Here is a 115,343-nt window from a genome sequence, read left to right on the forward strand (position 1 = left end):
TGGCAGCCGAGAAGATTGCGGTGCCATCGTTCCAGCGCCGCAAGCCGGCCCGCCGTCCGCTGCCGGAGCTTTTGCATCGGGAGCGCATTGTCTATCCGGTGCCTGCCACCTGCCCATGCTGCGGCGACAGCCGATTGCGCAAAATTTGGCGAGGACGTGATCGAGACGCTGGAACTCGTTCCGCGCCAATGGAAGGTGATCCAGCATGTGCGCGAGAAGCTCGTCTGCCGGGCCTTCGAAGCGATCACCCAGCCGCCGGCTCCTTCGCACCCGATTGCGCGCGGGCGTGCAGGGCCCAAGCTGCTGGCTCATGTCCTGTTCGCCAAGTATGGCCTGCACCTGCCGCTTCATCGTCAGAGTGACGTCTACCAGCGTGAGGGCATCGACCTCGACGTCTCGACGCTCGCGGACTGGGTAGGTGCCTCCGCAGCAAGCCTGATGCCTTTGGTCGATTCGATCCGGAGCCACGTCTTCGCAGCCGAGCGCATCCACGCGGATGACACCTCGGTGCCGGTCCTGGCCAAGGGCAAGACCCGGACCGGCCGGCTCTGGACTTACGTGCGCGACGACCGTCCGTTTGCCGGCGCAGATCCGCCGGCGGCCGTGTTCTTCTACTCGCCCGATCGTTGCGGTGCGCATCCGGAGCAGCATCTGGCAGGCTATGCCGGACTGATGCAGGCTGACGCCTACGCCGGCTTTGGCAGGCTCTACGAGGCCAATCGCAAGGGCGGCCCGATCATCGAGGCCGCATGCTGGGCTCACGGCAGACGCAAGTTCTTTGATCTGGCACGGCTCAGCAAGGCGCCAATCGCGGCCGAGGCGGTCAAGCGCGTCGATGTCCTGTTCGCCATCGAGCGCGAGATCAACGGACTTCCTGCGCAGGAGCGTCTGCGTGTGCGCCAGGAGCGTAATCGCCCCCTGATCGGCGAACTGGGGGTGTGGTTGCGCGAGCAGCGCGCCAAGCTCTCTAGGAACAACGACACGGCCAAGGCGATCAATTACTGCCTCAGCCGCTGGGATGCATTTAGCCGCTTCCTTGATGACGAACGGCTTTGCATGTCGAACAATGCTGCTGAACGTGAGCTACGGGCAGTCGCCATCGGGCGAAAAAATTGAACCTTCGCCGGGTCCGATGAGGGCGGTCGGCGTGCTGCTGCCATCTACAGCCTCATCGCCGCCGCAAAGCTCAACGACGTCGACCCGCAGGCTTGGCTTGCCGACGTGCTGGCGCGCCTACCTGATCACTCTGCCAAGCGCATTGACGAACTGCTGCCTTGGAATTGGCAGCCCCAAAGCGTCGCTCACGCAGCTTGAGCGCGATCAGCCTTCCCGAAAACGGCCTGCTGGGTGCCTTCGCCGGATTCGTACGTTCTTGCGGCAAACCTTGATGCCTTGGATTGATCGTTGGACCGTATTGTTGCGGAGTTCGATGCGGCCGTCGTCAATGCAGGACGCCCTGAAGTCTGCAAGATGGCTGAACAGAAGACGCCTTCCTCGAGCCGCTTGGCGAACAGCCACAAACCCGTACCATCTCAGACGATCGCTTGATCCGGTCTGCGCGCTTGGCACGGACATATAAACAGCCGTCGAGAACGGATCGGCCCTCATGTGTTCACGCACCAAAATAGCAAGCCTCTCCATTCTCTTGCGGAAGTCGACTGGCTTGGTTGCCACCATCACCCGGGCAGTGCCGGACGAGCCGATCACCGGCTTGCCTTCGGGGCATGGACGATGGCCGCAGTCAGCGCCACGTCCGCGCCTCGGCCGTCCCGATAGTGACGCTTTCGGCTTCGATCCTCGATGCCCCCGACATCCGGCTTAGCCTCGTGTTGCGCTCATGGCCAGCAACCGCGATTGGCGCCATGGCGTACCACCCGCAGGTGCAAACTGCGGATCGTCAGGCATCGGCGCCAGCTGCTGGCGCGCTTGCCAGCGCCAAGTGAACACTTGTTGTGAGGGGCAGCCCGTGTCGCTGGTACTCGGAAACGACTGCGTCTGGTACCAGCGGTCCCTCGACAATTCGGGCTTGTCGTCCTTGAACCGAGGGCGTCGTCTCGCCTCTGCGGTCGCTTCCAGCCGGCGCGCCGTCACGTAGGACCTAAGCGCATGGTCAAGCATAGACACAAGCCGATTCCCTTCAAAGAGATCGTGAAATTAGCCTATTCCATGTGCCGCGAGAAGGTAGGAGCGGAACGACGCTTACCGAAGGTCAAGAAAATGCTGCGGGAAGTTCTTGAGCGAGACGGACACAACGCGTCTCTTCAGCGCGAACAGCTGCTAAGGTTGCGGGTAGCGAAAGAAGGAGCTTCTGCGGATTAAGGTGTAGTGTCGCTCTTGGGCCTGCATTGACAACCGCTAACCGTCGTTGACCAGAGTTTCGGGTGCGGAAGCGCGTTGGTCGCGCCGCCGCTAATCGGCGCGAAACGGTGATCAAACAACTTGCGGCAGCATCTGAGATCGAAGGCTCGTCCTCAACGACTGCGCGAAAACGCCTCCCATCACGATGACGTCCGTTGCTTAGAATAAATTGGCTATGATCCCAATCGCTTCTTCGCCAAAAGATGGGCTCGCCAGAAAACAGTTCCCGCCAAACGAGATGAAGTTGCCAATATAGAACGTAACAAACACCCGCAATCACTTTGTCCTTATTCCGTGCGTGGTGGGCCTGTACGACGAGATTGAAGCCGAGAACGATCGACAATTAAACCTCGAAGCCTGCGATTGCCCGAGGCTGCAGCGATCAAAACAATGGGGCAACGCGCTCGGTCCGTTGAAGGGATTACCTGGGACGGGAGAGCCGATAACCCTCGGTCACGGGAGATGATCCAGTTTTTGACTAGCATTGCCATATTTAGATCGACTCTCGTCGATTCGCTTCTGCCGCCGCTTCTTTTGCGTCAATTCGATCCAGATGTTACTTGCGAACACCCACCCAACAAGCACTGCGACCGACACGCCGATGGCGATAACAAAGAGTTTCATCGGACCTTCTGCCTGCGCCCCCTCTCCCTCTTAAGTGGCGTTTCAGCCGAATGTGTGACGCGGCCGGGAAGGCGAGAGTTTGAGAGCAGTGAACCGGGATTCTTAGGCGGCTTTTAAAAATGCCGACCCGACTGTGGGCATAGAGATCAGCAGCGGAAGCGACACATCTGATGATCGGAAGTAAGGCGCCGCTAATAGCTGTCTGGAGGAACGAGGAACAAAGCCGAGCGAACTCGCTTGAGCGTTTTCCCGGTTCGCCCCGAGTTGGCGGAGCTACCCCTGCCCATCCTCAACAGCACCTGAAGCCGGGGCCGCCTCTTCGCATCCGGCAATATACGCATCCGGCAGTATCGGGTTGGTCGTACGCGTCCGTCCCGTTGATCGCGTCGGATCGTCTCGACGGGGGCATCTAACTCGCTTTTCGGAGTATGATCAGATGCGCCTGGTGCGAGACGGACGAGCAGAGCGCAAACCGCGAAATGACGTCGGGCGACATCATTTTGGCCGGTATGAACTTCGGCTCAGTTCGTGGCATTCAACCCATCGAGAGAGTTGCTCTCGCGACGCGACAGAGGACATCGCAGATGCCCCAGCGCGCCGCTCGGGTGAGCTCGACCTGCCGCCCGACCGAACGTTACCGCATCGTTGCGTCACTGCCTGACGAGCGCTAATCTATTGCGGTATTCTTGGCCGCCTGAAGTTGTTTATCTCCTTCAACAGAATTAGCCGCCGAAGCTGCGCTCCGTTTAGCAGCGACTCAAACAGAACGAGGATTTCGCGTGCCTGAACGTAGACTTCCATGTTGATCGAATGTTGATCGAAGCCGTACGATCGAAGACGTGCTTCGATATCGATCGCAGCAGAGGCGTCCAGTTGCCAATCCAGCGCGTTATGGGCAGTGTAAATCTCGGCTACATTTTGGAAATCTGGAGCAATGCGCGCGACATCAATGCGGCGCAGCGTCATTTCAATTGCCTTTTGGCGGTAGGTGTCCAAGAGTCTATGCCGCAGGACGCGGTAGCGTTTCATCTCCCAGGAGAGTTCAGCGATATCGATTGCAAGTAGCCATTCAATCGCAGATTGAGGGCCGATGTCGCGGAAGATTGCGGCTTGTACCGCATGATATTGATTGATGCTCTCCCCGGGCAGAAGTTCAGGCGGTGGACACAGCGCCTCAAACTCAGACGGCACGATGCTTCCCAAGTGCGGTTGAATTGAGCCGACAGGGACATTCATTGATCTCGCGCCTCCGATCCCGGACGTGAAGTCGCTGCAGCGAAATCTGCTCCGATGGCGAGGTGGACAGGGCTTGCATCCCAAAGCTCCTTCGCGACCAGTAAGGGCGAAATTTGCAGATTGGTCCACCAGGCTCTTTCGTCTCCGTGTCGATGTAGGGATAGGTGATGGGATCGGCAAAGCGGGACGGTGAACTCGTCGCTGACTTTTCGTCCCAGGGCCCGCGGTTGAGCGAATTTCAAGTGATGCGCATCAACGGGGGTATTCTGGCAGATCAGGCAACCCTGGCTGCGGATAAAGGCGAGGTGGTCCTTGCTTCGTCTCCGAGGCGGCTCTTTCGGGAAGGCGAGGCCGACCTGTGCTCCGGGAGAGACGTGAGCAGGTGCGTGGACTTCGCCGATCTCCAAAGGATGTTTCTCAGGTGGAGGCCCTTCGACCGCTGGCATGGCCTCGTGGTCTGCTATATCGAGATCGGGAAGGGCGGCTTCCTCGGACCTCTTCTGGTAGGCGGCCTCGAGAATGCCGGCGTCCGCCTCCAGAAGAGTGTTCTTGAGCGGGAGGCTGATCTTGGCCCAGGCGAGCAGGTCCTCACCGCCTTCTCGAATCGCAAGCTCACCCAAGAGCCGATCCAATAGCTCGGCGGAGCGGTCAGGCGGCAGCACGGGAGAGCGGTTCAGGACGCCTTTGAGCGGCTTTCCTTTTGGTGCTGGCGCGATCTGTGGTTCGGCGGCGGGAGAACCGGTCCCGAGGTCCGGCGCGTCCAGATCGTCCTCCCCGGCGATTCCGACCAAGGCAAACAGCGCGTAGCGGCGGGCATACGTCAGGGCCGCTCCCATCCGATGCGGTGCTTCGACCTCCTTGGAGGCGCAGACCGGAAGGTCCGAGGAGATCCATTCTCCCGAAGCGTGGGCGAGCAGGGTGGTAAGGTGAATCTGCCCGGTTGGCTGCTCGATCCGGGTGGTCTGGATCGTGGCGATTTCCTGCTGGCTTAGCGTCCTGCGGACGATGTCCAGGCCGCTCGCGAGGGAAGCGTAGCGGAAAGTCCGGTCTGCTTCCCGCGGGAAGGGCGATCTGATGACGGCGGTCAGGGTTTTCTCGGGGTTCATCAGTTCGGCCTGGGCTCGGGCGAGAGCGGCCGCGATGGTCCCGATCCGCTCACTGGACTGGTGCATAAGAATCCTCCGCCGGCTGAGCCTCGAAGCTGATCGCGCCCGACTTCGAACGCTTGGCCTTGATGCCGTGCCCGGTCGCCTCCCTGGCATCCTCCGGCATCAGCTTTTTCAGATCCGCTTTGGCCGTCTCGTGCTCGCCGTGGGCCTCTCGCGTCCGCAGGTAGGTCGCCGCCAGCTCAGCCCATTGGTTCGAGGTCGACATATCGACGACCTTGACCGCCTCGAGTCTGGGGCGGGGCGTTTCGATATTGAAGAGAATGGGCGGTTCGCCGCTTTGTACACAACGCCAGAACTTCTTTTCGGCCGTGAGCAGGAGATGTTGATAGAGCGGATCAGCGTGGATCTTGATCTCGACCCATTTGCCGCCACCAGTGATGATCGAGAGCACCGCGCTGCGAGACGCGGTGACCCACATATTATGCTGTAGCTGCGCCATGTGCTTCTCGGCCGCAGCTTCCTCTGTAAAGGCCCAAGGCAGCATGAACTTGGCTTCGAAGACGGCGCCGGTCTGTTCGACGGTCCCATCAAGCGTTGCGGCCATCCATTTGTGGATGGGATGACGAATTCGTTTCTGAATGTCCTTAACCGTGTGACCGCTCGCGCGCTGGTACCAGGCGCGGTTCAAGACCTCCGTCACGGTGCCGAGCTGGACAATCAAATTGTCCGAGAGATCCTGCAGTTCGATTTCACCGCGCTTTTCCCGCCAAAGGCGGACGAGGTTCTCCTGGTCGTCTCCCATTATGATGCGGGCATCTGAGCCGCCGATGAAATGCCGTCGATCATTCGGATTGAAATGCATGATGGGATGCCGTGGCTCGGCCACGCCGTCACTCTGTACGCTACGCACGGGTATCTCCTACTTCCAGAACAGCGGCGCTCTTCGCCGCACTGCCTGAAGCCCCGCGTCCGCGAGGTGAGATACCGGTGCTGCCATCGCGCCCGGCCGACTCAGTAACGCTCCGATCGCCCGGGAATGCCAGTCCTTTCTGCAGCAATCTTATTGCTCATATCGTCTCTCAATCTGGTCCGCACCCCTTCAGCGCAAAAGCGACAAATCGAACCCAAATAAACCGAAAGCGGCAAAGCAGCGACGTCGCCTCCGGGTTTGAAGCTACGATATGGTTCATGCCTGCCTTGCGCGGCGCGGTCGGCCTCTTCCGCCGGCCCTTAACGTTGACCGGTGAGGTTAATCGCAGCTATCGCTTGTCGGTTCCATCACTCGGCCTGTATTGCCTTGAATTCCCTAGGGCAGGCCAGAATGCTTGATCGAACTGAGCAGACCGATGAGTCGACTAGCCGGCAAAGGCGCATCGTCGACCATCTCTTGCCGATTGTCTTCTTCGGGGCCGCCGGCCTGGCCATGATTGCTTGGATTGTGGCGCTTGGCTGGGTAAGTTTTCGATTGATAGTCTGGATTATTTCCTGATTTGGATTGTACCTGCCATGAACGATTTTGAAGGCCTTTCCGATCATTTCCTCTTGCGGATGTACGAGTTCATCCGAAACGAAGTTAGGGCCGACGCCTTGGCTGGCACGAGCCTGGTCGGCGCCGGGTGGACGACGGGCGGAGCGACTGTCTACGGAGATCGAACGCCGCGGGCTACTGTGCAAACGTAATAGTGCAGGCGAGGCGCCCATTGAATTGCCGAAGACGTACTCAACCTAATCACTCGAGGCATACTGCGTGTCGATGGAGGCTACAGCGAGCTCATAGCCCAGGTTCAAGAATCCTGGTCGAGTCCGTCCAGAGCACTTAAGAGAAAGGCTCCGGCACCCATGATCCACACACAAGTCATGCGACTTAGCTAGATCGGAACGCGAGGCGCCGTACAGTCCGCGATTCTATACGACATATAACTCACCGGTCGCTCCCGCGCCAGCCGAAGACTTGAATTGCCTTCCAGCTTGGGCTTAGATCAAACGGTTCAGAACTTCATTTCATTTCTTGATTGCCCTTTTCCCGGATTTTGAATGCGGGTCGTTTTGACTGCCTTGGGCGGCTGGCTGCTGCTGAATTCGGCTTTTGTGTTGATTGTGATTCCGCTGCGCAAATCGTCGGCGGCCGCCCCGGTAACCAGGCTGATCAGCGTCATCAAGAGCCTTTTTAGAAAGGCGAAGAAATAGCAAAAATCCTCAGCGCCCGCCTCTCCTCTGAGAGTGATTGAGACTGGTCCAGTCGGATAGCGATTGTGCCCACGTTCGCGCGCGAAAAGATATCGCCTCAGCGCGTTGTGTTAGAATGCTGGCGTGCCTGGTTGTGTGTCCAGCAACACTTCGCTCAAAAGCGAGGTTGAACTCCTCGTCGGATGGAGGGACGCCAGCATAGAGCACGCACCAGAGCACACGGCCTCATGACGTCAGAACGAAAGATCGAAGCGAACAGGCTGAACGCAAAGCGAAGCACAGGGCCGAAGACGAAGGCGGGAAAAGCGAAGTCGAGCCGCAATGCCCGTCAGCATGGCCTCTCGCGCCTGAAGGCGGAGGACGATGCTAGCTCCAGCCCATTAGTGCGCGCGATCACAACAGCATTCGCGCAGTATGACACCTCGTTGGGTATGGATGATCTGGTCCGTGCTAGTCTACGGTTGGGTCGCATCCGACAGACCCGCCATGACATGCTTATAGCGCTGCTGGAATGCCCGAGTCCAAAGCTAGCGAAGCGTCTTATTGGATTGGAGCGCTATGACAAGCCGGTCCGGGCCGCGCGACGGCGTGTCTTGAAGCGCTGGCAGGATGAGAAAGAGTAAATGGTGGGCGGCTGGGACATTGCGCTTAGAAAGTCTGCCGATCCATGCCTTGTCGATCGCATGAACTGTCAGAATTCGATGTTGCGCAACTATGCGCCATTCGAGCTGATAATTGGATAGCGATCGTTGCCCATGCTAAGGTTCCTGCCGCTCGTGCCTCAATCCGCAGCGAGCAACACAAGTTCCAGCATCATGGGACCGAGCCCGTTACCTCGCTATTCTGAATGCTGCAGCCTCGACAAATAACCAACTTCGAGGTCAGCTGTCGGTCGTTCTCGGCTTCAATCTCGTCGTGTACGACCCACCACCCATCTGAATAAGGACGAAGGGTAGCGATTGTCTTTTGGCGTTCGACATTGCGCTCCTTACCCGTTTGTGAGAGGTCCATCGGCGCTTGACGACTTCTTTTCACCGGAACGAGATGGGGGGCGGGACCAAGTCCATCCCAGGCAACAACGGACGTCATCCTAGCTGAGGGCGTACCGGCGCAGCCGCTGAGGATGAGCGCTATAGTAGCAGATGTTATCGCGAGTTGCCTGACCACCGCTTCGTGCCGCCTTGCGCGGCACGACCAACAAAGTTCCGCCGATGGAACCCTAATAAAAGCCGGTTAGCATTCTGTTAACGCGGGCGTCCAAGCACGACCGCAGGCCGCGAACTCTCGCTTTCCGCTCGTCAATCTGAACCGACCCGCAGCAGAAGGAATAGTCCTCGAATTGCGCTATCGGGTCGCCTCTCGAGATCTGAGGTCGCTGAAGACTGAGCAACACGTTGCAAGCCATCACCAGACACGCTGAGAGTTCTTAAGTGGTCGCGATCATGAAAGCCGATAGCTGAAATCAAGCAGCGCTCGTGAGGAAGGGCTCATATCCAGCTTCGCGAGCCAAGCTAGACGCGATCGGAGCAATACCTGCCCGGCAGCTATTGTTTTCTTCCGCGGATAAACCGCCGCAGCAGTTTCAACGGATCGGCTCCAAGTGCCTCGGCAATGGCGATGAACTCGATGACATCCAACCGCCGCTCGCCGCCCTCATATTTGGCGACAAAGGACTGCGGTTTGCGCAGCTCCTTGGCGAGAGCCTGCTGGCGGATGCCGGCCTTATGTCGCGTTGCGACAAGAAGAGCGATGAGCCGGGCGTATTCGGCGGATTTGAGGGATTTTTCCATGGCCGCCGGGGCGCTTGCGATTCGGCGGCGGTCAATCTGATCCTAGAACAGGATTATCCCAAAAGAGGATAACATTAACTCTGCTGTGCGAAGCTGACTGGCGGGGATCGCGGTTGCCCTGGACTTGTCCGGCCAGCGGAGCGCAATGGCGGGGTATGACCTAACCCAAGGAGTTTGACAGTGCTCACTGAACTGCATCAAGACCCGCTTACATCTCACTCCCGCGCCTCCAGTATTCGGGAGCAGGCGCTCTTTCACCTTCTGCTCGGAGAGCTCATGGCCACGCGTTGGCAGCAGGGCCGCCACGACATCGAGGTGCTCAAGAGCGAGGTGGATCGGGGCGGCTACGACATCGTATTAGAAGCCAGCGGGATCCTTCGGCATATCCAGTTGAAGTCGACCTTTTCGGGCTCCGCGGTCCGGCACGTGACCGTCAGCACCCAGCTGCTCGAAAAGCCCAGCGGCTGCGTGATTTGGCTTGAGGTGAACCAGCAGACATTGACGTTGGGGCGCTACTTCTGGTTCGGTGGCCAGCCGGGAGAAAGGTTGCCGGATTTGGGCTCGAAGGTCAGCCGGCATTCGCGCGGTGACAGCACCGGACAGAAGCTCGAACGACCCATGCATCGCGACCTCGGCAAGGCCTGCTTTGAGCGCATCGATAGCGCAGATGATTTGCTCGCCAGGTTGTTCGGATGAAAGACGACGCGGGCTAGGAAGCGGCAGCTTGCATGATCGGCTATCGGCGGTCGTTCTCTCGACCGGTCGCGTCAGTCGGAGGTTCAGGGCAGTGGCGGCCATGACTGATCGCGGGGGCGCGGGCGGATAGACGAAAAAGTCGATAGCCTCGCCAAGGCCTAGGGAAGGCCGTGGAGGAGATTTGGCTCCGGTCTGCACCCGGACAGGGCCAGAATCCCATAAATCGTGCCTTGCGCGGGTTTCCGCGGCGCCGTCGTCAATTTCGGTGGGTCGAAAACATTAACAAAAACAGCAGCTTATGTGGAACCTCAGCCGGCTCTGATGGCGTGTTGGTGCGCGTATCGGACGGCAGATGCGCGGCGGGCCCTCGGCGCCGGCGGCTTGCGGTAGAGGAAGATTGGCATGAGTTGTGCTATAATCGACTGATACATGGTTGAGGAGCCAATTTGATGCGCAAGCTTCCCAAAACGGAACAGCCGGCCAGTTTCGGATTCGACAAGCCCGCCAGGGAGCGCTTGATCGACGCCGCCCAGAAGATGTTTCGTTTTCTCGGAATCAGGGTCGCGAACGGCTTGATCGCCCACGAGGCGCATTCGAATATGGAAACCCTGGTCAAGTATTTCGGCAATGGCGATGCGCTGATCAGCTATTTCATCAAGTCGTTGATTGCGGAGTCGGAGACGGTTTGGGCGGTGATAACGGAGGATCATCTAGGCGATGCGGAGGCGCAGCTGCGGGGTTGGCTTGCGACGGAGCAAGAGAGTGCGGGTCTTCCGATGCAGTCCCAGATGCTGCTCGCGCGCACGGCGGCGGAATTGTACGAGCATCGCAAGAACCCCAATCTCAGCGAGATCGAACAGTATTGGCAGGCCGAGCGGCGGCGGGTGGTCGGGCTTTGTCGATCCTCCGGATTGCGCGATCCCGTGGACCTTGCCGACAAGCTCTTGCTGATGGTTCACGGCGCACGTAACGAGCGTAATGCCTACGGGGCGTTTGCGCCAAGCCGGTTGCTGCAGCAGGCGGGGAATGAACTTCTGGTCGGGCACGGCGCCTCCAGCTTGGTGAAAGTCGAGAATACAGTTGAGCCCAAAGCAGATCGTGCATGACCAAAGCCAATGATGCTGCCGTGGTCGTCTTCACCTCCGAGACCAGGCAGAACATTCTGGATCAGGCGGGCTCCCGCGGTTGGGTGCTCAGTCCGAAAAGCGTCGAGCGATGCGCCTACCTCGTCTGCTGTCGACGGCAGGACTGGAACAACAAAGCCGAGGGTATCCAGCCCCGCGCCGGATTTCTGGTGGGGCGGATCTCGTCGCTGACGCCGCTTGACCAGAGCGCGAATACGAGAGGACAGGCACGCTTCCGGATTGGAATCTCGGAGTTCGCCGACATTGCCATCGCGGATGTCTGGCGCAAGGAGCTGCGCAATCCGGTCGCCTATGCCAGCCTGAAGGAGCTCGGGATCGAGCAACGGCGGCTGAAGTTTCAATCGATCTCCGAGTCTTCACCGGCGGGACCGGGCAAGGAGCGCGGTGGCTTGACCATTGCCGAGGCGAAAAAGGCTTTGGCGGCCACCTTTGGGGTGCGGCCCGAAGATATCGAGATCATCATCAAGGGGTGACGGGGATTAACCACCGCGCGCTTCGAATCTGACGATTCGACAAGTATATTTGAAGTATTTGGCTAGATGATGGTATACCTGAGGCCTATCCCCAAAGGAGAGGTCCCATGAGTGATTTTCGCATCGAGCACCTACCCATTGCCGAGTTGAAGCCGAATCCCGCCAATGCCAGGCGGCATTCGCGCAAGCAGCTGCATCAGATCGCAGTTTCAATCCGCGAGTTCGGCTTCAACAGTATCGTTGTGGCCGATGAGGAGGGGATGCTTCTCGTCGGCCATGGCCGGGTCGAGGGCGCCCGCCTGGCGGGATTGGAGCGGGTGCCGGTGCTGCGGGTCGGCCATTTGACACCCGCGCAGAAGACCGCGTTCTCGCTCGCCGACAATAAGGTTGCGCTGAACTCGGATTGGGACACCGACCAGCTGCGGGTGCTATGGCGCGAGCTGACGGGCGCCGAGGTCAATTTCGACCTGGAAGTAACCGGTTTCGAGACCGCCGAGATTGATCTGCTGGTCGATGGCGAAGCGATCCGCGAGAAGCCCGATCGCAGCGATCTGGTGCCACCCGTCCAGTCAGATGCGGTGTCGCGGCTCGGCGATCTCTGGATGCTGGGAGAGCACCGTCTGCTCTGCGGCGATGCGTGCGATGCGGCTTCGTTTGCCGATCTGATGGACGGCGACCAGGCTCGCTTGGTCTTTACCGATCCCCCCTACAACGTGCGGATCGATGGTCACGTCAGCGGGCTTGGGGCGGTCAAGCACCGTGAATTCAAGATGGCCTCAGGCGAGATGAGCTCAGCCGAATTTGCAGGGTTCCTGGCCGTGGTTTTCGGTCATATGGCCGAGGTGAGCCTTGATGGTGCGATCCATTTCATCTGCATGGATTGGCGCCATATCGACGAGGTCTTGAAGGCGGCCGGTGGTGTGTATTCCGGGCTGAAGAATCTGTGCGTCTGGAACAAGAGCAATGGCGGCATGGGGTCGTTCTACCGCTCCAAGCATGAGCTGGTGTTCGTCTACAAGGTAGGCCTAGCGGCGCATCTGAATACGATCGAGCTCGGCAAGCACGGCCGCTATCGCACCAACGTCTGGGACTATGCCGGCGCCAACAGCTTTCGTTCGGGGCGGGACGCCGAGCTCGAGATGCACCCGACGGTGAAGCCGACGGCGCTCGTGATCGACGCCATCAAGGATTGCTCACGCCGCGGCGACATCGTGCTCGACCCGTTCTCCGGATCCGGCACGACCGTCATGGCCGCGCAGAAGTGCCGCAGGCGGGCGCGCGTAATCGAGCTGGATCCGCTCTATGTCGACGTCGCCATCCGCCGCTGGCAGTCCTACACCGGGCAGGCCGCGACCATGGCAATAACGGGCGAGACCTTTGCCGAGGTCGAGCAGCGCCGTGCCGACCCTTTGCAGTAGGGCGGACCGTGGAAATCGCGACTTCTCCGGTCGAGCGGTCAGATTAGCTCGAGCGGGTTTTGAAATCGACGTAGGCCTAACATTGCACGCCCGGGTCGGGGTCGAGGCCGGTTGATGTTGTAGCCGAGAGCCCGTGGGCGGTGGGCACGCGCCGGGCGCAACCGCTCGTTCCCGGCCTTGCAAACACGTTGAACAATTGTTACATTTTGTTCAACGTCGGAGGTATTATGGTCGTGCGGACCCACACGTCGACAGAGACCGAGGAGCAGATTGCGCTTAAGCGCAATCGGCTCGTGCTCGAGCAGGCGCGCGCCGTCGGTTTGCTCGGCGAGGCCAAGGACACGCGCTTGTCCGGCCGCGTGCCGGCAGGCCTGATCGAAGCGGCAAAGAAGCGGGCTCACGTATCTTCCGATACCGAACTTCTAGAGCTCGCCCTGTCTCGTTTGGCGCTCGAAGACGATTTCGGCGCGCGTCTCGTCCGGCGCAAGGGAAGCATCCCGGCAGATATCGATCTTGCCCTTTGATCTCCAGGGAACGTTGCGAAGGCTGAAGCCGCACAAGCGTTTGGAGCGGATAACGCGACGGCCAGATTCCGAGCTTGCGTGGGCATCCGGCGAACCGCTCATCGGCGGCGCACTCATTCTCGATACCAGCGTTTATCTCGACGTCTTGCAGGCCCGCACCCCGGCCGCTGTCGATGAATTGCTGACATATCGCGTGTGCCACCACTCGGCCGTCTGCCTTGCCGAACTCACGCATGTGTTCGGACGGCTCAATCCGGCTCACCCTTCAACAAGTGGAGTTCTGCAAACGGTACGGGGCGTGATTGAAGACATTCCGCCGCATCGCTTGCAAGCTCCGGATACCGCAATGTGGGGCGAAGCTGGAATGCTTGCGGGCGCGCTCGTTCGTCTCAGCGGCGCGCCGAAGGGTGCAGGTCACGAGCGGAAATACCTCAACGATGCGCTCATTTACCTTCAGGCGCGGAACATCGGTGCTAGCGTATTGACAGGGAATGTCGGCGACTTCGACTTCCTGAACCAACTTGCTCCGGGCGTTCCGATCATTCTGTATCGGCAGACGTGAAGCATGCCCCCAATGCGCAAGATGCTCGCGGTAGTACCGCAAGCCGTCCGGAGAACAAGGTATCAGAAGCATGTGGGTTCTCGGCGAGGAGGCAGGGAATGGATAGAGAGGCCGCTATGGCGGCGCTGGTTGCAAAGCGCCGCGCCGAGATCGGCGGCCGCTATCATCATTTGCACCTGTATGACGGAGGAAGTTGGGACTTCGACTTCGTTGTGCCCTGGACCAAGTCGGCATGCAATCTGGACGCCGACCTCATGATCATCGGGCAGGACTGGGCCTCTCAGGGTTACCTTCGGCGCAACGATGGTGCGAAAAAGCGTGCGGACCGAGCGATGACGGGCCAGGACGCCCATCTTGCGACCAACCAGAATCTGAAGCGTCTGCTGGCCTCCCATTTTGGCCTGTGCTTTTCGCAGACCTATGCCACCAACGTGCTGGTCTTCATCAAGCCAGGGGGGAGGAGCAGCAAGGTCCCGATGAAGGATCTGTACCGCTGCGCTGTCACCTACACGCTCCCTCAGCTCGACACCGTGAAGCCGCGAATGGCTTTATGCCTTGGGGCCATGACATTCGATTCCGTCCGGTCCGCCCTCGGTTTGGGGCGGCTGGGATGGCGCGAGGCCTGCAGTCCATCTGCACACACACGTATGGGCTCCACCGAAATCTACGGCGTCCCTCACACCGGCAGTTGGGGAACGAAGAACGCGGGAGGACCACTAGCGGTCGAGGAGATTTGGTCAGATCTCGCTCGCCGTTTTCGCACGCTTGCTGGTCTTGGCCAGCAAGCGGCCCTCTAGATCGACCTTTCGTTTTGGGAATCCCGAGCGGCCGAACTTGAGCAGCGCAATCCTGCGGTCGCCCTTATCAGAAACGGGGGTGCGATCGTTGATCAAAGCGCCGATCTGAGCTATAAAGATTCACCTCGTGCGAGAGCTCGGTTTGGCCCATGTGGGCTTTGCGTGATGCAGAAACCGGGCATGTAGTGCGCAAATGATGGCGTGACGCCTGATGGGTCCGAACTCCTGCTTGCAGGGATTTGGTCACCGGAGGCCACGCCAATTTTGTTTGTGTGCCCTCCTTGGATGCTTTTTCGAGGAGTAACGATATGAGCCGTAATCGCAACGAGCAGTTTTCAAAGGGGACCACCGGCAATCCAAAGGGCCGTCCGCGGAAGCGGTCGCATCCCATCTCGGATGGTCAGATGCGGCGCGATTTCTTTGATGCGACAGAAATGCTGGTGCCGATCATCGAAGGCAATGAGCGTAAGATGATCCCTGCGCACCATGCCATTGACAAGCAGTTGGTCATCAAGGCGGTGTCAGGCGACATGCGGGCCATCTGCGAATACAATAAGAGGCGCGAGCGCTACACGCTTGAGCATGTCAAGTCGCAGCTTAAGAGTCTCGAACTCATCTTTGAGGGTGAAGACCGGATCCGTATGTTCCCTGAAGACATCACGGACGAATTCAAGCGCGTGCTTGCGCTGCTGCGCATGAGGATCGATCCGGATTACTTGCTTTAGAAAGCGCGAAGATTCTCATTTTCCAATTGGGAGCGCTCCTCGCGCTCCCTTTTTTTATGTTGGCAAGGCACAGCGGCTCAGTCCCTCACTCCGGAAGGTGAGTGTTGGGTTACGACATCACCGAGCGAGATTTGACCGTGTTTGGCACCTGTTATGCGCCTGTTCAGCCCCTGTTTCGAACCTGCTCGGCCATTCCTTCGCAAGTGGAGAGGGCCGCGCAAGTCTCTGTTAGGACGCCAGCTTTTGTCGCCAGCCGCGGCGGCGGCCATCGATCGCGATTTTTTACAGGCAAAGTCCGAAAGGGTTCATCCCGCCTCGCATCGCTTTCTGTCCCCGGCGGGTCTCTGTTGAAGGCGGCGTCCTCTCGCGGAAGCCTACAGCGAGCCGCTCCGTCGGGCTCCCGAGCACCTTGCGGGCTTTGATGTCGAGTGAAGGTCTCGCAATAGTCCTGGTCCTGATCTCACTCGCGACATCCCCACCGGACGGAGCCTATGGGAACGACGACCGCCGATATCTCCCCCGAGCGAGCTGATAGAGGAACCAACCAGGACAGCCATGGATTGTCCACCAAACAAGGGAGATCATCGATGATTAGAAGCTCCGCACTCGTGGCACTCACATGCTTTGCTCTGTCCGCGCCGGTCTTCGCCCAAGGTGGCGGTGGCGCAGGCGGAGGGGCCGCCGGCGCCAGCGCGGGCTCGGCGGCGAGTTCCGGCGCGGGCACAGGCACCTCGTCGAGCAGCGCCAATTCCGGACCCTCGGGCCCCTCCGGTATGGGAACGCAAGGCACCACGACAGGCGCCAATCACAGCACCGCCTCCCAGAACAATCCGAACGTCCAGCCCCCGACGGCAAATGGGACGTCTCCATCCGCCGCCCAGGCGCAGCGAAACTCCGGAGCTGGGCATACCTCGAATGGTATGCCTATCGGTAGTCCAGGCACGGGCACCAGCAACGAGGACCAGAAGTAGCGAATAGATCGGACAGCCTGCGGCCACTTGTGCTAGAGCCGGGGATGAAAAAATTCATTTTGGCGATGCTGCTCATTGCGACATCTGGATTGGCGCGGAGCGAGCCGGTCCCTCCGAAGGCACCCATAACCGATCGCGAACAGGTTCAGGCCGATCGTGCGCGGGCGGCTTCGGAGGAGAAGAACGCCCCGACAGCCCGCCCTTGGGACAGGGGCGCGGATGGCAAGCGGCCCTGGGACCGGGGTGCGCAGGCGAAGTAGCAGAGCATTCCCGGCGGGAAGTCGAAAGCTTGCCGGCAATCGGCAGCCTCCCTTGAGAAGCCCTCCGTGAGGACCCTTGCGTGAGGGAGCTGAGTTCAGGCGTCACGGGCTGGGCTGCCTCACTTCCTCTATCGAGCCGCCCAATGCAGCGACAGGGCTCTGGCTCCGCTTTCCTCGGCTGTCGGCACGGTTCTATCTGACGGTCACTTCCACAGCGATGATCGATGATCCGCGCTGCCTCCGGTTTTCGCCCGACACCGCGATGCGAAACCGGTCAGTTCCTGGGCTCGAGGACGCTTGGTAGCGAAACGACGGGCCGGCGATCGTCACGACGCCGGCACTCGGCGCATCCACCAGTTTAACTTCGTTCAGGAGCTGTGTTTTGCCGCGCAGACCTTGCAGGCACTCCGTCCCGGATGGAATCGAAACAATCCAATACACGGTGTCAGAAGCAAGCTCGAAGCGCTCGGGCCGGGAGACGCATTCACCCGCGGTCGCCGCGTAGGCTTGTAGCCAGCAGCCGGCAAAAATACATAAGCTCGTAGCGGCTGCTTTGATTTTCATGCGGCCGCTCATTCAATCATCATTGTTGATCGGCTCACGTGGACGTCAAGCAAAACCGCCGCCACCGGTGGCCCGGTGTTGCGGCGGTTCAGAGTTGAACGCATTTATCAGCTCAACGGCTTTGCCGCTCACCGAGCGTACCAATACCCCCACCAGCGTTGCGACACGGGTCGCGCTTCTGCCTTCATGGCCGCAACTTCCTCGATGGGACGAAGATTGGGACCATAGACCGCAGGCGGGTAGACTCCATCCCAAAACACGTAACCGGTTCGGACGTAGGCCGCCCGATGGTGCGCCGGAGCAAGCGTGAGTTCCGCGGCCGGAGCTGCGGCCGTCATCAAGGTGAGGCCAAGAACAGAAAGAGCAATGGTTGGAGCAAAGGTGCGGACATTCATTGGATGGATCTCTCTCAAAATGGACGAGAAATAATGCGACGGCTTTCGAAAGGTTGCAAGTGTGGATGTCCGTAGAACGGCCGCGAACTCCGTTCTTCGGGTGCGCCGGAGGAAGGAGTGTGTGGTTCGAACCGAACGGACCCGGCAGCAACCACCGGTTTCAGAAGCTATCGGTGCCGCTGGCCGAAGACTGCGCTAAGGCAAGCTTGGATGCTGCTCATGTTGAGATCAGGCGTGAGCAATCTTTCGGCGCCAGATGTCATCGAGAACCATGATGTCGACACACTACTCGCTCTTGATGGGTACCACCATTCAGGACGGCTCGCATGGCATCTGTATCTATCTCCGCTTTGATTTTCTGCGCTGGATTCATTTCAGGATATGCGCTTCGCGCCTGCCGACTCCAACGAACGAGCACGAACGATCCCTGCGGCACATCAAGCCGAATTGCCCGACCGAATCCCAGCTCAGCGTTCGGTCATGCTCGACGGGCCTTTTAGGAGCGACACCTCGGCACCTCGATTCTTCCGGCAAAGGAAGCACGCGACATGACCAAGCTTAGAAAGGACGCTCCGCGAAGGTACATCGTGGATGGTGCCGGACAGCGCGTCCTTGTCGGTCTGACGATTGCGGAGACGATCGAGTTCGAGACGTTGGACAATCCCGACACCCTTCCGGGCACTGACCGTCGTATCGATCAGGACAAGCCCGGGCAGCGGTGGCTGGAGCTCTACGCCAAGCATGAGCAAGCCTGGAGCGCTTGGATGGCCGAAACGGGACCACGGCGGGAAAAGTCGCTCACGCTCAACTAGGTGAAGTCCTCAGCCCGTTACGTACCGTTGATAATCAGCAAACCTTTGCTGGTTGGTCAAACCGCGAGCATCCGGCTGCCTTGTATGCTCATGAGGGTCAGATTGCCCGTCGCGTAGGCACCGGTATCGATATTGACGCGATTTGCCAGGACTTCGGCGGCACGAACGGGCGTGTGACCATGGACAATATACTTGCCGAACTGCTCTTCGCTCCGAAGAAATTCTTCGCGAATCCAGAGCAGATCGTGTTCTCGTTGCTCGGCCAAAGGTACACCCGGGCGAACGCCGGCGTGGACAAAGAAGAAGTCCCCACAGGTATAGCTAAGCCGCAAATCGTCCAGGAATTCGAGATGCTCGCCAGGCATTGCGCGAATCAAATCGCGGAGTATCGACGCGGGATCGTCGCGCGTCAGATTCGGCGCGAGCCCATATGACATCAGTGTCTGGGCGCCGCCGAGGCGAATCCAATCTTCGAACAAGGACGGGTCTTCGAAAACCTTTACCAGAAACGCCTCGTGATTTCCCTTGAGGAAGACCGCGTTTCCCCGCCGGCTTCGTTCGACCAGGATGTCGAGCGTGGAGCGTGTGTTCGGACCGCGATCGATATAGTCGCCCATGAATACCTCGATCGCATGGGCCGGCCGACTGCGGGTGACGTCGGCGTCGATCACCCCCAGCATGGGCTGCAGCAAATGCGAGCAGCCGTGAATATCTGAGATCGCGTAGATCCGAACGCCGTCCGGCAGTTGCGGCTTGTGAATCGGCGGGCGAGATCGGGCAAGAGATACGGCAAGAGATACCATGGCGCGCGCACTCGCTGGGGTGGTGGGGTGGTGGGGACAATTTCGTCAAGTCGGTCCGCGGGCAAGGAGCAGAAAAGACAGCCCACCTCTCTGACAGCCCGATTGCGCCGAAGGCGTGGCGTTCGATTGCTGCCTGGTTTGTCGACACGCGCCGAGTAAATCAGGCCCGTTCGCCGGGCTGCATTGCTCAAACGCTCGGCTGGAAAGATGCATGCCGGCGACGACGGCTTCTGCCGATACAGCTTTAAAGTGCAATCTCTAGAATTTCTAGTAATCGATTCAACGGGACGCTTCAAAGATGGGTGAGCTGAGCGGTTGGCCATACAACGCGCATCTCGTTCGATGGGAACTTGATTCAAAATGGGGCATCGAGCTCGATCGTATGTCAGCACTGTGACGCGATCTTCAACACGCGACGGGAATCGTGACAAACCGCGACGCATAGTTGCGTCGCAAAAATTGTGCGTGCAGCGCCACAATATCGCTGTGATCACTTAACAGGTTGGCACCGGGGAAGTGACGGATCTTCAGCATCACGGATCAACGTCAAGTACTCTCGATGACAGAGGTTCGAATGGCTGTTGCAACTTATGGCTCTGAAAATATTGGTGCACTCTCGTCAAGGCGCGCAACTGCTTTGCAGAGGCCCTTTCAAATCGTCGTCATTGCTGCTGACTTTCTGCTGATCCTGCTCAGCTATGGCGCGGGAGCTGCGATTTATAGCGCTGCGATCGCTTCCACGGTCGACGGAGCATCGATGGGTGCCGGATTGATTGTCGGCGTTGTGTTCGTCTCGGTCGCGTATTTCCATGATGTCTATGCCACACACCATTTGCTGAATCTCGTCTGGCAGCTGCGCAAGGCCGTCTTCATATGGTTGGCGTCGCTGACGATCCTCGCTGTCGCTGCATTTCTGCTGAAGTCGACGGACAATCTATCCCGCGGCACGGTGATCATTTTCGCCGCAATCGGCGGCGCTGGATTGATCAGTCTGCGTTTTGTCTGGCAGTTCGTACTGGGGACAAATTATGCCAGGAGCAGGTTGGTCGATCGGAAGGTGATTTTGCTGAGCCTGAAACCGCTCGACTTCACCTCGAGCCGCTTTAAGGATCTGCGTCGGAACGGCTTCGACGTCATGCGCCACTTCGTGCTTGGGATCGACAACGGCGACGGCAATTGGGAGCGACAGATACGAGACGTCATTCGCCAGTCGCGTCAGGAGGACGTCGACGAATATCTTGTTGCGATCGATTGGAACGAATTGCCGATGGTTCGAAAACTGGGACCTTACCTGCGAGCGGTGCCTCAGCCGGTACGCCTTCTGCCGGACGATTCAATTGCTGACCTCGTGTCGCGCCCGTTCCTGCCGGTCAGCGGAACCGTGGCCGTGGAGATTCAGCGGTCCCCGCTCAGTATCTTCGAGCGTTTGCAAAAGCGCTGTCTCGACATCGGAATCGCCTTGTTGGCGCTCCTCATACTCACACCGTTGTTGTTGACAGTTGCCGTACTGGTCAAGCTGGGCTCGCCGGGAACTGCCATCTTCCGGCAGTCGCGCCGCGGTTTCAATGGCAAGCCGTTCGAGATCTGGAAATTCCGGACCATGACGGTTTCCGAAAATGGGCAGACGATTACCCAAGCAACCAAGCGGGATGCGCGGGTCACCAAGCTCGGGCGTTTTCTTCGCATGACAAGCATCGACGAATTGCCACAACTTTGGAACGTCTTGCGCGGCGACATGTCCTTGGTCGGGCCGCGCCCGCATGCGCTCGCGCATGACAATTATTATGACGAGCTCATCAGCAAATACGTCTACCGCCACCACATGAAGCCAGGCCTGACCGGCTGGGCGCAGGTCAATGGCTTCCGGGGCGAAACGCCGACAATCGACCTGATGGAAAAAAGGGTGGAATACGACATCTGGTACGTCAGCAATTGGAGCATCTGGCTGGATCTGAAGATCATGGCGCGTACGGCTTCAGCCGTGATGTTCCAGGAAGCCTATTAGACCCCTAAAGGAAGAGCGCAGGGGCCACAGAATGCCCCTAGCTTCCGCTTCCTGGCGTTTTCCTGAAAAGGCGGACGACTGCATCGCGCAACGCGAGCAGCGGCGGCACCAGAACAAAGAACGCCCCCATTGCCACCGAGGCGACGACGTGGCGAAGTGAGAAGGGCTCGTCTTGCTCGAGTTCGCGCCGATTTGGGTCGAGCGGGGCAGGGGCGAGAGTGGTCGCCGGCTGGCGCCGCGGCCTGCGCGGGGGAACCACGATCAATACGAAGAGGATGTTGAGCAATACCCAGACGCTCAAGACGATGAGCACGATCACCATCAGAACCTACCTAAAAAGAACTAAAGAGTATGAGTTCACATTAGCCCCAGGGAACTCGGAAGAAAAGGTGCCCAAAAGGCTGGCAGGTCCAAGCTTCGTCAAGGAGAAGCTGGCGACGACACGGTTCTATCTTGTCGCCGTAATCACCCTCGTCAACCCATGCCTTGGGCTATGGCATACCTTGGGCTACGGCAGAGATCGCAATTTGTGGATTCCGGATGAATACGGAGATCAGGCGATCAGGTGGGTGGGCAGATCGATCCGCGGTCCGCATCCCCTTTGCGGGTTGGTCCCCGCGGCTTCTGGGAACTCCGAAGCCCGAATCGAGCCCGCTAAACAATTCGGCGCCTTGAACACGGGTTAACCCTGGAGCGACGCTGTGGCTCGGCCGAGAGGAACGGGGGATCGCAACAGCAGCCGGCCGGCGAGCGCGTCTGTCGGGGAACTCGTGGTGGGATGACCGTCTCCGGAGGGGCGCGATCGCTGACCGCGACCCCTCGCGTCAGGCAGGCTCGACGTAATAGCTGTTGCGGTGCTTACCCTTGTACGCCTCGATACGCCCGAGCATCTTCGGGTTGGCGCGATTGAGAACGGCACCCAGCAGCTTTTTCTGAAGGATCTCCGATCCCGAAACCGATTCCTGAAGCGCAGTCCGCGTGGTCGCTCCCCATTCGATCACATAGACCATTGCATCGATCAGGACGCTGAACGCCTTGGAGTCCGCCACCGGCATCACCGGGGCGAGATCGATGATGATATACTCGTACTGTTCCCGCAGCACCGTAAGCAGGTCGGCCATCGCCCTCGACGCTATGACGTCGGCCGAATTGACCATGCGAGTAGCAACGATGGAGGGCAGGAAATCGAGGCCCGTCTCCTTGCTTCGTTGCACATGATAACCGAAGGCGGTCGGATCATTGAGGGCTTCGACCAATCCGCTGTTGGCGTTAGGTGCAAGCTCGCGCGTGAGTGAGCGCGTATGCAAGTCGCCGTCGATCAGGATGGTGCGGTGCCCCGTCATGGCAATCAACTGAGCGAAATTGGCCGCGACTGTCGTTTTTCCTTCCTTTGGCAGCGACGATACAATGCCGATGACCTTGATCTCTTTGGTCAGGCGCGCAACGTCGATCGAAACTTTGATATTGCGCAACGTTTCGGCAAACCGGGAGAAAGGATGATCGACGACGTAGCGGGACAGCCCCGCAACGTCGGTCTTCGCGGATGTCGAAAGCAATCCACGTGTCTTTGTTGTGGGCCGAATATCCGGCAGGACGCCAAGGCATTTCACGCCGAGCTCGTCCTCGACCTCTGCGGGGGTGCGCAAGACATCATTGAGCAACTCGCGGGCAAACGCGACCCCGAAGCCGAGGCAGAGGCCACCTACCAGGCCCCCCACCAGTGCCAAGAGCGTTCGCGGAGAACTCTTGCGATCGGGCTTCGTCGCGGTACTGATCAGGCGCGCCTCGCTGATCGGGAAGCTCTGATTTTGAGTGGCGCTTTGCAACTTCTCGAGGAAGTTATTGTAGAGATTGCGATAGGTATCCGCCGCGCTTTCGAGGTCGCGTAGCTTGACCTCCGCCTGGCCGGTGTGACCGGCTTGGGCGACGAGCTCTTTCACGTTCTTGTCAAGAGACGACTCTCGGCTTTTTGCGATCTCATAATCGCTGCGATAGGCGTCTCCGATCCGATGAAGTTCATCCGCGATATTCTTGCGCAGCTCTTCCATCTTGTTGGCCAAATTGACCGCCGCAAGATGGGTCTTGCCGTAGCGTCTTGACCAATCGGCATATTGGGCCGCGAGGTCGAGATACTGGGCGCGCAGGCGTGTAATCACCGAGTTGTTGAGGGCGTCCGTCACGGTCGGCTGGGCGAGGTCCTGATCTGAAACCGCTTCGATCCGGTCGAGGCGGGCCTTGGCCTCGGCCGTTGCCGCTCGAGCCTGAACCAGCTGTGTATTCAGATCCGACAACTGCTGCTCGGACATGAGTCCGCGGCTGGTCCCGACAATGTTATGCTCCGCCTTGAAGGTTTGCACCGCGCGGTCGCTGGCCGTCGCCTGCTCGCTAAGCTCGACGCTCCGCTGCTGGAGCCATTCGGTCGCCCGCTTGGTGGACTGGTATTTGGCTTCGAGTGCGCCCACGATATAGGCATCGGCGATAGCATTTACGACCTTGACCGCTTTGTCCGGGTTGTGCGCGCGATAACTGAGCGACAAGACGTATGTGGTCAGGACGCGCTCGACTCTGAGACCCTTTTGAATCGATTCGACCACGGCGTGTTCGATCCGCTCCTGCGAGGGCGGTTCGCGGGATTCGAATACAGCCATGACCTTGCCGATAACGGTGGTGAGAAGTCCCGGATTGGAGCCGTTGAACTCCGGATCCTCCGTTAGCCGCAGGCGGCGAACGATGGAAAGGATGAGGTCGTCAGAGTTTATAACTTCGACCTGGCTGTCGACAAAGCCCGTGTCGATCAAAGCGCTGTTGGTGCCGCTGTCCTTGTCCAGAACCTGGGTTTGTCGGGTATCCATCATGATGCGGGCGTTCGCCGTATACATCGGCTTCGCCAGGATCAGGTAGACGATCACCAGAGCCAGCGCTGCGCCAACTGTCGCAGCGATGAGGGGCCATTGCCGACGGAGGACGTCGGTCACGCGGTCGAAGCTGAGGACCGCGCCGCCAAACTCGATGCCGAATCGGTGTCCCGATCGGAAGTGTTCTCTGGGCTGATACATTTGCAAATTCGCTGCCTTAACGGTCACTGATCAATTTGGGATGGGAACAGGTTTGAACGGGTTGGCCAGTTTGGTCTTCCACTCGCCGTCCAAGAGAGCTCCGCCCCGAGTCGGAAGGGCCGGTCCATTGTCTCTCGGCTGCAATGGCGCGCTGGATGCATCTTCCCCCGCAGCGGAATAGCCTGCTTGCACGGCGAGATCCCCGACCCGTTGCGTGAAATCCTTGATCTTGCGCGCAGCATCCGGCTTCGTAGACGTGCATCGCGCTTCTGCGACCCGCAGCGCTGCGCCGATCGCCGAGCGATCGGGGGAAGCCGCCGCGGAAATCAGCGTCTGCACTGACGGCAATACCGAGGGATTGGTCGCGATATATGTGGAAAGCCGGGACCTCAGCTTCTCTTTATCGTTGCGCAGCCGCTCCAGAAGCGAAGAAGGAGATTTTACGAAGGCGTCGAGCTCGACTTGCGAGGCGCGATCCGCGAATTCGACGCATTGAGCTTGGGAAGGACCAACGCTCGATGCGATCAGGGCACACCCCGTCAATATGATCAGTAGCCGTCGCGGCTTCGCACGGCGACGTGTCAATCCGCAGCTCATCCGTGTCCCTTCGTCGTTGCTGCAAAACAAGTACCAGCGAGCAGTGACAGCCAACTGTGTCAATTTTTGTGCGATGCAAAAGGCCCTGGTTTCATTCAGTTGAATCTGCCGCCGATTGTGAATGCACCGACTGTCCCTCGTCGGTTGCAGCGGGATTTTCAATGCCTGCGCGATCAGCACGTTGCCGCCCACGAATGTTGCAGTTTGAAGATTTTCGAGGCGCCACGAGACGTAGTCGCAAAACCGACACACGCATTTTGTTCCAAAGATATTCCTGAACGAATGAGAAACGCCTTTAATAAAGCGGTAATCGCAACATGGCCGGATTTCGCGCATACTTTGTTCGCAAACGCTCGCGAACATTCGGCAGCTCGTCGTGGCGCTCGCGAAAACAAAAACGGCGCAAACTTGTCGCGCGCATGTCCGAATGAGAGCGAGCAATGAGTTTATCGCTGGTCGTCATGCGCCACATGCGATTCTCCAATCGTGAAGATTGAAAGCACGCAAAGACCTGATACAGACTGCTGCAGTGCAATAGCTACGGAATGTCGATGTGACGGAGCCGGTTCATCGTGAGAAAGCGCATGTCCTTCCGCTTGACAGCATCCGGGGTGTTGCCGCGACATCTGTGGTGATCCACCATCTTCTGCTGATGCCGACTTTTCTGGCGGCATTCCCACACAATGCATGGATCAACTGCTCATTCTTCAGAAGTGCGTGGCTATTGGTCGACTTGTTCTTTGTTCTCAGCGGCATCGTGATGTCGCTGGGTTATGTCGACGGCGACTTCGGCCGCTTCTCGTTGCGCGAGTTCATGGTGCGGCGTCTGGCGCGGGTCTATCCGCTGCACATCGTCATGCTGATCGCAAATCTCCTGTTCCGCCTCCTGCGTATCGGCTTGGTCACAGCCGGCGTCGTGGTTGCAGCTCCCGCAGCCTTCGAGGTGAACAATGCCTATTCCTTCGTGCTCAACGTCTTTCTTCTGCATTCGATGGGGTTCATCGACTATCTCAGCTGGAACGCGCCGAGCTGGAGCATCAGCGTCGAATTCTATACTTACCTGGTGTTCGGCCTGATCGTCCTGCTCGCCCAGCGGATGCGTTCGCTGTTATGGTTCTACGTCCTTTGCGGATTGCTGGTGGTCGGAAGCTTCCTTTTCATCGTGTTCGTGCTCGACAAGAGGAGCCTCGGGCTTCAGACCGACTTTGGCATCCTGCGCTGTTTCGTGAGCTTCTTCCTGGGCGTGCTGACGGTGAAGGTCGTCCATTGCTTGCCGCGCAAGCCGGGTCCGGCCCTGCAGGGCCTGCTGCAATTGGTTGCCATGATTGCCAGTATCGCGCTGGTGTCGCTTGCGGAGACCAATCCGGCGATTACCTTCCTTGCGCCACTGACTTTCGCGATCTTCCTCGGCAGTTTGTTGGCTTTTCCAGATGCGCTGCTGGTGCCGCGGATCTTGGTGGCAAGGCCGTTGGTCTGGCTCGGACGCCGGTCCTACTCAATCTATATGGTGCATGCGCTCGTGGTGCTGTTCGCGGAGTACTTCGTACGGGCGCTCGGGCCGCGGCCGATCGCTGCACTCGATTCGATTTGGGCGGGACTGCCGGCCACGCTGAATCTCGTGGTCTCACTGGCAGCGGTGCTGGTGGTTTCTCACTTCAGCTATCTCTACATCGAAGTCCTCGGCGGCAAGCTGCTTCGGAACGCTCTTGGAAGCCGGCCCGATTTCTCGGCATCTCCTGCGCCATCGGCGCGGTTGACGAACTGAGGCCAGCATGACCGCCCTCGCGCTCCCGCGCCCGCGAATCACGCTGATCAGCCTCAACATCGAGGCGATCGCGCTCGGGGTCTATCTGGTCCGGGATGCCTTCGGCGGCGTGATACGCTACTACACCAGCATCCTTCACCTCGACACGCTCTGGTATCTGCCCGACGCCGTTGCGCTGCTGTGTCTGGTCCAGTTCTTCGTCCATTGCATTCTGCGCAATCGCAGCACCCTGGCCCTCCTGGTGTTCGCGCAAATCATGCTGTCGCTGGTTCTCGGCTACTTCATGATGGGCACCGCCACCGCAGCGATCTCATCATTCAAGATGATGCTTCCCGTGTTTGTCGGATTCTGCTTCTGCGATTCAAGCCTCGGTTCCTACCGAAAACTGCTGTCGGTGATCGCCGCGACCTTCTATCTCTCCGTGATCGGCGTGCTGCTGACCAAATTCTACGTCATGCCCTGGGTCGGCTACAAATATGAGTCTTTCGGCGCGGTACGCGAGGCGGGCCGGCTGTGGTGGGCCTACGGCGGCGACGATCAGCGCCTTATGGGCTTTGCCGCCGACAATACCATGGCCGCCTTCTTCATCCTGGTGTCGTTTGCGATCACGTCAATTCGCAAGAGCACGATGTGGTGCCTTCTGTACGGCTCCCTTGCGGTTTACGTCATTCGCCTGACCACCAGCAAGACGACCATGATCGTCCTTGTGCTGTACCTGGTGCTGCTGGTGATCGTGCGAATGATGCCGGAGAAGTCGCGCTTCCCCGCGATCCGGGCCATCGCGTTGTGGTCGTTTGCTGCGATTCTGGTCCCGTTCTTCATGATCGTGATCGCATCGGGAACCGCGGCAGTGCCGCACTCGACCATGTTCAGCATTCTCGACCGGATCAACAACAGCTGGCAGTTGCCGTTCGTCTATATGAGCCAACTGATGCCGATCGGTCTGGTAACGGGCTGTGGCGCGGGTTGCTTCAACTATCCGCAGAAGCTGTTCTCGCCGCTCGCGGCGTACTGGGTGCCCGTCGACAACTTCTACATCGGGACATACCTGATGTTCGGGCTCCCGTTCGTTGCATTCATGGTGATGGTGTTCCGTGCGAACTTCGGGGCGACCGACGTATACAAGCTGACGCTCATCTTCGTCGTCAATTTGTTCACGATCACCGTCTTGAACTACGGTCCGGCATCGGGCCTCCTGATCATCGCCTTGAGCTTCAGTGAAGTATTCTCCCGTCGCGCGACATCCGCGCGGGCAGTTGATGCCGTCCCGATGGAGGTGCCGCGGCCGATACGCTCGCTGGACGGTCTCGGCATAGACGTGCCGAGGACGGTAGCGGGCAGAAGCAGGTGAGAACGAACAATGCATAAACGGCTCGCATTCATCGATACGCTGCGCGGCATCGCCGTGTTGGCGGTTCTGTTCCAGCACGTGCTCGAGGTGATCGTCCAGAAGCACCCGACGGGCGCCTACTACTGGGTCTTCCACGACGCGATCGGCTATTACATGAACTTCGGCCGGTTCGGTGTCGTGCTGTTCTTCTTCGTCAGCGGCTTCGTCATTCCGTTCAGCTTTCCGAATAGCGCGACCCCCGTACGGGATTTTACGATCAGTCGCTTTTTCCGGCTCTATCCGGCCTACTGGACCTCGATGCTGATCGGGCTCGCCACGATGCTGGTACTGGAGTCCAAAGCCTATCCGCTGTCGCAGATCGTCGCGAACGTGACGATGCTGCAGACCTTCGTGAACATCCCGAACCTCTGGGTCTTTTATTGGACGCTGGCGATCGAGCTGCTGTTCTATGTCGGGTGCACCATTCTCTTTGCGATGGGATTGCTGAACCGCCCCCTGACCGCGGTTGGGATTGTCATTGCTGCCGCGCTGATTGGGACGGCCGCGGCGCTTCTGATCGAGAGTAGGACGGTTTCGTCTCTGATGGAGGTCGGACTGAACCTTTCGGCGATGTTCCTCGGTAAGGTCGTCCGCGACACGGTCATCGGCGGAAAGCTGCGTTGGTCGCACGTGGGCGCTTGTACGGCGCTCTACGCGATCTTCGCCATCACGTTGTCCGACAGGCGGTTCGGCGGCGTCTATCAGGAGAACTTCTTCTACAGCTATTCGATCGGATCGGCCTATGTCTGCGCGGCGCTCGTCTTCATCGCGTTTGCTGCGTTCGGTGAGAGGATGGCTTGGCGCGCGATGGCGTTCGTCGGCACGATCAGCTATTCCGTCTACTTGATGTCGCCATTCGTGATCGTCTGGATCCATCGCCTCGCCTGGGTCGGCGATGGACCGTTGGGATGGTCGGCCTTCGCCGTCATGATCTTGATGCTGTCGATCCTGGTCAGCTGGATGACATATACCTTCGTCGAGAAGCCCAGCATTTCCTTCGGGCAGAGGTTCCGCTCGGCGCGCAGGAAGCCGGTCGTTCTCGATCCTGCTCTCAGCACGCAGGGTGCCGCGGAGTGACGGGAGCTGCGCACCAGGCGAGCCCAAGACACGACGGATCGTTCGTTCCGTCCGTCCAGGGGCTGCGGGGCATTGCGGCCCTGAGCGTGCTGATGGATCATTTCTACGACATGCCGAAGGGGGGCATGTACGACATTCCGGATCCCGGCTTCCTGCCGCCGCTCTGGCTCTGGCTGCAATCGGTGATCAATGTCGGCGGGCATGGTGTCGAACTGTTCTTCATGATCAGCGGCTTCTTGATCCCGGCGAGTCTGGTGCGGCACGGCTCGCTGCCGCGGTTCTTCTTCGACCGTATCCTGCGCATCATGCCGGTATTCGTCGTCCTGCATCTTGCGTTGTTCGCGGTCGGCCCGGTTGTCGGCTACAAGTTCTTCCGCGGAATCGACCTGACCAGCTATCTCGGAATCTTCGCCGCGAATCTGTTCTTCGTGCAGGACGCGCTTGGCTTGCCCATCGCTCAGCAGAACGCCTGGACATTGACCTACGAGTGGGCGTTCTACATCTGGTTCGCGCTGACATTTTCGATGTTGCGCATCGGAGGCAGGATGCTCGCGACGCCCTTGATCTTGCTGGGGGTCGCCTGCCTCATGCATTGGCCGATTACGGCGTTCTTCTGCATCGGGATGCTGTTCAGCGCCACGGGTTGGCGTATCTCCATTCCGGGACCTCTCGGTCTGATAGCCGGCCTGGCTTGCGGGGTCGCCATGTATGCGAGCCTGGTGCTGTTTCATCCGTTCGTGGGACTGGTTCCCGGTGTCCTGCTGTTCGGCATGGTGCTGTCCCCTGACTCAGGCCTGGCCCGGGCTCTCAGCACGCCGGCCCTGCAATATGTGGGCAAGATAAGTTACAGCCTCTATCTCGTGCATCCTTTTGTGCTGTTTCCGCTGCAGGTGATCGGGCTGAAGCTCGTCGCGGTCGGCGTCGATCGTTGGCTGCTATGGGCGGCATTCATCCTGATCGGCTCGTTGACGTCGCTGGTTGCAAGCGCGATCAGCTACGAACTGATCGAGGTAAGGCTCAGGCGTCTGCTGGACGGCGCGGTTCGCACAACGTTGTTTCGGCCGTTGAGCAAGATGGAACAATCCGTCTAGAAGTTCGCGATGTCTGTCACGATCAGCTCACGGTACGGCCCGCGAGCTTGTCATATGATGGCAACAGTCCATCGGCAATGCGATCCCAGTTCAACAGACCAATTGCCGTCTCCCGCGCACCGTCGCTCAATGCTGCGGCGAGTGGCTTCGACGTCAGCACCCGTTCCAGGGCATCGGCCAGCGCGGCAGCATCGCCGGGGGGGACCAGAAGCCCGTTCACGCCGTCCGTCACGACGTCGGGAATGCCTCCAGTGGCGCTGGCGACGACGGGGCGGGAGTTGCCGTAGGCGGATGCAAGTACGCCGCTTTGCGAGGCATCCTTGTAGGGCAGGGCGACCACGGTCGCGGATTGGAAAAGCCGTCCCGTCTCCTTGGGGGAGATGTAGGCGTTGATCGCCTTGACTGTCGGCATCGCTTCCATCCGCCCGCCGAGCCGCGTCATCTCGGGACCGCGACCAGCGACGATCGCTTCGTGCGCGACCCCGCGTCGTGCCAACAGGTCGATCGCATCGATGAAGACGTCGAGGCCCTTGTAAGCCCACATTCTTCCAAAAAACAGGATGCGTCCGGATTCCGGCTCAGTGACCGCGGTTTGCGTCGGCGGAACCATGAGCACGCCGTGCATACTGGAGATGACTTTGCCCTTGAAGTGAGGTGAGGCGCGGCGAAAATCGCCGATACAGCTCTCACCATGCGTCGTAATGAGCGACGCGGACGAGCGCATGCGTCCGCGCCAACCATCCTCTCGTGGAGAGGTGCCGGAGCCGCCTTCCGAGTGCGGAATGGCGTCATGAACAGTTAGCGCCAGCGGAATTCCAAGCGGCCGCAGCAGCTGGACCAGCCTGGACGTATAGATCTCCGGAACTTCGTGACAATGAATCACGTCTGGACGAAAGGATATTATGTCGAGGAAGGAGGCCGGGATGCCGATCGCGCCGCCGCGGCGCAGGCTTAGATCGCGGACCCGGGTATCAAAGGTTTTCGCCACGGCGATGTCGGCCAGTTCCCATTGCTGGTTTGCATCCTTGCGGTTGAGGACGAGGCGAACGTCGCAATGGCGGGCCAATCCTGATGCGAGCCGGTAGGAATATTCTGCAAAATGCGGTGCGTAGATTGCTACGCGCAAGCGCCTGGAGTTGTGCCTGGAAGGCGTGGCGGACGTATTCATCGAGGCATCCATTTTGCATCACATCGTTGAGACCGACTGGAGTGTAGTCCACGATTTGAACTCACTTCCACGCTAAATCGGCTGATCAATGGCGCTCATCTGATTGCCATGAGGTCGTCATACTGTCGCACGATTGCGGCCGTCATCGTGACTGAGACAGCTGCACGCGCGGTCATCGCTTGCCTCGCTTTCTAGCGGGCGATTGTGACTGGATCTGTTGGAATTGGGTCGATTTGTTGATGAACGGCACTCCAGGAAAACAACAGCAGGTTGTGGTCGCGTTGTTGTGGTCGCTGGCCCAGAATTGGGGCGGCCGTGCGCTGTCGTTTGTTCTGTTCCTGATATTGGCGCGGCTGCTCGATCCCACTGATTTCGGTCTCGCTGCGCTGGTTGCCTTCATCCTGCTGCTCCTGAGCTCCCTCTCTGAATTCGGCTTTGGTGACGCGTTGATCCAGCGCCGTACGCTGGAGCCCGAAGACGTGACTCTGCCATTTTTCTGCTCGTTGGCGGCATCGTCGGTCCTTGCGGTCCTGATCGCGCTGCTGGCGACGCATATCGAACATTGGCTCGACGTGAAGGGGCTGGCGCCACTATTGGCCGCCGCGAGCCTCTCGCTTCCGATTGGCACCGCGACCTTGTTTCAGGAGGCGCTCTACAAGCGACAAATGGACTTTCGCGTGCTTGCGGTGAGGACCATGGTAGCGACCGCCATCTCCGGCGTGGTGGGAATCGCTTGCGCCTATGCTGGATTTGGTGCGCTCAGCCTCGTCATCCAGGTGGTCGTTCAGAGCGCGGTCAGCGGCCTGTGGCTCTGGAGCCAGCCACGATGGCTGCCCATGCGCGGCCGCAACCTGAAGAGCTTTCGCGAGCTCACCGGTTACAGTATCCACGTCGTGTCGAACAGGCTGCTTGATTTCGCCATCGTACGTACGATCGATATGATCATCCTGTCGCTCTATGGTGTCGCGGCGCTCGGCATCTACACGGTGGGCGCGAGAGTTTACATTATCCTGATGCAATTGCTGACCCAGGCAGTCATGGATGTTGCGTTGAGCGCGCTGTCCAAGATCGCCCATGAGCGTGATCGTATTGCCGATGCCTATCTGCGCAGCGTCAGCTTGGGAGCGCTGATCGGCTCTCCGGTCTTTGTGCTCCTTGCAGCCATCGCGCCGGAGCTGTCACTGCTGCTATTTGGTGCAAAATGGAGCGGCAGCGAAGCGGTAATGAGACCGTTGATGCTGATCGGCGCGGTTCAGACCGTGCAATTCGTCAACAGCGCCTATTTCGGCGCCATGGGCAAGCCGAACTACGTCTTCCTGCTGAACATTCTTAAATTCTGCACGGTTGTGCCTGCAATGTTTCTGATTCCGTCGCACGACATAGGGCGGCTGGCGACGATCTTTGCCATCGCTCAGCTCGTGGTGACTCCTGTGACATTCACGCTGGCGCTCCGGTTGCTGGGACTGAGCTGGGACCAGTTTCTGCGGCCCGTAGCAGGCTGCCTTTGCGCAATTGTTCTGGCCTACGGCGCAGTTGCGCTGTGCCGCGAAGCGACGTCAGACATGAACCCCTACCTGCGGATGGGGCTGCTGTCGTCGTGCTTTGGGGCGACCTATGTGATGAGCATCCTGCTGTTTTGGCGGAAGCAGCTGTTCGCCCTGATCGCTTTCGTCGTGAAGCGTGGTGTGACCGCCTGATGAAGACGAGGAAGACGTCGTGAAACAATTGATTCCGGTACCTGTTCGCAAGCATCTCCGGGGCTGGCTCAACAGCGCGAAGAATACGCCATTCGCGGTCGATCTGCTCGAGCTGCGCAGGTGGCAGATCGCCCGGAAAGGTCTTGGCGCGAACGCTGCGCCGCGCAACGACCCGCGCCGGCTCGTCCTGCTCCCATCGGACCCCTGGAGCATTCATCAGTCGCGCGGTGATGAGGCTATGATCGAGGCGGCCGTCGGCGAGATGAAGCGGGCTCATCCGAACATCGAGGTCTACATTGTCACCGCCACCAAAGCGGCAAGCGCGGAAGTGCGAGCAATGGGTTTCAGGCCGCTGGAATTTTGGAGGCAGCCGTTTTCCTATGAGACGGTGGCGCAGGAGCTTTCGCTCACCAAGCCGGATTTCGGGGTGGTTCTGGGGGCCGATGTGCTCGACGGCTACTATTCCCCCGTGGATGCCGCTCGCATGCTGCTCGTTGCTGATCTCATGGCTGCGTGCGGCGCCAAGGTCAGCGTGCTCGGATTCAGCTTCAACTCCCGTCCGGCCAAGGCGTTGCGTGAGGTATTTCGGCTGCTCGATCCGGGTGTGGTCCTGAATCTGCGCGATGCGCTATCTCTTCAACGCTTCAAAGAGTTCGCCTCGAATCGTGCGCACCTTGTCGCCGATTCGGCTTTCATGCTGGTGCCGCGGGAAGACACTGCGGCGGTGAAGCAGATTGCCGCCAGAATAGAGGAGCAGCGCAGCCAGGGCCGCAACGTCTTTGTATTCAATATCCACCCGATGTTGTTCAGGAAGGCTGAGCCGGCGAAGTTGGAGCAGATGATCGAACTTGCGGCGAGCGCAATGGGGCGCGTGTCGCGTGAGAACAATGCGAGCTGGCTGTTGCTCGCGCACGACTATCGTCCCGAAATCGCCGACGACAATTGCCTACGGCCGCTGGCTGATCGTTTGCGCGATAGGCTGGGCGAACATGTTCATCATGTCGACCAGGTTCTATCCGCAAGCGAGATCAAGGCCGTCGTCGGTCTGGTGGACGGGGTTGTCACCGGCCGCATGCATCTCGCGATCGCGGCTCTCGGGCAGGGAACCCCCGTTGCGGCGATCACCTATCAGGACAAGTTCCAGGGCCTGTTCGCTCATTTCGACGTCAGTGAATCGCTCTTGCTCTCACCGGAGCAGCTTCTCACCGGAGACAATCTCGAGAAGTTTCTACTGAGATTCCTTGATGCCTACAAAACCACGGGCGCGCAGGTCCGCCGCATGCTGCCGGCAGTCATGGAGTTGTCTCGCGTCAATGTCGCACCGCTGCTGGGCGCAGGCTCGACGCGGATTGGCCCGAAATCCGACGGTAAGGTTGCCTGAGCGCTGACGCCATCGGCGTCAATTGACCGCCTGCTCAGGCTTGTCGAAACGCATAGGCGTCTCGGTCGCGAGTTGCGCCTTGGGACGCGACCCGACCCCGCCATCGGCCCAGCGATTGATGACGCGCCGAGCCGGGTTCTCGAAATAGGCGTAGGTGCGGTCCGCGATGATCGTCAGGACCACACAGCACGCCAAGGCGAAAAGGCCAAACTGATCCGGACGTAGTCCGAGCGAAGCCCATAACGGCTTGAACAGGGCAATGAGAACGGCATCGTGCAGCATGTAGATCGCGTATGATGTGTTGCCGAGCCGTCCGAGGAGGCGGGCGCCTGGAAATTTGGAGAAGGCGCTCTCGCCGACGGCGGTGAGCAGGATGGCGCAGGAAAACAGAATAATGGCCAGATCGGGCTTGGCGAAGACGTTCAAGACAAGCACGGAGACCCCGAACAGTGCGATGCCGGCGAAGACGACCCGCTTTTGCCGATAGGGATGCGACAACCTGAACAGGATAGCGAGCAGGATTCCATTCAGGAAACTCGGCAACGCACGAAGCATCCCGTAATCGTAATTGGCTCCATACATCTGCGATCGTTCTTGCCAGATCGGCAAATGGCCGTGGGCCAGGATCAGATAGAGCGCGGCGACGATTGCGGCCAACACCAGCGGGTGGACCTTGCGTGCAAGCAGCATAAGCAGGGGAAAGACCAGATAGCAGAAGAATTCCGCGCTGATCGACCAGGATGGCGAGTTGAAGCTGAGGTGATCGGTAACGCCCCAAGCTTGAAGCAGAACGAGGTTGTACAGGAAGTCCAGCGGCGTCGACCTCGCCGATCGGTCCAGACCGAACCCGATCAGCAATACGAACACCAGTAAAGTCAGAAAATGCAGCGGATAGATCCGCGCAATGCGGCGGATCATGAACCGGGAATATGCCTTGAGACCACGCGCGTCGGACGGATAAGAATAGGAGATCACAAACCCGGACAGAATGAAGAACATGTCCACGAAAAGGCCATAAGAACCGTTCCAGGCCGGTGCAATACCGCTGTCGAGAGTTTTTAGATGGAAAACGAAGACGCCAAGGGCCGCGACGAAGCGATAGAAGTCGAGAACTACAAAACGTCTTGCTTCATTGGCTTCCATCGAGCTTCGAATTCCTTGCGTGGCGTTACCTCTCTCTAGAGATCAATTGTGACGCAAGTTCGCTGCGTCGGTTGGCCGCCGGGGCGCAACCGCAATTAGCTCGCTTCAATTCTTCGAGCTGGACCGTCTATCGCCGCCGACAGAGCTGCCATCGCGCGACCGGTGCCTGTCGACCAAGCATTCGCCTAATTATTGAACGGAACCGGGACCTGCCGTAGCTGGTCCCGGCTCCGGGATATTGATGCGCTCCAGTGGACAGTTCCGCCGTGTTCAGACGAACAGGAAGTCGTGGCTGGTCAGGCTGGCGACATTGACGTTCTTCAGGAGGATGGAGTCGCTGGCCGAAAGCGTGACCAGGGCGTTTACGTCGGACTGCGTGATCTGTAGGTGACTGTAATCCGCGGCGAGAAGTTTCGAGATCTGGATCACGTCGTGAGTTGCGGCGTCACCAGACTGGAAGTTGAGGATCTGGTCCTGGCCATGATCGTAAGCGACGGTTGTCGAGCTCGGTGCGGTCGAGAACACGTCGTTGCCGATTCCGCCCTGGATCGTCTGTCCCGCGGCGACGGCGGTGACGTTGTGCGTGCCGTCCGTCTTGGTATCGTCGAAGAATTGGAGCGCGTTGGCACTATTGTAGTGCTCGTGCTGTGTCGTTCCGGTCTGGCCGTTGAAATTGAACAGGAAGACATCCTTCGAGCCGTCCGCGTTGTTGGCGGTCTCCTGGGTCTTGGAACCAGAGCCGTCGTAAATGTCCGTCAGCTTGCTACCGTCGTTGTTGATGACCTGAGTGTAATCCAGAGTGCCGTCGGCGTGGGTCCGGGTCACCTCCACGATATGCCCCGAGGCATCGAGATGCTGATGTTGAGTGGTGTAGGACTGACCGGCGATGTTGTAGCCCCAGTTGTCCGAGGTGCCATCGGCGTTGGTAATGTAGGCGGCGCTCTTCACGCCGTTGGTGTACGAGGTCGTGGAGCTGTAGCCGTCGGCCTTGGTCGTTACCTCGCTGGTGTGGACGCCCTTGGCGTCGTACCAGTCCGAAGTCTTGGTGCCGTCTGAGCTCTGTGCCAAAGTGAACGCCAGGCTGTTGTCGGCGTGGGTGCGTACGATGTCGGTGAGGAAGCCGGTCGAATCGTAGCTGTCGTGCTCGCTCGTGTAGGTCTGCCCCGCGACGTGGAACTGGAAGACGTCCTTCGAACCGTTGGCGTGGTAATCGGTTTCCGTCATCTTGACGCCGGAGGCGTTGTAGTTGCTCTCCACGCTGCTGCCGTCGCTATTGACGACCTGGGTATAGTCGAGCGATCCGTCGGCATGCGTGCGGACAAGTTCAGTCGTCCTGCCGGCGGCGTCGAGGTGTTGGTGCTGCGTGGTGTAGCTCTGCCCGGTTATGTTGTAGCTGTAATTGTCGTGGCTCTGGTCGGCATTGGTGATGTAGGCGGCGGTCTTTACTCCGTCGGTGTAAATCGTCGTTGCGCTGTAACCGCTTGTCTTCTGCAGGACCTCGCTGGTGAGGACGCCGCCGGCGTCATACCAGTCCGATACCTTGGTGCCGTCGGTGGTCTGCGCCAGCTTGAAGGCCAGGCTGCCGTCGGCATGCGTGCGCACCAACGTGGTGAGAAAGCCGGTCGCGTCGTAGATATCGTGCTCGGTCGTGTAGCTCTGGCCTGCCACGTTGAGGAGCCAGAGGTCTTTGCTGCCATCGGCGTTGTAGTCGGTTTCCTTCGTCTTCGTGCCTGCGGCGTCGTAGTTGGTCACGACGCTGCTGCCGTTGCTGTTGATGACCTGCGTATAGTCGAGCGTGCCGTCGGCGTGCTTGCGGGTCACGGCCGTGACTTTGCCGGATGGATCGACGTGCTGGATCAGCGTGCTGTAGCTCTGGCCGGTGACGCCAAAGGCGGAATTGTCCTGGCTGCCATCGGCATTCTTGACATAGGCATTGGTCTTGACGCCGTTGCTGTAGAGCGTCGTCGAGTTGAAGCCGCTGGCCTTCTGTACGACCTCACTGGTGAGGCTGCCGGCGGCATTGTACCAATCGGTCGTCTTGGTGCCGTCGGTCGTCTGGACCAGCTTGAAGGCAAGGCTGCCGTCGGTGTGGAGGCGCGTCAGGGTGGTGAGAAAGCCGCTTGGGTCGTAGACGTCGTGCTCTGTCGCATAGTTCTGGTCCTTGACGTTGTAGGTCCAGACGTCCTTGCTGTGATCGGCATGATAGTCGGTCTCGACCAGCTTGACCCCCGTAGCGCTGTAGGTGGTGATCACGCTGCTGCCGTCGCTGTTGTAGACCTGCGTTGAATCGAGCGAGCCATCCGCATGGCTGCGGACCACGGAAGTGACTTTGCCCGCCGTATCGACATGCTGAACCTGGCTCGTGAAGCTCTGTCCCTTGATGGCGTAGGTGTAGTTGTCCTGGGTGTGATCGGCATTCTTGACATAGACGGCGGTCTTCACGCCGTTGGTATAGATGGTAGTCGAATAATAGCCGCTCGACTTCTGCACGACCTCGTTTAGAAGAGCGCCCGCTGTGTTGTAAGTATCGGTCGTCTTGGTTCCGTCGGTGGCGGTATGGACGGAGGTGGTCTTTACACCGGCGGTGTAGCCGATCGCGTCGTTGGAGCCGTCCACGTAAACGATCGTGGTCGAGATCGGTAGGCCGCTGCTGTTCAGGCCCGAATTCGCAGTCGAGACGAGCTTCCCGCCGGCATCATAGGTCTTGGTGTTGGTCCAGTTCGAGGCCGAATTCGTCACCGAGAACGAATATCCGCCCTGGATCTTGCCCAACGCACTTCCGTAATGGGAGATCATGTAGTCCATCGTCGCTTTCGATGCGACCGGCAGGACGTGCGTGTCGGTGAGCGTGATCGTCTCCAGTGACGTCGATGAGTTCAGATCAGAGAGCTGCGGCACGATCTCGGCGCCGGTACCGGTGATATTGGCCTCAGTGCTCGGCGGAGTCGTCGTGGTCTCCGGCGCGTCGATCTCGATGATGAGCGGGTGATCGCCGACCGGAATGGTGATCGAACTGACGTCGGTATAGGTCGTTATTGGCGACGTTCCGGTCAAAGTGTCGTAAACCTTGACGGAATGATGCACGCCGCCGAGATTTGCGGTGACGGTCTCGGTCGGATTGGATATCTCGGAATCAGTCGCGTCGTTCCAGAGTTTCGGCTCGGCCCAAACCACGAGTTCATATGCGCCATTGCTCTTGCCGAGCACCATGCTGTTGCCCGAGGCCGGTATGTTGCTCAGCGAGTAGTTCAACGGATCGGTCGGCTGGTGGCCGCCCTTGCCGTCATCGGCGAGGATGCTCGTCAGGTTGTGGACGGCGGTCGCGGCGAGCTTCGGTGTTCCGTCGGAGTTGAACAGGCCGAAATTGGCCTCCGGATTGGTATTGGCGGCCGAAGAGTCCCGGTCGAACATCTCGTAGAGATAGGTCGCGCTCACGCCGGTCTTGTAGGCGTCGACCAGCGTGTTCAGGATGGATTTGGCCTGCACCGTCTCGTCAACGCCGAGATATTGGGTGTTGGCCTGCGTGGTGTAGCCCGTTTCCGTAATGACGACGGGTTTTCCCGGTGCTGCGGCCGCGACGGCGCTCAATGTTGCAGCAAGCGAGCTATTCGGGGTCGTGCCGGTGCTGACATAGGCGTGCGCGTTGACGAAGTCGACCGAGCCCGACATGTTGCCGAGCTGGCTGTAGCCTTGGGGGTCGTTGTAGGCGAGCGAGAGGTTGATGACGGGGATGCTGGCGAGCGCGGCGTCTCCCTTCACCGCCTGATAGAGCGCGCTCTGGTACTGGGCGGCGGCACTGAGGCTCGAGCTGCCGTGGTAACTGAAGGGCTGGTGATTGGCTTCGTTCAACCCCTCGATGGCGCTGATGCTGCCGGGATGGCTCGTCGTGAATTTCTCGAGCGAGACGATGTAGCTTTGAAGTCCGGCCGCCCCGAGCTGGGGCAAGGCGGACGATACCAGGAAGTCGAATTTGTAGCCGGCCGCCGCCAGACCGTCGACGACGGGCTGCGCAGCTGGGCTCGTCCCCATCGCGTCACGCAGACGGGTGACGCCCAGATATTTCAGGTCGTCGACCATCAGCGCGAGATTGTTGTAGTCGGTCCAGCCGAAGCCGGCATGCGTGTTGACACCGATGGAGTTGACGAAGCCGCTGGCGGACAGGACGGTTTGATCTGACGACATTTCACACTCGAATTTCTGCGCGAACGTAATTGCTCGCAGGGATTGCGTTCAACCTTCTCTGTCGAATGTGAATTTCAGATAAAAATCGGAGCTACAAATCGAAAGCGAACGGCGGTTCCTCAAGGGAACAGGCTAGCTCTGATTCAGCAGAATAATGATGTGATGCCGGCGCAGCATGACGTGAGGAAGGCGCTTTCAAGATTTCCACGGGTCGCACTGCCGAATCTCTGCGCAGCTTGCGCGCGGCGTTCGAATGCCCGATGGCTTTGCAAATGCCTCCGTCCATGACGTGCAGCAAACAGATACAATCGTATTGGTTGTAACTGCCTAAACTGCTTTGCAGCGGCTCCGTTGCGACATATCAGTCGTGGCGAGCCAACTTCAGAAAGTTTCCGCTCCAGCCGATGACGGCCGTTGCAACCGCGGCGACAATGATCTTGCCGGCGAGCCATGTCGCGGGTTCCGTCGGCATGGACCCGAGCAATCCGATCATGATGGCGGCCGCAACGGCTTGAATGACCAGCGACCCGCGCGGAAATGCCTGGAACCTGAGGGTAGGGCCGAGCGCGGCCAAAATCGCTGCGAGCGTGGCGATCGAGGCGCAGGCGATTGCCCCTTCTGGCGACAGGCCGGCAGACACCGCGATCAGGGAGAACGCCGCAACGATCACGAGCTGGCCCGCTGCGACGACGACGAGCCGGGTTGCGAGCTTTTCGAGATGCGGGACGACCGCGATCGTCGCCTGGAGATGGGTATGCAGGAAATAGAACGCGGCCACTGTCGGCGCCGTCGCCAGGAACCCGTTCAGGCTTTCCTGCGGAACCAGAATCCGAGCCGCGTCTGGAATGAAGGCGACGAGCCCGCCAAGCAGCACGAGGGTTGTGCAGAGCATGAACTCGAACATGCGTCGCGTCGATTGAACCGATCTCGCGACGCTGCCGTGTTCGAAGTCCTTGACCACGTCGGGATAGCTCACGGTGTGGATCGCCGCGTTGAGGACCCAGAAGGGACGTTGCAACAGGTCGAGTGCGATCGAAAATCCCGCGCCGGCCCCCGTTGCCCCCAGTCGACCGATGACGATGATGCGGAGCAGCACCGGCACCGACAAATGGATGACGGAAGCGCCGGCCGCAAGCATGCCGTAACGGGAGAAGTCCTTCCAGTCAGCCAGCATCGTCCGCAGCGTAACGCGCTCGAGTGGCGTGCGATATGCGACAAGGCCGGCGAGGAAGCCGAGCGTGTGACCCGACACAATGCCGAGCAGCGCCGCTTCGGCTGTTTGTGAAATCGCTGCTCCCGCGAGCGCGCCGATCAGAAGCGCCGTCGCACGCAAAGCAAGAAGAAAGGATGCGGTCCCCAGCCGATCGGACAGACGGACCGACAGGAAATAGAGATCGGTCAAGCCCTGAAGAACGGCCACACTCAGGCCCAGGGCGACAAGGCCCGGCCTTGGGCCGCTGATCAGCGATGCGCAGCTCCCGACGGCGATCAGCGCGCCGGCGCTCAAGAGGCCCGCTGCAAAGAGCGACGATCTTAGTCGAGCCGCCTCGCTTTCTTTGGCGGCCGCAAGAAAGCGCAGGCCGGAGAGCTGCAGCCACTCGAACATGAAAACGCACAGCAACTGGCTCGACGCCATCGCAAAGGAAAAACCGGTGTAGTCGGCAGCGGGCAACAGGTGACTGATCGCGAAGATCAGGATGACCGCTGCGGCGCTTTGATAGAAATAGCCCGCGATTGCGAACAGACGGATCATCTCGGAAGGAGGCGACTCTTCGCGACAGCGGTTCTCTGCGGCGCCTCGGCCATTGGCGCGCGCACCGATGACATCCGTTGCTCGCGCAATTGCTCATACAGAGTCTTGTACGACGACAATACGTCTGAAAAGATCCACTTGTTCGTATCCGCAATGAGTCGCCGGCTTATCTCATCGATCTTGTGTGGATTCGCAGCGATCTCGAGCATGCTCTCGGCCAAAGACTGTGGATCGGCTTCGGTCAACCAGCCCGTTACGCCGTGCTTGATGACCTCCGGCATGCCACCAAAGCGCGTTCCGAGCAGCGGCCTGCCGGCTGCCTTGGCATCTGCGACGACGAGTGGGCCGGGATCGTGCCAGATGGAGGGGGCGACCACCACGTCGACTTGCCTGTAGAATTCGTCGGGTGACACAAATCCCATGAACTCGATCCGGGCATCCGGTGCCAGCTTCCTCAGGCGCTGCTGTTCCTCATCGCTTACGCGGCCGGCGATCATCATCCGGATCCGATCAGGCGGCAGCATTGCGAGGGTTCGCATGAGGTTGTCGATACCTTTTTCCTCGGTGAGCCGTCCGATGAACCCGAACGTCACTTCGGTCGTGCAGACGGGACGGGGATAAGGCGAGCGCGGCGGCTCAGTGGAGGCATTGCGGATGACAGTGCGGATCGGCGTCTCGGCAAACATGCCCATGTCGGTGTGAATGGAAAGGACGCGCTCGCTGACGCCGACCACGGCGCTGAGCCAATGCGTTGCGCGCTTGCGGTGGTACGTCAGGATTCCGCAACTCGTGCACGTGCGCTCGCAGGATTGCCCATTGTTAAAGCGCGAGCAGCGCGGACAGGTCAAATAGTAGTCGTGGAGCGTATGAAGCACTGGGACGCCAAGCCGCGCGGCGACCCGCCAGATCGCGGTGGTCAGGCCTGAGAGATTGTTGGTGTGCAGCACATCCGGCTTGAAGGCCTGAATTCGCTCCGCGATCGTCGGTGCATGGATCTGCCAATCGTCAATCGCATGCCAAATACTTCGCGTCATGACGTTTTTCTGCTCCGTAAAGGGCAGATAGACGTTTCGCACAGGTGCGGAATAGACGTTGATGCCGTTGCATAGTTCACGCGCTTGTTCGGGCGCGGATGCGGCTCGGATGACTTCAACCTCATCGCCGCGTTGGGCGAGCCCCTCGGCGAACCGTCGTGCAAAGATCTCTGCGCCGCCGACGATCTTCGGTGCATGGGGTGTCGGATAAAGCGTGGACGTCAAAAGAATTTTCATGGCGTGAACCTCTTGTCGGCAATCTCGACTACCGTGCCGGCCGTATCTCCAGTCCGGGAATGGCATCATTGTTGGCGGTGATCAGGACGGGCGTGCTCGAGACCGGCATCCAGACCCCGGAGGCTGGCCTCGCAGCCGCATCGCACGGCGTAGCAAAGGTCGCGCCTGGCAAATCCCCTTTGAGCCGAACCTCGTAATGTCGGTTCGGATCCTCTGACCAGACCGCCACCTTGCGTCCGGTTGTTGACGAGGCCTCAATCGACACAACGCCGCTGGCGAGGCTTCTTCGTTCCGCGCTCAGGCTGGAGCGGATGAACGCCCAGGCTCCACGCGCCGCGCAAGCGATGGGCTTGGGTGAATTGTCGAAACGGTAGAGCCCGAAATTGTCCTCCAGTTCGGACGGATTCTGGCCGCTGTCCTTGAGTTCGTAGATCCACATCCCCTTGAGCCATCGCGCCGCGGTCGATGCCCACAGAATGAGCTGTGCCGTGTTGTCGGCTTGAGCCTGCTCGCTGACCCCGCATTTGTTCGTTGCCGTGGTCCAGCCCGTCTCAGTCACGTAGATGGGGAAATCCGGGTTTCCGCTCGCTTGACCGACGAGGCGATGAAACGTCGAAAGCCGCTCGATAATCTCGGTCGACGTGCGCTTCGCCGGCGCCATGCAGAAATTGTAAAGATGAATCGAGGCGCCGTCGGCGTATTGGAGGATACCGGTTTGCAGCATCTTCTCCGTCCACGTCCAGCCGGGGTCGTCGCCGATCGCGCCGACCACGAAAGGCGCATTCGGCGCCGCCCGCCGGACTGCCGGTTGGGTTGCTTTGGCAAGTGCCAGGTAATTGTCGGCCGAGAATGCAGGGTCTTTCTTCGCGGCCAGATTCCACTCGTTCCAGAGCTCGAAAATCGGATGCTGCCGCGCCACCGATTGCGCCGCAGCGGCCGCATAGTCGGCGAATCGCCGCCGGGCTTCGTCGGTCGTCGGCGGTGAGGAGTTGGGAACGAGATGATGTCCGAACGCGAGAATGAGGAGCGGACGGGCAACGCCGGACTGGACCTGTGCATCGAGCCTGGCGAGCCGCGGCGTGAACCCCATCCGGCGGCCGGCCAATTCGAAATCAGACCAGGGAAAATCATCACGAAACGCGTTGAAGCCCAATTGCTTGATCTGGCCAATGTTCACGGAAGGAACGTAGCCTCGCGAGCTCACCGGGCCACCTAGTCCCTGATGGGTACCGGTACCCAACAGGAACCTGCTCTCGAGCGGCTGAGCCTGTTGAGCGCATGCGGGGACGGATAGATAAACGGCCGCGATGAGGCTTGTGATCCAGATAAGCCTATTGCGACCCAAGGTACGGTGGCCTGCCATCGTCTAGATCATGCTCGCAATCGAATCTTGTGTGCCGCGACTCACCTCAAAAATGCTTCGAAAGATCCGATTGCAGTTTTGCCGTCTCCTCGAAGCGGATCTTGTTGTCGTCCAGGAGCTCGACATAGACCTGCTGCAATTGGCGATGGGTCTTCTGGACGTCGTAAAACTGTTTGAACCGGTCATAACCGCGCTGACCCAAAACCTTGAGATCCAGATCGAGCGCTCGTCGGAAGCCGTCGATGAGAGGCTGGACGGCGACCGGCTGGCAAAGCACGCCGGTGACACCGTCGACGACAATTTCAGGCAGCGCACCGCTATGAAACGCCAGGATGGGCTTGGCCGCCCGCATCGCTTCCAGGGCGACGAGGCCAAAGGCCTCCCAACGCGAGGGGATGACGACGAGATCGGCCGCCTCCAAATGCGTCTCGATCTGCTGACGATCAAGCCAGCCAAGCAGAGAGACGTTGGCAGGAACCGTGACGGCCTCGAGTTTGCTGACGACCGAGGCACCGACAATGCGCACATCCAGGACATCTTCGAGCGAACGGGCCGCTTCAATCAGAAGGTCGTAGCCCTTTTGTCGGTCCAGGCGGCCGATGAACAGCACCTTAGCCTTCTTTGTCGTCCAGTCTGCCGCAACAGCCACCGGCGACGGGCGGCTCCTTGATATGCCATTGTGCACCAGGGTGAGGCGATCAGCGGGAATTCCCGCGCGGACTGCTTCATTGAATTCGTCGCCGGAAATGCAAATGATGCGGTCCGATGTGCGAGCCAGAAGTTTCTCTGCCGCTTTCGTCGCCAGATGGCTCAGGCGGCTGGTCTCTCGCGCGAACGCCCAGCCGTGCGGGCAATAGACGACGCGGGGTCCTTCCGAACGAGCTGCCAGCGCGGGACGGAGAACGAGCCCGGCAAACGACGAGTGAAGATGCACCACGTCCGGCTTGAGGGCGTCGAGCGCCTGCATGCTCGCGCGCAACATCTGGAACAGGCCAGAGATGCTGCGGCCAGATCTCTCGAACGTTGTGATCTGGCTCTCATCGACTGCAGGGAGGTCGTGACGATGATCTGACGGCACGACATAATGCACATTGTCGGCGCCGAAGCTCGCTTGCTGCCGCGGATGCAACTCGTTCAGGTAGCTCGCAATCCCGCCCCGGATCGTTTCCGCGACGTGCAGCACTTTCAACGGCTGCCTTGCCGCGGATTGCGTTGGCGAGCTGAACATTATGCATCCTTACCTGAGCATCTACTGATGCGACCACAATCCATCCGATACGTAGCGAGATTTAGGCAGCGATGTGGTCTTGTTGCGCCAAGGCGCTTGCACCATTGAAGCTCGTCAAAGTCAAATCGCGCAGATGGAACCAATCCTGCGACGATTGGTTGTCAGCCCTTGCGCAAATCAACCTTTTGCCCAAGAGCGCCGCGCTCAAAATTTGAGCGCACTCTGCCAACTTAAGCAGCGTTGCTAAGTGTGGCGCCGCGCGAGAAATTCCAGCAGTGCCCCTGCGGATTTTTGCCACGAGTACAATGCGAGGCGATCTTGCTGTTTTCTTCGCTCGTGATCGGATATTGCGCCAACTGTTAGCCTTTCAAGCATAAGCTGCTTCAGCGCGCCCGCGTCCGTGGCGGAAAAATAAGCAGCGGCCTCGCCGCACGTTTCCATAACCGCATCAGCCGTTGACGCTATGACCGGGCAGCCGAAGACCATGGCTTCAAGCGGTGGTACACCGAAGCCCTCATAAAGAGAGGGAAAAACGAACGCCAGGGCGTGCGCATAGAGAGCGGCAATCTCGCTATCGGTCAGGCGTCCAGCGAGAAGCAGGCCTGAATCGCTTTTACCCAGATTATCTTGAAATACCTTGCTGTTATCGCCTCCAACGATGACCAGCGGAATGTCGTTTCGTTCGAGCAGCCGTGCTGCCTCGATTGCAACGGAGAGGTTTTTGTTCTTGGTTTTGGAGCCCACAAAGAGAAAATATTTGCGAGGCTGAATCCCTAGCCGGGCGAGAATACCGGGATCGGGCGTTGTCGCCGCAAAGTGTTCTGCGCTATTCGGGAATATCGGCATACCCGCTTTCGACAGACGGAGCGTTGCCGCCAGTTCTTCGCGGGAAAAGGCCGATACGGTAGCGATTGTCGCCCGGCGTGCGAGCAGCCGATCCATCGTCCGATGAACGGCCAAGTAGCGCCAATTGAAGAAGTCTGGCCTGCGGAAGATCTGTGCATCATGGATGACGACGATGTGATCACGATGCAAGACTGGCCCGGAATTGGCCAGACTGATGAGGCGACCGCCGGCGGCGGCGCGCGCAAGTTCAATTTGGTCCCAGGCATGGCCGCTCAAGTGTCCGACTTTGCGAACCTTGATCCGGCTGAGATTGATTGCCTCGCTTGCCTGGTTTGGCGCGAGCAATTGCCACTCGGCTTGCCTGAGCGAGGCAGGCGAGTGCTCTGACGCCAGCAAGGCATCGATCGCCTTGACCATTTCGGCGGCATAACGCTGAACGCCGGTCAGCTTTTGCGAGAGAAAGCGGCCGTTGATGAAGAGTTTCAATTCTATGCCGTTATGATTCGTTATGCGACGCAGTCGTGATTTGCACTAATCAAGTCAGCGCATGGGTGCGGGAGGAAAGCAGCCTGAAGGCACGAAATTATGACGATACTAGTCGCTTGATAGCGGTGTTTGTCCGGTGCCAAGGCATATCCGCGGCATACGGGTGCAGCTGGGCTGTTGACCATCTGGTGGTCATTGCGGAGCTTGCAATGGCGCAATTCCGGCGACGCGGCCTGTTGACGCTCGAAGCCTTGCCTCCGCCCGTCCAGTCTGGCACAGCCGGGAGACGTTTTGGAAACGTTCGCGGATGTCTCGAACCTGATGCGCGACACCGGCTTTGCACCGTCAACGCCGATTGCGCACGGGGTTCGTAATTTTGTCACCTGGTATCGGGAGTACTTCAAGGTTTGAAATGACGATGGACAAACGCATTATCCCCCTGATCATGTGCGGCGGTGCCGGCACGCGGCTGTGGCCGGCTTCGCGCGAGGTGCGCCCCAAGCAATTCCTGCCGCTGTTCGGCACGCGCTCGACGTTTCAGGACACGCTTTCGCGCGTCTCGGAGGCCTCGCTGTTCGATCGCCCGATCGTCATCACCAATGCCTCCTATCGCTTCATGGTGTTGGAGCAGCTCGCCGAGATCGGCATCGAGGCCGACGTGATCCTCGAGCCGATGCGGCGCGATTCCGGCCCCGCGATTGCCGCGGGCGCGGTGTTCGCGCAGAACCGCGCCGGTGAAGCCATCGTGCTCGCGCTCGCCGCCGACCACGTGGTGCAGGACAATGCCGCCTTCGTCGCGGCGTGCCGCGAAGGTCTCATCGCTGCGAGCGCCGGGCGCATCGTCACCTTCGGCGTCAAGCCGGAGCGGCCGGCGACCGAATACGGCTATATCAGCCCGGGCGAGGTGATCTCCGGCACGGTGCACGCGGTCGCGCGCTTCGTCGAGAAGCCGGACGCGGTGAAGGCGGCCGACTACGTCAATTCCGGCTATCTCTGGAACAGCGGCAACTTCATGTTCCCGGCCAGCGTGCTGCTCGACGAATACCGCAAGATCGACGCGGCGAGCGTGGAGGCGATCTCCAATGCCGTCGCCAATGCCGGCCGCGATCTCGGCTTCGTGACGCTGGAGCCCGAAGCGTTCGGCGCGGCCAAGGCGATCTCGATCGACTACGCCGTGATGGAGAAGACCTCGCGCGCAGCGGTGGTGCCGGTGTCCTGCGGCTGGTCCGACGTCGGCTCCTGGCACGCGGTGTGGGAATTGTCCGAGAAGGACGCGCAAGGCAATGCTTCGCACGGCAGCGCCGTATTCGAAGATTCCCGCAACTGCAACGTCACCACCGATTCCGCGCTGGTCGCGCTCGAAGGCGTCGACGATCTCGTCGTGGTCGCGACCGCGGATGCGGTGCTGGTCTCGCGCCAGAAGGATGCCAACGGGCTGAAGCGGCTCGTGACCAAGCTCAAGGCGGTGGCACCGAAGGTCACCGAGGAGCACCTTAGGGTGCATCGGCCCTGGGGCAGCTACCAGTCGGTCGACAATGGCGAGCGCCACCAGGTCAAGCGCATCGTGGTGAAGCCGGGCGGGCGTCTGTCGCTGCAGAAGCACCATCATCGCGCCGAGCACTGGATCGTGGTCCGCGGCGCCGCCCGCGTCACCGTCAACGAGACCGTCAAGACGGTGCACGAGAACGAGTCGATCTACATCCCGATGGGCGCGGTGCACCGGATGGAGAACCCCGGCAAGATCATGCTGGAGCTGATCGAGGTCCAGACCGGAAGCTATCTCGGCGAAGACGACATCATCCGGATTGAAGACGACTATCAGCGCTCTTGAGCAGAGTGTCGCTCCCACATTCCGCGACCATTTAGAAATTGTCACGCGAACCGCGATGATCGGAACAGGCGATTATGACCGACGACACGCACACGATCCGCAGCGCCCTCCTCACCGCGACCATCAAGGCGCAAGGCGCCGAGATGTGTTCGCTGACGAGCGATGCTGGCGTCGAATTCGTCTGGCAGGCGGGGCCGGCTTGGCCGCGCCATGCGCCGCTGCTGTTTCCGATCGTCGGGCGTCTCGCCAATGACGAATTGCGGCATCGGGGCAGGACGTACCGGATGACCCAGCACGGCTTCGCCCGCGACAGCCGCTTTGCGTGGGCGGAACGTGGTGAAAGTCGCTGTGTCCTGGTGCTCGAAGACAGCGAGACGACGCGCGCGCTTTATCCCTTCGCGTTCCGCCTGACGGCAACCTATACGCTCGATGAATCAGGTCTCGATCTTTCACTTACGATCGCCAACTCCGGCAAGGAGACATTGCCGGCTTCGCTCGGCGGCCATCCCGCGTTCAACTGGCCGCTTCAGCCAGGAGCGGCGAAGGAGAGCTACGCGCTGACCTTCGCCAATGCAGAGCCATCTCCCGTTCGCCGTCTCGACGGCGGCTTGATGCGCCCGGCGACGGAGCCAAGTCCCGTTAGCGGCACCGTGTTGCCCTTGTCCGAATCCTTGTTCGTCGACGATGCAATCATCTTCGACCGGATCGCGAGCAATTCGGTCGGCTATGCCGCGGGGCAGGCCGCGTCCAGCGGGCCTTGGCTGAAAATATCGTGGCGCGGCTTTCGCGAGCTTGGCGTCTGGTCGAAGCCATCGGGCGCGCCGTTTCTCTGCATCGAGCCCTGGCGCGGCTATGCCACTCCCGCCGGCTTCGATGGCGAATTCACTGACAAGCCGGGCCTGATGCACATCGCAGCCGGCGCAGAAGAGCAATTGTCATTCCGGATCGACGTCGGATCGTCCTGAAGTCGGGTGGCCTCCGCGCGTATCCCCCTGCGGGTTGACGACAGCCCTTAGATCTCGATCCGCGTGAGGTCCTCGCCGAGCACGATGGGACCTGCGTAGTCCCGCCTTACGTCCGCGAGCAGTGCGTTCAACATGGAATCGTCGGTGCGCGGCCGGTGATGGGTCAGCGCGAGCTTCTTGACGCCGGCCTTGGCCGCGACCTTGCCGACCGTATCCCCGCAGGCGATGGTGAATTTCGCAAGCCGGCGCAAGTGCTCGTTGTTGATCTCCGGCGTTGCGAGAAAGCAGCACTGGACCAGCAGGTCGGCTCCCTCTGCCAATCGCTCGAGACCGGGGCAAGGCACCGTGTCGCCAGAAATCGCAATGATCTTGCCCTCGGCCTCGAAGCGGTAGCCGAGACACATCCAGCGTGCGAGGAAGGCGGGCGGCATGTCGAGGCCGTCGCCATGCGAGACGAGCTCGGCGCTGATCTTCCAGCGACCGGTATCGAGAACGGGGCCCGGTAGAATGTCCCTCGCGACGACCGGTTTCCAGCCGCCGAAGCTCGGCTCGCCCTGATCCCGCCAAGTGATGTCCTTGTCGTAGACCTGCGTGACCAGCGTATCGACGAGCCGTTCGGTATCCGGCGGCCCATAGATGCGCAAATGGTCCTTGCGCCCATGCATCCATGAATTGAGCATCACATCGTAGAGGTCGCCGATGTGGTCGAAATGGTGATGGGTGAGAAAGACCGTGTTGATGGAGCCAAGCGGCACACCGGCCTTGCTGAGCTGCACCATGACGCCGCGGCCTGCATCGATCAGGATGTTTTCCTCACCGAGCCTGATCAGCGTGGTCGTCGCCATGCGGCGCGGGTCGGGACGCGGGCCGCCGGTGCCGAGCAGGATGACTTCCATGGCATCTACTCCAGGTGCAGACTTTCGGAGCGTACAGTAGATTTGAAGCTGTTGGCGGGGCAAGCTGCAGCCGGCCGCCGGGGAGAGAGACGCTCAGCGCCAAGGTCCCGCACAACTGCCGCTTGTACCTGCGGCATCCCGCACATGATGCGCGGGATGGGAATTGTGGGCCAATTCATACTTAATGCGTCAAGATCGTGACCAATATTGTTTGGGCGTCACAACACGCCTAGTATTCCGCCGGCAATGGGGGCTCGAACAACACGTGAATGTACGTTCACAGGACGGCGCATCGCCCAGCGACCTGAGCTTCCAGGTCGATTCGCAAGCACACAGGACATCCAAGATCGTGGCTGATTCCGCACTTCGGGAATTGCGTCCCGCTGGCCGCGAGCGGCTGATCGTCGTCGAAGACGATCCGGTGACGCGGACGATGCTGGTCGGCTATTTCAGCGAGAACAATTTTGACGTCGTCGGCGCCGGCTCCTGCGCGGAGTGCCGCCAGGCGCTGCGGGCGCGGACCGATCTCGTCTTCCTCGACGTGCAATTGCCTGATGGCGACGGCTTCGATCTCGCCAAGGAGATCCAGGCGACCAGCAATGCGGGCATCATCTTCGTGACGCGCCGCGACACCGACGTCGATCGTATCCTCGGCCTCGAGATCGCGGGCGACCATTACGTCACCAAGCCGATCAATTTGCGAGACCTGCTCGCGCGCGCACGCAGTGTGCTGCGGCGGCGCTCGATCGATCGTAAGGCGGCGCGCAACCACAATTCGATCGCCTTCGGCGACTGGATCATCGACCTGACCCGGCGCGAGCTGCTCGGCAGCGACGGCAAGCCGGTGGCGCTGACGCGCGCCGAATTCGACCTGCTCGCGGCGCTCGTCGGTGCCGACGGCAGGCCGCTCAGCCGCGACTATCTGATCGAGGTTGTCAGCAACCGCCAGGCCGAGGTCGACATCCGCACCGTCGATGCCCTGGTGGCGAGGCTGCGCCGCAAGCTCGTCGGCAGCGGCACGCCCGTCATCACCACCGTCACCGGCATCGGTTACAAGCTTGCTCTCAGCGAGCGGCTCTAGACGCAAGCGCGCCACAAAATGGTGCCGGCTGCGCCATTGGGTTCAGCCACTGAAACCGACGAGGAACCGAATGGCAAGAAAGGCCGACAGCGCCACGGCGCCGGTAGCGACGATTGCAAACAGAACTCTCAAACTATTGTGCATGATCTCTATTCAGGTTCAGTTTCAAAAATGTTGTTCGTCCAACCGCTGCTCGTCTCAAGACAGGCAATTCTATTGACGTGATGCGACCCGTTTCCACTTGGCTTCGACGCGGGCCTTGATGAGGCGGACCCGGGCTTCCTGTGCTGCCCAATATGCTCTGCTCGCTACGGCCGTGCCTTGACGGTAACGCGCGTAAACGTCCTTCGGCTGTGCCGGTCCCTTTTGATTGTGCGCTGGCTTCGAGACGGTGGGCGCCGTAGTTGGCGCCGGTGCTACAACTGGGACGGTCGCAGCTTGGTGTCCCACCGTCGAGTTCATGGAGACAAGACGATTGCGGGCACGATTGCAATAGACCTGCGAGCGCGGAGTCATGGACTCCTCGTCATGACCTGCTCGATATTTCATCAGGGCACTGCAAAGATCCCCGCCTGCCAGGCGCCATGCGCGGTTCAGATAGAGAACGCCGTAGTGGATGTTGATGTCGGGCTCTGCGAGCTCTGCGTTATTTCCCCGGAATCCGAGCATCGCCGCCGTTTCGAGCCGAATCTGCATGAGGCCGATCTCGCCGACTGTGCCGATGGTGCCCGGATTGTATCCGCTTTCAACGAACACGACGGCTTCCGCTATGTCGGCGGGCAGATTCGTCTTGGCCGTTTCTCTTTCGATAATTTTTCGGATCGCCGCCCGCGACGTCGGCGTCTCTCCAGCGCCGAGATCTGCATTGTGACCGCCAGTCGCCAACGTCGGTTCCGCGTCGTTCAGAGCGTGCACGGAGGCGGATGCCAACCAAAGCACAGCGATCGCAACGTGTTTCCACGTCGCACGGGCATTGATGCGTGTTCGATCCCGCAGCATGGAGCACGTATTATATCCTTCGAGTTAACAACCGATTTTCTGGCGGCCCGGGGTGCGGCTCGGCTCGGAAGGCGCGAGCGGCCAACGGTGTAATGAGGCTATCGCGACCGCGAGCTCTGGTCGGTTGATGTGCTTTGAGCACCGCCGGCCAATTTGTCGTCGATCGCATAGAGCGCGCAGATGGGCGACCATTTCATGCAGGCGCCAAGCGAATCGCGCTGGGCGTCATCGGTCGTGTCACGCCCCGAACGCCAGCCGTAACCGCCGTTCGGCGACACCGCAAAAGCCTTGTGCGGCATGGTGCTGGCGAGATAGCGCGAGAATTCGGCGCGCGCGGCCTCATTGAGCTGGCCGGGCGGCGGCAGCGGATCGGGCGGGCTCAGGATATCATGGCCGAGGGAGCGCTCGCGCAGGAAGGCGTCGAGATACGGCGTCCATTGCGGGCGGCCCACCACCGAATAGAGATAATGGCCATCGTCGCCGTAAGGCGGCGCCGCACTGAATTTCGCGTTGCCGCCGGCGGCGCGAAATCCGTCATGGAGACGGTGCGCGAGATCGGGACCGAAGAAGGAATCATTGGTGGCATAGACCCACAGCATCGGCACGCGTGAGGTCTTGCCGAAGATGGCGAAGGCCTGCACCAGCCCATCGGGATTGCAGACGTCGTTGTCATCGCGCGAGCCGCGACCGCCGGCAAAGCTGATCGCGGCGACGAGGCCGGCCGGCGCCTGCGCGGTCAGGGCGACGGTGGCGAGCCCACCGGCGGAATGGCCGACCGCGATCATGCCCGACGTCGTCACGTCGGCCCTGCGCGCCATCGCATCGATCGCCGCCCGCAAATCCGCCACCGCGACCGCTGCCGCCGGCAGGTAAGCGGCGTTCGCGCAACCGCCGACGCTGTCGACGCGGCCGCCCGGCGAGGTGCCGTAGCCGCGCCGCATCACGATCAGCGCGGCAAAGCCGCGCCGGGCATATTCAAGAGCGATGCCGTAATATTTGTGCGCGGACATCGTCGCGCGATCGTCAAAACTGCGCGGCGAGCCGTGGCTGAGCAGCGCAAGCGGATAGCGCTTCGTGCCGGCCGGCCGGACCAGGAACGCCTCCAGCCCCTGCGGCCCGGCCTCCGCCATGGGGATGCGCAAATCCTCGGTGTAGAACTCCGCGGCCATCGCATCGGCCACGATGCCGGCCGTCGCAAGCCAGGCAATCAGAACAACCAAGAGCCTCTGAAACAGCGTCATGCCCCGACTCGAAAAGCCCCGATCGAAAAGACCATAGCATGATCTCAGGAACGGCCGCCCCGCCGCGCGTGTTGTGCCCTTGGCGGGCGCCCGGCCGATGCTATGGTATTCCGCAATTTCTACGACAGGACGAGGTATATTCAGTGGCTGATGTTCATCCCGCGGCGGGCAAGCAGGCCTCGCCGGACGCGCTCACCAACATTCCGCGGCTGGTGACGGCCTATTTCGCTGGCAAGCCTGATGTCGCCGATCCCGCGCAGCGGGTGGCGTTCGGCACATCCGGCCATCGCGGCACCTCGTTCAAGAACAGCTTCAACGAGGGCCATATCCTCGCGACGACGCAGGCGATTTGTGATTACCGACGAGAAAAGGGGCTGACCGGTCCGCTGTTCATCGGCATCGACACCCATGCGCTGGCCGAGCCGGCGCTGGTCAGCGCCGTCGAGGTGTTCGCGGCCAACGGCGTCGACATCATGATCGACAAGGACGGCGGCTACACCCCGACGCCGGTGATCTCGCACGCGATCCTGACCTACAACAAGGGCCGCACCTCGGGCCTTGCCGACGGCGTCGTCGTCACGCCCTCGCACAATCCCCCCGAAGACGGCGGCTACAAGTATAATCCGCCACATGGCGGCCCGGCCGACACCGACGCGACCTCGGTGGTCGAGAAGCGCGCCAATGCCTATCTCGCCGATGACCTCAAGGGCGTGAACCGCATCGACTACGCCAAAGCGCGCAAGGCTGCGAACGTCCACGCCTACGACTTCATTACGCCCTACGTCGCCGATCTCGGCAACGTGGTCGATCTCGACCTCGTCAAATCCGCCGCCATTAATATCGGCATCGATCCGCTCGGCGGCGCCGCCGTGCATTACTGGCATCCGATCATCGAGCGCTACGGCCTGAAGGCGACCGTGGTGAACGAGGCGATCGATCCGACCTTCCGCTTCATGACGGTGGACTGGGACGGCAAGATCCGCATGGATTGCTCCTCACCCTACGCAATGGCCAGCCTGATCGCGATGCGCGACCGCTTCGACGTCGCCTTTGCCAACGACACCGATGCCGATCGGCACGGCATCGTGACGCGCACCGGCGGACTGATGAATCCGAACCATTATCTCGCGACTGCGATCTCCTATCTGTTCGCGCACCGCCCGAACTGGGGCAAGGATGCCGCGATCGGCAAGACCGTGGTGTCGAGCTCGATCATTGATCGCGTCGCCAAGAAGCTCGGCCGCAAGCTGGTCGAAACGCCGGTCGGCTTCAAATGGTTCGTCGATGGCCTCCTCAGCGGCGGTTTTGGCTTCGGCGGCGAGGAGAGTGCAGGCGCCTCGTTCCTGCGCCGTGACGGCACGGTGTGGACCACCGACAAGGACGGTATCATCCTCGGCCTGCTCGCCGCCGAGATCATGGCGAAGACCGGCCGCGATCCGAGCCAGCTCTTCAACGACCTCACCGCCGAGCTGGGCGTGCCCCATTACGCGCGCATCGACGTCGCCGCCACCACGCCGCAGAAAAACATCCTGAAGTCCGTCACGCCCGAGCAACTCGGCCTGAAGGATCTCGCCGGCGATCCAGTCCGGGCGACCCTGAGCAAGGCGCCCGGCAACGGCCAGCCCTTCGGCGGCATCAAGGTCGAAACCGATTTCGGCTGGTTCGCCGCGAGGCCGTCGGGCACCGAGGACGTCTACAAGATCTACGCGGAAAGTTTTCGCAGCACCGAGCACCTGCGGCGGATCCAGGAAGAAGCCCAGGCGGGGTTGATGAAGGTGTTCGGAGCGCAAAAGGCGTAGGACAAGCGCCGGTCTTGCCTCCTTCGGAGATGGTGCTTCAGCCGCGGCGATTGTCGCACGTCATGGCCGGGCCTTGTCCCGGCCATCCACGTCCTTGCCGTGCCGCGAAGGCTCGTGCGCAGCGCCTGTTCCTGTAGTTTCCTCGCTCTGTATACCGTTAGAGGGACAAAGGTATTTAGATACGCTGTTTCGCGCTTGAACGATTTCATTCCTGCGTTATTGTATACATGACGTATTCAGTAGCCTTGGGAGTGAGACCGGTGACAAAACCCTTCCCGATGAACGCCTGGTATGTCGCCGCGTGGGATGCCGACGTGAAGCCGGCGCTGCTGCCGCGGACGATCTGCGGCAAGCATGTCGTGATGTACCGCAAGGCCGATGGCTCGGTGGCCGCGCTGGAGGATGCCTGCTGGCATCGCCTAGTGCCGCTGTCCAAGGGCCGGCTCGAAGGCGACACCGTCGTCTGCGGCTATCACGGCTTGAAATACAATGCGCAGGGCCGCTGTACCTTCATGCCTTCGCAGGAAACCATCAACCCGTCGGCCTGCGTCCGCGCCTATCCCGTGGTCGAACGTCACCGCTACATCTGGCTCTGGATGGGCGATCCCGCGCTGGCCGATCCCGCGCTGGTGCCCGACATGCACTGGAATCACGACCCGGCCTGGGCCGGAGACGGCAAGACCATCCACGTCAATTGCGACTACCGCCTCGTGCTCGACAATCTCATGGACCTCACCCACGAGACTTTCGTGCACGGCTCGTCCATCGGCAACGAGGCGGTCGCAGAGGCGCCGTTCGACGTCACCCATGGCGAGAAAACGGTGACGGTGACGCGCTGGATGCGCGGCATCGAGGCGCCGCCGTTCTGGGCCAAGCAACTCGGCAAGCAACCCGGCAAGTCCGGTCTCGTCGACCGCTGGCAGATCATCCGCTTCGAAGCGCCGTGCACGATCGCGATCGACGTCGGCGTGGCCCCGACCGGCACCGGCGCGCCGGAAGGCGACCGCTCGCAAGGCGTCAACGGTTTTGTGCTCAACACCATCACGCCCGAGACAGAGAAGACCTGCCATTACTTCTGGGCCTTCGTGCGCAACTATCAGCTCGGCGAGCAGCGCATCACCACCGAGATCCGCGAAGGCGTCTCCGGCATCTTCCACGAGGACGAGCTGATCCTCGAGGCGCAGCAGCGCGCGATGGACGAGAACCCCGATCGCATCTTCTACAACCTCAACATCGATGCCGGCGCGATGTGGACGCGTAAGCTGATCGACCGGATGGTGGCCAAGGAAAACCCGCCGCAGCACCTCCAGGCCGCGGAGTAAGCGTATGGCCGAGCGTGAGGTCGACCGCTCCGTCTCGCAGACCGTAAAGGCGCAGCTCGCGCTGCGCGACCAGATCCTCTCGGGCGCGTTGCGGCCCGGCGAGCGCATCTCCGAACTCCAGGCGGTGGAGACCACCGGCGCCTCGCGCACTCCGGTGCGCATGGCGCTGGTGCGGCTGGAGGAGGAGGGGCTGCTGGAGGCGATCCCGTCCGGCGGCTTCATGGTTAAGGCGTTTTCGGAACGCGACATCTCCGATTCCATCGAGCTGCGCGGCACGCTGGAGGGCCTTGCCGCGCGCTTTGCCGCCGAACGCGGCGTCTCCGCGCGCGAGCTCGAGCCGCTCAAGGAATGCCTCGCGGCGATCGACGAGCTGCTGCGCCAGGTCCCGATCTCGGTCGATGCCTTCTCGTCCTATGTCACGCTGAATGCGCGCTTCCACGCACTGCTCACGGAATTGTCGCGCAGCCCACCGTTGATCCGGCAGATCGACCGCGCCTCGGCGCTGCCGTTCGCCTCGCCAAGCGGTTTTGTGATGGCGCAATCTGCATTGCCCGAGGCGCAGCAGATCCTGATCATCGGCCAGGAGCACCACCGCGTCGTGATCGACGCCATCGAGAACCGCGAGGGCGCGCGCGCCGAAGCCGTGATGCGTGAGCATGCGCGCCTCGCGGTGCGGAACTTGCGGCTTGCGCTACGCAACAGGACTCATCTCGACCTGCTGCCGGCGCTCGCGCGGATCAGCTCCGCCGCAACCGAATAGGGCAGTCACCATGCGCTTCATCGAAACCTGGATTCCGGCGACGCTCGTCTCGACGCGCGATCTCGCGCCGGGCATCCGCGAATTCCTGATCCTGCCGGACCGGTTCGACGGCGCCGCCTATCCGGTCGGCAGCCACGTCAATGTCAGCGTCACCATCGACGGGCAGCCCGAGACGCGGTCCTATTCGCTGGTCGGCGAAGCCTCGTCGCGCGGCTTGAAGATCGCGGTGCGCCGCGCGGAGGATTCGCGCGGCGGCTCGCGCTATATGTGGTCATTGCAGCCGGGCGCGCGGCTCGACATCACGACGCCCGCCTCGCTGCTCGCGGTCGACTGGGCGCGCCAAAACTACTGTCTGATCGCCGGCGGCATCGGCATCACGCCGATCCTCGGCGCCGCGCAGGCGCTGGCGCGGCGCGGCGCCGATGTGGTGCTGCACTATGCCGTGAGTTCGCGCAACGACGCTGCCTATCTCGACGATCTTGCAAGTCTGCTTGGTGATCGTCTGGTGGTTCATGCCAGCAACGAAGGCCGCCGGCTCGATCTCGACGCGTTGTTTGCGTCATTGGCGCCGGGCACGCTGGTGCTGTTCTGCGGCCCGATGCGGATGCTGGATGCCGCGCGACACGCCTGGATCGGCGCGGGCCATCCGCTTCCCGATCTCCGCTACGAGACGTTCGACTCCAGCGGCACGCTGCCGACCGAGACATTTCGCGTGCGCCTGAAGGGCTCCAACGTCGAGCTCGAAATTCCGCGCGAGCGCTCGATGCTGGACGTGCTCAATGCCAACGGCCACGACGTGATGTACGATTGCAAGCGCGGCGAATGCGGCCTGTGCGCCATCGACGTGGTCGAGGTCGACGGCGAGATCGACCATCGCGACGTGTTCTTCAGCGACCATCAGAAGGAGAGCAACCAGAAGATCTGCGCCTGCGTCTCCCGCGCGCGAGGGACGATCACCATAGACACGCTGTTGCGCGCGGATGCGATTTGACGGAATTGCAGCGGGATCCAACTGGCGGAATGGAAGGCGCCACGGGCTCCACCTCGCCCGCAAGCGGGAGAGGTCGCGCCGAAGGCGCGGGTGAGGGCTCTCTCCTCTTGGGGGCTCCCTCTATGGAGACACCCTCTCCCCAACCCTCTCCCGCTTGCGGGAGAGGGAGCGCACCTCCTCCGTAGCAGCACCAATCCTACTCCTAACGCGCGCTACGCCGCGTAACTCGCCCGAAGCTTCTTCGGATCCAGCAGCGCTAGAACATGATCCGTCGACACCGGCCGGCTGATCAGATAACCCTGCACCTCGTCGCAACTGATCTGGCGCAGATATTCGAGCTGGTCCGCGGTCTCGACCCCTTCGGCGACCACGTCGATGCGCAGGTCGCGTGCGAGGCCGATGACCGACTTCACGATTGCGGCGCAGTCCGGTTGCACCAGCATGTCGCGGATGAACGATTGGTCGATCTTGATGCGGCTGAATGGCAGCTTGCGCAGGTAAGTCAGCGAGGAGAAGCCGGTGCCGAAATCGTCGAGCGCAACCGTGACGCCGAGTTCCAGCAGCGCGTTCAGGACCGACGCGGCCGAGCCGTATTTCGACAGCAGCATCGATTCGGTGATCTCGATCTCGAGCCGGTGCGGCGCGATCTTCGCATCGGCAAGCGCCTGCACGATGATCTGGAGGATGGCTGTGTTGTGAAACTGCGCGGCCGAAAAATTCACGGCGACCCTGATCTCCTCGGGCCACTCGGCAACCGTCGCGCAGGCGCGGCGGACGACCCATTCGCCGATCTCGTGGATCAACCCGGTCTCCTCCGCGATCGGTATGAATTCGCTCGGCGGCACCAATCCGCGCTGGGGATGCTGCCAGCGCAGCAGCGCCTCGAAGCCGGTGATGCGGTTGTCGCCGAGGTCGAGGAACGGCTGGAACACCAGGAACAGCTCATCCCTGGCGATGGCGCCTTCCAGATCCGATTGCAGCGCCTTGCGGTCGCGAGACACCTTGTCGTCACTGGCCTCGAAGAAACACACTGTGCCGGGGCCCGCTTTCTTGGCACGGTAGAGCGCGGCATCGGCATTCTTCATGACGTCAAGCGGTGTGTTGCCGTCCCGCGGAGCGAGCACGATGCCGACGCTGGTCGCGCCGACGACCTGGCGGCCCTCGATCTGGAACGCTTCGTCGAACGCCGCAATGAAGCGCTCGGCGATCTCGAGCGCATCCTCCGGCCGTGCCAGATTGGCCATCACCAGCGCGAACTCGTCGCCGCCGATGCGTGCGACATGCTCGGCCGCGCGGGTGCAGCGTTGCAGGCGGCCTGCGATCTGGATCAAAAATTCGTCGCCGGCGGGATGGCCGAACTTGTCGTTGACCTCCTTGAAGCGATCGAGATCGAGCAGAAGCACCGCGAATTCCTCGCCGGACAGAGCGAGCCGCTTCAAGGCAGCATCGAGCGTTTCGTTGAAGGCGACCCGATTGGGCAGATGGGTCAGAGAATCCTGCCGCACCGTGCGCTCGGCCTCGATCTGCCGCATCACGCGTCGTGCGAACGCCAGCGAATTGACGAATACCGCACGCAGCAGCACGCTCCCGTACACCACCACCAGGATAGCCATCAGCATATAGGCGGGATCACCGTCCCGGCCGAGGCAGATCGCGATGCCGATGAAGATCGGTGTCGTAAAAGCGATCGCCGCAATCGGGATCGTGGCGAAGGCCAGCGCGCCGCCGGCCAGCATGCCCGAGCAAAGGCAGGTAATGACGAGCTGGCCGCCGGTCGCTGCGTGGGCGAAGAAGGCGACCGGGACGATGCCCCAGGCGGCGCCAAGCACGAAAGCGTTGCGCACCAGCCGATGCATTGCCCGGCGCGAGACGAATTGCGGTTTGGTGATGCGGCGTGAGGCGTGCGATTGCAGGCCGAACGCGATCGCTGCGCCGGCCACGACGATGGCCCAGGCCAGCGCAAACTTCCAGTCGGGCGAATGCCACAGCGCAACAGCGAGTACGGCAGCATTGCAGGCGTTCGCCAGCATGATGGCGACCGAATAGCCGAGCACCAGCGACATCTGTTCGGCGCGGATATGGCCGGCGACGGCTTCGTCGGTTGCAGGACCGCCAAAGGCCGACAGATCGCCGGCGAACAGCCGCGCGAAATAGCTGGTCGTTTGAGTCCGCATTGCAGAGCCTAGCAGCATGGGCCGGTTGTCCGGCCCGACCCGGAGAATTCGCTGCAAACCTTTGACGAACTATGAATTATCCGAGCTTGCGACGATCACCGCGACCACTTCTGCGTGTTCGTCACGGAGTATCGATAACAAATCGATACAAATGCGCGGCGGTAACGCTCAGCCGAGAGCGGATGCTCTTGAACTCGCGCCGCAACCAGGGCGCGTTCCACCCATGTCGCGGAGCGGGTCAGAGGATCTTGTCGGGCCGCAAGCGGACTTGCGGCCCGACGCCTCATCATAAGTCCAAGCGGCCTTGAATCAGGCGAGGCCTTGTTCGGCCAGGAAATGCGTGAGCCTATCGATCTGCCGGAAGTCTACGAGGGCGGCAATGTAGCCGTCAGGACGCACCAGCACCCAATCCCCCGGCGACACGGAATATGCCGCGCGAAAGTGCTCGCTTTCGTCGACGAGCTCCGCACCTGGACCGATGCAGTGGATGTGCAGTCCATTGCACGCCGATAGCGCTCCGCGTTTTACCTGATAGCCAAGCAGCGTCCAATGCGGCCCCTTGAGCAACCCGAACAAGCGTATGGGCTGTCCGGCGGCCCCGCGTAGCGGCGCATCCGGTGCACGGTTTCCCCCGCGGGGACCTTCCAGACGTCCCGGTATTTCCAGCGTCAGCGGTGATCCCGGATAGCCGATGTCGAGTTGCTGCACCTCACGGCCGCGTCTCATATCGCCGCGTTTGGCGGCTTCCAGCAATACGGTGGCAAGGCCGAGCATGCTTGCAGCGACGGGTCGACGTTCTCTCTCATAGCTGTCGAGCAGAGTTGCGGAAGCGCCACGGATGACCGCCGCGAGCTTCCAGCCGAGGTTGTAGGCATCCTGCACGCTGGTGTTGAGGCCTTGTCCACCCGTCGGCGGATGAATGTGAGCCGCATCGCCAATCAGAAATGCACGGCCGTCCCTGTACCGATCGGCGAGGCGCGCGTTCATCTGATAGGCCGACGCCCAGTGCACGCGCCGGATGCGGATATCGTTGCGCCCCGTGCGCTCGGCGACCATCGCTGATAGCCCGTCGGCCGATAGATCGACTTCGCCTTCGAGCGGAACCGGTGCCTGCAACTGGAAGAGCTCCGTCCCGGCCAGTGGACACAGCGCGATCTGGCGATCCATTGCACCATCGTTGAAGCGGTGCCACGCCGTGCGGTCCAGCCCCGTCAGGACAATATCGGCGACGACGGCACGCACGCCAAGCGTCTTGCCTTGAAAACCGATATTGAGAGCGTGACGGACGAAGCTGCGGCCTCCATCGGCGCCGGCGAGGTAACGCACCCGCACCGTCTCCTCACCGGCCGGGCCTGACAGACGCGCAGTCGCGCCGTCCTGATCCTGCTCCAGGCCCACCAATTCGCGGCCGAATTCCACCCGCCCGCCAAATTCGAGCAGGCGTTCGCGCATCACGCTCTCGGTCAGAAATTGCGGGATCATTAGCGCCATGTGGTAGGGCTCTGCGGGTGTCGGGGCGGTTTGCTCAGAAACCTCCGACTCGATGAAGCTGCCATCGTCCCGATATTTCCGCTGTGGCGGGTAGAGACCGCCGGCCGCAACGATACGATCGATGATGCCGAGGTCCTCGAAAATCTCCTGGGTTCGGGGCTGGATTCCCTTGCCGCGAGACCCGTGAAACGGACCGTCGCTCTTCTCGATCAGCCGAAAGGATATGCCCCGCCGGGCGAGATCGATAGCGAGCGTAAGGCCCGCCGCGCCTGCTCCGCATATCAGAACATCCGGCTTGAATTGCTTTGTCATGGCACCCTCAATATGTGTAATATGCACGCATTAAGCAGAGGGCAATCGGGATGTCAAGAAGGGTGCAAAATACACATATTAAAAAGCAGGTGCGCTCTCTTCACGAAGCGTTGATCGACATCGCCAGTGTCATGAATCGCCGGCAGGGCGACGACATGATGATTCGCGAAGCGGGCATATCGCTCGATCGCGCGCTGTTTCCGCTGCTCGTGGGCATCGAGCGGCGTGGTCCGATCGGCGTCGTCGACCTCGCCGATCGCATGGGACGGGACTACACGACGGTCAGCCGGCAGGTCGCGAAACTGGAAAGTCTAGGCTTGATCAAGCGCCGCGCCAGCGAAGCGGATCGCCGTGTCAGTGAGGCCACGATCACCCCGAGCGGGAAAGCCATGACGGACGCGATCGACCGGGCACGCGAACGGATCGTCGCGGCGATGTTTGCGACCTGGGACGATCAGGATGTCGAGGACCTGGTGCGTTTGATGCGCAAGCTCGCGGACGCGATGATCGCGCCTGATCGTCCGACGTGAAGTCTGATCGGACGCCCGCAAGTGCAGCGTCCTGGTCAGTGCCCCAGCTGCTTCGGGTCGTAATAGAACCGTTCTTCGATCAACTGATCGCCCCGCCACGTCTGCCATGCGATCTCATCCAACGTTCGGATGATGCCTTCGGCGTTGGTGAAGCTGAAGGTCCAGCGCGTCGCGACATGGTCGCCCTCGATCAGGCTTGGCCCGATGCGGACCGCCTTGACCTCCCTGGAGGCGGACAGCACGCCGCGCTCCTTGGCTACGAGCTTGTCGCGGCCGACCGTTGGTGCTGCGTTGTTCTCGTAGGTCGCAGCCTCGGGCGTATAGAACTGCTCGATCGCGCCGATGAAATCCCCGGTCTCCAATCGCTTGGCAAAAGCTTCGACGACGTCACGGCTCGGCATGGCACACCTCACGAATAACCGACTGATAGTCGGTAAATACCGACTGGTAGTCGAAAAGTCAACTGGCTGCCTGTGCCGAATTCGATTAGACGAAGACTCATGGCGAAACAGGCGGAGCGGCGGGCAGCGACTTCGGAGGCGATCCTGACGGCGGCGCGCCGCTTGTTGGGAGCACAAGGATTTGGCGCGACGACGATGGACGAGATCGCCGAAGCCGCCGGCGTCGCCAAGGGCGCGGTCTATCATCACTTCAAGACCAAGGAGGCGGTGTTCGAAGCGGTGTTCGACCAGGTCTCGCGCGATCTGGTCGCCGAGATCGACAGCGCCGCGCGGGCCGAAAAGGACGTGCTTGCTGCGATGGTCGCCGGCACCCAGCATTATTTTGCCGCAACCGCCAAGGGCCCGACCGGTCAGATCATCCTGCGCGACGGCCCGGCCGTGCTCGGCTGGGAGCGCTGGCGCGAGATCGACGCCAAACATTTCGGCGGCAAGCTGCCGCGTGCGATTGCGGCGGCGATGGAGGCCGGGCTGATCGCACGGCAGCCGGTCGAGCCGCTGGCCCGGCTTCTGCTCGGTGCGGTGACGGAGGCCGCGGTCGCCTGCGCCGGGCGCGCGGATATCGCAAGGGCAGGGGCGGAATACGCCCGTGCGTTCAAGTCGCTGGTCGAGGCGCTGCGCGTCGCTGCATGATCGTGCTAAGTGACGAAACGGAAACGCCCACACCCAACAAAAAGAACAGTAGCGCATGAACGCAACTTCCTCCCTCACGCCCTCCGATCCTGAATTCGACTACATCATCGTCGGTGCCGGCTCCGCCGGCTGCGTTCTCGCCAACCGGCTGTCGGCGAACGGCAAGCATAGCGTTTTGCTGCTTGAAGCAGGCCCGAAGGATTCCAACATCTGGATCCACGTGCCGCTCGGCTACGGAAAGCTGTTCAAGGAAAAGACCGTCAACTGGATGTACCAGACCGAGCCGGAGCCCGAGCTGAAGGGGCGCCAGGTGTTCCAGCCGCGCGGCAAGACGCTGGGGGGATCGAGCTCGATCAACGGCCTGCTCTATGTCCGCGGCCAGCACGAGGACTATGACCGCTGGCGCCAGCGCGGCAACACCGGCTGGGGCTATGACGACGTGCTGCCCTATTTCAGGAAGGCCGAGAACCAGTCGCGTGGCGCGGATCAATATCACGGCAGCGGCGGCCCGCTGCCGGTGTCCAACATGGTCGTGACCGACCCGCTGTCGAAAGCCTTTATCGACGCCGCCGTCGAGAACGGCTTGCCCTACAATCCTGATTTCAACGGCGCCACACAGGAAGGCGTCGGCCTGTTCCAGACCACGACGCGCAACGGCCGCCGCGCCTCGACGGCGGTGGCCTATCTTGGCCCCGCCAAGACGCGCGGCAATCTCAAGATCGAAACCGGCGCGCTCGGCCAGCGCGTGCTGTTCGAGGGCCGCCGCGCGGTCGGCGTCGAATACCGTCAGGGCGCGACGGTGCGCCGCGCCCGCGCGCGCAGGGAGATCGTGCTGTCGAGCGGCGCCTACAACTCGCCGCAGCTGCTCCAGCTCTCCGGCGTCGGTCCTGCCGACCTCCTGCGCAAGCACGGCATCGACATCGTGCTGGACGCGCCGGGCGTCGGTCACGACCTCCAGGACCACATGCAGGTCCGCATCGTGATGCGCTGCTCGCAGAAGATCACGCTGAACGACACCGTCAATCACCCGCTCCGCCGCACGCTGGCCGGCGCGCGCTATGCGCTGTTCCGGAAGGGATGGCTGACGATCGCGGCCGGCACGGCGGGCGCGTTCTTCAAGACCAGTCCGCGGCTGGCCTCGCCCGACATCCAGGTCCACTTCCTGCCGTTCTCGACCGACAAGATGGGCGAGAAGCTGCATGATTTCTCCGGCTTCACGGCGTCGGTGTGCCAGCTCCGTCCCGAAAGCCGCGGGACTTTGCGCATCAGAAGCGCCGACCCGACCCTGCCGCCCGAGATCCGCATCAACTACATGTCGACAGAGACCGACCGCACCACCAATGTCGAAGCTCTGAAGATCCTGCGCAAAATATTGCATGCGCCGGCGATGAAGCCGTTCGTGGCTGGCGAGTACGACCCCGGGGCGAAGGTATCCACGGATGCCGAGCTGCTGGATTATTGCCGTGAGCGGGGCAGCACCATCTACCATCCGACCTCGACCTGTCGTATGGGCAATGATGCGCTCGCGGTGGTCGACCAGCGGCTGAAGGTGAGGGGGCTCGAAGGCCTTCGCGTGGTCGACGGCTCGATCATGCCGGACCTCGTGTCGGGGAACACCAACGCGCCGATCATCATGATCGCCGAAAAGGCTTCCGACATGATATTGGAGGATGCGCGGTGAATCCGCGCATCGAGAAGGAGCATACGGCTTGGCTACGCGACTCAAGATCGGCACACGCAAGAGCGCGATGGCGCTGGCACAGACGGAAGAGATCGCGCGCCGCCTGATCGCTGCCATGCCCGATCTCGACGTCGAGATCGTCAAGTTCGACACCACGGGCGATCTCGACCAGACCAGCAAGCTGTTGCCCCATGGCGGCAAGGGCGGTGCCTTCGTGGCGCAGATCCGCGCCGCCGTGCTGTCGGGCGAACTCCATGCGGCGATGCATTCGCTGAAGGACATGCCCGGCAACGAAGACACGCCGGGCCTCGTGATCGGTGCCACGCTGTCGCGCGATCCCGCCAATGACGCGCTGGTGCTGCGTGACGGCGTGACGGTCGAGGCGCTGCGCCAGTCGGGCGGCAAGGGCTTTAAAGTCGGCACCAACGCCGTGCGCCGTGCCGCCTATGCGCGGCGGCTATTCCCCGACGTCGAGATCATCCATTTCCGCGGCGCCGCGGACACGCGCGTGCGAAAACTCGACAATGGTGAGAAGCAGCGCCTGCCGGATGGCGGAGCGGTGGGACCTGCGGATGCGCTGATCATGGCGCGGTCGGGTCTTGACCGCGTCGGCCTTTCGCAGCGCATCGCCTACGAGTTTACCGCGGCGGAGATGCTGCCCGCGGCGGGCCAGGGCATCGTCGCGGTCGAATGTGCCGCGCAGGACTGGCAGACAAGGCAAATCCTCGCATCGATCGACGATCCCTCCGCACATGCCTCTGCCGATGCCGAGCGCGAGGTGCTGTGGGTGCTCAACGGCCACTGCAACTCGCCGATCGCGGGCTTTTCGGCGATTGCGGGCGATCAGATGTCGTTGACCGCGTCCGTGCTCGATCTCTCCGGCGACACCATCATCGAAGCTTTGCGTTCGGGCCCCGCCGATCGCCCACGCGAACTCGGCCGTGCGGTGGGTCTGGATCTGTTGGCCAAGGGCGCCGCGGAGATCATCGAGCGTAGCCGGCCGCGCTAAGCTCTTACCGAAATGCTCATGGGGGCGATGATGGTATCATGCGCCTGTTTTGCCCGACGGGTCAAACGGCCTGGTGGCGGCCGCTCGAGCCATGCCAGCCAAACTTTTTCCCAGCCTAACTTTTTCCCAGCCTAACTTTTTCAATGACTTGGCTACTGTGCATGGGGTTGTTTTCGCGTTTTTTGTTTTTCCGCTCCCCCAAGGCGCGAAATAAATCAACCCCGCACGCGCTTCAGCATCTGCTCGACATGGGCAATCGGCGTCTCCGGCTGGATGCCGTGGCCGAGATTGAAGATCAGCCGCCCTTGCGCAAAATTCGCCAGCACGTTGTCGACCGCGCGATCGAGCGCGGCGCCGCCCGTGATCAGCGCCAGCGGATCGAGATTGCCCTGCACGGCGACTTTGCTTTGCACGCGCTCGCGGATGAAGGCCGGCTCCGCGGTCCAGTCGATGCTGACGGCGTTGACACCTGTTGCCTCGACGAAACCGGGCAATTGCGCACCGGCGCCGCGCGGAAAGCCGATGATCTTCGCGTCCGGCACCTTGGCGCGCACGCCTTCGACGATGCGCCGCGTCGGCTCGACCGACCAGCGCGCGAACTCGGCGGGCGGCAGCACGCCGGCCCAGGTGTCGAAGATCTGCAAGGCGTTGGCGCCGGCCGCGAGCTGCGCCAGCAGATATTCGATCGAGTTCTCGACCAGCACGTCGATGATCTCTGCGAACGCCTCCGGATGCCGGTAGGCCATCATCCGCGCCGGCGCCTGGTCGGGCGTGCCCTGGCCGGCGACCATGTACGTCGCCACCGTCCACGGCGCGCCGCAGAAGCCGATCAGCGCGATCTTGGGATCGAGCGTACCGCGGACGATCCGCAGCGCCTCGAATACCGGCGCGAGCTTGCTGAAATCGGCGTGCTTCGCCAGTGTCGCGACCTTGGCGGGATCATCCAGCGGTTCGAGCCGTGGACCCTCGCCGATTTCGAAGCGCACGGAACGTCCGAGCGCATAGGGGATCACCAGAATGTCGGAGAAGATGATCGCCGCGTCGAAGCCGAACCTCCGGATCGGTTGCAGCGTCACTTCGGCGGCGAGTTCCGGGTTGAAGCAGAGATCGAGGAAGCCGCCGGCCTTGGCGCGCACCTCGCGATATTCCGGCAAATAACGGCCGGCCTGCCGCATCATCCAGACCGGCGGGATGACTTGCCGCTGGCCGGTGAGGACGTCGATGAAGGGTTTTGTCGCAGACTGGGGCACGAACGGTCCTGAAGATGGTTACGGCTCCTGATACACCGCCGCAGCCCCGAGCGGAACAGGGGAACCAGCGCAACTGAACCGCGTTGACCAGCCAACGGAGGAAGAGATCATGGCTGAGACATTCAACCCCGCCCCGCATGACAAGCATGCCGACGATCTGCACGAAGCGCTCGCTGCCGACCGCCACGCCAAGCTTGACGCCGGGCTGGAAGATACCTTCCCGGCCTCCGATCCCGTGAGCGCCGCCCAGCCGGCGCCCTCGAAGGCCGATGCGGACGCCGACAATCCCTCGCTCTGGAACAAGGTGAAGGCCATCTTCGCCTAGCAGCCGGGACGCCGGATTCCGACAGGTTTGCTAATGCCTTGTTAGCGATGTGCTGATGCCGGCGTCCGTACGACTACGGGAAACCGGAGACGTAACCGCATATTGCTGCAGGCGTTTCAGAGTTCGATAACAGAAACGGCAGAGTTTCCGATCATCGGAGAAATCTGCCGCATGAACGCTGTGACCCAAAGAGCCGGATGGAGCCGCCTGCCGCTGCGGGCGGCCGCGTTCGTCGCGCTGACCTGCGCGACCATCCTCGGCGTCAGTGGCTGGCGGGAATGGGCGGCGCGCGACGCGGTGCTCAAGGGCGCCGAGACCGAGATGGCGAACGTTGCGCGCTCGCTGACCCAGCATGCCGAGGACAGCCTCGATCTCCTGGATTCAGGCGTCGTCGGCGTCGTCAGCCGGCTGGAGATGGACGGCACCGAGCCGGCCACGATCGCCAAGCTCAGAACCCTGCTGGAGGCGCGCAAGAAGGCGATGGAGCGCGTCCACAGCCTCGCCATCATCGACGACCTCGGCAATTTGTTGACCTCGCCCGGCACGATCGGCTCGACGTTCAACGACGACGCGTTTTTCCGCTATCACCAGCTCTCGCCGAAACGTGAGCCCCATATCGGCCGCCCGGTGAAAAGCCTGCTGGATGGCGAGTGGGTCGTCACCCTGTCGCGGCGCTTCAACAAGCTCGACGGCAGCTTCGGCGGCGTAGTGCTCGCGACCATCAGCTCGAGTTATCTCTCGCATTTCTACGAGCAGTTCGAGATCGGCCGCAACAGCTCGGTGGCGCTGATGCACGGCGACGGCATGATCATTGCGCGCAATCCCAGCAACGACAGGTTCGTCGGCCGCAGCGTCGGCGACACCCCGCTATTCCGCGACGCCGGCCTGCAGCAGCCGAGCGCTGCCTATCATTTCAAGTCGCCGCTGGACGGCGCCGCACGCGTCAGCTTCTTCAAGCGCAGTAGCCGTTATCCGCTCGTCCTGCTCGCCACCGTCGACAAGGACGAACTGCTGGCGCCCTGGCGCGCTGCAGCGATCTCGCGCATGCTCTACGTGCTCGCGCTGGTCATGCTGATCGCAATCATCGGTGCGGTGCTGGTGCGGCAGCTGCAGCGGGGCCAGCGCATGGCCGCCGCGCTGGTCGAGAAGGAAGCGCATTTCCGGCTGCTTGCCGAAGGCTCCAGCGACATGGTGACGCGTATCGGGCTCGACGAGCGGCTGCGCTATGTCTCGCCGTCGTCGATCCGCGTCGTCGGCTGGCGCGCCAACCAACTGATTGGAACGCCCGCGCTCGCCGGCGTTCACGCGGATGATCGGCCGCAGGTCCAGGCTCTCGTCGATGCCATGAAGCGCGGCGAGAAGGAGGAGGCGCGCGTCACCTATCGCAACGCGCACCGGCTGAACGGCGAAGTCTGGCTCGAATCGACCATGCGGGCGACCCGCAAGGACAATGGCCGCGCCGACGGCGTGGTCGCGATCTCGCGCGACATCACCGAGCAGAAGAAGCTGGAGACCAGGCTGGAAACCCTCGCGATCGAGGACAGCCTCACCGGGCTTGCCAATCGCCGCCGCTTCGACGAACGGCTGAAGGAGGAGTGGGCGCGCGCTTATCGCGACCGCTCCAGCCTCTCATTGCTGATGATCGACGTCGACCACTTCAAGTCCTACAACGACGAATACGGCCATCCCGCGGGCGATGCCTGCCTGCGGCTGGTGGCGCAGATCTTCGCCGCCGAGATGCAGCATCCCGGCGATCTGGCGGCGCGCTACGGCGGCGAGGAGTTCGCCGTGCTGCTGCCGAACACCGACGCCGCGGGCTGCGCCCGGATCGGCGAGCGGATTCGACGGGCGATCCGCGATGCGGGCCTCGTCCACACCAGCAACCATGCGTCCGGCTGCGTCACCGCTTCGCTCGGCGGTGCAGCCTGCCGGCCGGCGCTGGAGCGCACGGCTGGCGTTGTCTCGCTCGTCGAGGCCGCCGACCAGGCGCTCTATGCCGCGAAGGAGGCCGGGCGCAACCGGCTGATGATGTCGGGCGAGGTGACCAACCTTCTGCGCAAGGCGTCCGGTCAGTAACACCGCTCAATTCAATAATGTGGTGGGGGCTCATTGGCTGCTCCCGGCGCATTCGCCTCGGCCTCCTGCAGCCGCTCGCCGAGCTCCGCGATCTTCCGCGTCAGCGCGTCGATCTGCCTCCACTGCGCGGTGATGGTCTGGTTCAGCGTCTCGATCGTGTCGTCCTGATAGGCGAGGCGCGTTTCCATCGTGTCGATGCGCTCGCCGAGCGTCTTGATCTCATTCGTCACGTGCCGTGTCCTTGTCCCTTTCGCGCAATCCAAGTTCGTGCAATCCAAGTTCTTGCAATCCAAGTTTTTGCGAGCCAAGTTCTCGCAAACCATGGCCGAGCGCGACGCGCTCGTCGAACACGAAGCATTCGCCGCGCCAGCGGCTCTGCGCCTCCGGCACCTCTTCCAGATATTTGAGAATGCCGCCCTTGAGGTGATTGACCTCGGCAAAGCCGCGCGCGAGCAGATGCGCGCTCGCCTTCTCGCAGCGGATTCCGCCGGTGCAGAACATCGCGATCCTGCGGTGTTTGGCGGGATCGAGCTGCTCGGCTGCAAATTCCCTGAACTGGCCGAAGCTCTTGATGCCGGGATCGATCGCGCCGTCGAACGTCCCCATCGCCACCTCGAAGGCGTTTCTGGTGTCGAGCACCAGCGTGTCGGGCGCCGTGATCAGTGCGTTCCATTCGCTCGCCTCGACATAGGTGCCGACTTGGCGCGTCGGATCGGCGGCCTGATCGCCGAGCGTGACGATCTCTTTCTTGAGCCGCACCTTGAGCCGGCCGAATGGCATCGCCTCGGCGGTCGAGAATTTCAGTTCGAGATTGTTTAGCCTGCCGTCGAACATGTCGCTGTGCGCGAACTCATGGGCGAGAGCGTCGATCGCCTCGGCCGTGCCGGCGACTGTGCCGTTGATGCCCTCCTGCGCCAGCAGCACGCTACCCTTTAACGCCAGGCCTGCACAGAATGCGCGCAACGGCTCGCGCAGCTCGCGGTAATCGGGCAGGGCGGCGAATTGGTAGAAGGCGGCGACCTTGTAAATCATGGTGTCCGTTTAGCAGGCGGCCCGCGCCCGGAAAACCCGCAACGCGCAGCTCTATTCCCAGCGGGTAGCAGCCATTTCCCTGGTATGCCAGCATTGCCCCGGCGGGCCGGAATGTGTCATGTAAGCCCGGTTTTTCCGACCCCGGCGCACCATCCGCGCGAGACGCCCAACGAGAGCAAGGATTCGATGAGAAACTTCCATTTCCCCGGCAGGTCCACGGTCCACGCCACCAACGCAATGGTGGCGACCTCGCATCCGCAGGCGTCGCTCGCCGCGATCGAGGTGCTGCGCGAGGGTGGCACGGCGGTGGACGCGGCGGTGGCGGGCTCGGCGCTGCTCGGCGTGATCGAGCCGCAATCGACCGGCATCGGCGGCGACTGCTTTGCGCTGATCCAGCCGCGCGGCGAAGGCAAGATCATCGCCTATAACGGCTCCGGCCGCGCCCCCAAGGCGGCGAACGCCGATTGGTATATCGAGCGCAAGATCAACTCCGTGCCGCTGACTTCGGCGCATGCGGTCTCGGTCCCCGGCGTGATCGACGCCTTTGCGACTGTTTTGCGCGATCACGGCAAGTTCGGCTTCGACCGGCTGCTCCAGCCCGCGATCAAGGCGGCCGAAGAAGGCTACGTCGTCGCCCCTCGCATCGCCTTCGACTGGAAGAACCAGTTCGAGAAGCTGAAGCGCGGCACCAACACCGAGCGCTATCTGCTGCCGCACGGCAAGCCGCCGGTGGCCGGCGATGTCATCCGCCAGGCGGAGCTCGGCAAGACGCTGCGGGCGATCGCCAGGGACGGTCGCGACGCCTTCTACAATGGCCCGATCGCGGAAGACATGGTGGAGACCCTGCGCGGAATCGGCGGCCTGCACACGCTCGACGATTTCGCCGCGCACGCCACCGAGACGACGACGCCGATCGGCACGATGTACAAGGGCTACGACGTCTGGCAGTGCCCGCCGAACGGACCTGGCCTCACCATGCTGCTGATGTTGAACATCCTGTCGCGGTTCGACCTGACAAAATACGCGCCGCTCAGCATCGAGCGTTTCCATCTCGAAGCCGAGGCCGCGCGCATCGCCTACATGCATCGCGAGCTGCATGTCTCCGATCCCGAGCATATGCAGATCGAGGTCGCCAAAATCCTCGCCAAGGAATTCTGCAACGAGCACATCGACAAGATCCGCATGGACGGTATGCTCGACCTGCCGAACGTCGCGCCGCCGATGAATCCCTCGACCATCTACATCACGGTCGTGGACAAGGACCGCAACGTCTGCTCGTTCATCAACTCGATCGCGCATTCATTCGGCTCGGCGATCGTCTCGAACAAGACCGGCGTCCTGCTCCAGAACCGCGCCGGCGGCTTCCGTATCCAGCCCGGTCACCCGAATTGCATCGCCGGCGGCAAGCGTCCGCTGCACACGATCATGCCGAGTCTGCTCACCAAGGACGGCCGGTCCGTGATGCCGTTCGCGGTGATGGGCGGACAGTATCAGCCGGTTGGCCAGACCCATGTGGTGACCAACATTCTCGACTATGGCTGCGACGTACAGGAGGCGATCGATATGCCGCGCGGCCTGCATTACGAGGGCCAGTACCAGCTCGAGGACAGCATGCCGGCCGATATCGTCGAAGGCCTGAAGAAGCTCGGCCACAAGACTACCAGCGTGGTCGGTCCGCTCGGCGGCGCCCAGGCGATCTGGATCGATTGGGAGAAGGGCACACTCACCGGTGGTTCCGATCCGCGCAAGGATGGTTGCGCCCTCGGCTATTGACCACCGCGCACGGGGTTCCCTGCGCACGATCAGGAAAAGTTGACGAAGGGCGACGCGGCATTTGCTGCATCGCCCTTTCTCGTTCGGAACGGAGCTCATTGCTTCAGGTTAAGGGGCGATGAGCGGTGCAGGTGTGCGCTGCTTTTGCTCGAAGCGGCGGAGGCCCTCCATGTCCGAAAAACCAGGTTCCGGACGATCCGGATTCGATCGGCGCGCCTTCATAGCGGGCGCTGCCGGCAGTGCGCTGGTCCCTATGACGGCGCGCGCGGCCACGCAGGATGCGAGCGTGTCAGCCGCGCAGGATCCGGCGCTTCCGGTTGATGTCACGCTGCGGGTCAACGGCAAGGACAAGCGCCTGCACATTGACGCCCGCACCACGGTGCTCGATGCGCTGCGTGAACATCTCAAGCTCACCGGCAGCAAGAAGGGCTGCGACCACGGCCAGTGCGGCGCCTGCACGGTGCTGATCGACGATCGGCGCGTGGTATCGTGCCTGACGCTCGCGCTCGCAGCCGAGGGGCAGGAGATCACGACGATCGAGGGCCTTGCCACCGACGATCATTTGCATCCGATGCAGCAGGCCTTTGTCGACAACGACGCCTTTCAATGCGGCTATTGCACGCCGGGCCAGATCATGTCCGCCGTGGCCTGCGTCAAGGAGGGGCATGCGGGCAGCGAGGCCGACATCCGCGAATATATGAGCGGCAACATCTGCCGCTGCGCCGCCTATCCCAACATCGTCGCCGCCGTGAAGCAGGCCGCGCCCGAGATCATGAAAGGCTAGGCGCATGCGACCGTTTTCGTATCAGAGAGCAACAGATCCTGACTTGGCCGTGCAGGCGCTCAGCGCTGCCGCGGCTGCCAACAATCCGTTGACGCAGGCCGCGGCACAGCCGCTCGCCGGCGGCACCACGCTGATCGACCTGATGAAGCTGGACGTGATGCGTCCCGCCGCGCTCGTCGATATCAATCCGCTTGCGCGCGGCTGGTCCGCGATCGAATCCAAAGGCGACGGCTTGCGGCTCGGCGCGCTTGCGAAGATGTCCGATGTGGCCGCGCATGCTGAGATCCAGAGCGACTATCCTGTGATCGCGAATTCCCTGAATCTCGCCGCCAGCGCCCAGCTGCGCAACATGGCGACGCTCGGCGGCAACGTGATGCAGCGAACGCGTTGCAGCTACTTCCGCGATGTCTCCTATGAGAATTGCAACAAGCGCAATCCTGGCTCGGGCTGTGCCGCCATGGATGGCGTCAATCGCATGCATGCGGTGCTCGGCACGTCCGATCAGTGTATCGCGACCTATCCCGGCGATTTTGCCCAGGCGCTGATCGCGCTGGACGCAATGGTCGAGATCACCGGCAGGTCCGGCACGCGCAACGTGCCGTTCGCAGATCTGCACAAGGCACCCGGCAGCACGCCCGACATCGAGACCACACTTCAGCCCGGTGAGTTGATCTCGGCATTCTCCGTTCCCGGCCGCTGGCCGCGCTCGGTCTATCTCAAGGCGCGCGACCGTCAGTCCTATGAGTTCGCGTTGTCGTCGGCTGCCGTCGCGCTCGACGTGCAGGATGGCACGATCAGGGACGCACGCGTCGCGCTGGGCGGCGTCGCCACCGTGCCGTGGCGGGCGCGCGAGGCGGAGGCGCTGCTGAAGGGACAGAAATTCGACGACGATCTGGCGCAGCGTGTTGCCGCTGCCGCTTTCGCGGACGCGCGGGGACGCCAGCACAACAGCTTCAAGATCGCGCTCGGCAAGCGCGTGGTGGCGCGCGCGCTCCAGCAGGCCGTAACGATGGAGGTCCGATCATGACCGCTGCAGCTCCCGAGCCGAAGGCAAACATGGGCCAGCCGGTGCCGCGCTATGACGCCGCCGCAAAGGTCACGGGCCGGGCGACATATGCGTCCGATATGCCGCTCGACAATCCCGCTTACGCATTCCTGGTCACCAGTGCCATCGCCAAGGGCCGCATCGACAGCTTCGATCTCGACGATGCCAGAGGTGTCCGCGGCGTGATCGACATCGTCACGCACGAGAACGCCCCGAAGCTGAAGGAGTCGAAGCTGTTCAGCAATGGCGGCTATGCCGGCACCACGATCCAGCCGCTGAAATCGGCCGACATCGCCCATGACGGCGAGATCATCGCGGTCGTCATCGCCGAGAACTACGAGGCCGCGCGCGAGGCCGCCAATCGCGTCAAGGTCAGCTACACGGCCGTAGCGCCGAGTGCGAGCTTCGACTCGCCAGGAACGACCACGGCTGCGGCGAAAGGGCAAAACTCGCAGTTCAAGGAAGACCCGGAGGTCGGCGATTTCGCCAAGGCGTTCGACCAGGCTGAGGTCAAGCTCACCGCCTCCTATGACACGCCGACCCAGCACCACAACCCGATGGAGCTGTTTACGACGAGCTGCGCCTGGATGGGCGATAACCTCGTCATCTATGAGGGCAGCCAGCATGTCTATGGCCTGAAGAACGGCGTCGCCGAGCAGCTCGGCATCGACGCCGACAAGGTCCGTGTCGTCAATCCCTATGTCGGCGGCGGCTTTGGTTCGCGCGGCTCGATGACGCCGCGAACCGCCATTATCGCCGGCATCGCCAAACGCCTGAACCGGCCGATCAAGCTGGTGCCGACCCGCGACCAGGGTTTCACCATCGCGACTTACCGCGCCGAGACGCGCCATGAGATCAGGCTTGGTGCTGGCCGGGACGGCAAGCTGGCGGCTTTGAGGCACGAGGGCTCCGAGGTTTCGTCGCGTCCGGATGCCTATTGCGTCGGCGGCACCAAGACGACGACGCGGCTCTATGCCTGCCCGAACGTCAGCAGTCTGGTGTCGATTGTGCGCGCCGACCGCAACACGCCGGGCTTCATGCGCTCACCGCCGGAGGTGCCATATCTCTTCGCGCTGGAGAGCGCGATGGACGAGCTCGCGGTGAAGCTGAACATGGACCCGGTCGAGCTCCGCCGCATCAACGACACCACCGTTGAGCCGATCGGCGGCAAGCCCTATACGTTCCGGTCATTGATGGCGTGCTTCGATGAGGCCGCCAAGGCGTTCGGCTGGTCGCAGCGTTCGCCGCAGCCGAAATCGATGTCGGACGGCGACTGGCTGGTTGGCTATGGCTGTGCCGCCACCTGCTATCCGACGCAGATGGCGCCGTCTGCCGCGCGCGTCCGCCTCCAGCGCGACGGCCGTACCCGGGTCGAGATCGCCGGTCACGAGATCGGTACCGGTGCATACACCGTCATCGCCCAGACCGCGTCCGAGCGGCTCGGCGTGCCCCTGGAAAAGGTCGCGGTCTTCGTGGGTGACAGCGACCTGCCACCGGCGCCGGTTGCCGGCGGTTCGAACTCGACCGCCAGCACCTGCTCGGCAGTGATGATGGTGTGCGATCAAATCCGCCAAAGGCTGTTCAAGGCCGTGATGCCGGGCGACAGCCTCGCCGACAAGGCCAAGGAGACTGTCGGCATCAGCCAGACGCCAAGCACGCAGGCGGCGAAGAGCGATCGTCCGCTCGATCTGGACAAGGCCTTCGACGCGCTCGGTGTCGGCGTCGTCGAGGAATACGGCGAGTGGAAGCCGGAAGGCGCGCCGCTGGACTCCTTCACGGCCATGCACAGCGGGCACGCGCGCCTCGTCGGTGGTCACTCGATGAAGGACAAGATTGCCTATGCCTTCGGTGCCGAGTTCGTCGAGGTCCGCGTCAACCGCTTTACCCATGAAATCCGTGCACCGCGGCTGGTGGGAGCCTTCGCGGCGGGCCGTATCATGAATCCGCGCACGGCGCGCAGCCAGCTCATGGGCGGCCTGATCTGGGGCATGTCCTCAGCGTTGCTCGAGGCCACCGAGATCGACGAGCGCAATGCGCGCTACGTCAACGACAATCTTGCCGACTATCTCGTGCCTGTGAATGCCGACGTGCCCGGTGTCGAGGTGATACTGCTCTCCGAGCAGGACGATCACATCAACCCGGCAGGCGTGAAGGGCCTCGGCGAGCTTGCCAATGTCGGCACCAATGCGGCGATCTGCAATGCGATCTACCACGCCACGGGCCAGCGTATCCGCAAGCTACCCGTGCGGCTGGAAAATATCGAGGTCTGAGGGGTGGAAACCGCATGCTCGTTGCGCTAGACACCTTCCGCCTCAAACGGAAGGTGTCTTATGCAGCGTTTACAGCGCGTGCTCCTCGCCATCATGTCGGCACTTGCGATCACCTTGATCGGCAGTGTGTCGACGTTCGTTTCCACAACGGCCTCGGCCCAGACCGCAGGAAAGACCATGACCACAGCTTCAGGATTGCAGATCACCGATAGCGTCGTCGGCACCGGCGCTTCGCCGAAGCCCGGACAGATTTGCGTGATGCACTATACCGGCTGGCTTTACGAGAACGGCCAGAAGGGCAAGAAATTCGACTCGTCGGTCGATCGCAACGAGCCGTTCGAATTCCCGATCGGCAAGGGCCGCGTCATCGGCGGCTGGGAGGAGGGCGTTGCCTCCATGAAGGTCGGCGGCAAGCGTACGCTGATCATTCCGCCGCAGCTCGGGTATGGCGCCCGCGGCGCAGGCGGCGCGATCCCGCCGAACGCAACGCTGATGTTCGACGTGGAATTGCTCGGGGTGAAGTAAGCCCGCAAACAAAAGACCGGCCTCTCGGCCGGTCTTTCGCTTTCAGCCTTGTTTGTCTCAATGCTGGACGTGTTATTCCGTTCCGCGCTTGGCCGCAGCCGCTGCGCGATCGACCGCGTCTTTCGCGACGTCCTTGGCGTCACCCATGGCCCGCTGGCCCTTGCCCTTCACTTCCTGGACTGCGCCTTCGCCCTTCATGCGGTCGGACCCGGTGGCTTCGCCGATGCCCTGCTTGGCCTTGCCCATTGCCTCGTTGGCGGTGCCCTTGATCTTGTCGGTCGTGCTACCCATGAAACTCTCCTTGCGGTTTGCTCACTGAGACAACGCCCGATGGCTATGAGGGTTCCGATTTTGGTATGGCTTGCGGACGCGGCTTTGGGTTAGTTTGCCGCGCACGGAACCAACAGAAAGCAAGTCCCATGACCGGCCATGACCATTCGCATTCCCACCATGACCACGATCATGACGATCGCTGGAAACATGACGGCGTGCGCGTCATTCCCGGCAACCAGTTCGATACCAACGTCCCGTCGACGGCGGGCATGGACCGCGCGGCCGCGATCAATTTCGCGCGCGTCGGTGCGCAGAAATTGTGGGCGGGCACGGTCAGCATCAAGCCCGACGCCAAGACCGGCGCGCATCACCACGGCCATCTCGAAAGCGTCATCTACGTGGTGAAGGGCAAGGCGCGGATGCGCTGGGGCGAGAGCCTGCAATTCACCGCGGAGGCCGGCCCCGGCGACTTCATTTTCGTCCCGCCCTACGTGCCGCATCAGGAGATCAATGCCAGCCGCGACGAAGTGCTGGAATGCGTGCTGGTGCGCAGTGACGGCGAGGCGGTCGCGATCAACCTCGACATCGAGCCGGTCGAGAAGCCCGAGACCGTGCTGTGGGTCGATCCCATTCACCGCGATCCGAACGAGAAGAAGTAAGGCTGCCCAAAACCGCGCGGGGGCGATGCGACAGAACCCCGCAGGTTAGGGAGCGAAAAATATCCGGAAGCGATGTCGGGTGGCTGCCCAGCCATCCGTCCTTGGGTAGAACCCCGCCCAAGGAGCTTTCAATGCCCAGAATGATTTTCGTCAATCTTCCGGTGACCGACCTCAAGCGCGCCACCGCGTTTTACGAGGCGGTCGGCGCGGTCAGGAACCCGCAATTCAGCGACGAAACGGCGAGCTGCATGGTCTTTTCCGAAACCATCTTCGCCATGCTGCTGACCCACGACAAATTCCGCCAGTTCACACCGAAGCCGATCTCGGATGCCAAGACCTCGAACCAGGCGCTGTTCTGCCTGTCCGCGGACAGCCGCAACGAGGTCGACGATATCGTCGGCAGGGCCGCGGCGGCGGGCGGGGCGGCCGATCCCGGCCCGAAGGACGAATACAGTTTCATGTACGGCCGCAGCTTCGAGGATCCGGATGGCCACATGTGGGGTGTGAACTGGATGGACATGGCAGCCTTTGCCGCGCAGTCCGACATGTCGAACGCCTGATCCAAGCCACGACACCAACAATCTGAAGAGGAGCATTCAAGATGTCAAAGGTCGTTCCCTGCATGTGGTTCAACGGCGATGCCGAGGAAGCCGCGAAATTCTACGTCTCGCTCGTTCCGAATTCGGAGATCACGCACGTTCAGCGCAACGTTTCGGACAACCCCTCCGGCAAGGAAGGCTCCGTGCTCGTGGTCGAGTTCACGGTCGCCGGACAGCCTCTGGTCGCGCTCAACGGCGGCATGAAGATGGAATACACCCACGCGCTCTCGCTCATGGTCCATTGCGACGATCAGGCCCAGGTCGACAGCGTCTGGAATGCCTTCCTGGCCCATGGCGGCAAGGAAGAGCAATGCGGCTGGCTGCATGACCGCTACGGCGTGTCCTGGCAGGTGGTGCCGAAGGTGATGTTCGAGTTCCTCTCGAGCCCCGACAAGGCCGCCGCCGCACGCGCCATGCAGGCCATGATGAAGATGGTCAAGTTGGATGAGGACGTGCTGCGCCGCGCGTTCGAGGGCAAGTCGGCGGCGTGAGGCGGTGAGCTCGCACCACACACTCCCTGTCATCGCCCGGCCTCGACCGGGCGATCAAGTCCCAGAGACAGCGCCGTGATACGGAGAAGCTGGCGTATTGGATGCCCGCCTGTGGGGGCATGACAGCGGAGTGGGTGGCTCCCGCCTTTCTCTAATAATTGATCCGCAGCCCCACGCCGCCATGGATGGTGTTGCCCACCGGCTGCGGACCCAGCGTGCCGTTGGCGAACAGGTCCACGATCCAGCCCTTTTGCACGCGGAAGCCGAGCCGGCCGCCATATTCGAACCAGCCCTGGTTGCCCATGGTCGGCACCACCGTGCCGTCGCCGGTCACGGTGGCGACAATGCCGCTATGGCTGGCGAACGACTGTACCCAGCCGCCATTGATGTTGGCCTCGATATTGCTGCCGTAGAGATGTGTCCACTGGCCGCCGATCTTGACCAGGTTGGTGCGGTCGGTGCCGGTCGCGATGCTGGCGTCGAACGGATTGAACGCCACCGCGCTGTCGGTATAGCCCGAGACGCGCTGCCAGAGTTGCCAGACCTCGATCGAGGCGGCGACCTCGTCGCGTGGCGACACACGGCTGATCCAGCCGGCGCGGCCGTAGACGGCGTAGTTCGAGGCGTTGGTCGAACTCGTGACGCTCACCGGGCCGAGGTTGGTGTTGTAGCTGCGGGTGTAGCGCGCCTTCTCCCACGGCGTCAGGATCGTGCCGATGTCGAAGAACGGGCGCGACGAGCCCCAGTCGGTGAAGTCATAGCGCAGCGCGAAAGCGCCGATCGGCGCGCTGGTGATGTTGTAGCCGCCCTCGCTGTACTGCGTGTAGGCGATGCCGGCGAGCAGTGACAGATTGTTGGTCAGCTCCTTGCGGCCGTGGATGCCCGCCGAGAATGAGCCCGCGGAGCCGAACGCGCTGATGCAGTTGCTGCAATTGACCTGCTCGTTGACGCCGAGCAGCACCGTGCCGAGCACCCGGTTGGTGATCATCTGGTTGAAGCGCTGATTGGCAAGGCCGCCGACCGAGTTGCCGCTGGAATCCGCGCCGGTCGGCGTCGGCGTCGGCGTCGGGCTAGGCGAGGAGGACGGATAAGGGCTCGGCGACGATGACGGGTAGGGGCTGGGCGAGGGCGTTGGCGAGGGGCTGTAGGTCGGTGTCGGCGAGGGTGAATAGCTCGGCGCCGGGATGGGCGTCGGCCCTCCGCACTCGGACACGCAATTCGTGGCGGCCACCGCCGGAGGGGCATCGACCGCGACAAACGCAAACGCGGCGGTCAGTACGCTCGCCAGGATGAAGCGCCTGACGTTGAATACCTCCATCGTCAGCGCCCGCACAGCATGCCGTCATCGTGGACGGCGGGCGTGATGGTCGGCGACGCCTCCGCATATTGGTTGACTGCGCACAGCCCGGCGCTCGCGGCGCAGGTCGCGGCAAAGGTCCAGGGCGGCGTATTGGTCTTACTGATAGAGACCTTGCCGCCGGTCGAGGTGATGATTGCGGTGTCGCCGGGCTGCGTGAGCTGCACGCACTGCAAGCTCGTCGTGCATACGCTGGCGGCGCCGTCCTGCAGCACGACGACCGAGCGGCCGCGCTGGGACAGGATATCGAGCGTGGTGCCGCGCACGCCGATGGTCGCGAGCGGCGTCGTGATCTTGTAGGCTGTCTTCGCGGAATGTCCCGTAACGAAACGGAATGCGCCGGTGGTCATGCGGATCGCGACGTCGCGATAGCTGTGCTCGTCGTTGAAGACGGTGCGGTCGAGCTTGAGCGTCGCGCTCGGGCCGAGTGACAGATTGGTGCTGTCGGCCATCACGAAGCGCGCCGCGCTGTCGGCGCCGGTGCGCACGGTCTCGTCGCGCAGCATGCCATCACCGACACTGATCGGCGTCGTGGTCGCGGCCACGCGCACGACCTCGTTCTGGATCACGACGGCTTCACCGACGCGCGTCTGCGCTTGCGCGCAAGGCGCTGCGCACAAGGCGGCCGACAACAGCGTGGAGAAAAGCCAGAAGCGCAAATTCATTTCGCAATCGATCGATTTGTCCCTGATCGTACCGGATCGCGCGCGCTTGCGATGTGGCGAAATTATCACAAGCGGCGCGGGACCTGCGTTATGCTTAGTGACAGTTGCGGCAGAATGCGTTCAATGAAAAGCGCGATCTTTGTTTTTGTCCGCGGTGACGCAAATTTGCCACGCAAAACTTCCCCACAAATGCCGCTCGACTTGCCCGCAGTTCCGAAGGTGTCGCGGAGCGCAGTGATTGCTGTCGTGATTTTCCTGGTCGCGCATCTCGCGCTGCTGATCGGCCTCACGACGCCGGAGAAGTTCGTCTTCGACGAGGTGCACTACGTGCCGGCTGCGCGGCAGATGCTGGCACCGGCGATGTCGCAACCGATGCTCAATCCGATGCATCCGCCGCTGGCCAAGGAGCTGATCGCGGTCTCGATCGCGGGCTTCGGCGACAACGCGCTGGGCTGGCGCTATCCCGCGACATTGTTCGGGGCGCTCGCGATCGTCGCGACCTATCTGTGCGGCCTCGCGCTGTTCGCCGCGCAAGGACCTGCGATCGCCGCCGCGCTGATCGCCGGCTGCAACCAGATGCTGTACGTGCAGGCGCGCATCGCGATGCTCGACATTTTTGCGCTGAGCTTCGGCCTGCTTGCGATGGCCGCCTTCATGCACGGTTTTCGAAGGGATCGCCCGCATGCGTTGTTCGCGCTCGCGGGCAGCCTGTTCGGCTGTGCTGCGGCCTGCAAATGGAGCGGCCTGTTTCCGCTCGGAATCTGCATCGTCATCGTCGCGGCGATCCGCCTGATGCAGGGCTGGCGCACGCTGTTTGCCGACGCGAAGCCGAGTGACTGGTATCGGCCCGATCTGTGGCCCGATTTTCGGATGCAGCATGCCGCGCTGTGCTTTGCCGTGCTGCCGGCGCTGACGTATCTCGCCGCGTTCGTTCCGCTCTATGGATTGTCGCTATCGGATCTGATCGAGGCGCAGCGCCGGATCTTCGCCGACAACACCACGACGGCGATCGCCGGCCACACCTATATGAGCGCGTGGCCATCCTGGCCGTTGCTCGCGCGACCGGTATGGTTCCTGTTCGACAAGACCACGGAGGACAACGTCTCCGCAATCGTCTTCCTCGGAAATCCGCTGGTGCTGTGGCCCGCGTTGCTCGCGCTCGCGGTCGTGCTGCGCGATTTCGTCGTCGCGCGTCGCTGGGATGCGTTCCTGATTGCGGCCTTCTACTTCGGGTCCTGGCTCGCCTGGGCGTTGCTGCCGCGCACGCTCGGCTTCATCTACTATTATCTGCCGGCTGCGACCGTGGCGTCGCTCGCGTTGGTCTACGTGCTGCGCCGGGACGGTCTGCCCCGCTGGATGCTGTGGGCCTATGTCGGCATCGCAGCGATCGGTTTTGCGGTCATGCTGCCGATCTCCGCGGCGTTTGTCGGCGCGTCGATGCAAACCTTCGGCCGGCTGATGCTGTTCCAGAGCTGGATATGACATCGCCGCCTGCCGGGGGAACGGCAGGCGGCGTCTTCATTGGCGATGACCGGGGAATTACTTCGACGCGGTCTTGGTATCCATGTTCACGACCTGGACGCGGCGGTTGATCGGGTCGGCGCCGTTGGCGGTATCCTTCAGCTTGGTCTTGCCGTAGCCGACGGTGACGAGATCGGTGCCGGTGAGGCCGTAGTTCTGCACCAGGTACTTCTTGATGGTGTCGGCGCGACGTTCGGAGAGACCCTGATTGTATTCTTCGCCGCCGACCGCATCGGTGTGGCCGGCGACCACGAAGGTCGAGCCCTTGAGCGACGGATCGGACAGGGCCTTGCCGAGCGCCTGCACCGACGACACCGAGGTCTTGGCGATGTTGGCCGAGTTGTAGTCGAACTGGATTTCCAGATCGATGTTCGGCTTGGTCGCCGCGAGCTCGGCGATCTGGTCGCGCTCGCCGGTCGAGAGCGACCGGGTCGAGCGGTTGCGCACCGTATTCAGGAAGGTCGATTCCTTGGCCTGCACCGCCGGATCGGCCTGCGGACCGGCGGAGAGGCCGCGGGTCGCCGGCTTCGGCTTCAGTGCATCCAGGATCTGGCCTGTGGAGACGTTGTTGTCGCCGGCCAGGGCGAGGCCCGCTGTCATCGACAGCGCTGCCGAGAGAGCAATCGCCTTCAGTCCAAAAAAATTAACAAAACGGGTCATTGTCGTATCCTCGCTGTTACGCCTGATGGCGATTTGATGCTGCGAGCATAGGGAAGGTTCAAAGCACCTAATGTGATCTTGGTCACTGTGGCTATAGCCGCTCCCGGAGTGATCCTGACGCATTTTGCGGCGTGGACATCGATCGTCGCAAAGCCGTCGCGGCGTGGTCAGCTCGCGGACAAGATGTCGGCCAGATGCGCGCCTAGCCCCTTCAACCGACAATCACGAGCGAGGGGAGCCGAGTTCCATCCAGTGCCGAGGCCAAGTGACTACCAGCCCTATCGCAGTGGCCCGACGGAACGGACAGTGCCGCTGAGCTCAATGCCCGTCTATATCGGCGCGGCCATGATCGCGGTGGCGATCCTTCTATCGACGCTGATCACAGGGATGACCGCCCGCTATGTCGGGCTTGAAGGGTCGACCGACGAGAACATGTGGCTGGTCGATCGTCTCACCGGCAGTGTCTATCGCTGCCAGGCGGAGGGGCGCGGCAGAGCCGCGTGCGAGCCGGACGTCGCCACGGGTAGCGTCGGCGATCGGTCCAAAGCCCCGAAAGATGACCGCTGAGCCTCCACCTTCGCACCGCCGACACGCCGGCCAAGGTGGCGGCCAACAAGGAAATGGCCATGGCTAACACCGACATGAGCAATGGCAAGATGAAGAGCGCCTGCATGCACTACATGAAGTCGCAGAAGGCGATGACGATGAAATAGGCGCGAGGCGCGCCCATCGACCGCGCCGTCAGCAGTTGGCAGCGCGTTTTTTCTTTGGCCGATGCTTTGCCGTCTCCTTTCTCCCGGCGCGAATTCCGCTACATTCCTTCCCGCAATGTCCCGCGCGCCCAAACCGATTCCACTCACCACGACACAGGCCCGGCAGATCTGGCTTCATGCCCAGCGGCTGGATGAGCGCGCGCCGTTCGGAGGCGGGGCGCAGGCCGTCGCCGACGCGGTCGCCCATCTCGGCTATGTACAGATCGACACCATCAACGTGATCGAGCGCTGCCATCACCACATCCTGTTCAGCCGCATCCCGTCCTACCGCCGTGCCGATCTGCGCCACGCCCAGAGCGTGGACAGAAGCGTCTTTGAATATTGGACGCATGCGCTCTCTTACGTGCCGGCTGGCGACTTCCGCTTCTTCCTGCCGGCCATGCGCGAGCACCGCCGCGAGGGGCACAAATGGTTCGCCTCGGTGATGCCTGCCGACACGCGCAAGGTGATGCGGCTGGTGCGCGCCGGCCCGCTGACGATCCGCGACATCGAGGACGACGTGCTCACCGAGAAGGAGCATCTCTGGCAGAGCCGAAAACCCTCGAAGCGGGCGTTGCAGCTCGCCTTCTATACGGGGGCCGTGACCATCAGCGAGCGCCAGGGCATGCTCAAGACCTATGAGCTGATGACGCGCCATTTCGGCTGGGACAAGCTGCCGAAGCCGGCCTCGACCAAGGACATCACGGCCTATCTGCTCGACCGCGCGCTACGGTCGCAGGGCGTGGTGAGCCTCGATTCGATCTGCCATCTCGACGCGCCGCGCAAGGCGGCGGTGGCGGGCCTGATCGCCTCGCGCGCCCGCCGTGGCGAACTCGTGCCCGTGACGATCGACGGTGCCGGCAAGCAGGAGCACTGGGCACAGCCGGCAGCGCTCGAGCCGGGCGAGCGCGCGTCCTCCGATCTCGTCCACATCCTCTCGCCGTTCGATCCGCTGATCATCCAGCGCAAGCGCACCAATCTCTTCTTCGGCTACAACCATCTGTTCGAGGCCTATGTGCCCAAGGCGAAACGCAAGCTCGGCTATTTCGCGCTCCCCGTGCTGGTCGGCGACGAAATCGTCGCCGCGCTCGATCTGAAGACCGACCGGCAGGCGAAGAAGCTGCTGATGCAGAAATGGACCTGGGTCGGGCAGGGCAAGAAGACGGCGGCGCGCAAGGAGCTGAAGCAGAAGATCGAGGAGGAGCTCGATCGGTTCGAGAAATTTCAGCTGGCGGAGTGAGGATGTCGTCGTAAGCCGGATTGGCGCAGCGTAATCCACCACTGTCTATTTCCGCGCAAGCGAAGGTGGTGGGTTACGCCTTCGGCTGACCCACCCTACGCATCGCGACGAATCGATCAATCCAAACGCCGAACGCAATCCCGACAGCATACGCCAGCAAATTCCGCAGCGAGAAGATGCGCCCCAAGAGCAGCGCCCCGGCTGTGGTCAGCCTGAACGCATCGAGCCACGGCGTATGCACCTGCCGGGAAAGCTCGACGACGACCGCGATCACCATCGCGATGGCCGAGATCTGCGCTCGTGGCAGCCGCGGCAGCAAAACGCCGGCCAGCAGAAACACCATCGTTGCCCACAGCAGCGAGCCGCCGTACTTCACCACGAAGGCGGGCAGGCCGAGCGGAAAACCGTACCAGCGCAGGGACAGCCCGCAGACGATCACCGCCAGCGCCAGCCCGGCGCGGATCAGGGATGTCCGTAACGGCGCAACAGGTTTATCCGGCTGCGCCCCTTGCATTGCTCGCTCCATTGACTCTTGGCCGATCATGCTCAAAACCGCTCTCAGCCAATAAAAGCAACAACCCCGGGGGGGAAGCCTTGAGCCAGACCACGACCTATGCCCGTCCAACCGGCGGCGCCAAGAGCGAAATCGAGGCCTCGACGATTCGCGCTATCTCCTGGCGCCTGATTCCGTTCCTGGTGCTGGCCTACTTCTTCTCCTATCTCGATCGCGTCAATCTCGGCTTCGCTGCGCTGACCATGAATGCCGAGCTGAAGTTCACGCCGCTGATCTTCTCCTGGGGCGCCGGCATCTTCTTCATCGGCTATTTCATCTTCGAGGTGCCGAGCAATCTGGCGCTGGAGAAATTCGGCGCCAGCCGCTGGATCGCCCGCATCATGGTGACCTGGGGCATCATCTCGGGGCTGATGGCGCTCACGAGCGGTGTCACGAGCTTCTACGTGCTGCGCTTCCTGCTCGGCGTCGCCGAAGCCGGCTTCTTCCCCGGCATCATCCTCTATCTCACCTATTGGTATCCGGCCGAATATCGCGCCCGCTTTCTCGCGGCCTTCGCCATCGCCGTTCCGGTCTCGACCGTGATCGGTGCGCCGGTCTCGGGCCTGCTGCTCGGACTTGACGGTGCGATGGGGCTGAAGGGCTGGCAGTGGCTGTTCATCATCGAGGGCATTCCTTCCGTGCTGCTCGGCATCGTCACCTGGTTCTATCTCACCGACAGGCCGGAAAAGGCGGACTGGCTCTCTGCCGAGCAGAAGACCTGGCTCAAGTCCAGGCTCGATTCGGAAGTCGCGGCCAAGCAGGCGGTGAAGCATCTGTCGCTCGGAGAGGCCTTGTCGTCGCCGAAGGTGATCGCGCTCAGCCTGGTCTATTTCGGCTTCGTCGGCGCGCTCTACGGCATGCAGTTCTGGCTGCCGCAGATCGTCAAGGCGTTCGGCCTCACCAATGCGCAGACCGGCTTCGTCACCGCGATCCCATATCTGTTCGGCACCATCGCGATGATCCTGTGGGCGCGGCACTCGGACGCCACACGCGAGCGCGTGATGCATGTCGGCGCGCCGCTGCTGCTTACCGCCGCTGCACTTGCCGTCTCCTCCTATCTCACCGATCCCACCATGACGATGGTGGTGCTGACTGTCGCCGCGATCGGGGTGTTCTGCTGCTTCGGCGTGTTCTGGACCCTGCCGACCGCCTGGCTCTCCGGCACGGCGGCGGCCGGCGGCATCGCCCTGATCAACTCGATCGGCAATCTCGCCGGCTTCGGCGGTCCCTACCTGATCGGCTGGGTCAAGGAAGCCACAGGCCAGACTTCGACCGGCTTGTTGGTGCTGGCGGTCCTGCCTCTGCTCGCCGGCATTCTGGTGTTCATCGGCGGCCACGACAGCAAGCACGAGTTCGCCGAACAGGGGCGGCGAGGGGGCTGATATTCCGGGGTGGTCCTTCGGGGCCGTCCTGGAAGGGCGAAGCTGCTCCGGCGCACGGATCGCTAACCTGTGCCACGGGATTTTTGTGAGCCAGCCAGCCCGAGAAACACCAGCATGGCGCGATTGAGGCGCAAGAGATCCTCGTCGTCGAGCCGCCCGATCAGCATGCCCATCTTGGATTTCGGTACCGTGGTGATCTTGTCGACCATCAGGCGGCATGCCACTCGGAGGCCGTTGCGATCGTTCGGTTCGACCTGCAATCTGAAGAGTGGTGCCTCAGTTTCGAATGTTGTTATTGGGCAAACCGTGATCGATTCCGTTGCGTCAAAATCGTCGTCTTGCACGACGATGACCGGACGCGGTTTCCCTCCGTAGTCCTTTGCGCCTGCTGCTGTCCAAACTTCGCCTCTCTTCATTGGTTCGTGAACCGCCATGCTGGGCACGCTCAGCTGCTGGACCTCCGTCCGCGCGCGGACGAATTTCAGTGGGAGCGAGTTTGGGCCAAAGCCTGCTGCGAAACTGTTTCGGGCCTGAGGCCCTGCCGACGAGATTCCCTGCGCTGTTCACAGGTTATTCTGTCTCGCCAGGCCAATCGGAGATCGCATCGACGAAAGCCTGATCCTCATCCTCATGCGGGTTCGATGCGACCGCCAATGATTGGCGATGGGCTTCCGCCTTGAAAGAGGCTGAACGTACATCCGGAACCCAGATCTGGATCGGACGGAGCCCCTGCGCGCGCAGCCGCTCTCGATGCTTGCGGACCTTCGCTCGCGACGACTTCGGCTTAGAAGAGGACGGCATAGTTCTCTCCGTTTGGTTACATGTAACCATATCAGGCGAAGAGAGTTCCGCCAATCCACGGAATCTTACCATCCCTTAACGATCACGCTTTCCTGATGACTGACGATTATTGACTTTCATCAGTGATTAGTCGACATTCCTCTCATTGCAGCCGCAGGAGTGTTCTCCGATGTTCGTCCGGTCAGTTTTGTCGAGCTATTCCAAGCTGTTGGCGGGTGTGTCGCTGGCGTTGATGGCTGCCGCCCTGGGCGGGTGCAATGACACGGTTGCTGAAAAGGCCGAGCCGCCGCGGCCGGTTCTGGTCGCAACCGCCCATTATGATGCCGAAACGCCGGAGCGCAGCTTCGTCGGCACGGTCAGGCCGCGGATCGAGAGCGATCTCGGTTTTCGCGTCGCCGGCAAGGTTGCCAAGCGCTTGGTCGAGGTCGGCCAGACCGTCGAGATCGGCCAGCCGCTCGCGACCCTCGATGAGATCGACCTGAAGCTCCAGGCTGAGCAAGCGGTCGCCGAGCAGACCGCTGCGACCGGCGTGCTGGCTCAGGCCGCCGCCGCCGAGCAGCGCGCCAAGGATTTGAAGGCCAAGGGCTGGACCACCGATGCCCAACTCGACCAGAGCCGCGCTTCCGCCGATGAGGCGCGCGCGCGCCTGAATCGGGCCGAGCGCTCGGTCGAACTGACCAATAATTCCCTTTCCTACGCGACGCTCAACGCCGACGCCCGTGGCGTCGTCACCGCAACGCTGATCGAGCCAGGCCAGGTGGTTGCCGCAGGCCAGACCTCGATCCGTGTCGCCCGCTTTGCCGAAAAGGAAGCGGTCGTCGCGATCCCTGAGACGCTGGTCGGACGTGCCAAGTCGGGCGCCGCCAGCGTCACTCTTTGGTCGGAGCCGGGCAAGAAATATACGGCCAAGCTGCGCGAGATCGCGCCGACCGCGGATTCCGCCACGCGCACCTATCTCGCAAAATTCTCGCTGCCCGAGGCCGACGACAAGGTTTCGCTCGGCATGACCGCGACGCTGACGCTGTCGGATGCCGCGACCGAGCGCGTCGCGCGGTTGCCGCTGTCGGCGCTATTCAACGAAGGCGGCAAGCCGTCCTTCTTCGTCGTCGACGGCAACGGCGCGGTCACGCTGAAGCCGGTCGCGGTGAAGTCCTACGAGAGCAACGACGTCGTCATCACCGGCGGTGTCGAAGAGGGCGCCAAGATCGTCGCCCTCGGTGTGCAGAAGCTCGATCCGGGCCAGAAGGTGCGGATCGTCTCGTCACTGTCCTTTTAAGTCTCGTTTACGAGTTACGTCGTGTGAGGTGAGTTTCGGCCTAAGCGCAAATGCTGGGGCTGAAGCGGCGAAGCGATCCAGAACCTGCCCAGCCCCCTGGATTGCTTCGCTGCCTCGCGACGATGCGTTGAACAGAGTAGCTGCCTTTTTTGCAACCGGATCATCTTTGGAGAGTGCGATGAAGCGCTTCAACCTTTCGGCCTGGGCCGTCAGCCATCCGACCCTGGTCCTGTTCCTGATGGTCATACTCGGCGTCGCCGGGTTCTTCTCCTATCAGAAGCTCGGCCGTGCCGAGGATCCGTTCTTTACGGTGAAGGTGGTCAACGTCTCCGTGGTCTGGCCGGGCGCGACCGCGCAGGAAATGCAGGCTCAGGTCGCCGATCCCATCGAGAAGAAGATCCAGGAGCTGCCCTACTTCGAGAAGGTGCAGACCTATTCCAAGCCCGGCTTCACCGCGCTCCAGGTGACCTTCCGCGATTCCACGCCGCCGAAGGATGTGCCGTATCTCTTTTATCTGCTGCGCAAGAAGCTGGTCGACGTGCAGGCCCAACTGCCCGCAGGGATTCTGGGCCCGGTCGTCAACGACGAGTTCTCCGACGTCGATTCGATCCTCTACATGATGACCGGCGACGGTGCCGATTATGCGCAGCTCAAGAAGGTCTCGGAGGGTTTTCGGCAGCGCCTCCTGAAGGTGCCCGGCGTGACCAAGGTCGACGTCTACGGCAACCAGGATGAGCGCATCTTCGTCGAATTCTCGCACGCCAAGCTCGCCACCCTCGGCATCACGCCGCAGGCGCTGTTCGATTCGCTTGCCAAGCAGAACAACGTGACCCCTGCCGGCACGGTCGAGACCTCGTCGCAGCGCGTGCCGCTGCGCGTCACCGGTGCGCTCGACGGCGCCAAGGCCGTGGCCGAAACCCCGGTCGAGAGCAATGGCCGCGTGTTCCGCCTCGGTGACATCGCCACCGTCACCCATGGCTATGTCGACCCGCCGAGTTTCATCGTGCGCCAGGAAGGCAAGGCCGCGATCGGCATCGGTGTCGTCACCGCCAAGGGCGCCAACATCCTCGATCTCGGCAAGGAGGTCGAGAAGGCGACGGCTGAATTCATGAAGGCGGTGCCGCAGGGCGTCGACGTCAAGCTGATCGCCGACCAGCCCAAGGTGGTCGAGCACGCCGTCGGCGAGTTCGTGCACTCCTTCATGGAAGCCCTCGTCATCGTGCTGTTCGTGTCGTTCCTGGCGCTCGGCTGGCGCACCGGCATCGTGGTCGCGCTGTCGGTTCCTTTGGTGCTCGGCATCGTCTTCGTCGTCATGAACACGATGTCGCTCGACCTGCACCGCATCACGCTGGGAGCGCTGATCATCGCGCTCGGCCTGCTCGTCGATGACGCCATCATCGCGGTCGAGATGATGGTGGTGAAGATGGAGCAGGGTTGGGACCGCATGCGTGCGGCGTCCTTTGCCTGGGAATCCACTGCGTTTCCGATGCTCACGGGAACGCTGGTCACGGCCGCTGGCTTCCTCCCCATCGGCTTTGCCAATTCCGCGGTCGGCGAATATGCCGGCAGCATCTTCTGGATCGTGGCGATTGCGCTGGTCGCGTCCTGGTTCGTGGCGGTGATCTTCACGCCCTATATCGGCGTCATGCTGCTGCCCAACATCAAGGTGCACCATAATCACGATCCGCACGCGGTCTACGAGACCCGCATGTATCGGGGCCTGCGCGCCATCGTGCAATGGTGCGTCAACCATCGCATCACCGTGGTGGTCGCGACCGTCGGCGTTTTCATCGCCTCGATCGTCGGATTCGGCCACGTCCAGCAGCAATTCTTCCCGCTGTCCGAGCGCCCCGAGCTGTTCCTCCAGCTTCGCCTGCCCGAGGGCACCGCCTTCAACGTCACGGAAAAGGCGGTGAAGAAGGCCGAGACGCTGCTCAAGGACGACAAGGACATCGAGACCTATACGGCCTATGTCGGGCAGGGCTCGCCGCGTTTCTGGCTCGGCCTCAATCCGCAGCTTCCGAACGAGGCTTTTGCCGAAATCGTCATCGTCGCAAAGGGCGTCGAGGCGCGCGAGCGTATCAAGGCCAAGCTTGAAAACGCCGTCGCCGACGGCGCGCTCAACGAGGCCCGCGTGCGCGTCGACCGCTTCAATTTCGGTCCCCCGGTCGGCTTTCCCGTGCAGTTCCGCGTGATCGGCCCCGACGCCAACAAGGTGCGCGAGATCGCCTACCAGGTTCGCGACGTCATGCGGCAGAACAAGAGCGTCAAGGACGTCCAGCTCGACTGGAACGAGCAGTCGCCTTACCTCAAGCTCGTCGTCGACCAGGATCGCGCCCGCGCCATGGGCCTGACCCCGCAGGACGTGTCGCAGGCGCTGTCGATGCTGATCTCGGGCTCACAGGTGACGACCGTGCGCGACGGTATCGAGAAGGTGGCCGTGGTCGCCCGTGCGATCCCGTCCGAACGCCTCGACCTCGGCGGCGTCGGTGATCTCACCATCACCTCGCGTAACGGCGTTGCCGTGCCGCTCCAGCAGATCGCCAAGATCGAATACGGCCACGAGGAGCCGATCATGTGGCGGCGCAATCGCGACATGGCGATCACTGTGCGCTCCGACGTCGTCGACGGCGTGCAGGCGCCTGACGTCACCGGCCAGATCACGCCGAAGCTGAAGGCGATCACGGACAACCTCGAGCCGGCCTACCGCATCGAGGCGGGCGGCGCGTTCGAGGAATCCGCCAAGGGTAACGCCTCGATCTTCGTTCTCTTCCCGCTGATGGTCATGGTGATGCTGACGCTGCTGATGTTCCAGCTTCAGAGCTTCTCCCGCTTGATCCTGGTGTTTTTAACCGCACCCCTCGGTATCGTCGGCGCCTCCCTCGGGCTCAACATCGCCAACGCTCCGTTCGGCTTCGTGGCGCTGCTCGGCCTGATCGCGCTCGCCGGCATGATCATGCGCAACGCGGTGATCCTGGTCGACCAGATCGAGACCGACGTTTCTCATGGCTTGACCCGTCGCGAGGCGATCGTAGAGGCCACCGTCCGCCGTGCCCGACCGGTGGTGCTGACGGCGCTCGCCGCCATCCTCGCCATGATCCCGCTGTCGCGCTCGGCGTTCTGGGGCCCGATGGCGATCACCATCATGGGCGGACTGTTCGTTGCGACCTTCCTGACGCTGCTGTACCTGCCGGGCCTCTACGCCCTCTGGTTCCGCAAGAGCCTGGATGAGGCAGGCACCCCCGAGCAGCCCGCCGCACCGCAGCATGGGAGCGATGACGAGCACGCAATTCCGCTTGCTGAGGCGGCTGAATAAGTGAAGATGAACTGCTGATTGACGAGTCCTGACAGATGACACTGGTTTCGGAACATATCGAAGGCGACACCCGGGATCGTATTCTCGAGGTGGCCGAACGGCTGTTCCGCCAGATCGGCTATCTCAAGACCACGGTCGGGGACATCGCCAAGGAGCTCAAGATGAGCCCCGCCAACGTCTATCGCTTCTTCGAATCGAAGAAGGCGATTCATCAGGCGGTGGCCCGCTCGCTGATGTGCGAGGTCGAACTGGAAGCGCAGCGGATCGTGGCGAGGCCGGGTCCGGTGCTCCCGCGCTTCCGCGAGTTGCTCTCCACCATCCATCGCATGAACACCGAGCGCTATGTCGGCGATTCCAAGTTGCACGAGATGGTCGAGATCGCGATGCAGGAGGACTGGGACGTCTGCGTCAACCACATGGAGTGCATTGCCGGGGTCATCGGCCAGATGATCGCGCAAGGCGCGGCCTCCGGCGAGTTCGAGGCGCCGGACCTGCAACTGGCCGCGCTCTGCGCCTGCACCGCGATGATGCGCTTCTTCCACCCCCAGATGATCGCCCAGTGCGCCACCAAGCCGGGTCCGACCATCGACCAGATGATCGATTTCGTCATCGCGGGATTGTCCCCGCGGCACTGACGCGGCGACGGATTTCCTCTTATAAGCAGGCCGACGTAGGCCGGATGGGTTCGCTCCATCCGGGCACAAGGACCGGGGAAAAGCCAGCGTGACCGACAAAGACCTGCACTTCTACGAGCCCGCCAAGGGCCACGGCCTCAAGCACGATCCTTTCAACGCCATCGTCGCGCCGCGGCCGATCGGCTGGATTTCGTCGCGCGACACCAACGGCCACGTCAATCTCGCGCCCTACAGCTTCTTCAACGCGTTCTGCTACGTGCCGCCGATCATCGGCTTCTCCTCCACCAACTGGAAGGACACCGTCGCGAACATCCAGCAGACCGGCGAGTTCGTCTGGAATCTCGCCACCATGGATCTCGCCAGGCACATGAACGCGACCGCCGCCCACGTCGGGCCTGAGGTCGACGAGTTCAAGATTGCAGGCCTGACCGCCGTGCCCGGCAAGCTCGTCAACGTGCCGCGCGTCGGCGAAAGCCCGGTCGCCTTCGAATGCAAGGTGGCGGATATCGTCCGCCTCAAGGGCGCCGACGGCAAGGAAGCCAATGCCTGGCTGACGCTCGGCGAAGTCGTCGCCGTCCACATCGACAAGGCCATGATCAAGGACGGCGTCTACCAGACCGCCGCCGCCCGCCCGATTGTCCGCGCCGGCCGCAGCGGTGATTATTTCGAGATCAAGCCGGAAAACATGTTCGAGATGGTGCGGCCGGATTAGCCCGGCCGACCTCGTCGCCTAGCCCCTCCCGGAACTGCCACCACGCCCCGGCCGTTATAGCCTCTGGGCGGCCGCCCGGCCGCGTCAATTCGCGTATTTTCGCAGGCGAAGTGTTCACCTCCGCCGGCCACTTTCCGCTAAAATGCCCGATAACCGCGCCGATGCACGAGGTCCGCTATGAGCTTCCGCCGCGATACCATCACAAAGCCGATCTTCTCCTGGGCGCGCGGCGTGCTGCCGGCGATGTCGGACACCGAGCGGGAGGCGCTGGAGGCCGGCGACGTCTGGTGGGACGCCGATCTCTTCACCGGCAACCCTGATTGGTCGAAGCTGCTGAAGGTCCCGCAGGCAACGCTGACCGAACAGGAGCGGGCCTTTCTCAACGGCCCCGTCGACGAGCTCTGCGCCATGCTCGACGAGTGGAAGATCTTTTGGGAATTGCGCGACCTGCCGCAGGACGTGTGGGCCTTCATCAAGCGCGAAAAATTCTTCGGCATGATCATTCCGAAAGAGTTTGGCGGCCTCGGCTTTTCGCCCTATGCGCATTCGGAAGTGGTGCGCAAGATCTCGACCCGCTCGATCGCCGCCGCGGTGACGGTGATGGTGCCGAACTCGCTGGGCCCCGGCGAGCTCCTGATGCACTTCGGCACCAAGGAGCAGCAGCAGCGCTGGCTGCCGCGTCTTGCCGACGGCCGCGACATTCCCTGCTTCGGTCTCACCAGCCCGGAAGCCGGATCCGATGCGGCCTCGATGATCGACACCGGCATCATCTGCAGGGGCGATTTCGAGGGCCGCGAGTTCATCGGCCTCAGGCTCAACTGGCACAAGCGCTACATCACGCTCGGTCCCGTCGCGACCCTCTTGGGTCTCGCCTTCAAAGCCCATGACCCCGATCATCTCGTCGGCGATCAGGAAGAGCTCGGCATCAGCGTGGCGCTGATCCCGACCGATCTGCCCGGCGTCGAAATCGGCCATCGCCATCTGCCGTCGATGCAGGTGTTCCAGAACGGCCCGAACCGGGGCCACGACGTCTTCATCCCGCTCGACTATGTCATCGGCGGCCAGGAGCGGTTGGGGCAGGGCTGGAAGATGCTGATGACGGCGCTCGCCGCCGGCCGCGGCATCTCGCTGCCATCGCTGTCCGCGGCCGGCGCCGCCTATGCCGCCCGCACCACCGGCGCCTATGCCCGCATCCGCGAGCAGTTCGGCATCTCCATCTCCAAGTTCGAGGGCGTCGAGGAGCCGCTCGCCCGCATCGTCGCGACCGCCTATCAGCTCGACGCGGCACGGCGGCTCACTTGCGCCGCGCTGAATGCCGGCGTCCATCCCGCCGTCATCTCCGGCATCATGAAGCTGCACGCGACCGAGCGGATGCGCACCGCGGTCGACGACGCCATGGACATCCATGGCGGCAAGGCCGTGATCGACGGACCGCAAAACTATCTCGGCAATCTCCACCGCGCCGTCCCGGTCGGCATCACCGTCGAGGGTGCCAATATCCTCACCCGCAATCTCATCGTGTTCGGGCAGGGCGCCATCCGCGCGCATCCTTATCTGCTCGACGAGATGAATGCGCTTGCCGATACCGACCGTGTACGCGGGCTCACCGCGTTCGACAACGCGTTCTGGAAGCATGTCGGCCATAGTTTCGAGACGCTGTTGCGCGCCTTCGGCCGGAGCTGGTCCTTCGGTGCCTTCGCGCCAGCGCCCGATGCGGGCGACGCCACGCCATTCTATCGCCAACTCTCACGCTATTCTGCGGCGTTTGCACTCTGCGCCGACATGGCGCTGTTGACGCTCGGCGGCGCGCTCAAGCGCAAGGAGATGCTGTCGGCGCGCTTCGGCGACATCCTGTCCGAGCTGTATCTGCTCTCTGCCGCGCTCAAACGCTGGCAGGACGAGGGCCGGCAGAAGGAGGATTTTGCCGCGCTCGAATGGTGCATGGCGACGGGCTTCAAGACCATCGAGAACCGGCTCGCGGAGATACTCGCCAATCTGCCGAACCGCTTTGTCGCCGGTTTTCTCAAGCTGGTGGTCCAGCCGTTCGGCGCACGGGTGCTGGGTCCCTCCGACCGCGTCGTGCACCAATGTGCAAGCCTGGTGCTGGAGCCCTCGGCGGCGCGCGAGCGCCTTACGCCGGATCTTGCCCATGTCGATGACGACGGCGGCTTTGCCCGGCTGGAGCGCGCGTTCAAGCTGGTCGCAGGCACGGACGCCATCGCCAAGCGCATGCGCGCGGCGCATATGAGCGACTGGTGGGATGCGGTCGCCAAGGGCGTGATCACGCAGGCCGAGGGCGAGCAGCTCGCCGCGGCTCGCGAAGCCGTCGCAAAAGTGATCGAGGTCGACGATTTTGCGCCGGAGGCGCTGTCGCCGATTTACAAGAAAACCGGCGACGTGCATCAGTTCTTCCAGGAACTCGGTGACCAAAGGGCGGCGAGCTGATGGCACGGCCGGTATTCATCGTCGACGGCAGCCGAACGCCGTTTCTGAAAGCGCGTTCAGGGCCGGGTCCGTTCACGCCGGTCGATCTCGCCGTGCAATGCGGCCGGCCGCTGTTGGCGCGCCAGCCGTTTTCGCCTGATACCTTCGACCAGGTCATGCTCGGCTGCGTCAACGTGATCGCGGACGAGATGAACCCGGCCCGCGTCGCCACGCTTCGGCTCGGCATGGGCGAGGACATGGTCGCCTTCACCGTGCAGATCAATTGCGGCTCCGGCATGCAGTCGATCGACACCGCCTACCGCTACATCCGCGAAGGTCATGCCGACATGATCCTCGCCGGCGGCACCGAGGCCTTGAGTCATGCGCCGCTGGTCTGGCCGAATTCCGGCGTGCGCTGGTTCGCCGGCCTTGCCGCCGCCAAGGGCGTGGCCGCGAAACTTGCCGCTGCTTTCAAATTGCGGCCGCGCTATCTCAAGCCGATCATCGGGCTCGAGCGTGGTCTCACCGATCCCATCACCGACCTGAACATGGGCCAGACCGCCGAGGTCGTTGGCCATCTCTTCGGCATCACCCGCGCCCAGTCCGACGCTTACGCCGCCGAGAGCCATCGCCGGCTTGCGCATGCGCAGACGTCGGGTTTTCTGAAGGGCGAGGTCGAGATCGCATTCGCCCGTGACGGCAAATTCTTCGACCATGACGATGGCGTGCGTCCGGATTCGTCGGCCGAGAGGCTGTCAAAACTGAGACCGGTGTTCGAGCGTCCCTGGGGCCAGGTCACCGCCGGCAACTCCTCGCAGATCACCGACGGTGCGTCCTGGGTGATCCTGGCTTCCGACGAAGCGGTCGCCAAATACAAGCTGACGCCGAAGGCGGTTATCGTCGACAGCAACTGGGCCGCGCTCGATCCTGCTATCATGGGGCTCGGCCCCGTGATGTCGGCGACGCCGCTACTGAAGCGCAACAACCTCACCATCAAGGATGTCGAGACCTGGGAATTGAACGAGGCCTTCGCCACGCAAGTGCTCGGCTGCCTTGCCGCCTGGAATGACGACAAATTCTGCCGCGAGATTTTGGGGCTCGACGGCGCGGCCGGCGAGATCGACCGCGAAAAGCTCAATGTCGACGGCGGCGCCATCTCGCTCGGGCATCCCGTCGGCACCTCCGGCAACCGCATCGTGCTGCATCTGGTCAATGCGATGAAGCGGCTCGGCACGCGGCGTGGCGTTGCTACTGAGTGCATCGGCGGCGGACTCGGCGGCGCCATGCTGATCGAGGCGGTGTGACCATGGATTCCAGGATCATGACCGCGCTCGGCGATCGCGTCCTCACGCTCGGGCCGAAGCCGGCGTCGGACAGTCCCTACAAGAACTTCAAGCTGACGCGCGATGCCGACGGTGTCGCCTGGCTGCTGTTCGACCGCGCCGATGCCAGCGCCAACACGCTGTCCTCGGATGTGATGGAGGAGTTCGACACCGTGCTCGCGGCGATCGAGACCGAGCGTCCTGCCGGTCTCGTGATCCGCTCCGCAAAACCGTCCGGCTTCATTGCCGGTGCCGACGTCAACGAATTCCGCGGCGCCAACGATCCCGCAATGGTGGAGATACGGATCCGCGCCGCGCATGCGGTGGTCGATCATCTGGAGGCGCTGAGGCTGCCGACCGTCGCTGTCATCCATGGTTTCTGTCTCGGCGGCGGGCTCGAGGTCGCGCTCGCCTGCCAATCGCGTATCGCCATCGACAGCGCGCGCTTCGGCTTTCCGGAGGTGATGCTCGGCCTGCATCCTGGTCTCGGCGGCACCGCGCGGTTCACCGCACTGGTCAATCCGACCCAGTCGATGGCCTTGATGCTGACGGGCCGCACCATCGATGCGCGCCGCGCCAAATCGCTCGGCCTCGTCGACACCGTGACGCAGGAGCGCCATGTCAGCAATGCGGTGAAGGATGCGCTGTTTGGCCGGTTGAAGCGGGCGCGCCCGGGCATTCTCACCCGCGCAGCCCATTTCGGACCGGTGCGGGGGCTCCTTGCCAGGCGCATGCGCAGCGAAGCTGCGAAGGCTGCGTGCCGCGCGCACTATCCCGCGCCTTACGCGCTGATCGATCTCTGGGAGACCCATGGCGGCAGCAAAGCCGCGATGCTCAGGGCAGAGCAGGCCTCATTCGCCAAGCTGATGGTGACGCGGACCGCGCAGAATTTGATCCGCGTGTTCTTCCTGCGCGAGCAGATGAAGAAGGCGGCAGGCCCCGGCAACACGGTCAAGCAGGTTCACGTCATCGGCGCCGGCGCCATGGGCGGCGACATCGCGGCCTGGTGTGCGGGGCAGGGGCTGCGCGTCTCGCTTGCCGACATGAAGGCGGAGGCGATCGCGGGCGCGGTTAAGCGCGCCGCCGATCTTTTTGGCAAGATCATCCGGAAGCCCACCGATGTCCGCGACGCGCTCGATCGTCTTATCCCCGATCTGGACGGGGAGGGGGTCCGCAACGCCGATCTCATCATCGAAGCGGTGCCGGAAAAGCTGGAGCTCAAGCAGAAGGTCTATGCGAGTATCGAGCCGAAGATGAAGCCGGGCGCGATCCTTGCGACCAACACCTCGAGCATTCCGCTCCAGGACCTGCGCACGACGCTGGCGCGGCCGGAACGCCTCGTCGGCCTGCATTTCTTCAATCCGGTGTCGCGGTTGCAACTGGTCGAAATCGTCAGCCATGACGGTAACGATGGGCAGGTGCTCAAGGAAGCACTCGCCTTCGTCGGCGCCATCGACCGACTGCCGCTGTCGGTGAAAAGCTCGCCCGGTTTCCTCGTCAACCGCGCGCTGACGCCCTACATGCTGGAGGCGATGGTGATGCTGGACGAGAAGATCGACCAGCGCCTGATCGACGCGGCCGCGGAGCAGTTCGGCATGCCGATGGGGCCGATCGAATTGGCCGACCAGGTCGGGCTCGACATCTGCATTGATGTCGGCGACATGCTGCGCACCAAGTTCGGCGATCTGCTGCCGCCGACACCGGCCTGGCTGCGCGAGAAGGTCGCCAAGGGCGAACTCGGCCGCAAGACCGGCAAGGGTTTCTACAGCTGGAAGGACGGCAAGGCGGAGAAGGCGCCGTTGCCGGAAACCGGCCCCCGCGTCACCGAGCAGATGATCGATCGGCTGGTGCTGCCGATGTCCAACGTCTGCGTCGCGGCGCTTCGCGAGGGTATCGTCGACGATGCCGACATGGTCGACGGCGCTATGATCTTCGGCACCGGTTATGCACCGTTCCGTGGTGGTCCGTTGAACTATGCGCGCACGCGTGGCGTGGAGAATGTCGTATCCACCTTGCGCGCGCTGGCCGGGAGATTCGGCGAGCGCTTTGCGCCGGATCCGGGCTGGGACAATTTCAAGTGAGCAAATTTCAAGTGAGAGAGGCATGAACGAACAAGCCAATACCGGGCCGAGCGGCGATCTCTGCATCCGCACGCTGGCGATGCCCGCCGACACCAATGCAAACGGCGACATCTTCGGCGGCTGGCTGCTCAGCCAGATGGATGTCGGCGGCGGCGTGTTTGCGTCAAAAGCCGCGAAGTCGCGCACGGTGACCGTCGCAATCGAAGCGATGAATTTTCGCAAAGCGGTCTATGTCGGCGATCTCGTTTCGGTCTATGCCAATCTCGTTCGCGTGGGCCGTACCTCGATGACCGTGCATCTCGAAGCCTGGGCGCTGCGGCGCAGGGAGCTCCAGCCGATCCTGGTGACCGACGGCAATTTCACTTACGTCTCGATCGACGACGACGGCCGTCCGCAAACGATCCAGAGAAACGATCCACCAATCGCGACGTAACCGCGCGCGACGCATGACCGCGCGGCGTTGCGTCTGCCATCGTCGCGTCTTCGCCAAGAACAAGTCATAAAATGGATGAGGTCCCGGCGTACTCAATTTCCCGTCGATTCGGGTGGAAACAGGCTGATTTGCTCAAGGAACCTTTGGGCACCGATGCCGTTATTTGCCCGCACTGAGGAATCTAAGGGCCATGCCGGACAGCTACATCATCGAAGTCAATTCGCAGACCGCAGGTATCGTCGTTCGTTCTCAAGGGGGCTACTGCTTCTTCGCCTCATCCCACCGCTTCAACCGCCTTGAAGGCCAGCTCTTCCGCAACGCCCGCGAGGCCGAGCGCGCCGCGCGCAAGCTGGTTAACGGTGATGTGAAGGAAGCGGCGTAGTAGTCCCGCTGGTCATTCCGGGCCGCGCGTAGCGCGAGAGGTAGGAATCTTTTGCCGCGAACTCTGCCTTCCCTTCTCCCCTTTATGGGAGAAGGTGGGGCGAAGCGCCGGATGAGGGGTCGTTTCAACAGATTCAGAAGCGGGAGATTCGTTCTCGGAGAGAAACTCCTCACCCGACTTCGTTTCGCGAAGCGACCCTCTCCCACAAGGGGGAGAGGGAAAAGCCGTTGTTCACAACTTCGTCGCCGACCTTGAGAGCAGCTTCCAGTCGTCGCCCTGCTTCTGCCAGTTCATCAGGATGTGAAGGTTGGTCGGCACTTTTTTCCCATCGGTCGCCATCTCCTGTTCCGCTACCCAATGGAAGCGCACGATCGCGGCGGGGCCGACGACCTTGATGGTTGGGTCCTTGTACTCGATCGACAGGAATTTCGACTTGCCGTCGGTGGCGTTGGTGACGAAGGTCGCCTTGTCCTCGACCTTGCCGCTGGAATGGCTGTAGCTGACATCGTCCCAGCACAGCGCACCGAGCGCCTTGGGATCGGCGGCGATCTGGGCGAGACGGAAGGCCTCGACCTTCTTCGCCACGGCTTCCTCGTCCGCCGAGGCCGCCAGCGCCGGTGTCGTGACAGCTGAGACAGCAAGCGCCGAGACGGCAAGAGTCGAGAGAGCCAGATCGCGTCGGTTGATCGTCATCGTTTCCTCCTTTTTGATCTTGCAGCCAGTGTTGCAGCCGCGCGCGACTTTGTCGAGTGGCGCATCTCCGTCATGTGGATGTGTCATTGCGCGATCGAGGGTGTATTGATACGTCTTTCGCATCAATGCGCTGCGCATTTGGGAAAGTACGGACATGATCGACGCGATGGGCAGGGCGCTGATGTTCGACATCGACGGCACGTTGGCCGACACGGATTTCCTTCATCGCGAGGCGTTCCATCGCGTGTTCGCCCCGCGCGGCCATATCGTGGATGAGGAGCGCTTCAAGCGCGAGCTCCAGGGTTTTTCCAATGTGTCGATCGGGGAGCGATTTCTGCCGGACGAATCGCCGGAACGTCGTGTCGTCATCCTCGGCGAGAAGGAAGCGATCTTTCGTGACCTAGTGGCTGGACAGATCGTGCCGCTTCCGGGCCTGATGGCGCTGCTCGACCGTGCCGATAGCGCCGGCATTCCCATGGTGGCCGTGACCAACGCGCCGCGTCTCAACGCCGAACTGCTGCTGTCGGGCCTCGGCATTACGGACCGCTTCAAGGCGATCGTGATCGGCGACGAGCTGCCGCACGGCAAGCCGCATCCGCTGCCCTATCAGGAAGGGCTGCGCTTCGCCGGCGCCAGCGCGGCGGCCTCGATCGCGTTCGAGGATTCCCGCTCCGGCGTGCAATCGGCCTCGGCCGCCGGCATTCCGACCATCGGGATGCGCACCACTCTCGGCCACGCCGACCTTGTTGCCGCCGGCGCGGTCGCTTCCGCCAGCGCTTACGACGATCCGACACTGCTGGCGCGCCTCGCCGCCGCGATGGCGTGGTGAGGACGTTGGTCCGTTAACCGTGATCGGCACGCGCATTGACCGAACGTGCGAACCGCCGCACCATGCGGCTTCCTGACTTGAGGCTATTGTCGTGACCGGACTGACTCATCGCCAAGCCGAAATCCTCAACCTCGCGCGGGCCTCGGGCCGCGTCATGGTCGAGGAGCTGGCGCGCCGGTTCGAGGTCTCGGCGCAGACCATCCGCAAGGACCTCAACGATCTCTGCGAGCGCCGCTCGCTGACCCGTATCCATGGCGGCGCTATCATCGCCTCCGGCGTCGAAAACCTCGCCTATGAGGCGCGGCGCTTCGTCGCCGCCGACGAGAAGAAGGCGATCGGCGCTGCCGCCGCCTCGCTGATTCCGAACGGCTGCTCGCTCTTCATCAACATCGGCACCACGACCGAGGAAGTGGCAAGCGCGCTGACCTCGCACGAGGACCTCCTCGTCATCACCAACAATCTCAACGTCGCCATGCTGCTCTACCGCCATCCCCGCATCGAGGTGGTGGTTGCCGGCGGCACGGTGCGGCGCGCCGACGGTGCGGTGGTCGGCTCGACCGCGACGCAGCTGATCGGCCAGTTCAAGGTCGACTACGCCATCATCGGGGCGTCCGCGATCGACGAGGAAGGCGCGCTGCTCGACTTCGACTATCGCGAGGTCGAGGTGGCGCAAGCCATCATCGCCAACGCCCGCAGCGTCATGCTGGTCGCGGATTCCACAAAACTTCGCCGCAGCGCACCGGTCCGCATCGCCCATATCAGCCAGATCCAGACCTTCGTGACCGATCAGGAGCTCCCCGAGCGCCTCGCCACGATTTGCCATGCCAAGGGCATCGAGGTGATGGCCGCGATGCCGAAGGGGGCGGATATCGATGAGGCGCAGGCCGATGTGCAGGATGCCTCACCCGAGCCGGCTCCGGTGGTGCGGCTGAAGTAGGACTATGAGTCGTCCCACGGGTTGAGCAGCGTCACGCCGAATGCCGCAAATTCCTTCACATTGCGCGTGACGAGCTTGAGGTTGTTTGCGAGCGCGGTCGCGGCAAAGAAGCCGTCCATGGCGGCCAGCGCGATGCCGCTTTTGCGGCTCTGCGCCATCAGGTCGCCCCAGCGTTCCGCCACCGCGTGGTCGATCGGCAGGGTGCGCCCGGCAAAACGCTCCGGCAGATCGTGGGCAAGCCAGGCGGCCAGTGCTGCGCGCCGACGGCCATCCTCCAGCAATGCGATGCCGCGGCGAAGCTCGGCGATCGATGCCACGCTGACGAACGCACGATCCTCGTCGATCGTATCAAGCCATGCCAAGACTTTCGGCGAAGGGGCCGGTCTCTGGACCTCCGACAACACGTTGGTGTCGAGCAGTAGATTCACGGCATCTTGTCGTGCAGCGCGTCGGGCGCGCGTTCAAGCTCGAGGTCGGCGCTGCGCAGCGGCGAAGCCAGCAGGAATTCGGCCAAGGTGCCTTTGCGCGCCGTCTTGCGCGCCCATTCCTCGGCGGAAACGATCACCGCATTGGGCTTGCCGTGTCGGGTGATGATTTGCGGGCCGGCTTGGGCACGGTCGATCACCTCGGAGAGCCGGGCCTTGGCGTTGGCAAGCGTCCACGAGTCAGTCGCTGGCGAGCCCGGTGCAGTGTTGTGTTCTGTCATGCAGGTAAAGACCAATATGACCATTGTAACTAATAACGGCCATCGACGACTATTCAAGAGCAATAATGCTGCTCGAATCCCCTCCTGAACTGGCCCCTTCCACACCGATCTGCCCACTTAAAAGTTCCGCTTTCACTTCCTTTCTCTCCTCTTTCATCTTGCTTTCGTTTTTCGGTGTGATCTAATCAAAAACGAAAGTAACCGCTCGATTGAACGGGCGGTCGCCGGGGGATGCGTCTGTTGGAGCGTATTTTTGACCTCGCCATCATTGGAGGCGGTGTTAACGGCTGCGGCATCGCGCGCGACGCGGTGGGCCGCGGCAACAGTGTTTTCCTGTGCGAAATGAACGATCTGGCGAGCGGGACGTCGTCCTGGTCGACCAAGCTGGTGCATGGCGGCCTGCGCTATCTCGAATATTACGAGTTTCGCCTGGTCCGCGAGGCGCTGATCGAGCGCGAGATCCTCTGGGGCATCGCGCCTCACATCATCCGGCCCTTACGTTTCGTTCTGCCGCACCATGCAGGCCTGCGACCGGCCTGGCTGCTGCGCCTCGGCCTCTTTCTCTATGACCATATCGGCGGCCGCCATCTGTTGCCGGCAACCCGCTCGGTCGATCTTGGGCGTGACGAGGTCGGTCGCCCGCTGATCCCGAACCGCTATACCCGCGCATTCGAATATTCCGACTGCTTCGTCGATGACGCCCGTCTCGTCGTGCTCAACGCGCGCGACGCCGCCGACAAGGGCGCCGAGATCCGCACCCGCACCCGTGCGACCGATATCAAGCAGTCCGACGGCGTCTGGACCGTCAGCATGATCGACACGCTGACCGGGGCGCGCTCGTCGATCCAGGCTCGCGCGCTCGTCAATGCCGGCGGGCCCTGGGTCGAGGACGTGCTCGGCCGTGGCGCCGGCGTCAACGCGAAAGCCAAGGTGCGCCTGGTGCAGGGCTCGCACATCGTTGTGAAAAAACTCTACGACCACGACCGCGCCTACATGTTCCAGAACGCCGACGGCCGCATCATCTTCGTGATCCCGTACCAGGACGATTTCACGCTGATCGGCACCACCGATCGCGACTATGACGGCGATCCGGCCAAGGTGAAGGCGACGGCCGAGGAGATCCAGTATCTCTGCACGGCGGCAAGCGAATATCTGGCCAAGCCCGTCACGCCTGACGACGTGGTCTGGACCTATTCCGGCGTGCGCCCGCTCTATGACGACGGCGCCAGCGAAGCCAAGGCCGCGACGCGCGACTACGTGTTCGAGCTCGACGCGCCCGGCGGCGTGCCGCTGCTGTCGATCTATGGCGGCAAGATCACGACCTACCGCCGTCTCGCCGAGGAGGCGCTGGAGCGGCTCGCGCCCTATCTTCGCAGTGCGAAGGCGCGCGAGGGCTGGACCGGCAAATGGCCGCTGCCCGGCGGCGACATGGGCGTCTCCGATGTCGACGGCCTGATCGCGGAGCTTCAGCGCGGCTATCCCTTCCTCAGCCACGAGCATGCGCGGCGACTCGCGCGCGCCTATGGCACAAAGGCGATCAAGCTGCTCGGGGATGCGAAATCCGCGGCCGATCTCGGCCAGGCCTTCGGCGCGACGCTGAGCGAGCGCGAGGTCCGCTATCTCATGGCCAACGAATGGGCGGTCACTGCCGAGGACATCGTCTGGCGCCGTTCCAAGCTCGGCCTGCGGCTAAGTGCCGACGAGATCGCGGCGCTTGACGACTGGATCAGGACCCACGCCGTGCAGCAAAGTCCCCTGCTGGAAGCCGGAGGACGCTCATGACGGTGACACTCGATCACGTGACCCGGACTGTCGACGGCGTCCCGCATATCCGCGACGTCTCGCTGACGCTCGAGAGCGGTACGCTCAACGTGCTGCTCGGGCCGACGCTGTCGGGCAAGACCTCGATCATGCGGCTGCTCGCAGGCCTCGACAAGCCGACTTCGGGCAAGATCTTGGTCAACGGCAAGGACGTCACCGGCGCCGACGTGCGCAAGCGTTCGGTCGCGATGGTCTACCAGCAGTTCATCAATTATCCCTCGCTTACAGTCTATGAGAACATCGCGTCGCCCTTGCGTGTGCAGGGCAAGCCGCGCGCTGAAATCGAGGCGCGCGTGGCGGAAGCCGCAAGGCTGCTCAGGCTCGAGCCGTTCCTGAAGCGCACGCCGCTCCAGCTTTCCGGTGGCCAGCAGCAGCGCACCGCGATCGCGCGCGCGCTGGTGAAGGGCGCCGATCTCGTGCTGCTCGACGAGCCGCTCGCCAATCTCGACTACAAGCTTCGTGAGGAGCTGCGCGCCGAGCTCCCGCGCATCTTCGAGGCTTCCGGCGCGATCTTCGTCTATGCCACCACCGAGCCAACCGAGGCGTTGCTGCTCGGCGGCAACACGGTGTGCATGTGGCAGGGTCAGGCGCTCCAGATCGACGAGACCGCCAACGTCTACCGCCGGCCGCAGACTTTACGCGTCGCGCAGGTGTTCTCCGACCCGCCGCTCAATCTCGTCGGCATCGAGAAAAAGAACGGCTCTGTGCAATATGCCGGCGGCGCGGCGTCGCCGGCCTCGGGTCTGTATTCGTCGCTGGCCGACGGCGCCTACCGGGTCGGCTTTCGCGCGCATCAGCTCGCGCTCGCCAACGGCCAGGCCGATCGCCACGCCTTCCATGCCACGGTAACGGTGACCGAAATCACCGGTTCGGAGAGTTTCGTGCATCTGACCCGCGACGGATCGAAATGGGTTGCGGTGTTGCACGGCGTGCACGAGTTCGAGCCCGGCCAGACCATCGACGCCGTGCTCGATCCCAATGATGTCTTCGTTTTCGATGCGGCAGGCCGCCTGGTCGCCGCACCCGGCAATACCTGAGGGAGATGCGACATGGCCCGCATTGACCTCGTCGATCTCGCGCACTCCTACGGCGGCAACGATGCGCCGCAGGACAGCTTTGCGCTGAAGCCTGTCACCATGACCTGGCGGCAGGGCGGCGCCTATGCGCTGCTCGGGCCGTCCGGCTGCGGCAAGACCACGCTGCTCAACGTCATTTCCGGCATCATCACGCCGTCGCGGGGGAAAATCCTGTTCGACGAGGTGGACATCACACCGCTGTCAACCCAGAAGCGCAACATCGCCCAGGTGTTCCAGTTTCCGGTGATCTACGACACCATGACGGTGGGGCAGAATCTGGCGTTTCCACTGAAGAACCGCGGCGTGCCAAAGGCCGAGATCGACAAGCGCGTCGCCGAGATCGGCCGCCTGCTCGATCTCGAGCCCTATCTGAACCGCAAGGCGACGCGGCTCACGGCTGACGCCAAGCAGAAGATATCGCTCGGCCGCGGCCTGGTGCGCTCCGACGTCGCCGCCGTGCTGTTCGACGAGCCGCTCACCGTGATCGATCCCGAGCTGAAATGGCAGCTCCGCTCCAAGCTGAAGGCGCTGCATCGCGAGCTCGACCTTACGATGATCTACGTCACCCACGACCAGACCGAGGCGCTGACCTTTGCAGACACCGTCGTCGTCATGCACGACGGCCGCGTGGTGCAAAGCGGCACCCCGGCCGAGCTGTTCGACAAGCCCGCGCACACCTTCGTCGGCTATTTCATCGGATCGCCCGGCATGAACATCCTGCCGGCCGAGGTGAGGGGCCGCGAGGCCAAGATCGACGGTCACGTCATCGCGCTCAATCGCAGCTACGACAGCCTTCCGGCAAGCGCGAAGATCGAGATCGGCGTGCGTCCCGAATTCGTCGAAACGGTTGCGCCGGCACCGGGCCTGCTCAGCGCAAAAATCGAACGCATCGACGATCTCGGCCGCATCCGCTTTGCGCGTGCGCGCCTCGGTGACGCAAAACTCGCGGCGCGGGCGCCGGCCGGCTTCACCAGCCCGGACGGCACGGCCGGCCTGAAATTCGATCCGTCGCACGTCCACGTTTATGCCGACAGCCTTCTGGTGGAGGGAGCCGCCTGATGGACAAGACCGTCAACCAAAAAGCCTGGTTCCTGGTGCTGCCGGTGTTCCTGGTCGTCGCCTTCTCGGCAGTGCTGCCGCTGATGACGGTGGTGAACTATTCGATGCAGGACACCTTCGGCAACAACCAGTTCTTCTGGAACGGTGTCGGCTGGTTCAAGGAATTGCTCGACCCTTCGACCGACCTCGGCGGCCGCTTCCTCGCCTCGCTCGGCCGCAATCTGTTCTTCTCGATGGTGATCCTCGCGATCGAGGTGCCGCTCGGCATCGTCGTCGCGCTGTCGATGCCGCGCCAGGGTTGGACCGTCGCGGCCTGCCTCGTCATCCTCGCGCTGCCGCTGTTGATTCCGTGGAACGTGGTCGGCACGATCTGGCAGATCTTTGGCCGCCCCGATATCGGCCTGCTCGGCTATGTGCTCAACGCGATCGGCATCGACTACAATTACGTCTCCAATGCCGTCGATGCCTGGGTCACCGTGATCGTGATGGACGTCTGGCACTGGACCAGCCTGGTCGCGTTGTTGTGTTATGCCGGCCTGAAGTCGATCCCCGATGCTTATTACCAGGCAGCTCAAATCGACGGCGCCTCGCGCTGGGCGGTGTTCAAGGCGATCCAGCTGCCCAAGATGAACCGCGTGCTGCTGATCGCGGTGCTGCTGCGCTTCATGGACTCGTTCATGATCTACACCGAGCCGTTCGTCGTTACCGGCGGCGGGCCCGGCAATTCGACGACCTTCGTGTCGATCGAGCTCGTCAAGATCGCGCTCGGCCAGTTCGACCTCGGCAAGGCCGCCGCGCTGTCGCTGGTCTACAATCTGATCATCCTGATCGTCTGCTGGATCTTCTACACGGTCATGACCAATGCCGGCGCCGAGCGGAAGCCGCAGGAAGGAGCCGCGTGATGCATTCGATCCCCGGCCGTCGCCTCATCATGGCGCTGTTTTTGATCTTCCTGCTGTTGCCGATCTACTGGCTCGTCAACATGAGCTTCAAGACCAACGCCGAAATCGTCTCGACGATGACGCTGTGGCCGCACGCCCCGACGCTCCAGCACTACAAGCGCATCTTCACCGACGAGAGCTGGTATTCCGGCTACATCAACTCGCTGGAATACGTCGTCCTCAACACCATCATCTCGATCTCGGTGGCGTTGCCCGCGGCGTACGCGTTCTCGCGCTACCGTTTTCTCGGTGACAAGCATCTGTTCTTCTGGCTGCTGTCGAACCGCATGGCGCCGGCCGCGGTCTATGCACTGCCGTTCTTCAATCTTTACTCGGCGATCGGGCTGTTCGATACGCCCTGGGCGGTGGCGCTCGCGCACTGCATCTTCAACGTTCCGCTGGCGGTCTGGATCCTCGAAGGCTTCGTCTCCGGCGTGCCGCGCGAGATCGACGAGACCGCCTTCCTCGACGGCTATTCCTTCCCGCGCTTCTTCATCAAGATCCTGGTGCCGCTGATTGCGAGCGGTATCGGCGTCGCCGCCTTCTTCTGCTTCATGTTCTCATGGGTCGAGCTGTTGCTGGCACGCACGCTGACCTCGGTGCAGGCCAAGCCGATCGCGGCGATCATGACGCGCACAGTGTCGGCCGCCGGCATGGATTGGGGGCTGCTCGCGGCAGCCGGCGTGCTTACCATCATTCCGGGCGCGCTCGTGATCTGGTTCGTCCGCAACTACATCGCGAGCGGTTTCGCGCTCGGCCGGGTCTAGGAGGCATCAATGGAATCTATTGCATGGATGGCCTGGACGCTGCCGACGGCGATCTTCTTTGTCGCGCTCGCCTGCACGCTTGCCGTGATGACCTGGCTTGGGGTGGCCTATCCCGAAACCGAGCGCGTCGGCGTGCTGCGCATCCCCACCACGCGCGGCGACCGCCTGTTCATCTCCCTGATCATGGCGGCTGTCATCCACTTGCTCTGGATCGCCTTCGCCGGCACCGACGCACTCGCCACGCTGCCGATCGGCGAGGACGGACTTGAAATTTCGCGCCTTTGGCTCGCATCAGGAATTTCGCTGGCCATGGCCGTGCTCATTTTTCGCACGGTCTAGCCCGCGAAGGGACGGCCAGATCCGGGACCAACCCGGGCCTGTAGAAAGTTTGTCGCTGCAACGGAGGAACAACATGCGGCAGTTTAGGAGAAGGGAACGTCCATTGACCAAGAATAGCTTTCTGACGATGTCCAGCGTCGCCGCCATCGTCGCGGTGTCGTTGGCCGTCTCGGCGCCGGTGCGCGCTGCCGACGATGCCGCAATCCAGAAATGGATCGCGGAATTCCAGCCCTCGACGCTGTCGAAGGACGAGCAGAAGAAGGAGCTTGAGTGGTTCGTCAAGGCGGCCGAGCCCTTCAAGGGCATGGAGATCAATGTCGTCTCCGAGACCATCACGACCCACGAATACGAGTCGCAGACGCTGGCGAAGGCGTTCTCCGAGCTCACCGGCATCAAGCTCAAGCACGACATCATCCAGGAAGGTGACGTCGTCGAGAAGCTGCAGACCCAGATGCAGTCCGGCAAGAACGTGTACGACGGCTGGATCAACGACTCCGACCTGATCGGCACGCACTTCCGCTACGGCCAAACCATCGCGCTGTCGGACTACATGACCGGCGAGGGCAAGGACGTCACCGATCCCCAGCTGGACGTCAACGACTTCATCGGCAAGTCGTTCGGCACGGCCCCGGATGGCAAGCTCTATCAGCTGCCCGACCAGCAGTTCGCGAACCTTTACTGGTTCCGCTACGACTGGTTCACCAACGCCGACTACAAGGCCAAGTTCAAGGCCAAGTATGGCTACGAGCTCGGCGTGCCCGTGAACTGGTCCGCCTACGAGGACATCGCCGAGTTCTTCACGAACGACATCAAGGAGATCAACGGCGTCAAGGTTTACGGCCATATGGACTATGGCAAGAAGGACCCGTCGCTCGGTTGGCGGTTCACCGACGCCTGGCTGTCGATGGCCGGTAATGGCGACAAGGGCATTCCGAACGGTCTGCCGGTCGACGAATGGGGCATCCGCATGGAAGGCTGCCGTCCGGTGGGCTCCTCGGTCGAGCGTGGTGGCGACACCAACGGCCCGGCCGCGGTCTACTCGATCACCAAGTACCTCGAGTGGATGAAGAAGTATGCTCCGCCGCAGGCGCAGGGCATGACCTTCTCCGAGTCGGGTCCGGTGCCGGCGCAGGGCAACATCGCCCAGCAGATGTTCTGGTACACCGCCTTCACCGCCGACATGGTGAAGCCGGGCATCGCCGTGATGAACGCGGACGGTACGCCGAAGTGGCGTATGGCTCCGTCGCCGCACGGTTCGTACTGGAAGGAAGGCATGAAGCTCGGCTATCAGGACGCCGGCTCCGTGACGCTTCTCAAGTCGACCCCGGCGGATCGCCGCAAGGCAGCCTGGCTCTATCTCCAGTTCATCATCTCCAAGACGGTGTCGCTGAAGAAGAGCCATGTCGGTCTCACGTTCATTCGTGAATCCGACATTTGGGACAAGTCGTTCACGGAGCGTGCGCCGAAGCTCGGCGGCCTGATCGAGTTCTACCGCTCGCCCGCGCGCGTGCAGTGGACCCCGACCGGCAACAACGTGCCCGACTATCCGAAGCTGGCGCAGCTGTGGTGGCAGAACATCGGCGATGCGTCGTCCGGTGCGAAGACGCCGCAAGCCGCGATGGACTCGCTTGCAGCCGCCCAGGACTCCGTGATGGAGCGTCTGGAGAAATCCGGCGTGCAGGGCGCCTGCGGTCCGAAGCTGCACAAGAAGGAAACGGCCGAGTACTGGTTCGCCAAGGCCCAGAAGGACGGCACGATTGCTCCCCAGCGCAAGCTCGCCAACGAGAAGCCGAAGGGCGAGACGGTCGACTACGACACCCTGATCAAGTCGTGGCCGGCACAGCCCCCGAAGCGTGCGGAAGCGAAGTAAGGCACATCAACGTAACGACGAAAGGCCGGGAGCAATCCCGGCCTTTTTCTTTTTATTATCGTGGATTTTGCTCCACACCGTCATTGCGAGCGAAGCGAAGCAATCCAGAGTCTTTCCACGGAGGTAGTCTGGATTGCTTCGTCGCGTTGCTCCTCGCAATGACGGAGGATGGAGCGACGACGACGCCTTACTCCGCCGGTTCAGTCGTCAGCGCCGGGTAATCCGTGTAGCCCTTCGCACCGCCGCCGTAGAACGTGTTCTTGTCCCAGTCGTTCAGCGCAGCGCCGGTCTTCAGCCGCTCGACCAGATCGGGATTGGAGATGAACGGCCTGCCGAAGGCGATGAGATCGGCCGCGTTCGCCTCCAGCACCTTGGCGGCGAGGGCGAAATCATAGCCGTTGTTGGCGACGTAAGCGCCGGCGAAGCGCTTGCGCAGGCCCGCATAGTCGAACGGCGCGATGTCGCGCGGACCGCCGGTGGCGCCTTCGACGACGTGGAGATAGACGAGCTTGAGCGCGCTGAGACCGTCGACGATATGGTCGTACAAGGCTTGCGGGTTCGAGTCCGAGATATCGTTGGCCGGTGTTACCGGCGAGACGCGAATGCCGGTGCGCTCGGCGCCAGCCTCGGCCACGACGGCCTTGGATACTTCCAGCATCAGCCGCGCGCGGTTCTCGATGGAGCCGCCATAGGCGTCGGTACGCTTGTTGGTGCCGTCCTTGGCGAACTGCTCGAGCAGATAGCCGTTGGCGCCGTGGATCTCGACGCCGTCGAAGCCGGCTTCGAGCGCATTCTTCGTGGCGCGCTTGAAATCGTCGATGATCCCGGGAATTTCGGCGAGCTCGAGCGCGCGGGGGTCGGAGACGTCGGCGAAGGTACCGTTGACGAAAGTCTTGCCCTTGGCGCGGATCGCGCTCGGCGCTACCGGGGCTGCGCCATTGGCCTGGAGATCGACATGCGAGATGCGGCCGACATGCCAGAGCTGGATAAAGATCTTGCCGCCGCGCTCGTGGACTTGATCGGTGACCTTGCGCCAGCCGGCGGCCTGGTCCCTGGAGTAGATGCCGGGTGTGTCCTGGTAGCCCTGGCCCTGCTGCGAGACCTGGCTCGCTTCGGTGATCAGAAGCCCTGCGGAGGCGCGTTGGCCGTAATAGTCAGCGGCGAGCGCACCGGGCACGAACGTGCCGGGAACGGCGCGGTTACGAGTCAGCGGTGCCATCACGAAACGATTCGCAAGCGTGATCGGGCCGAGCTTGTAGGTGTCAAACAATTTGGTCGAACGGCTCATGGGAATGCTTCCAGGCGGTGAAAGGTCTGCAACACTTGTGCATCGCGGCAATCAGCGCAAGGGAGGAGCCATACGGAAAGTGCAGGCGAGCTACGCAGCAAGGCCCGCGTAGCACAATTCGTATGCAGTTTCGGCCGCGACAGCGGAATTCCGCTGCCGCGGGCCATAACTTAATTCGCGCCGAGAAAATCGCGCTTGCCGATCTCGACGCCGGCGTGGCGCAGAAGGCCGTGGGCGGTTGCGGCGTGGAAATAGAAGTTCGGCAGCGAGAACGCGCTCAGGAATTGCTGGCCCTTCATGGTGATGGATTTGTCGGGGCCGGCCGGGAAGGTGACGTCCTTGGTGTCGGCGCCCTCGAACTGCTCGGGCTTGAACGATTTCACATAGTCGATGGTCTTCGCCAGGCGCTGCTTCAATTCGGCAAAGCTGGTCTCGGTGTCTGCTGTGGAGGGCACTTCGCTATGGGTCAGCCGGGCGCAGCCCTTGGAGGCGAAATCGCTGACGAGCTGGATCTGCTTCGACAGCGGCAGCATGTCCGGAAACAGCCGGGAGCCCAGCAGGACGCTCGGATCGACCTTCTTGGCCGCGCAATGCGCCTCGGCTTTCGTGAGCAGGCCGGTCAGGCTGTTCAGCATTTGCAAATAGGCGGGGACGACGGCGTCGTGGAAGGACATGTGATGCTCGCTCTTGTGGTGGGAAATCTCAGGAGAAACCTGAGCCACTCACATGGGGCCGTCATGGAAAAATACAATCGCGGGAGCGGCTTGTGCAGTGCGAAAGTTCTACCGTGCCATCGCTGCAGGCTGCGCCTGTGCCGTGCCACCGCGCATCCGGGCCAAAAGTTCGGAGGTCGGCCAGGAATCGGCCGGCAGACCGTATTTGACCTGCATCGCCTTCACTGCGGCGCGGCTCTGCTGGCCCAGCACGCCGTCGACCTTGCCGACATTGAAGCCGGCCTGGACCAGAAGCTGCTGCAATTGCTTGAGCTCATTGAACGGCAGCTGCGCGACCGGTGTGGTCGGCTTGCGCATCGGTGCTGCGCCCGCAATGCGCGAGGCGAGATAGCCCGCGGTGGTCGAATAGATCAGCGAGTTATTCCACTCGGTATAGGCCGCGAAATTCGGATACGCCATGAAGGCCGGCCCGTTGCGTCCCATCGGCAGCAGCACGGAGGCCGCGAGATTGTCGCTCGGCAGCGGCCTGCCGTCGGGATAGGTCACCCCCAGCTGCGCCCATTTCGCGCGCGGCTGCTGCACGGTGAGATCGGTCTGATCCCACGGCA

At 62.1% G+C, this 115,343-nt stretch carries 101 protein-coding genes and 2 pseudogenes (2 of these 103 only partly in view); 61 read left to right on the plus strand and 42 right to left on the minus strand.

Annotation, left to right across the window (positions count from 1 at the left end):
- Nucleotides 1–1,314 (plus strand): annotated as a pseudogene (gene tnpC, locus ABIB06_RS01300) (IS66 family transposase) (it extends 211 nt beyond the left edge of the window).
- Between the two features lie 6 nt (nt 1,315–1,320).
- Here tnpC and tnpB read toward each other — a convergent pair.
- From tnpB to ABIB06_RS01335, 7 genes are all read right to left on the minus strand, one after another.
- The gene (tnpB, locus tag ABIB06_RS01305) at nt 1,321–1,677 is read right to left on the minus strand and encodes an IS66 family insertion sequence element accessory protein TnpB (RefSeq protein WP_354068579.1); all 357 of its coding nucleotides are present in this window, start codon (nt 1,675–1,677) and stop codon (nt 1,321–1,323) included.
- Between the two features lie 1,134 nt (nt 1,678–2,811).
- Nucleotides 2,812–2,982 (minus strand): hypothetical protein, encoded by a 171-nt coding sequence (locus tag ABIB06_RS01310; RefSeq protein ID WP_354068533.1) that lies wholly within the window; start codon nt 2,980–2,982, stop codon nt 2,812–2,814.
- A 672-nt stretch (nt 2,983–3,654) separates the two neighbouring features.
- Nucleotides 3,655–4,218, minus strand: a complete 564-nt coding sequence (locus ABIB06_RS01315; protein WP_354068531.1) for a hypothetical protein — start codon at nt 4,216–4,218, stop codon at nt 3,655–3,657.
- Nucleotides 4,215–5,390 carry an ERF family protein gene (locus tag ABIB06_RS01320; protein ID WP_354068529.1) on the minus strand — a complete coding sequence of 392 codons (1,176 nt, stop codon included), beginning with the start codon at nt 5,388–5,390 and terminating at the stop codon, nt 4,215–4,217. The genes ABIB06_RS01315 and ABIB06_RS01320 overlap by 4 nt, the downstream gene beginning before the upstream one ends.
- Nucleotides 5,374–6,237, minus strand: coding sequence for a YqaJ viral recombinase family protein (locus ABIB06_RS01325; protein ID WP_354068527.1), 864 nt, complete (start codon nt 6,235–6,237; stop codon nt 5,374–5,376). Before ABIB06_RS01325 ends, ABIB06_RS01320 begins: the two co-directional genes overlap by 17 nt.
- Before the next feature lie 1,078 nt (nt 6,238–7,315).
- Nucleotides 7,316–7,483 carry a hypothetical protein gene (locus ABIB06_RS01330; RefSeq protein WP_354068525.1) on the minus strand — a complete coding sequence of 56 codons (168 nt, stop codon included), beginning with the start codon at nt 7,481–7,483 and terminating at the stop codon, nt 7,316–7,318.
- Nucleotides 7,484–9,058: 1,575 nt separating this feature from the next.
- Nucleotides 9,059–9,304 (minus strand): helix-turn-helix domain-containing protein, encoded by a 246-nt coding sequence (locus ABIB06_RS01335; protein WP_354068521.1) that lies wholly within the window; start codon nt 9,302–9,304, stop codon nt 9,059–9,061.
- A 180-nt stretch (nt 9,305–9,484) separates the two neighbouring features.
- Between ABIB06_RS01335 and ABIB06_RS01340 the strand changes: the two genes are divergently transcribed.
- The 8 genes from ABIB06_RS01340 (at nt 9,485) to ABIB06_RS01375 (ending at nt 15,644) form a co-directional block, all read left to right on the plus strand.
- A complete protein-coding gene (locus ABIB06_RS01340) occupies nt 9,485–10,000 on the plus strand; it encodes a hypothetical protein (protein ID WP_354068519.1) in 516 nt (171 codons plus the stop codon).
- Between the two features lie 449 nt (nt 10,001–10,449).
- A complete protein-coding gene (locus ABIB06_RS01345; protein ID WP_354068517.1) occupies nt 10,450–11,106 on the plus strand; it encodes a TetR/AcrR family transcriptional regulator in 657 nt (218 codons plus the stop codon).
- Between the two features lie 20 nt (nt 11,107–11,126).
- Nucleotides 11,127–11,618, plus strand: coding sequence for a hypothetical protein (locus tag ABIB06_RS01350; RefSeq protein ID WP_354068515.1), 492 nt, complete (start codon nt 11,127–11,129; stop codon nt 11,616–11,618).
- A 107-nt stretch (nt 11,619–11,725) separates the two neighbouring features.
- Complete coding sequence (locus ABIB06_RS01355; RefSeq protein WP_354068513.1) at nt 11,726–13,036, plus strand: site-specific DNA-methyltransferase; 1,311 nt, start codon at nt 11,726–11,728, stop codon at nt 13,034–13,036.
- A gap of 227 nt (nt 13,037–13,263) precedes the next feature.
- Nucleotides 13,264–13,560, plus strand: coding sequence for a hypothetical protein (locus ABIB06_RS01360; protein WP_354068511.1), 297 nt, complete (start codon nt 13,264–13,266; stop codon nt 13,558–13,560).
- Entirely contained in the window at nt 13,550–14,122 is a 573-nt protein-coding gene (locus ABIB06_RS01365) for a type II toxin-antitoxin system VapC family toxin (protein WP_354068509.1), read from the plus strand. The genes ABIB06_RS01360 and ABIB06_RS01365 overlap by 11 nt, the downstream gene beginning before the upstream one ends.
- A gap of 98 nt (nt 14,123–14,220) precedes the next feature.
- Nucleotides 14,221–14,919 (plus strand): uracil-DNA glycosylase family protein, encoded by a 699-nt coding sequence (locus tag ABIB06_RS01370; protein WP_354068507.1) that lies wholly within the window; start codon nt 14,221–14,223, stop codon nt 14,917–14,919.
- Between the two features lie 308 nt (nt 14,920–15,227).
- The gene (locus ABIB06_RS01375) at nt 15,228–15,644 is read left to right on the plus strand and encodes a DUF5681 domain-containing protein (protein WP_354068505.1); all 417 of its coding nucleotides are present in this window, start codon (nt 15,228–15,230) and stop codon (nt 15,642–15,644) included.
- 1,423 nt (nt 15,645–17,067) lie between these two features.
- On the opposite strand, the gene ABIB06_RS01380 is transcribed toward ABIB06_RS01375, so the two are convergent.
- On the minus strand, nt 17,068–17,439 hold the full coding sequence (locus tag ABIB06_RS01380; protein WP_354068503.1) for a hypothetical protein: 372 nt from the start codon (nt 17,437–17,439) through the stop codon (nt 17,068–17,070).
- A 943-nt stretch (nt 17,440–18,382) separates the two neighbouring features.
- On the opposite strand from ABIB06_RS01380, the gene ABIB06_RS01385 reads away from it, so the two are divergent.
- Nucleotides 18,383–18,646: a hypothetical protein gene (locus ABIB06_RS01385; protein WP_247448005.1), complete on the plus strand. Its 264-nt coding sequence runs from the start codon at nt 18,383–18,385 to the stop codon at nt 18,644–18,646.
- A 56-nt stretch (nt 18,647–18,702) separates the two neighbouring features.
- On the opposite strand, the gene ABIB06_RS01390 is transcribed toward ABIB06_RS01385, so the two are convergent.
- Nucleotides 18,703–19,449, minus strand: coding sequence for a metallophosphoesterase (locus ABIB06_RS01390; RefSeq protein ID WP_354045642.1), 747 nt, complete (start codon nt 19,447–19,449; stop codon nt 18,703–18,705).
- A gap of 574 nt (nt 19,450–20,023) precedes the next feature.
- Here ABIB06_RS01390 and ABIB06_RS01395 point away from each other — a divergent pair.
- Nucleotides 20,024–21,454 carry an undecaprenyl-phosphate glucose phosphotransferase gene (locus tag ABIB06_RS01395; protein WP_354045643.1) on the plus strand — a complete coding sequence of 477 codons (1,431 nt, stop codon included), beginning with the start codon at nt 20,024–20,026 and terminating at the stop codon, nt 21,452–21,454.
- A 37-nt stretch (nt 21,455–21,491) separates the two neighbouring features.
- Here ABIB06_RS01395 and ABIB06_RS01400 read toward each other — a convergent pair whose 3' ends face one another.
- The 3 genes from ABIB06_RS01400 to ABIB06_RS01410 all read right to left on the minus strand — a co-directional run bounded on the left by ABIB06_RS01400 (nt 21,492) and on the right by ABIB06_RS01410 (nt 25,470).
- Nucleotides 21,492–21,776 carry a hypothetical protein gene (locus tag ABIB06_RS01400; RefSeq protein ID WP_247448010.1) on the minus strand — a complete coding sequence of 95 codons (285 nt, stop codon included), beginning with the start codon at nt 21,774–21,776 and terminating at the stop codon, nt 21,492–21,494.
- A gap of 502 nt (nt 21,777–22,278) precedes the next feature.
- Nucleotides 22,279–24,510, minus strand: coding sequence for a GNVR domain-containing protein (locus ABIB06_RS01405; protein WP_247448012.1), 2,232 nt, complete (start codon nt 24,508–24,510; stop codon nt 22,279–22,281).
- 30 nt (nt 24,511–24,540) lie between these two features.
- Nucleotides 24,541–25,470 (minus strand): hypothetical protein, encoded by a 930-nt coding sequence (locus ABIB06_RS01410; protein WP_354045645.1) that lies wholly within the window; start codon nt 25,468–25,470, stop codon nt 24,541–24,543.
- Between the two features lie 190 nt (nt 25,471–25,660).
- On the opposite strand from ABIB06_RS01410, the gene ABIB06_RS01415 reads away from it, so the two are divergent.
- The 4 genes from ABIB06_RS01415 to ABIB06_RS01430 are packed head-to-tail and all read left to right on the plus strand — an operon-like array spanning nt 25,661 to nt 30,430.
- Nucleotides 25,661–26,872 carry an acyltransferase family protein gene (locus ABIB06_RS01415; protein WP_354045647.1) on the plus strand — a complete coding sequence of 404 codons (1,212 nt, stop codon included), beginning with the start codon at nt 25,661–25,663 and terminating at the stop codon, nt 26,870–26,872.
- A gap of 7 nt (nt 26,873–26,879) precedes the next feature.
- Entirely contained in the window at nt 26,880–28,223 is a 1,344-nt protein-coding gene (locus ABIB06_RS01420) for a hypothetical protein (RefSeq protein WP_354045648.1), read from the plus strand.
- 9 nt (nt 28,224–28,232) lie between these two features.
- Nucleotides 28,233–29,339, plus strand: a complete 1,107-nt coding sequence (locus ABIB06_RS01425) for an acyltransferase family protein (protein WP_354045650.1) — start codon at nt 28,233–28,235, stop codon at nt 29,337–29,339.
- Complete coding sequence (locus ABIB06_RS01430; protein WP_354045652.1) at nt 29,336–30,430, plus strand: acyltransferase family protein; 1,095 nt, start codon at nt 29,336–29,338, stop codon at nt 30,428–30,430. Before ABIB06_RS01425 ends, ABIB06_RS01430 begins: the two co-directional genes overlap by 4 nt.
- Nucleotides 30,431–30,452: 22 nt before the next feature.
- Here ABIB06_RS01430 and ABIB06_RS01435 read toward each other — a convergent pair whose 3' ends face one another.
- Entirely contained in the window at nt 30,453–31,610 is a 1,158-nt protein-coding gene (locus ABIB06_RS01435) for a glycosyltransferase family 4 protein (RefSeq protein WP_354068498.1), read from the minus strand.
- Between the two features lie 227 nt (nt 31,611–31,837).
- Between ABIB06_RS01435 and ABIB06_RS01440 the strand changes: the two genes are divergently transcribed.
- Both ABIB06_RS01440 and ABIB06_RS01445 read left to right on the plus strand, forming a co-directional pair.
- Entirely contained in the window at nt 31,838–33,295 is a 1,458-nt protein-coding gene (locus ABIB06_RS01440; protein ID WP_354045655.1) for a lipopolysaccharide biosynthesis protein, read from the plus strand.
- A gap of 19 nt (nt 33,296–33,314) precedes the next feature.
- On the plus strand, nt 33,315–34,676 hold the full coding sequence (locus ABIB06_RS01445; RefSeq protein ID WP_354045656.1) for a polysaccharide pyruvyl transferase family protein: 1,362 nt from the start codon (nt 33,315–33,317) through the stop codon (nt 34,674–34,676).
- Nucleotides 34,677–34,694: 18 nt separating this feature from the next.
- Here the strand turns inward: ABIB06_RS01445 and ABIB06_RS01450 are convergent, their stop codons facing one another.
- The 7 genes from ABIB06_RS01450 to ABIB06_RS01480 all read right to left on the minus strand — a co-directional run bounded on the left by ABIB06_RS01450 (nt 34,695) and on the right by ABIB06_RS01480 (nt 46,948).
- Nucleotides 34,695–35,819: an acyltransferase family protein gene (locus tag ABIB06_RS01450; protein WP_354045658.1), complete on the minus strand. Its 1,125-nt coding sequence runs from the start codon at nt 35,817–35,819 to the stop codon at nt 34,695–34,697.
- 270 nt (nt 35,820–36,089) lie between these two features.
- Nucleotides 36,090–40,001, minus strand: a complete 3,912-nt coding sequence (locus ABIB06_RS01455) for an RHS repeat protein (protein WP_354045659.1) — start codon at nt 39,999–40,001, stop codon at nt 36,090–36,092.
- A 361-nt stretch (nt 40,002–40,362) separates the two neighbouring features.
- Nucleotides 40,363–41,754 (minus strand): polysaccharide biosynthesis protein, encoded by a 1,392-nt coding sequence (locus ABIB06_RS01460; protein ID WP_354045661.1) that lies wholly within the window; start codon nt 41,752–41,754, stop codon nt 40,363–40,365.
- On the minus strand, nt 41,751–43,025 hold the full coding sequence (locus ABIB06_RS01465; protein WP_354045663.1) for a glycosyltransferase family 4 protein: 1,275 nt from the start codon (nt 43,023–43,025) through the stop codon (nt 41,751–41,753). The genes ABIB06_RS01460 and ABIB06_RS01465 overlap by 4 nt, the downstream gene beginning before the upstream one ends.
- Before the next feature lie 28 nt (nt 43,026–43,053).
- On the minus strand, nt 43,054–44,388 hold the full coding sequence (locus ABIB06_RS01470; RefSeq protein WP_354045664.1) for a cellulase family glycosylhydrolase: 1,335 nt from the start codon (nt 44,386–44,388) through the stop codon (nt 43,054–43,056).
- A gap of 46 nt (nt 44,389–44,434) precedes the next feature.
- Nucleotides 44,435–45,616 (minus strand): glycosyltransferase, encoded by a 1,182-nt coding sequence (locus ABIB06_RS01475; protein ID WP_354045666.1) that lies wholly within the window; start codon nt 45,614–45,616, stop codon nt 44,435–44,437.
- Nucleotides 45,617–45,859: 243 nt separating this feature from the next.
- Entirely contained in the window at nt 45,860–46,948 is a 1,089-nt protein-coding gene (locus tag ABIB06_RS01480) for a glycosyltransferase family 4 protein (RefSeq protein ID WP_354045668.1), read from the minus strand.
- Between the two features lie 276 nt (nt 46,949–47,224).
- Between ABIB06_RS01480 and ABIB06_RS01485 the strand changes: the two are divergent.
- The 3 genes and pseudogenes from ABIB06_RS01485 to ABIB06_RS01495 form a co-directional block, all read left to right on the plus strand.
- Nucleotides 47,225–47,359: pseudogene (locus tag ABIB06_RS01485) on the plus strand (UDP-glucuronate 5-epimerase); the annotation flags it as partial.
- Between the two features lie 7 nt (nt 47,360–47,366).
- Complete coding sequence (locus ABIB06_RS01490) at nt 47,367–48,779, plus strand: mannose-1-phosphate guanylyltransferase/mannose-6-phosphate isomerase (protein WP_354045670.1); 1,413 nt, start codon at nt 47,367–47,369, stop codon at nt 48,777–48,779.
- 74 nt (nt 48,780–48,853) lie between these two features.
- Nucleotides 48,854–49,744, plus strand: coding sequence for an aldose 1-epimerase family protein (locus ABIB06_RS01495; RefSeq protein ID WP_354045671.1), 891 nt, complete (start codon nt 48,854–48,856; stop codon nt 49,742–49,744).
- A 47-nt stretch (nt 49,745–49,791) separates the two neighbouring features.
- Here the strand turns inward: ABIB06_RS01495 and ABIB06_RS01500 are convergent, their stop codons facing one another.
- Entirely contained in the window at nt 49,792–50,640 is an 849-nt protein-coding gene (locus ABIB06_RS01500; protein WP_354045672.1) for an MBL fold metallo-hydrolase, read from the minus strand.
- 265 nt (nt 50,641–50,905) lie between these two features.
- Here ABIB06_RS01500 and ABIB06_RS01505 point away from each other — a divergent pair, with 265 nt between their 5' ends.
- The gene (locus ABIB06_RS01505) at nt 50,906–51,721 is read left to right on the plus strand and encodes a response regulator (RefSeq protein ID WP_354045674.1); all 816 of its coding nucleotides are present in this window, start codon (nt 50,906–50,908) and stop codon (nt 51,719–51,721) included.
- A gap of 213 nt (nt 51,722–51,934) precedes the next feature.
- On the opposite strand, the gene ABIB06_RS01510 is transcribed toward ABIB06_RS01505, so the two are convergent.
- On the minus strand, nt 51,935–52,720 hold the full coding sequence (locus ABIB06_RS01510) for a transglycosylase SLT domain-containing protein (protein WP_354045676.1): 786 nt from the start codon (nt 52,718–52,720) through the stop codon (nt 51,935–51,937).
- Between the two features lie 98 nt (nt 52,721–52,818).
- Nucleotides 52,819–53,961: an alpha/beta hydrolase family protein gene (locus ABIB06_RS01515; protein WP_354045678.1), complete on the minus strand. Its 1,143-nt coding sequence runs from the start codon at nt 53,959–53,961 to the stop codon at nt 52,819–52,821.
- 143 nt (nt 53,962–54,104) lie between these two features.
- On the opposite strand from ABIB06_RS01515, the gene pgm reads away from it, so the two are divergent.
- The 4 genes from pgm to ABIB06_RS01535 all read left to right on the plus strand — a co-directional run bounded on the left by pgm (nt 54,105) and on the right by ABIB06_RS01535 (nt 58,833).
- The gene (gene pgm / locus ABIB06_RS01520) at nt 54,105–55,760 is read left to right on the plus strand and encodes a phosphoglucomutase (alpha-D-glucose-1,6-bisphosphate-dependent) (RefSeq protein ID WP_354045679.1); all 1,656 of its coding nucleotides are present in this window, start codon (nt 54,105–54,107) and stop codon (nt 55,758–55,760) included.
- Between the two features lie 260 nt (nt 55,761–56,020).
- Nucleotides 56,021–57,082: an aromatic ring-hydroxylating dioxygenase subunit alpha gene (locus ABIB06_RS01525; RefSeq protein WP_354045681.1), complete on the plus strand. Its 1,062-nt coding sequence runs from the start codon at nt 56,021–56,023 to the stop codon at nt 57,080–57,082.
- A gap of 4 nt (nt 57,083–57,086) precedes the next feature.
- The gene (locus ABIB06_RS01530; protein WP_247440659.1) at nt 57,087–57,842 is read left to right on the plus strand and encodes a GntR family transcriptional regulator; all 756 of its coding nucleotides are present in this window, start codon (nt 57,087–57,089) and stop codon (nt 57,840–57,842) included.
- A gap of 10 nt (nt 57,843–57,852) precedes the next feature.
- Nucleotides 57,853–58,833, plus strand: coding sequence for a PDR/VanB family oxidoreductase (locus ABIB06_RS01535; protein WP_354125553.1), 981 nt, complete (start codon nt 57,853–57,855; stop codon nt 58,831–58,833).
- Nucleotides 58,834–59,045: 212 nt separating this feature from the next.
- On the opposite strand, the gene ABIB06_RS01540 is transcribed toward ABIB06_RS01535, so the two are convergent.
- Both ABIB06_RS01540 and ABIB06_RS01545 read right to left on the minus strand, forming a co-directional pair.
- Nucleotides 59,046–61,007 carry a putative bifunctional diguanylate cyclase/phosphodiesterase gene (locus tag ABIB06_RS01540; protein ID WP_247440663.1) on the minus strand — a complete coding sequence of 654 codons (1,962 nt, stop codon included), beginning with the start codon at nt 61,005–61,007 and terminating at the stop codon, nt 59,046–59,048.
- 309 nt (nt 61,008–61,316) lie between these two features.
- Nucleotides 61,317–62,810: an FAD-dependent oxidoreductase gene (locus ABIB06_RS01545; protein ID WP_247440666.1), complete on the minus strand. Its 1,494-nt coding sequence runs from the start codon at nt 62,808–62,810 to the stop codon at nt 61,317–61,319.
- A 50-nt stretch (nt 62,811–62,860) separates the two neighbouring features.
- Here ABIB06_RS01545 and ABIB06_RS01550 point away from each other — a divergent pair, with 50 nt between their 5' ends.
- Nucleotides 62,861–63,340, plus strand: a complete 480-nt coding sequence (locus ABIB06_RS01550; protein ID WP_247340552.1) for a MarR family winged helix-turn-helix transcriptional regulator — start codon at nt 62,861–62,863, stop codon at nt 63,338–63,340.
- A gap of 35 nt (nt 63,341–63,375) precedes the next feature.
- Here the strand turns inward: ABIB06_RS01550 and ABIB06_RS01555 are convergent, their stop codons facing one another.
- A complete protein-coding gene (locus ABIB06_RS01555; RefSeq protein ID WP_247440668.1) occupies nt 63,376–63,741 on the minus strand; it encodes a nuclear transport factor 2 family protein in 366 nt (121 codons plus the stop codon).
- Nucleotides 63,742–63,840: 99 nt separating this feature from the next.
- Here ABIB06_RS01555 and ABIB06_RS01560 point away from each other — a divergent pair, with 99 nt between their 5' ends.
- The 3 genes from ABIB06_RS01560 to hemC are packed head-to-tail and all read left to right on the plus strand — an operon-like array spanning nt 63,841 to nt 67,121.
- A complete protein-coding gene (locus ABIB06_RS01560) occupies nt 63,841–64,431 on the plus strand; it encodes a TetR/AcrR family transcriptional regulator (RefSeq protein ID WP_247440670.1) in 591 nt (196 codons plus the stop codon).
- 55 nt (nt 64,432–64,486) lie between these two features.
- Nucleotides 64,487–66,112, plus strand: a complete 1,626-nt coding sequence (locus ABIB06_RS01565) for a GMC family oxidoreductase (protein ID WP_247440672.1) — start codon at nt 64,487–64,489, stop codon at nt 66,110–66,112.
- 28 nt (nt 66,113–66,140) lie between these two features.
- Nucleotides 66,141–67,121, plus strand: a complete 981-nt coding sequence (hemC, locus tag ABIB06_RS01570; RefSeq protein ID WP_247440673.1) for a hydroxymethylbilane synthase — start codon at nt 66,141–66,143, stop codon at nt 67,119–67,121.
- A gap of 215 nt (nt 67,122–67,336) precedes the next feature.
- On the opposite strand, the gene hemE is transcribed toward hemC, so the two are convergent.
- Nucleotides 67,337–68,371, minus strand: coding sequence for a uroporphyrinogen decarboxylase (gene hemE, locus ABIB06_RS01575; protein WP_247340547.1), 1,035 nt, complete (start codon nt 68,369–68,371; stop codon nt 67,337–67,339).
- Nucleotides 68,372–68,480: 109 nt separating this feature from the next.
- On the opposite strand from hemE, the gene ABIB06_RS01580 reads away from it, so the two are divergent.
- Both ABIB06_RS01580 and ABIB06_RS01585 read left to right on the plus strand, forming a co-directional pair.
- The gene (locus ABIB06_RS01580; RefSeq protein WP_247340543.1) at nt 68,481–68,696 is read left to right on the plus strand and encodes a hypothetical protein; all 216 of its coding nucleotides are present in this window, start codon (nt 68,481–68,483) and stop codon (nt 68,694–68,696) included.
- 171 nt (nt 68,697–68,867) lie between these two features.
- Nucleotides 68,868–70,772, plus strand: coding sequence for a sensor domain-containing diguanylate cyclase (locus ABIB06_RS01585; RefSeq protein ID WP_354045684.1), 1,905 nt, complete (start codon nt 68,868–68,870; stop codon nt 70,770–70,772).
- An 11-nt stretch (nt 70,773–70,783) separates the two neighbouring features.
- On the opposite strand, the gene ABIB06_RS01590 is transcribed toward ABIB06_RS01585, so the two are convergent.
- Nucleotides 70,784–71,002, minus strand: a complete 219-nt coding sequence (locus ABIB06_RS01590) for a SlyX family protein (protein WP_247440677.1) — start codon at nt 71,000–71,002, stop codon at nt 70,784–70,786.
- Entirely contained in the window at nt 70,992–71,804 is an 813-nt protein-coding gene (gene trhO / locus ABIB06_RS01595; RefSeq protein WP_247440679.1) for an oxygen-dependent tRNA uridine(34) hydroxylase TrhO, read from the minus strand. The genes ABIB06_RS01590 and trhO overlap by 11 nt, the downstream gene beginning before the upstream one ends.
- A 186-nt stretch (nt 71,805–71,990) precedes the next feature.
- On the opposite strand from trhO, the gene ggt reads away from it, so the two are divergent.
- The 5 genes from ggt (at nt 71,991) to ABIB06_RS01620 (ending at nt 78,201) form a co-directional block, all read left to right on the plus strand.
- Nucleotides 71,991–73,577, plus strand: coding sequence for a gamma-glutamyltransferase (gene ggt / locus ABIB06_RS01600; RefSeq protein WP_354045686.1), 1,587 nt, complete (start codon nt 71,991–71,993; stop codon nt 73,575–73,577).
- Between the two features lie 169 nt (nt 73,578–73,746).
- Nucleotides 73,747–74,361, plus strand: coding sequence for a (2Fe-2S)-binding protein (locus ABIB06_RS01605; protein ID WP_247340533.1), 615 nt, complete (start codon nt 73,747–73,749; stop codon nt 74,359–74,361).
- 4 nt (nt 74,362–74,365) lie between these two features.
- Nucleotides 74,366–75,388, plus strand: a complete 1,023-nt coding sequence (locus ABIB06_RS01610) for an FAD binding domain-containing protein (RefSeq protein WP_354045688.1) — start codon at nt 74,366–74,368, stop codon at nt 75,386–75,388.
- Nucleotides 75,385–77,676 carry a xanthine dehydrogenase family protein molybdopterin-binding subunit gene (locus ABIB06_RS01615; protein ID WP_354045690.1) on the plus strand — a complete coding sequence of 764 codons (2,292 nt, stop codon included), beginning with the start codon at nt 75,385–75,387 and terminating at the stop codon, nt 77,674–77,676. Before ABIB06_RS01610 ends, ABIB06_RS01615 begins: the two co-directional genes overlap by 4 nt.
- Before the next feature lie 60 nt (nt 77,677–77,736).
- Nucleotides 77,737–78,201, plus strand: a complete 465-nt coding sequence (locus tag ABIB06_RS01620) for an FKBP-type peptidyl-prolyl cis-trans isomerase (RefSeq protein ID WP_354045691.1) — start codon at nt 77,737–77,739, stop codon at nt 78,199–78,201.
- A gap of 72 nt (nt 78,202–78,273) precedes the next feature.
- On the opposite strand, the gene ABIB06_RS01625 is transcribed toward ABIB06_RS01620, so the two are convergent.
- Nucleotides 78,274–78,492, minus strand: a complete 219-nt coding sequence (locus ABIB06_RS01625; RefSeq protein ID WP_354045692.1) for a CsbD family protein — start codon at nt 78,490–78,492, stop codon at nt 78,274–78,276.
- Between the two features lie 128 nt (nt 78,493–78,620).
- On the opposite strand from ABIB06_RS01625, the gene ABIB06_RS01630 reads away from it, so the two are divergent.
- The 3 genes from ABIB06_RS01630 (at nt 78,621) to ABIB06_RS01640 (ending at nt 80,223) form a co-directional block, all read left to right on the plus strand.
- Entirely contained in the window at nt 78,621–79,133 is a 513-nt protein-coding gene (locus tag ABIB06_RS01630) for a cupin domain-containing protein (RefSeq protein ID WP_354045694.1), read from the plus strand.
- A gap of 131 nt (nt 79,134–79,264) precedes the next feature.
- Nucleotides 79,265–79,693, plus strand: a complete 429-nt coding sequence (locus ABIB06_RS01635) for a VOC family protein (RefSeq protein WP_354068495.1) — start codon at nt 79,265–79,267, stop codon at nt 79,691–79,693.
- A gap of 41 nt (nt 79,694–79,734) precedes the next feature.
- On the plus strand, nt 79,735–80,223 hold the full coding sequence (locus ABIB06_RS01640; RefSeq protein WP_354045698.1) for a VOC family protein: 489 nt from the start codon (nt 79,735–79,737) through the stop codon (nt 80,221–80,223).
- A gap of 151 nt (nt 80,224–80,374) precedes the next feature.
- Here ABIB06_RS01640 and ABIB06_RS01645 read toward each other — a convergent pair whose 3' ends face one another.
- Both ABIB06_RS01645 and ABIB06_RS01650 read right to left on the minus strand, forming a co-directional pair.
- Nucleotides 80,375–81,541 carry a hypothetical protein gene (locus tag ABIB06_RS01645; RefSeq protein ID WP_354045700.1) on the minus strand — a complete coding sequence of 389 codons (1,167 nt, stop codon included), beginning with the start codon at nt 81,539–81,541 and terminating at the stop codon, nt 80,375–80,377.
- Nucleotides 81,542–81,543: 2 nt separating this feature from the next.
- On the minus strand, nt 81,544–82,245 hold the full coding sequence (locus tag ABIB06_RS01650) for a FecR family protein (RefSeq protein WP_247440693.1): 702 nt from the start codon (nt 82,243–82,245) through the stop codon (nt 81,544–81,546).
- Nucleotides 82,246–82,296: 51 nt separating this feature from the next.
- On the opposite strand from ABIB06_RS01650, the gene ABIB06_RS01655 reads away from it, so the two are divergent.
- Nucleotides 82,297–83,727 carry a phospholipid carrier-dependent glycosyltransferase gene (locus ABIB06_RS01655; RefSeq protein ID WP_354045702.1) on the plus strand — a complete coding sequence of 477 codons (1,431 nt, stop codon included), beginning with the start codon at nt 82,297–82,299 and terminating at the stop codon, nt 83,725–83,727.
- Between the two features lie 57 nt (nt 83,728–83,784).
- On the opposite strand, the gene ABIB06_RS01660 is transcribed toward ABIB06_RS01655, so the two are convergent.
- Nucleotides 83,785–84,426: an OmpA family protein gene (locus ABIB06_RS01660; RefSeq protein ID WP_354045704.1), complete on the minus strand. Its 642-nt coding sequence runs from the start codon at nt 84,424–84,426 to the stop codon at nt 83,785–83,787.
- 321 nt (nt 84,427–84,747) lie between these two features.
- Between ABIB06_RS01660 and ABIB06_RS01665 the strand changes: the two genes are divergently transcribed.
- Together ABIB06_RS01665 and ABIB06_RS01670 are read left to right on the plus strand one after the other, a co-directional pair.
- On the plus strand, nt 84,748–84,993 hold the full coding sequence (locus ABIB06_RS01665; protein ID WP_354045706.1) for a hypothetical protein: 246 nt from the start codon (nt 84,748–84,750) through the stop codon (nt 84,991–84,993).
- A gap of 261 nt (nt 84,994–85,254) precedes the next feature.
- Nucleotides 85,255–86,418, plus strand: coding sequence for a winged helix-turn-helix domain-containing protein (locus tag ABIB06_RS01670; RefSeq protein ID WP_354045708.1), 1,164 nt, complete (start codon nt 85,255–85,257; stop codon nt 86,416–86,418).
- Between the two features lie 73 nt (nt 86,419–86,491).
- Here the strand turns inward: ABIB06_RS01670 and ABIB06_RS01675 are convergent, their stop codons facing one another.
- Entirely contained in the window at nt 86,492–86,932 is a 441-nt protein-coding gene (locus ABIB06_RS01675; RefSeq protein ID WP_354045710.1) for a ribosomal maturation YjgA family protein, read from the minus strand.
- An 80-nt stretch (nt 86,933–87,012) separates the two neighbouring features.
- On the opposite strand from ABIB06_RS01675, the gene ABIB06_RS01680 reads away from it, so the two are divergent.
- Nucleotides 87,013–88,353, plus strand: coding sequence for an MFS transporter (locus ABIB06_RS01680; protein ID WP_354045712.1), 1,341 nt, complete (start codon nt 87,013–87,015; stop codon nt 88,351–88,353).
- 62 nt (nt 88,354–88,415) lie between these two features.
- On the opposite strand, the gene ABIB06_RS01685 is transcribed toward ABIB06_RS01680, so the two are convergent.
- Together ABIB06_RS01685 and ABIB06_RS01690 are read right to left on the minus strand one after the other, a co-directional pair.
- A complete protein-coding gene (locus ABIB06_RS01685; protein WP_247340590.1) occupies nt 88,416–88,769 on the minus strand; it encodes a type II toxin-antitoxin system PemK/MazF family toxin in 354 nt (117 codons plus the stop codon).
- A 154-nt stretch (nt 88,770–88,923) separates the two neighbouring features.
- Complete coding sequence (locus ABIB06_RS01690) at nt 88,924–89,226, minus strand: antitoxin MazE family protein (protein ID WP_345946801.1); 303 nt, start codon at nt 89,224–89,226, stop codon at nt 88,924–88,926.
- Nucleotides 89,227–89,323: 97 nt separating this feature from the next.
- Here ABIB06_RS01690 and ABIB06_RS01695 point away from each other — a divergent pair, with 97 nt between their 5' ends.
- The 9 genes from ABIB06_RS01695 to ABIB06_RS01735 all read left to right on the plus strand — a co-directional run bounded on the left by ABIB06_RS01695 (nt 89,324) and on the right by ABIB06_RS01735 (nt 101,735).
- A complete protein-coding gene (locus ABIB06_RS01695; protein WP_354045714.1) occupies nt 89,324–90,430 on the plus strand; it encodes an efflux RND transporter periplasmic adaptor subunit in 1,107 nt (368 codons plus the stop codon).
- A 178-nt stretch (nt 90,431–90,608) separates the two neighbouring features.
- A complete protein-coding gene (locus ABIB06_RS01700; RefSeq protein ID WP_354045716.1) occupies nt 90,609–93,746 on the plus strand; it encodes an efflux RND transporter permease subunit in 3,138 nt (1,045 codons plus the stop codon).
- A 35-nt stretch (nt 93,747–93,781) separates the two neighbouring features.
- Nucleotides 93,782–94,381: a TetR/AcrR family transcriptional regulator gene (locus tag ABIB06_RS01705; protein WP_354045717.1), complete on the plus strand. Its 600-nt coding sequence runs from the start codon at nt 93,782–93,784 to the stop codon at nt 94,379–94,381.
- 88 nt (nt 94,382–94,469) lie between these two features.
- Nucleotides 94,470–95,093 carry a flavin reductase family protein gene (locus tag ABIB06_RS01710; protein ID WP_247340480.1) on the plus strand — a complete coding sequence of 208 codons (624 nt, stop codon included), beginning with the start codon at nt 94,470–94,472 and terminating at the stop codon, nt 95,091–95,093.
- A gap of 177 nt (nt 95,094–95,270) precedes the next feature.
- A complete protein-coding gene (locus ABIB06_RS01715; RefSeq protein ID WP_354045719.1) occupies nt 95,271–97,538 on the plus strand; it encodes an acyl-CoA dehydrogenase in 2,268 nt (755 codons plus the stop codon).
- Nucleotides 97,538–98,821: an acetyl-CoA C-acetyltransferase gene (locus tag ABIB06_RS01720; RefSeq protein WP_354045721.1), complete on the plus strand. Its 1,284-nt coding sequence runs from the start codon at nt 97,538–97,540 to the stop codon at nt 98,819–98,821. Before ABIB06_RS01715 ends, ABIB06_RS01720 begins: the two co-directional genes overlap by 1 nt.
- A 2-nt stretch (nt 98,822–98,823) precedes the next feature.
- On the plus strand, nt 98,824–100,920 hold the full coding sequence (locus ABIB06_RS01725) for a 3-hydroxyacyl-CoA dehydrogenase NAD-binding domain-containing protein (RefSeq protein WP_354045723.1): 2,097 nt from the start codon (nt 98,824–98,826) through the stop codon (nt 100,918–100,920).
- Between the two features lie 22 nt (nt 100,921–100,942).
- Nucleotides 100,943–101,353 carry an acyl-CoA thioesterase gene (locus tag ABIB06_RS01730; protein ID WP_247340472.1) on the plus strand — a complete coding sequence of 137 codons (411 nt, stop codon included), beginning with the start codon at nt 100,943–100,945 and terminating at the stop codon, nt 101,351–101,353.
- Nucleotides 101,354–101,543: 190 nt separating this feature from the next.
- Nucleotides 101,544–101,735, plus strand: a complete 192-nt coding sequence (locus ABIB06_RS01735; RefSeq protein WP_024341426.1) for a hypothetical protein — start codon at nt 101,544–101,546, stop codon at nt 101,733–101,735.
- Between the two features lie 231 nt (nt 101,736–101,966).
- On the opposite strand, the gene ABIB06_RS01740 is transcribed toward ABIB06_RS01735, so the two are convergent.
- Nucleotides 101,967–102,428, minus strand: coding sequence for a nuclear transport factor 2 family protein (locus ABIB06_RS01740; RefSeq protein ID WP_354045726.1), 462 nt, complete (start codon nt 102,426–102,428; stop codon nt 101,967–101,969).
- Between the two features lie 154 nt (nt 102,429–102,582).
- Here ABIB06_RS01740 and ABIB06_RS01745 point away from each other — a divergent pair, with 154 nt between their 5' ends.
- Nucleotides 102,583–103,257: an HAD family hydrolase gene (locus ABIB06_RS01745; protein WP_354045728.1), complete on the plus strand. Its 675-nt coding sequence runs from the start codon at nt 102,583–102,585 to the stop codon at nt 103,255–103,257.
- 91 nt (nt 103,258–103,348) lie between these two features.
- The gene (locus ABIB06_RS01750; protein ID WP_354045730.1) at nt 103,349–104,194 is read left to right on the plus strand and encodes a DeoR/GlpR family DNA-binding transcription regulator; all 846 of its coding nucleotides are present in this window, start codon (nt 103,349–103,351) and stop codon (nt 104,192–104,194) included.
- 2 nt (nt 104,195–104,196) lie between these two features.
- Here ABIB06_RS01750 and ABIB06_RS01755 read toward each other — a convergent pair whose 3' ends face one another.
- Together ABIB06_RS01755 and ABIB06_RS01760 are read right to left on the minus strand one after the other, a co-directional pair.
- Nucleotides 104,197–104,622: a type II toxin-antitoxin system VapC family toxin gene (locus ABIB06_RS01755; protein WP_354045731.1), complete on the minus strand. Its 426-nt coding sequence runs from the start codon at nt 104,620–104,622 to the stop codon at nt 104,197–104,199.
- Nucleotides 104,619–104,900, minus strand: coding sequence for a type II toxin-antitoxin system Phd/YefM family antitoxin (locus ABIB06_RS01760; protein ID WP_354045733.1), 282 nt, complete (start codon nt 104,898–104,900; stop codon nt 104,619–104,621). The genes ABIB06_RS01755 and ABIB06_RS01760 overlap by 4 nt, the downstream gene beginning before the upstream one ends.
- A 231-nt stretch (nt 104,901–105,131) precedes the next feature.
- On the opposite strand from ABIB06_RS01760, the gene glpD reads away from it, so the two are divergent.
- From glpD to ABIB06_RS01795, 7 genes are all read left to right on the plus strand, one after another.
- Entirely contained in the window at nt 105,132–106,682 is a 1,551-nt protein-coding gene (gene glpD, locus ABIB06_RS01765) for a glycerol-3-phosphate dehydrogenase (protein ID WP_354045734.1), read from the plus strand.
- The gene (locus ABIB06_RS01770; RefSeq protein ID WP_354045736.1) at nt 106,679–107,758 is read left to right on the plus strand and encodes an ABC transporter ATP-binding protein; all 1,080 of its coding nucleotides are present in this window, start codon (nt 106,679–106,681) and stop codon (nt 107,756–107,758) included. Before glpD ends, ABIB06_RS01770 begins: the two co-directional genes overlap by 4 nt.
- A 12-nt stretch (nt 107,759–107,770) precedes the next feature.
- On the plus strand, nt 107,771–108,856 hold the full coding sequence (locus ABIB06_RS01775) for an ABC transporter ATP-binding protein (protein ID WP_247340452.1): 1,086 nt from the start codon (nt 107,771–107,773) through the stop codon (nt 108,854–108,856).
- Nucleotides 108,856–109,758, plus strand: coding sequence for a carbohydrate ABC transporter permease (locus ABIB06_RS01780; RefSeq protein ID WP_247340449.1), 903 nt, complete (start codon nt 108,856–108,858; stop codon nt 109,756–109,758). The genes ABIB06_RS01775 and ABIB06_RS01780 overlap by 1 nt, the downstream gene beginning before the upstream one ends.
- Nucleotides 109,758–110,564 (plus strand): carbohydrate ABC transporter permease, encoded by an 807-nt coding sequence (locus ABIB06_RS01785; RefSeq protein ID WP_007606994.1) that lies wholly within the window; start codon nt 109,758–109,760, stop codon nt 110,562–110,564. The genes ABIB06_RS01780 and ABIB06_RS01785 overlap by 1 nt, the downstream gene beginning before the upstream one ends.
- A gap of 9 nt (nt 110,565–110,573) precedes the next feature.
- A complete protein-coding gene (locus ABIB06_RS01790) occupies nt 110,574–110,903 on the plus strand; it encodes a DUF2160 domain-containing protein (RefSeq protein WP_247340447.1) in 330 nt (109 codons plus the stop codon).
- Between the two features lie 127 nt (nt 110,904–111,030).
- Nucleotides 111,031–112,773 carry an ABC transporter substrate-binding protein gene (locus ABIB06_RS01795; RefSeq protein WP_247440916.1) on the plus strand — a complete coding sequence of 581 codons (1,743 nt, stop codon included), beginning with the start codon at nt 111,031–111,033 and terminating at the stop codon, nt 112,771–112,773.
- A 187-nt stretch (nt 112,774–112,960) separates the two neighbouring features.
- On the opposite strand, the gene ABIB06_RS01800 is transcribed toward ABIB06_RS01795, so the two are convergent.
- The 3 genes from ABIB06_RS01800 to ABIB06_RS01810 all read right to left on the minus strand — a co-directional run.
- The gene (locus tag ABIB06_RS01800) at nt 112,961–114,061 is read right to left on the minus strand and encodes an alkene reductase (RefSeq protein ID WP_354045738.1); all 1,101 of its coding nucleotides are present in this window, start codon (nt 114,059–114,061) and stop codon (nt 112,961–112,963) included.
- A 170-nt stretch (nt 114,062–114,231) separates the two neighbouring features.
- Nucleotides 114,232–114,735, minus strand: coding sequence for a DUF1993 domain-containing protein (locus ABIB06_RS01805; protein WP_247340442.1), 504 nt, complete (start codon nt 114,733–114,735; stop codon nt 114,232–114,234).
- A gap of 108 nt (nt 114,736–114,843) precedes the next feature.
- Nucleotides 114,844–115,343: the 3' end of a lytic murein transglycosylase gene (locus tag ABIB06_RS01810; RefSeq protein WP_354045740.1), read on the minus strand. Its footprint extends 802 nt past the window's final position; 500 of the gene's 1,302 nt are visible here — the last part of the coding sequence; its start codon lies beyond the right edge, outside the window; the stop codon is at nt 114,844–114,846.

It is taken from the genome of Bradyrhizobium sp. LB8.2 (genome assembly GCF_040548035.1).
Lineage (GTDB): Bacteria > Pseudomonadota > Alphaproteobacteria > Rhizobiales > Xanthobacteraceae > Bradyrhizobium.

Coding starts and splice junctions, on each gene's coding strand:
- ABIB06_RS01740 (WP_354045726.1), bottom strand. CDS start 102,428: ATGACGATCAACCGACGCGATCTGGCTCTCTCGACTCTTGCCGTCTCG.
- ABIB06_RS01675 (WP_354045710.1), bottom strand. CDS start 86,932: ATGCAAGGGGCGCAGCCGGATAAACCTGTTGCGCCGTTACGGACATCC.
- ABIB06_RS01670 (WP_354045708.1), top strand. CDS start 85,255: ATGTCCCGCGCGCCCAAACCGATTCCACTCACCACGACACAGGCCCGG.
- ABIB06_RS01640 (WP_354045698.1), top strand. CDS start 79,735: ATGTCAAAGGTCGTTCCCTGCATGTGGTTCAACGGCGATGCCGAGGAA.
- ABIB06_RS01530 (WP_247440659.1), top strand. CDS start 57,087: ATGGCCGAGCGTGAGGTCGACCGCTCCGTCTCGCAGACCGTAAAGGCG.
- ABIB06_RS01320 (WP_354068529.1), bottom strand. CDS start 5,390: ATGCACCAGTCCAGTGAGCGGATCGGGACCATCGCGGCCGCTCTCGCC.
- ABIB06_RS01745 (WP_354045728.1), top strand. CDS start 102,583: ATGATCGACGCGATGGGCAGGGCGCTGATGTTCGACATCGACGGCACG.
- ABIB06_RS01760 (WP_354045733.1), bottom strand. CDS start 104,900: ATGACAGAACACAACACTGCACCGGGCTCGCCAGCGACTGACTCGTGG.
- ABIB06_RS01490 (WP_354045670.1), top strand. CDS start 47,367: ATGGACAAACGCATTATCCCCCTGATCATGTGCGGCGGTGCCGGCACG.
- ABIB06_RS01720 (WP_354045721.1), top strand. CDS start 97,538: ATGGCACGGCCGGTATTCATCGTCGACGGCAGCCGAACGCCGTTTCTG.
- ABIB06_RS01775 (WP_247340452.1), top strand. CDS start 107,771: ATGGCCCGCATTGACCTCGTCGATCTCGCGCACTCCTACGGCGGCAAC.
- ABIB06_RS01535 (WP_354125553.1), top strand. CDS start 57,853: ATGCGCTTCATCGAAACCTGGATTCCGGCGACGCTCGTCTCGACGCGC.
- ABIB06_RS01450 (WP_354045658.1), bottom strand. CDS start 35,819: ATGGAAGCCAATGAAGCAAGACGTTTTGTAGTTCTCGACTTCTATCGC.
- ABIB06_RS01550 (WP_247340552.1), top strand. CDS start 62,861: ATGTCAAGAAGGGTGCAAAATACACATATTAAAAAGCAGGTGCGCTCT.
- ABIB06_RS01780 (WP_247340449.1), top strand. CDS start 108,856: ATGGACAAGACCGTCAACCAAAAAGCCTGGTTCCTGGTGCTGCCGGTG.
- ABIB06_RS01425 (WP_354045650.1), top strand. CDS start 28,233: ATGCATAAACGGCTCGCATTCATCGATACGCTGCGCGGCATCGCCGTG.
- ABIB06_RS01605 (WP_247340533.1), top strand. CDS start 73,747: ATGTCCGAAAAACCAGGTTCCGGACGATCCGGATTCGATCGGCGCGCC.
- ABIB06_RS01565 (WP_247440672.1), top strand. CDS start 64,487: ATGAACGCAACTTCCTCCCTCACGCCCTCCGATCCTGAATTCGACTAC.
- ABIB06_RS01500 (WP_354045672.1), bottom strand. CDS start 50,640: ATGGAAGTCATCCTGCTCGGCACCGGCGGCCCGCGTCCCGACCCGCGC.
- ABIB06_RS01615 (WP_354045690.1), top strand. CDS start 75,385: ATGACCGCTGCAGCTCCCGAGCCGAAGGCAAACATGGGCCAGCCGGTG.
- ABIB06_RS01655 (WP_354045702.1), top strand. CDS start 82,297: ATGTGGCGAAATTATCACAAGCGGCGCGGGACCTGCGTTATGCTTAGT.
- ABIB06_RS01715 (WP_354045719.1), top strand. CDS start 95,271: ATGAGCTTCCGCCGCGATACCATCACAAAGCCGATCTTCTCCTGGGCG.
- ABIB06_RS01700 (WP_354045716.1), top strand. CDS start 90,609: ATGAAGCGCTTCAACCTTTCGGCCTGGGCCGTCAGCCATCCGACCCTG.
- ABIB06_RS01420 (WP_354045648.1), top strand. CDS start 26,880: ATGACCGCCCTCGCGCTCCCGCGCCCGCGAATCACGCTGATCAGCCTC.
- ABIB06_RS01645 (WP_354045700.1), bottom strand. CDS start 81,541: ATGGAGGTATTCAACGTCAGGCGCTTCATCCTGGCGAGCGTACTGACC.
- ABIB06_RS01695 (WP_354045714.1), top strand. CDS start 89,324: ATGTTCGTCCGGTCAGTTTTGTCGAGCTATTCCAAGCTGTTGGCGGGT.
- ABIB06_RS01405 (WP_247448012.1), bottom strand. CDS start 24,510: ATGTATCAGCCCAGAGAACACTTCCGATCGGGACACCGATTCGGCATC.
- ABIB06_RS01475 (WP_354045666.1), bottom strand. CDS start 45,616: ATGTTCAGCTCGCCAACGCAATCCGCGGCAAGGCAGCCGTTGAAAGTG.
- ABIB06_RS01515 (WP_354045678.1), bottom strand. CDS start 53,961: ATGACGCTGTTTCAGAGGCTCTTGGTTGTTCTGATTGCCTGGCTTGCG.
- ABIB06_RS01465 (WP_354045663.1), bottom strand. CDS start 43,025: ATGAAAATTCTTTTGACGTCCACGCTTTATCCGACACCCCATGCACCG.
- ABIB06_RS01395 (WP_354045643.1), top strand. CDS start 20,024: ATGGCTGTTGCAACTTATGGCTCTGAAAATATTGGTGCACTCTCGTCA.
- glpD (WP_354045734.1), top strand. CDS start 105,132: ATGCGTCTGTTGGAGCGTATTTTTGACCTCGCCATCATTGGAGGCGGT.
- ABIB06_RS01315 (WP_354068531.1), bottom strand. CDS start 4,218: ATGAATGTCCCTGTCGGCTCAATTCAACCGCACTTGGGAAGCATCGTG.
- ABIB06_RS01360 (WP_354068511.1), top strand. CDS start 13,264: ATGGTCGTGCGGACCCACACGTCGACAGAGACCGAGGAGCAGATTGCG.
- ABIB06_RS01795 (WP_247440916.1), top strand. CDS start 111,031: ATGTCCAGCGTCGCCGCCATCGTCGCGGTGTCGTTGGCCGTCTCGGCG.
- ABIB06_RS01470 (WP_354045664.1), bottom strand. CDS start 44,388: ATGGCAGGCCACCGTACCTTGGGTCGCAATAGGCTTATCTGGATCACA.
- ABIB06_RS01400 (WP_247448010.1), bottom strand. CDS start 21,776: ATGGTGATCGTGCTCATCGTCTTGAGCGTCTGGGTATTGCTCAACATC.
- ABIB06_RS01660 (WP_354045704.1), bottom strand. CDS start 84,426: ATGACCCGTTTTGTTAATTTTTTTGGACTGAAGGCGATTGCTCTCTCG.
- ABIB06_RS01495 (WP_354045671.1), top strand. CDS start 48,854: ATGACCGACGACACGCACACGATCCGCAGCGCCCTCCTCACCGCGACC.
- ABIB06_RS01725 (WP_354045723.1), top strand. CDS start 98,824: ATGGATTCCAGGATCATGACCGCGCTCGGCGATCGCGTCCTCACGCTC.
- trhO (WP_247440679.1), bottom strand. CDS start 71,804: ATGATTTACAAGGTCGCCGCCTTCTACCAATTCGCCGCCCTGCCCGAT.
- ABIB06_RS01455 (WP_354045659.1), bottom strand. CDS start 40,001: ATGTCGTCAGATCAAACCGTCCTGTCCGCCAGCGGCTTCGTCAACTCC.
- ABIB06_RS01685 (WP_247340590.1), bottom strand. CDS start 88,769: ATGAAGAGAGGCGAAGTTTGGACAGCAGCAGGCGCAAAGGACTACGGA.
- ABIB06_RS01650 (WP_247440693.1), bottom strand. CDS start 82,245: ATGAATTTGCGCTTCTGGCTTTTCTCCACGCTGTTGTCGGCCGCCTTG.
- ABIB06_RS01770 (WP_354045736.1), top strand. CDS start 106,679: ATGACGGTGACACTCGATCACGTGACCCGGACTGTCGACGGCGTCCCG.
- ABIB06_RS01440 (WP_354045655.1), top strand. CDS start 31,838: ATGAACGGCACTCCAGGAAAACAACAGCAGGTTGTGGTCGCGTTGTTG.
- ABIB06_RS01345 (WP_354068517.1), top strand. CDS start 10,450: ATGCGCAAGCTTCCCAAAACGGAACAGCCGGCCAGTTTCGGATTCGAC.
- ABIB06_RS01610 (WP_354045688.1), top strand. CDS start 74,366: ATGCGACCGTTTTCGTATCAGAGAGCAACAGATCCTGACTTGGCCGTG.
- ABIB06_RS01665 (WP_354045706.1), top strand. CDS start 84,748: ATGCCCGTCTATATCGGCGCGGCCATGATCGCGGTGGCGATCCTTCTA.
- ABIB06_RS01730 (WP_247340472.1), top strand. CDS start 100,943: ATGAACGAACAAGCCAATACCGGGCCGAGCGGCGATCTCTGCATCCGC.
- ABIB06_RS01800 (WP_354045738.1), bottom strand. CDS start 114,061: ATGAGCCGTTCGACCAAATTGTTTGACACCTACAAGCTCGGCCCGATC.
- ABIB06_RS01555 (WP_247440668.1), bottom strand. CDS start 63,741: ATGCCGAGCCGTGACGTCGTCGAAGCTTTTGCCAAGCGATTGGAGACC.
- ABIB06_RS01585 (WP_354045684.1), top strand. CDS start 68,868: ATGAACGCTGTGACCCAAAGAGCCGGATGGAGCCGCCTGCCGCTGCGG.
- ABIB06_RS01355 (WP_354068513.1), top strand. CDS start 11,726: ATGAGTGATTTTCGCATCGAGCACCTACCCATTGCCGAGTTGAAGCCG.
- ABIB06_RS01805 (WP_247340442.1), bottom strand. CDS start 114,735: ATGTCCTTCCACGACGCCGTCGTCCCCGCCTATTTGCAAATGCTGAAC.
- ABIB06_RS01435 (WP_354068498.1), bottom strand. CDS start 31,610: ATGGATGCCTCGATGAATACGTCCGCCACGCCTTCCAGGCACAACTCC.
- ABIB06_RS01580 (WP_247340543.1), top strand. CDS start 68,481: ATGGCTGAGACATTCAACCCCGCCCCGCATGACAAGCATGCCGACGAT.
- ABIB06_RS01635 (WP_354068495.1), top strand. CDS start 79,265: ATGCCCAGAATGATTTTCGTCAATCTTCCGGTGACCGACCTCAAGCGC.
- ggt (WP_354045686.1), top strand. CDS start 71,991: ATGAGAAACTTCCATTTCCCCGGCAGGTCCACGGTCCACGCCACCAAC.
- ABIB06_RS01545 (WP_247440666.1), bottom strand. CDS start 62,810: ATGACAAAGCAATTCAAGCCGGATGTTCTGATATGCGGAGCAGGCGCG.
- ABIB06_RS01540 (WP_247440663.1), bottom strand. CDS start 61,007: ATGCGGACTCAAACGACCAGCTATTTCGCGCGGCTGTTCGCCGGCGAT.
- ABIB06_RS01625 (WP_354045692.1), bottom strand. CDS start 78,492: ATGGGTAGCACGACCGACAAGATCAAGGGCACCGCCAACGAGGCAATG.
- ABIB06_RS01560 (WP_247440670.1), top strand. CDS start 63,841: ATGGCGAAACAGGCGGAGCGGCGGGCAGCGACTTCGGAGGCGATCCTG.
- ABIB06_RS01335 (WP_354068521.1), bottom strand. CDS start 9,304: ATGGAAAAATCCCTCAAATCCGCCGAATACGCCCGGCTCATCGCTCTT.
- ABIB06_RS01380 (WP_354068503.1), bottom strand. CDS start 17,439: ATGAAAATCAAAGCAGCCGCTACGAGCTTATGTATTTTTGCCGGCTGC.
- ABIB06_RS01705 (WP_354045717.1), top strand. CDS start 93,782: ATGACACTGGTTTCGGAACATATCGAAGGCGACACCCGGGATCGTATT.
- ABIB06_RS01375 (WP_354068505.1), top strand. CDS start 15,228: ATGAGCCGTAATCGCAACGAGCAGTTTTCAAAGGGGACCACCGGCAAT.
- ABIB06_RS01510 (WP_354045676.1), bottom strand. CDS start 52,720: ATGCTGCGGGATCGAACACGCATCAATGCCCGTGCGACGTGGAAACAC.
- ABIB06_RS01735 (WP_024341426.1), top strand. CDS start 101,544: ATGCCGGACAGCTACATCATCGAAGTCAATTCGCAGACCGCAGGTATC.
- ABIB06_RS01690 (WP_345946801.1), bottom strand. CDS start 89,226: ATGGTAAGATTCCGTGGATTGGCGGAACTCTCTTCGCCTGATATGGTT.
- ABIB06_RS01370 (WP_354068507.1), top strand. CDS start 14,221: ATGGATAGAGAGGCCGCTATGGCGGCGCTGGTTGCAAAGCGCCGCGCC.
- ABIB06_RS01410 (WP_354045645.1), bottom strand. CDS start 25,470: ATGTTCGCGAGCGTTTGCGAACAAAGTATGCGCGAAATCCGGCCATGT.
- ABIB06_RS01630 (WP_354045694.1), top strand. CDS start 78,621: ATGACCGGCCATGACCATTCGCATTCCCACCATGACCACGATCATGAC.
- ABIB06_RS01620 (WP_354045691.1), top strand. CDS start 77,737: ATGCAGCGTTTACAGCGCGTGCTCCTCGCCATCATGTCGGCACTTGCG.
- ABIB06_RS01790 (WP_247340447.1), top strand. CDS start 110,574: ATGGAATCTATTGCATGGATGGCCTGGACGCTGCCGACGGCGATCTTC.
- ABIB06_RS01390 (WP_354045642.1), bottom strand. CDS start 19,449: ATGGTATCTCTTGCCGTATCTCTTGCCCGATCTCGCCCGCCGATTCAC.
- ABIB06_RS01460 (WP_354045661.1), bottom strand. CDS start 41,754: ATGATCCGTCTGTTCGCAATCGCGGGCTATTTCTATCAAAGCGCCGCA.
- ABIB06_RS01385 (WP_247448005.1), top strand. CDS start 18,383: ATGACCAAGCTTAGAAAGGACGCTCCGCGAAGGTACATCGTGGATGGT.
- ABIB06_RS01310 (WP_354068533.1), bottom strand. CDS start 2,982: ATGAAACTCTTTGTTATCGCCATCGGCGTGTCGGTCGCAGTGCTTGTT.
- ABIB06_RS01330 (WP_354068525.1), bottom strand. CDS start 7,483: ATGACGCTGATCAGCCTGGTTACCGGGGCGGCCGCCGACGATTTGCGC.
- tnpB (WP_354068579.1), bottom strand. CDS start 1,677: ATGGTGGCAACCAAGCCAGTCGACTTCCGCAAGAGAATGGAGAGGCTT.
- ABIB06_RS01785 (WP_007606994.1), top strand. CDS start 109,758: ATGCATTCGATCCCCGGCCGTCGCCTCATCATGGCGCTGTTTTTGATC.